Origin of the sequence: Pedobacter sp. Hv1 (assembly GCF_001412215.1) — a bacterium.
In the GTDB taxonomy this organism is placed as follows: Bacteria; Bacteroidota; Bacteroidia; order Sphingobacteriales; family Sphingobacteriaceae; genus Pedobacter.
This window is the reverse complement of record NZ_LLWP01000009.1, coordinates 229,599-344,941: the sequence shown is the minus strand read 5'-3', so window position 1 is coordinate 344,941 and position 115,343 is coordinate 229,599. Positions and strand designations below refer to the sequence as shown.

Here is a 115,343-nt window from a genome sequence, read left to right as displayed (position 1 = left end):
GGAGCGTTTAAGCTACCTGATTAACGATTTAGATTCGATATCTAAATTAGAAACAGGAGAAATTCCGATCAATTTTGAGAAGTTTGACTTTGTGATCTTGGCCAAAGAGGTGATGGAGAATTTGGAAGATAGGGCATTGACCCACCAAATTAAACTCTCTTTTAAAGAAAAATACACTGCACCCACCATTGTCTTTGCCGATAGAGAAAAAATCCGTCAGGTGATGATCAACCTGATCCAAAACTCTATTAAATATGGTAATCAGAATGGATCTACCGCTATTAAGATTTTTGAGCTGCACGATCAGTTTTTAATTGAGGTAACCGATGATGGAATTGGGATTGAGGAAAAACATTTAACCAGGTTGTTTGAGCGTTTTTACAGAATAGATTCACATCGTTCACGTCAAGAAGGCGGTACTGGTTTAGGTCTGGCCATTGTAAAACATATCTTAGAAGCGCACCAACAGACCATTTCTGTACGCAGTACACCAAACATAGGCACCACCTTTGCATTTACCTTGCAAAAAGGCAGTTAGTAATAATTTCTCTTAAAATAGTTGAAAGAGTTAACATTAACTTAACATACTAACTTTAGATTTGCATCATATTTAATTTAATATGAATAGCATTTTTAGCTTCTTTACACCTAAAGACAAGAAATTTCAACCACTGTTTGAACAAGCAGGTGCAAATGTTTTAAAAATTTCTGAAGCCTTATTGGTGGTGGTTACCACCAATGACATGGAAAAAAGAAAAGAAGCCATTAAGGAAGTTGAACGCCTTGAACATGTTGGAGACGACATTACCCACACGATCTTTATCGAATTAAGTAAAAACTTTATCACGCCATTTGACAGAGAGGATATTCACTCTTTGGCTAGTGCTATTGATGACATTGCTGATTATATCCATGCTTCTGCTGGCAACATCGAATTGTACAATGTAACCAATATTGGCGATGCCATGGTTAAACTGGCCGAATTGCTTGTTGAAATGTGTGCCGATTTAGAAAAAGCAATTAAAGAATTACGAAGCTTTAAAAATATCCGCGTTATTGCTGATGCCTGTGTAAGAATTAACAGTGCAGAAAACCAAGCTGATTACGTTTGTAATTTAGCCATTGCACGTTTGTTTGAATTTGAAACCAACGCAATAGAATTGATTAAACAAAAAGAGATTTTACAAACTTTAGAAATTGCAACAGACAAATGTGAAGATGCAGCTAACGTACTAGAGTCTATTTTGGTTAAAAACGCTTAAGAAAACATGACTCTAACCCTCCTTTTGGTAATCATTGTATTAGCCCTAATTTTCGATTATATTAATGGCTTTCATGATGCTGCAAATGCAATCGCTACTATTGTTGCCACTAAAGTATTAACGCCTTTCCAAGCAGTAGTTTGGGCGGCATTCTTTAACTTTTTAGCCTATTGGGTTTTTGGTTTTGGTGTTGCAGATACCGTTGCAAAAACAGCCAATACCATGGAAATCAACCTGGTGGTAATATTGGCAGGGGTTATTGCCGCAATTATCTGGAATTTATTTACCTGGTGGTTTGGTATCCCTTCAAGCTCATCGCATACGCTAATTGGTGGTTTTGCTGGTGCAGCTATTGCCCATGCGGGTATCAATGTGGTAAACTGGTATAAAGAAGGTAAAGCTGGCGAAATGCCAACAGGTGTATTGGTTATTGTTGGTTTTATTGTATTAGCGCCATTTATTGGGGCTATTGTTTCTTATTTTATCTCTATTTGGCTACTGCATTCTTCTAAAAAAAGTATCTGGCCAAAGTTGTTTACCCTAACTTTAATGATCTGTACCATTTGGTTCATCAGCAATCAGATGTTAATGTACAGCGAAATTAAAAAACCACGTTTCGACTCTCATTTTTACAGTGTAATTTTCGAATCTCATAATATCAAATGGCTTTTAGTAGGCTTTATTATCCTATCTATTAGTTTCTTCTGCTTAATTTTTAGCAGCTTAAACCAAACTCAATCTACTGCTTGGTTAAGAAAAATGCAATTGTTATCATCGGCCTCATTTAGCTTAGGCCATGGCGGTAACGACTCGCAAAAGGTAATGGGTATCATTGCCGCGGCAGTGGTGGTTTATATCCACACTAGTGGTGTTGCCATGACCGAGCTACCTGCTTGGTTGCATGTTGCGCTCCCATCTAAAGGGCCAAACGGCGAAGAAATTGCAGGACACATGCCACCATGGATTCCATTGGCTTGTTATAGCGCAATTGCTGCCGGAACCTTAAGTGGTGGATGGAAAATTGTAAAAACAATGGGTTCAAAAATAACCAAAGTAACCCCATTTGAAGGTGTAACCGCAGAAACTGCTGGTGCATTAACTTTATATTTTACTGAGCACTTAAAAATTCCTGTAAGTACTACACATACCATTACTGGTTCAATTATTGGTTCTGGCTTAACTAAAGGTGTTTCTGCAGTAAAATGGGGTGTAACCGTTAAACTGATCTGGGCATGGGTATTAACCATTCCGGTATCTGCTTTATTGGCTGCCTTGATCTACTATTTATTGAGTGTTTTCATTCACTAAAAATTAATCTAGTGCTTTCATCTGCGCTGCAACCTTTTTAGAATCTGCATCATCACTTGCACTTAAATTGGCTACAATATTTGTTCGGTTAGTTGCCGAATGATTCTGGCTCAATTTAAAAACATTGTGGATATTTTCGACCTTGATTTCGAAGCCTACAATGGCCTTCAAATGCTGATCAATATAAGCAGCATCCATTTTATGGAATGACGCTGGGCTATTAACCGCATCTTCATATTGATCGGTTAACTGCATGATCACTGTTCGGGTTTCATCACTGTTCATTAACCTGATTTTGCCTTTGGCCTGTACCGAGCTATAGTTCCAAGTAGACGCAACTGCTGGATTTTCGTAAACAGCGGCACTAACATAAGCATGAGCACCCGTAAAAAGGGCCATTACATTTTCATTTTTGGCATAGGCGAGGTGATGATCGGTTTTCCTCATGATATGGCCAACAATGCGCATTCCTGCTTCATCTTGGCAAACCTGAACAGGAACTTGTGTAGCTACAGGATAAGCCCCATCAAAACCTATCAAAGTAATAAAGGGATGGGCTTGCATAAATGCCAAAACTTTATCGGCATCTTTTTCTTCAAATTGAGAACTTTTATACATCAGAATGAATTATAACATGGAAGAACTGCTTTTAAGGCAGTTTAGAACCTGACATTAACATTAACTTGCGATGGGCTTTTTGCAGGCACTACCCAATTTGGTCCGTCTTTAATTAAACGAATGGCTTCGTCATTTTTGAGCTTGGTTAATGTGCCAACTACCTTTATGTCAACTGGCCGCCCTTTTGCATTCACGGTAAAACTCAACTGCACAACTTTACCTGTTGTGGCCTTATTGTTCAATAATTTATTGTTGTTGAGCAAATATTGTTCAAACTTATCCCAACCTTCTACTGGATTTGGTGTAAGCGTTGATCTAATTGAACCCGATAAAGCTGGAGTAACTACTTTCTTTTTGGCTTCGCCATAACCTGTAACCACAACTTCGCTTAAAACATGCTCATCTTGCTGCAAAGCCACATTCACTTGTTCGTTTGCTTTGATCTCTACTTCTCTTTGTTTAAAGCCCAAGTAACCTATAGCCAATTTTTGATTGCTAAGGTTGCTATCTATGTTTAAAACAAATTCGCCCTTTGTGTTTGTATTGGTTACTTGATTACTTCCTCTTAATTTAACCGAGGCTCCAATTATAGGTGCACCACCTTCGTCAGTCACCTTTCCAGTTACTTGAGCCAAGTTTTTGGCAATAGCCAACCCTGCCACCTTCCCATTAAGCGCTCTTGACACTTGAGCAGGTGCGGCTGCAATTACTGCACTTGGGCTTTCTTTTGCTATAAGACTACTTTCGTCGGCTTTTCTATCTAAAGTTGGTGCTGCAGCCACCACAGATTGGACTTCCCTATTTTCAACCGCTTTTGGTTTTTTAATATTGGCCAAAGTATTGGTTTTAGAATCTGCTAATGCTTTATCTATTGCTGCCTCGGCTGGCGGTGTTACCTTAACCTCTGGATTACTTTTAACGGCTTCTGGAGCAATACTCACATCCACATTTTTAGGTTGCCCTGCCAATACCTCTCTACGTTTGCTTTCTTTCATCCAAAACAACAAACTTACCGTAACAAATAAAACAGCTGCTGTTGCAGCAATGCTTAAACGTTGGGCTGTAATGCGCCATCTTTTCTGTTCTACAGGTTTTTGGGCAACACGCTCTTGCAATTGTTTTTGTAATAAAGACAAAGATTGGCTTCTTCGCGGCGATTGGCTTAGACCAGCCAGTGCTTCGGCCACAAAAGGATCTTCCAATGAAAGTTTCTCAACCTGGTGCATAGCTTTGGCATCAAGTTTACCATCAAGGTAATCTTCCAATACTTCTATATCTAACCACTCGTTATAACTCACTGTTCTTCTCGATACAAATTTTTAAATTCCTTTTCCCATTTTGGATATAACTCTTTACTTTGAGCATATCAAAGCCTGTTAATTCGGCAACTTCCTTATAACATTTCTCCTGCAAATAAAACAAATCTACACTTTTACGTTGTTCTTCTGGCAAGGTTTCCATGCACTTTTCCATCACACTAAGCTGCGTTTCTTTTGTATCATCAATATCTAGATGCACAAAATCGGCATTTTCCACAAAGTTATCTTCCATGGCTACCGTTGGATTTTTTGCAGCTTTGCGCAACGCCATTAAACAATGGTTTCTAGACAATACGTGCAACCAGCTTTTAAAGTTCTGAACTTCGTGAACCTTTAGCTTAACCACCAGCTCTTCAAAGATCTGCATTACCGCATCTTTACTCTGCTCTTCGTCTTTGAAATAATTTAAACAAACCCCAAACACCAAATGCATGTATTTATTGTAGAGTGTACCCAATACCTCCAAGTTACCACTTTCTTTATAAGTGGCAATTAGCGAGGAATCATCCTGCTCATTTATTCGGGCGGTATTTTTAATAAACTTCAAATCGGCTTGTCGGCTAAATCTAGTCAAGTATAAAAAATATTTTCGGATAAGGGTGTGGAAATCTGATAAACCTTACATCCATATTAAAAATCAGAACTCATGAAGAAATTATCATTTGCCTTTTTGGCCTTGTTCCTTTTTATCGGATTTAAAGCTGTCAATTTTAAAACCATTAGTGGTTCGGTATCCGACCTATCGGATGGATCTCCAATTGCAACAGCCATTTTAAAAAGTTTACCCAGCAAAACTGTGGCTAAAACCAACTTATCAGGCAGGTTCAATTTTAAAATACCACAAACTGATACTGCACTAGTCGTTTCTTATGTAGGCTACCAAACCAAAATCATTAATTTAAATAAGGGCAATGTATTAAAGATAGAACTACTTGCCAATAACAATTATTTAAAAGAAGTGGTAATCATGGCCCATGGAAAGGAGCAAAAACAAAAACGGATGATGGATTCCCCTATTTCGGAGGCATTGAGGATCCCTATCACCACTTCATTAGCAGGCAGGGTTCCGGGTATATACCAAGAAGATAGAAATACAGAAAGTTACAGCTCAATTAGTGAAAACGGTTTTAAAGATCCTTTAAAAGATGCACTCTCTACTTTTTCAATTGATGTAGATGCGGCATCTTATAGCAATGTACGCAGGTTCATCAACAATGGCTCATTACCGCCAAAAGATGCCGTTCGCATTGAAGAGATGATCAATTATTTCGATTACAACTATGCACAACCTACTGGCAAAGACCCTATCAACATCGTAACCGAGTTAGCTCCAGCACCATGGAACCCACAACACCGATTGGTGCAAATTGGATTAAAAGCCAAAACAATTGCTACCGATAATCTCCCAGCATCTAACCTTGTATTTCTTATTGATGTATCTGGTTCCATGAGCAGTGCCAATAAATTACCTTTATTGGTTTCATCGTTCAAACTGTTAACAGATCAGCTCCGTGCCAAAGACAAGGTGGCCATTGTGGTGTATGCAGGTCAATCTGGTTTAGTATTACCCTCAACCCCTGGCGATGCCAAAACAAGCATTAAAGATGCCTTGAGTAAATTAAGTGCAGGTGGTTCAACTGCGGGTGGAGCAGGTTTACAATTGGCTTATAAAGTAGCCGCCGAAAATTTTATAGTTGGAGGTAACAACCGCATTATTTTAGCTACAGATGGCGATTTTAATGTGGGAATTAGCAGTGACGATGAAATGCAACGCCTGATTGAACAAAAACGCAAAAGCGGGATTTATTTAACGGTATTAGGTTATGGAATGGGCAATTACAAGGATAGTAAAATGGAAATTTTAGCCGATAAAGGAAACGGAAACTATGCTTATATCGATAACATTAACGAAGCCAGAAAAGTATTGGTAAATGAGTTTGGTGGCACTTTATTTACCGTTGCCAAAGATGTGAAATTACAGGTAGAATTTAATCCGGCCAAAGTACAGGCCTACCGATTAATTGGTTACGAAAATAGGCTATTAAAGGACGAAGATTTTAATGATGACAAAAAAGATGCTGGAGAAATGGGCTCTGGCCATACGGTAACCGCCTTGTATGAAATTATTCCAACTGGAATAAAGAGCAGTTTTGCATCTAAAGTTGATGATTTAAAATATCAAAAACCTACCCAAACCCCTATCACCTACGAGGGTAATGAAATGTTGACCGTTAAAATTCGTTATAAATTACCAGACCAAGAGAGCAGTAAAAAAATGCAGTTAGCCATTAACGACAACCCTAAAACCAATACCAGCGATAATTTTAGATTTGTAGCAGCCCTTGCCGAATTTGGCATGTTGTTACGTCAATCAGACTTTAAACAAAATAGTAGTTTTGAACAGGTGATTTCTTTAGCCGAGGGCGCCATGGGGAAAGACAAAGAAGGCTACCGATCTGAATTTTTAAAATTGGCTAAATCTACTCGATTAATGGCAAAAGATTTGCTTACTATTGCCAATAGAAATGAGGTGACATCGCCTATTAAAATCAAATAGGGTATTGATGGTTTCATCTGTTTCTTTAACTTAACTAAAATAGAAAAGATGAAGAAGATCGGTTTATATTTCTCGGCAGTGTGTATCATTTGCCTCAGTAGTTGCGATGTGCAGAGCCAAAACAAAATTGGAAGTATTTTAAAACAAATCCCAACTGGGGGCACACCTACCACACTAGAAATTGGGCAAGGGATTAAGCAGGCGCTAGAGATTGGTACTTCGCAAGGAGCCGACAAACTTTCTGCAAAAGATGGGTTCTTTGGAAACTTGGCAGTTAAGATTCTTTTCCCCACAGAAGCACAAAAGGTAGAAAAAACACTACGTAGTGTGGGCCTAAATTCGCTTGCCGACAATGTAATTTTGAGTATCAATAGAGCAGCAGAGGATGCAGCCAAAGAAGCAAAGCCGATTTTTATTGCCGCCATTAAACAAATGACGATAGCCGATGCCACAAATATCTTATTGGGCAATAAAGATTCTGCAACCGAATATTTTAAAAGAGTAACTACCGCCCAACTTCTAGAAAAATTTAGACCTGTAATTACCAGCAGTTTGAGCAAGGTAGGTGCTACCAAATATTGGGGCGATGCTGCCTTGGCTTATAATAAAATACCGTTAGTTAAGCCTATCAATACAGATTTATCTGCTTATGTTGCCCAAAAAGCCATTGATGGGATGTTTGTACAAGTGGCACAAGAAGAATTAAAGATAAGAGACAACATTGGAGCCCGCTCTACGGGCTTGCTGCAAAAGGTATTCGGTTATGCCGACACTAAAAAATAGTTAACAAAAATGTGGATTTGTGGATAAATTTTTATCTAATTAAAACTAAAGATTTCCTAGCTTGTTCTAACAAAAAAGAGCTACAAAATCTAGATAAAAAAGTCCTGTGAGCGGGTAATCCACGAAGGGCAGGCACACCATAAATCGACCAGTAAAAACTGTTGTTCAACAAAAAGCTTCCTAAAAATTTGGGAAGCTTTTTGTTTTTAAAAGGCGACATCTCCATAAACCAAATCCAAAATTTGTAACGCTCAAGCTTTGCTTTATCTTTGCTAAATGCCAGGCCAACACATCCCAGTTCATTCGCTAAAAGACATCAACAAAATTGGGATAGAAATACGCCATTTGGAAGCGATCAAAGACGTTGACGAAGATATTTATGGACCACATCGTGATGACCATTATTTATTCTTCTTTCAACAAGAAGGATTTAGCCAAATTATGGTCGATTTTAAGGAAATAACAGGTATTGGCGAATGGTTGTTTTTTATTTTACCAGGCCAGGTGCATCAAGTACTCACTACCCACAATTGCAAGGGATGGTTCTTGGCAGTAGCAGCAGAGTACATCAATGAAACTTATCGAACTGTTTTTGAAGAGCAGCTAATTGGTCAACAGCCCATTACCCCAGATCGTGAAATTGCAGCCCACTTAAACCAGAGCTTTTCTTTACTAGAAGGGATTTGTAAGCAAGCTATCGATCTTAAATTCCAATCCCAAATTACCCGCTCCTCAATTGACACTACCATTGGTTTTTTTGCAGCAGCTTACCTCACAATTGAAAATGGGCAACAACAACAGGAGCTGCGCCCAACCATCATTACCCGACAATTCAGACAACTCCTACACCAAAACTTTAGCGCTATAAAAAGCCCTGCGGCGTATGCCAGCTTATTAAATATTTCTCCGGCCTACTTAAATGAAGCGGTTAAGCAAAATACTGGCTTTGCTGTAAGTTATTGGATCCATCAAGAAATTACCTTAGAAGCCAAACGCTTACTCTATTATACGAGCAATACTGTAAAAGAAATTGCGAATGCTTTGGGCTATACAGATCATGCTTATTTCTCTAGGCTTTTTAGCAAAGTTGTAGGACAATCTCCCATCCAGTTCAGAAAAGATTACCACGAATAGTCCAACACTTCCTTTATTTTAACTATTGTTTCTCGCTCGCTTTGTTACGTGCTTTGTGTATCAAATTTTAACGACGATGACAATTAAAAACAAAGTCATTTCTTTATTAGAAAATGCATTTGGCAAATCTGGAAAAGTATTAGAAGTAAGGGCATGGAACCCCGCTACTTTTTTTGAAGTAGATGTGCATTTTCCCGACATGAAAATGGAGAAATGGGATAAAGTACAACATATCAAAGTAAGGGTTGCCGAAGGTGTTTATAGAGATTACACCCCTGCCTGTTGGGATGTAGAAACCAGTACCTGTACACTTTTTATCGATGCGCAGCATGAAGGAATAGGAAGCAAGTGGGTAAGCAGCTTAAAAAAAGGAGATTCAATTGTATATGTAGGTGTAGGGCCTACCTTGCACCAGCCTACCACCAGTGGCAGCATGATTAGTTTAGGAGACATGAGTAGCATTGGTCATTATTTGGCCCTGCAACAATTGGCAAAAGAACAACCCATTTCAGGTGCAATTGCCATTGCAAATGAACACCATCGTCGTGAGTTTAAGGAGTATCTGGATTGGAATATTGGCGCCATAGCCCAGCAAGATTTTGGTGGCTACTCTGCGCTAGTCAACTGGGTAGAAACAAATAATTTAGCCACATCGACTATTTATATTGCCGGACATATTCCAACTTGTGTGCAATTGCGCAAAAGGATTAAACAAATGCATACACAACCTAAGCGCATTAAAGTTCAAGGGTTTTGGCAATAGTTGTTGGTCGGGATTAAAAATCCAGACAAAGGATACTGGCTCTGCTTTTCAAGCCATTTGCTTTTGGCTTTAATTTGAGGTACTTTTATACAGTATTTTACAATAACAACTTTGGATTTTAAAGATTTTAATTTTAACCCAGAACTTTTAGAAGGTTTATTAGCAATGGGTTTTCGTAACGCTACGCCGATACAACAACAGGCCATTCCGCTAATTTTAGCTCAAAAAGATTTGATAGCTTGTGCACAAACAGGAACTGGTAAAACTGGGGCCTATTTGTTGCCGATTATGAATATGCTTACCGAAAACAACGATAGGCACAATACCACTTTGATTCTTGCACCAACCAGAGAACTTGCCCAGCAAATAGATTTACAGGTTGAGGCACTTTCTTATTTTACCAATATCAGTTCTTTAACGGTTTATGGTGGAGGTGATGGAGTAGCTTATGAACAACAAAAGCGATCGATGCGTGAAGGGGTAGATATTATTATTGCTACACCGGGTAGGTTGATTGCACACCTTTCGTCGGGCGTGCTCAAAATGGACAAATTACATTACTTGGTTTTAGACGAGGCAGACAGGATGTTGGACATGGGTTTTTATGATGACATTATGAAAATTGTGGGTTATTTACCGAAAGAGCGACAAACGGTAATGTTCTCGGCAACTATGCCTCCAAAGATCAGAACTCTCGCATCTAAACTTTTAAATCATCCTGAATCAATAAATATTGCCATTTCTAAACCTGCTGCCGGCATCAATCAACAGGCTTATTTTGTACATGATAGTCAGAAGGTAAAATTACTGACTGAAGTAATGAAACATGCCGATTATAAAAGCATTATCGTTTTTGCCTCTACAAAAGATAAAGTAAAAGAATTGGGCAAGGTTTTTAGCCGTTTAGGCTTTAAAGCAGAGGCTTTCCACTCAGATTTGGGGCAGAAAGAACGAGAGGCCATTATGCTCGACTTCAAGAACAAACGGATCCCTGTGTTAATTGGTACGGATGTTTTAAGTAGAGGAATTGATGTTGAGGGAATTAGTTTGGTGATCAATTATGATGTACCTCATGATCCTGAAGATTACATTCACCGAATTGGAAGAACAGCAAGGGCCGAAACTACAGGCACGGCTATTACCTTAGTAAACGCAAAAGACAAACGCAAATTTGCCAATATAGAGAAGTTAATTGAGCGTGAAATAGACCGCATTCCTTTACCCGAGCATTTGGGAGAAGCACCTAAAGACGAGCCATTGGCTGAGAAGAAACCTTATGTAAAGAAAAAGAAGTTTTTTAAAAAGAAACCTAAGGCGAGTAGTTAGTAGGAAGTATATAATAAAAAGTATTTAGTAGTTAGTATATCGTATTAAGATAGCCAGATTTTAAGGAATAGTTGGTTATTCGTAATTCCTTAATATTGGTTGGCATTTACAATCTCCATTTATTTAGGAATTGTCATCCATGTTGGTCGGGATTTGCAATCTCGACCTTGCCTAAGTGGATTTGTAATCCACCATTGTAAATCTTTATTTTTTTGAATATTTGGTTATTTGTTGATAAAACGCATTGCTTTTGTAGAGGGTAAAATTTAAAATTTCCTATCTTTAGCTATGCAAAGCCAAGCCCCATTAGCAGAACGGATGCGTCCACACCATTTGGACGAGTATGTTGGGCAAAAACATTTGGTTGGCCCCAATGCGGTGCTGCGCAAAGCCATAGAAAGTGGCCAATTGCCCTCTATGATCTTCTGGGGGCCACCCGGAGTAGGCAAAACAACGTTGGCCTACATTATTTCTCAAAGTTTAGATCGCCCGTTTTTTAATTTAAGTGCCATCAATTCTGGCGTTAAAGATATTAGGGAAGTAATAGACAGGGCTGCTGCTTTAAAAGACAGTTTTATGGGCTTGCCCATTTTGTTTATTGATGAGATTCATCGTTTCAGCAAATCGCAACAAGATAGTTTATTGGGGGCTGTAGAACGTGGCTTGGTTACCCTAATTGGTGCAACTACAGAAAATCCATCTTTCGAGGTCATCTCCGCATTACTATCGCGATGCCAGGTGTATATTTTACAAGGTTTGGTTGAAGAAGAATTGGTGGGCTTATTAGATACCGCGATTAAAAAAGATGTCATCTTAAAAGAAAAGCAGATCAAGATTAAGGAACATGAGGCTTTGATCCGTTTATCTGGTGGCGATGCCCGTAAACTTTTAAATGTTTTAGAGATTGCCATTAATGGCATTGGCGGCGATCAGATTGAACTCACCAACGAGAATGTGCTTGCCCATGCTCAACAGAACCTTGCTTTATACGATAAGGCCGGAGAACAGCATTACGATATTATTTCGGCGTTCATTAAATCAATTAGAGGGAGCGACCCCAATGCAGCTGTGTATTGGTTGGCCCGAATGATAGAAGGAGGAGAAGACCCCTTATTTATCGCCCGTAGGCTATTGATTTTAGCCTCCGAAGATATTGGCAATGCCAACCCTAACGCCTTGTTATTGGCCAATAATTGTTTTACTGCGGTAAATGTAATTGGTTATCCTGAGGCTAGAATTATCCTTTCTCAATGCGTAACTTACTTAGCCTCATCGGTTAAGAGCAATGCCAGCTACGAAGCCATTAATAAAGCACAACAGTTAGTGAAACAAACTGGTAATTTGCCAGTCCCATTACACATTAGAAATGCACCAACAAAATTGATGAAAAATATAGGTTATGGAAAAGATTACCAATATTCGCATAGTTTTGAAGGTAATTTTTCTGAACAGGAATATATGCCAGAGCAATTAAGTGGAACGAAATTATACGATCCCGGCAAAAATCCGGCAGAAGAAAAACTCAGAGAAAAATTAAAACAGAATTGGAAAAACAAATACAATTATTAATATGCTATCAACTTTTTTAAGCCACCAATGGAAAGACTTTTGGCGCAGCCGAAATAAAGCCGGCAGTATTGCTGCAAATCTACTATTGGGCTTCTTTATGCTCTATTTCCTAGCCATTGCGGTTGGCGTTGGTTTTTGGATGACGATGATCATTGAAAAAACTTTCCCTGGCCAAAATGTCATCACGGTTTTTAATGGTTTCATTTTGTACTACTTCTTGTTCGATTTGGCTATCCGCACACAGATGCAAGAGCTCCCAACCTTAAGTATTGTGCCTTACCTGCACCTTAAGATCAAACGAAAAACGATTGTTAACTTCTTAAACATCAAATCGCTTTTTTCATTCTTTAACCTGTTGCCACTATTTGTATTTATCCCTTTTAGTATCATGAAGATCGGTACTACCTACGGTGCGCTTACCGCATTAATGTATGTACTTTCTATCTTATCACTGGTGGTTTTCAACAACTATCTTGTGCTGTACTTAAAGCGTAAATCGATCAATAACTTTTCTTATTTCATTTCAATTATAGGTGTTGTTACCGTATTAGCGGCATTAGATTATTACCATATCATTTCGGTAAGAGATTTCTCTAATCTGATTTTTGTAAATGTTACCAAATACCCATTTTTAGGGCTGATCTTCACTTTGGCTGCAGTAGGGATATTTATCATCAACTCCAATTATCTTCGTGCCAACTTATATACCGAAGAGTTAAGTACCAAAGACGATAAAAAAACGAGTACAGATTATCCATTCTTAAACCGTTTTGGTAAAGTAGGTGAACTGGCTGCATTAGAATTAAAGTTAATCCTTCGCCATAAACGTTCTAGAGGTTCGGTTTTAATGGGTTTTGCTTTTTTAGCCTATGGACTGATCTTTTACAAAGGCCCAATGATTGAAAAAAATGAGTTTGGCAAACTACTTTTTGCCGCTTTATTTATGACAGGCATTGCCATTTTAACTTATGGGCAGTTTATGTTTGCTTGGCAAAGCACTCACTTTGATGGTCTTTTGGTCAACAAAATCGATTTCAAGGATTTTATCAAAGCTAAATTTTTACTGTTTACCATTAGCTCTACCATTATTACCGTATTGGCAAGCTTTTATGGATTTATGAGTTACAAACTGCTGTTGTTACATGCTGCAGCCTATCTGTACAATATAGGGTTTGCAACGGTAATTGTATTGTATTTTGCGACCATGAACTACAAACGATTGGACATTACCAAAAGTGCCAGTTTCAATTGGCAGGGCATTGGCGCCACACAGTGGATCTTGGGCCTTCCTTTTATATTGATCCCTGTATTTATTTATATGCCATTCGGCATCATGAATAAACCTTTTTGGGGTTTAGCAGCCATTGCCTTATTTGGTTTAATTACCTTATTGATGCGCAATTTTTGGATTAACCTGTTAGTTAAAAAATTTGAGAAACAACGTTATAAAATAGCCGAAGGCTTTAGAGAATAATATGAGTATGCTAGAATTTAGACAATTGAAAAAAAGCTATGGTGGCCGCACTGTAGTAGATATTAATAACTTAACTATTCGTACTGGCGAAACTATTGGGCTAGTGGGCAATAATGGAGCCGGAAAAACAACCATGTTTAGAATGCTCTTGGATTTAATTAGACCAGACAGTGGCGAGGTTTTATCAAAAGATCAAAATGTGGCTACAAACGATCATTGGAAAGATTATACTGCCTCTTATTTAGATGAAGGCTTTTTAATTGATTATTTAACACCTGAAGAGTATTTTACTTTTATTGGAGGTTTACATAATTTAAGTGTGGCCGATGTGGGCGACTATTTAAAACAATACGAAGAATTTTTTAACGGTGAAATTTTAAGTAGAGGCAAATACATTCGCGATTTTTCTAAGGGTAACCAAAATAAAGTGGGTATTGCTGCCGCATTGATGCAAAAACCCGAACTTTTGGTATTGGATGAACCTTTTGCCAATTTAGATCCAACTACGCAGATCAGACTTAAATCTTTGATCAAATCTTTAAAAGCTTCGCACCGTTTAACCACTTTGATTTCTAGTCACGATCTCAATCACGTAACCGATGTATGCGATCGAATTATCTTATTGGAAAAAGGTTTGATCATTAAAGATTTCCATACCGACGAAAATACGTTAAAAGAGCTTGAAGCCTATTTCTCTGAATAGTCAATTGTAACAATTGTATAGAATTATGGTCAATCGCCTACCACATTGTGGGTAGTTGATTGACCATTTTATTTTTTGGCAAATTTTGTCATAAGGCTCTTAAACGCACATAACATGCACTAATTCAGCCTATAAAAATTTAATTGATTTAGCTTTTACGAATTGGCACTTCATTTGACAATGCCATCGTAGTTAAATCAAAAAATTAAGAAAATGATGACGTCAAAATTCAAAATAGCTGCTTTTAGTGTTGCCCTTGCGGTTGGTTCAATGACTTTTCAAGGATGTGACAGTTTAACCAATACTCAAAAAGGTGCTGGTATAGGTGCCGCAGCTGGAGGTGTAATTGGTGGTATAATTGGCAAAAAAGCGGGTAACACAGCTGTGGGTGCTATTATTGGCGCTGCCGTTGGTGGTACTGCTGGTGGTTTTATCGGTAAACGTATGGATAAACAAGCTGCAGAAATACAGAATGCAATCCCTAACGCAGAAGTTATTCGTGAAGGAGAAGGTATTATTGTAAAATTTGACAGTGGTATTTTATTCGATTTTGACAAGTTTGCCTTAAAAGATGCGGCTAAAAAGAATGTAGAATCTTTAGCTAGCTCTTTAAATCAATATCCAGGAACCGATATTAAAGTTATTGGTCATACCGATAGCCGTGGTACTGAAGAATACAACATGGGATTATCTGAAAAAAGAGCTGCTGCTGTAAAAGCTTATGCAGTTTCTCAAGGTGTTCCGGCAGCTCGTTTAATTACTGTGGGTAAAGGCTTTGCCGAGCCAATTGCAGACAATGCAACTGACGAAGGCCGTGCAGCTAACCGTAGAGTTGAGATTGTAATTGTTGCCAACGATCAATTGAAAAAAGAAGCAGCCTCAAAAGGCTAATCATAAAATTTATATCTACCTATATAAATGAAAAAACCCTGTCGTAATTAATTACTTCAGGGTTTTTATTTTTTGTCGATTTTTTGAAAATATTTTATTGATAAATATCTTCAAAATAGGCTATCGCTAAGCCTTTAAGCAACAATTCTTGCTCCATTAAAGCATAAGACGGGATAGGCTTGATCAGTTTCCAATGTGGCCAGCCATCTTGGTCCAACCCTTCCAACTCATAAAAGCCCATTTCGCTCAATAAGCGACAGGTAGCAATATGCATGAGTTCTTCTTTTTGTCTTTTGCTATATTTTTTAGGCCCTTTGCCTAGTTCTTGTACGCCAATTAAAAACAGAATTACCTTTAGATCTGGAGTATCCGATTCAAATTCTTCTGCAATTTTTGTTTGCAAAGTTTTCCATTTGGCATGTATCTCTGCTGGTTTCATATCGCAAATATACATTTATACCCGCTTTAATGACTTACAGATTAACGCACATGTAAGTCAAATTTTTAGCTTTGTAAAATGAACAGCAAAATCAACACCGGCTTATTGGCTTATGGCATGTCTGGCAAAGTATTTCATGCCCCTTTTATAGATAGTCACCCTGGTTTTAACCTAGTGGCCATAACCGAAAGAAACCAAAAAAAAGCGGTGCATGATTATCCATCAATTAAAAGCTATAACAGTGTTGAAGCGTTATTGGCTGATGAATCGATTGAGCTAGTGATCATCAACTCGCCCAATTATACCCATTACGAATATGCCAAACTCGCGTTAAAAGCTGGCAAGCATATTTTGGTCGAAAAACCCTTTACTGCAACTACAGCCCAAGCCAAAGAATTATTTGATTTGGCCAAAAGCGTTGGCAAGAAAGCCATGGTTTATCAGAACCGTAGATTTGATAGCGGCTTCAATTCCACTAAAAAAATAATCGAAAGTGGTAAACTTGGCAAATTGGTAGAAGTTCATTTTCGTTTTGACAGATATAGAAACGAAATTGGTCCGAAAGCTTTTAAAGAAGAACCAGTTGAAGCCAGTGGTCTACAATATGATCTTGGACCTCATTTACTAGATCAGGCCATTGCCCTTTTTGGCAAACCTGTAAAATACGATAAGATCTTAAGCAAAAACAGGATAGGTACAAAAGTGGACGACTATTTCTTTATCCGATTAAGCTATCCAAATGAGCTTCACGTATTTTTAACGGCAAGCATGTTGGTGGTTGATGTAAAAGATGCTTTTGTGCTCAATGGCACCATGGGTTCATTTAGCAAAAACCATGCAGATGTACAGGAAGCCCAACTGTTAAAAGGAATGAAACCAACTGATGTTGCCTACGGAATTGAAGACCCAAATGATGCTGGGAAACTAACTCTAATTGTGGCAAATGGCGATAGGACTACAGAATTTATTCCTTCAGCAAAAGGAGATTATACAGGATTGTTCGAGGCTGTTTATCAAAACCTTGTTCATGATATTCCTTATCCAATTACCGAAGAAGATATTTTAGCACAGCTCGAAATTTTAGAAGCCGAGCCAAGTTAGTAAGTTATAAACCTCCCATTAACGCAATGAGGAATTCTGTTGGGTTTTCTATATGAGGAATATGCCCTACACCATCAAATTCGATTAGTTTTGCACCATATATTTTGGCAGCAGTTTTTTTGCTCAACATTTTATATTGCCCGTATAAAGCCTGTTGGTCTGTGCTCAATAATCCTTTGCCAACAATTGTTCGGTCTTCTTTCCCAATAAATAAAATGGTGGGCACCCTGATATTTACAAACTCATCAACCACAGGTTGTTCATAAATCATGGTAAAAGTCATGGCTGCAACTTTTGCCCATCGCGAATAGTCGGCACTAAAAGTTACCCCTGCTGCAATGCGTACCAATTCATCATACTCTGGTTTCCATACCGTGAAATAAGAAGATTGGTAATATTTTTTGATGCTTTCTGCAGTGGCTTTCAGTTCTGTTCGGTATTGTTGTTCTGTAGTGATATAAGGAATAAAAGTTCTATAATCTTCCAAACCTATTGGGTTCTCTAGCAAAAGTTTTTCAGTCCGTTCTGGGAAAAGCAATGCAAAACGGGTAGCCAACATCCCACCCATTGAATGACCCAATATTGATGCTTTTTGTATGCCCAAAGTATCTAACAATTGTTTGTTCCAAGTGGCCATTTGATGAAAACTGTAATGGATAAAAGCTTTGGAAGATTTACCAAACCCAATCTGATCAGGCACCACTACTCTAAAACCTCCATTAGTGAGGGCTTTAATCACACTCGTCCAATAATAACCACCAAAATTTTTACCATGGAACAACATTACAGTTCTTCCGTTTGCAGTTACCGTAGGGGCTACATCCATGTAAGCCATCCTTAAATCTTGACCTTCAGTTTGAACATTAAAGTATTTAACTGGATAGGGGTATTTTACATTTTCAAGCGTAATAGACAGGGTATCTTGCTTTTGTGCTTTCGCAATAGAACCAATTAGTAGAAAGGAAAGGACAATACAGCAAAAATTTTTGATCATAAATAAGGGTTTAGTCAAATAAGAAACAATCATTGTTCGTGATTGTGTTAAATTTAAGCATTATTTATACTTTTGGTCACCAAATAGAAATATATATGACAGATTACGAAATTGGCTCAGGAGAATTATCACTTGCTGTGATCAAAACTATCATTGAAGAAAACAAGACCATCAAATTGTCTGCATTATCAATAGAACGGATAGAAAAATGCAGAACCTATTTAGACAATAAGCTCAGCAACCACGATGGACCAATTTATGGCATCAATACTGGTTTTGGTTCTTTACAAAATGTAAAAGTGGATTCAGAGAATCTAACCCAACTTCAACATAACCTTTTATTGTCTCACGCTTGTGGAACAGGGATGGAAGTGCCTAAACCTATTGTGAAATTAATGTTGTTGTTAAAAATCCAATCGTTAAGTTATGGCCACTCTGCTGTTGCCTTAACTACGGTACAACGTTTGGTAGACTTTTACAACCACAATATCTTGCCGGTAATTTATACACAAGGTTCATTAGGTGCATCTGGCGACTTAGCGCCTTTAGCGCATTTGGCTTTGCCTTTAATTGGCGAAGGAGAGGTTTGGTACAACGACCAAAGAATAACCGCCACCGAGCTTAACCAAAACTTAGGTTGGCAAGCATTAACCTTGCAGAGCAAAGAAGGTTTAGCCCTAATTAATGGCACCCAATTTATGAGCGCCTATGGTACATTTTGTTTGTTAAAGGCACAAAAATTAGCTGCTTGGGCCGATGTTGTTGCCGCCATTTCGGTAGATGCTTTTGACTGTAGGATTGACCCCTTTTTAGATTTAAGCCATCTGATCAGACCACATCAAGGTCAGATAACCACCGCAGCAAACATCAACACTTGGTTAGCAGGAAGTGAGCTGATCAAAAGAGAAGGTAAACAAACACAAGATCCTTATTCTTTCCGTTGCGTACCACAAGTACATGGCGCAAGTAAAGATAGTATCAACTATATCCAATCGGTTTTTGAAACTGAAATGAATGCAGTAACTGATAATCCGAATGTTTTTCCAGATGAAGACCTGATCATTTCTGCAGGTAATTTTCATGGACAGCCTTTGGCATTGACTTTAGATTTCTTATGCATGGCATTGGCCGAGTTGGGCTCAATTTCAGAACGTAGAACTTTCCAATTGATTTCTGGTTCTCGTGGACTACCACCTTTCTTGGTCAAAAATGCTGGCTTAAATTCGGGCTTAATGATTACGCAATATACCGCCGCATCTATTGCCAGCGAGAACAAACAATTGTGTACCCCTGCTTCTGTAGATAGCATTGTAAGTAGTAATGGGCAAGAAGACCATGTAAGCATGGGCGCCAATGCGGCAACCAAATGTTTACGTGTTTGCGATAACCTAGAAAGAATTATTGCGATAGAATTGTTAACGGCATGCCAGGCTTTAGACTTAAGAAGACCCGAAAAATCATCTCCTAAAATTGAGCAATTGGTAGCGGACTATCGCAAAGTTGTATCTTTTAATGAAGCAGATCGATTGCTTGCAAAGGATATTCAAGCTTCTATTGAGTTTATAGCAAAAACGTCGCTATAGTTAAAAGCCAATAAAGTACTGCAAAAAAGAACAAGACAAATAACATTGTAATCGTTTTAAGTTTAAAATCAGCCTTCCCGAATAATCAGGAAGGCTGATTTTTATTTTGAATAGTTTGTTTTTATTTTTTTGCTTGATACATCTGATTGAGGTTGATGGCTGGCATTTGTACTTCGGTTTGATCTGAAAGACGACCAGAGCAATTGCTTACCTTAACCCGATCTAACTTCACGTTTGCTACATCTACTGTATTTAAGACTAGGTTTTTGATCGTGCTGATGTCTTTTCCTTCATCGCCACCTTTTAACTCAATTTGAGATTTACCTGAAGAGGCAATGGATAGGGTTTCAAAAGAACTACGGGTACTGGTAAAATCACTGTTCTTTAATTTGAGGTAGAGATTTGCAATTTTACTCTCCCAAGCATTTACATTCTCTACATCTTCTGCATTCACATTCAATTTATTAATTACTGCATCCTTATCAAAAGAAATGGCAACTGATTTGTTTACATTTAAATTCAATGAATCTGTTTTCGCATTTATAGACAAAGCCTTGGTATTGGTAACATTGATCTGTTTAACTGCTGGTGCATAAACTAGAATAGAAACATAGTAGCTATCTCTTCCGGCTGAAAGATTTTTAAAACTAACCTGTAATTGGCCATTTGCGTCTACCTTAAAATCGATAGAGTCTTTCAAACTTTTAGAAACTTTTACACCATATTGAGCTGCTTTAACATAGTGAATGTAGATACCCATTGCTTTTGCATCTGCAACATTAATCGACTCAAATGGTGTGGCAATGGTTTTACTTTCCATATCTATAGAAGGGGTATTAAAGTCGGCATCTGCTTTGGCATTGATAGCCTGATCAGCAGCAGCACCTTTACCATCTGTAAAATTTACCTTTGACACATATACCATTCCCAATAAAGGAATAAGGATCAAGGCCAGTGCAAAAGTGATCAATAATTTATTACTTGTTTTCATGTTCTTAAGGATTAAAATTTTCTTTAACAAAAGTGTCGTAGCGGTTTTTCAACTCATCAAACCCAATGTTCAATAAGTATACATTTCTAAAAACCACCGGTAGTTCATCGTCCATGAACTGTGTTTTTCTATAGCTCTGCACATTTGTTATTGCTTCATCGGCAATAAAAAAGCCAATCCCTCTTTTATTGTTAATGATATTTTTGTTCTGTAAAAGCTCATAGGTACGCATTACGGTATTGGGGTTCACTTCCAATTCAACGGCCATCTCTCTAACAGAGGGTACTTTTTCGTCGGCTTTCCATTTTCCTAACAAGATATGCTCACAAACATATTCTGCTATTTGAAGGTATATTGCCTTGTTATCTCTAAATTCCATATCTATACCAATTAAAATTAAACCTGTTTCTCTTTAAGCCGCACATAAGTAATGGCCCAGAACACAAATGTTAAAAAGAGCAATAATACCGTAATCCATATTTCTGCTGTTGATCGTTCATTCATCTGGCGCATACTATTTTCACCAACAGGTACTTTACCTTCAAACAAGATTTTCCCTGCTTTTGCAATAATTGCGGCCCATATCCCTGAAAAGATCATAACCGCAATGGTTGTTTTAATGTAATGGAATTTTTCGAAGTAAATAGACCCTAATAAGAAGATACTGGTAATAAAAAATGGGGCTACATATAAAGGTGTAAAAATCTCGTGCTTGCTAAAAAAATAATCTACATTATCGTCGTAAGCCCCTGCACTTTCTGCTGCTGTTGTTAACGAAGCGGTGGCTGTATGAAAATAAATACCTCGAATTTTAGCCATAAAAGCTAGATCTGTTAAATAGAACAACAAAGTAAAACTTGCTGTGGCTAATATTCCAGTAAATAAAAGGCTTCCCAAAAACTTCTCAAATGTTGAAGCGGGAATCATCAGGTCAATAATTGCTTTAGGCTTCTGTCCTAAATGCGCAAAATAATTGCTGGCAATAACGGTAATAAATAAAGGACCAAATATTAAAAACAAAGGCTCTCTAAAGTTAAGCTCGCGAGGTGCAAAAGTTGCAACTTCTGTTAGGTACGGCCATAAGGTTATTCCATAAAAAGCAACAATTACGCCTAAGGCAACCAATAAGGTAATTAAATAGATCTTCCCAAATTCTAACCATTGTCTTCTCAGTAAAAGACCAAAACGCTGTATGTTAAATGTATTATTCATGTCTGTGGCTGGTTTAGTTAAAAATTGGTTTCAGTTTATTTTTCTCTGCCAATACTGCATTGAATAAAAGCTCAATATCTAGCTTGCTATCTTCATTGTGGAAATTTGGCACTACGGCATTAAATCCAGACAAAGAAGGCTCAGCATAGATTACAGTTTCATCCAATTCTTTGATCCGTTTAAAGCAAAGTTTGTTGGTAATCTCTTCTACCGAAGCTTTTAAGGCTACACTACTTTCGTCGAGCATAATTACCGTATCAATCAAGTTATCCAAATCTCTTACCTGGTGTGTTGAAATAATGATACAACGATCTTCTGTTAAGGCCGAAGCCATAATTTTACGGAACTGTGCCTTAGATGGGATATCCAGACCATTGGTTGGCTCATCCATAATCACCAGTTTGGCCTGTGTGGCCAATCCAAAGGCAATGATCACTTTTTTCTTTTGTCCATAAGACATGTTGATCAGTTTCTGTCCCACAGGGATATCAAATTCTGCCAACAGATCGGAAAAGTAACTATGATCGAACTTTGGATAAAAAGCAGCATTTGCTTTTACATAAGCATCAATCTTTACCGATGGCAAATAAAATTCTTCTGGTATAAAACAGATCTGTTCTAACAAAGCTGGTTGACGCTTTGCAGGGTCATATCCCAATACGTCCATTGATCCGCTTTCTGCGTAAACCAATCCCGCTAGGTTTTTTAATAAACTTGATTTACCAGCACCATTTTTACCAAGCAATCCATAAATGTGGCCATTGCTCAATTGCATGCTCATATTTTTGAATAATAGTTGGTGCTTGCTGTAACCAAAATTTAGGTTGTTGATTTTAATCATATTCTACTGTATTAGTTAAATAATACACTAAAGTATCAGCTATTTTCGAGACCACCAAATTATTTTGAAAATATTTTATTCAACTTTCCTTTCCACAAGGCAATTAATTTCTTCCTTATAAGGCATAGATAGCCTTTAAAGGTGTTTTTTACCCTTCGAAAAATTAAATTTTAGGCATAAAAAAACCCCAGGCTGCATCCACAGGGCTGGGGGTACTATTAACTAATCTAAAATCTTTATAGAATCGGCACACTGATGCCAACGCTTATATTCCTGCCTGGATTGTATATCCCAGCTGGTTTGTATCTACTTAAATGGTTGTAATATAGTTTGTTTGTTAGGTTTTGTCCGGTAACCCATAAATTAATCTTCCCATTTTTAACTTTTAACGAAGTACCAATACCTGCATCTATTAAGGTGTAGCCATCGGTCTCGGTTTCAAAGCTGTCAAAACGGTCTTGCTTAAATACGTTAGTTAGCCCTACTTTTATATAACTATCTTTTAAGCCCTTTATTGTAGGCTCAAAACGTAATTCATTATTTAAGCTTGCTGCCGGGATAAAAGGCAATGCCGAACCGCTTGCACGATTGGTTCCTTTTACATAAGCAAAGGTGTTTTCAAAGTGCAAAGATTTGATCAAATGGAAATCGATAGAAGCCTCTCCACCCACTAAATCTGCATCTGTTTGCACAAAACGGTACACTGGGAGCACTGTAGTTAAGCCACCCTCGTCTACAAAAGGGGTGGTTTCGTTGTTAAAATTACCTGGGTAGATATAGTTATAGATACGGTTACTATAGGCGTTTACTCCAAATGTAACATTTTCGAGATTATAGGATAAACCTAGATCAAACTGTAAACTTGTCTCTTGTTTGAGCTTGCTATTTCCAATTTCATATCTAAATGTTCCTTCATGACGTCCATTGGCTCCTAACTCAGCAATATTTGGCGCCCTAAAGCCAGAACCTACGTTTCCTTTAAAGTTCAGGTTTTTGGCTAGCTCAAAGGCAAAACCAACAGATCCAGAAACATTAGAGAAATTATTATTGAAAGCCGTAAAAACTTGCTCGCCATCGGCTGTTAAATCGCGTCCATCAATATTTTTGTAATCGTATCTCACACCTGCATTGATGGCGCCTTTGCTAAAATTGCGTTTCAGATAAGCGAAAGCACCAATATTATCACTGGTATAATCTGGAATTAAAAACTCATCGCCATTATTGGCATTGGTTTGGTGCATTCCCTGAACGCCAATGGTTGGTTCCCACGTGCCGTTATTGGCAAAAGAATATTTTACATCGTAGGTATAAGAATTAAGGTTGAGGTGTAATCCCGGTTCATCTTTGCTTTCTTCAAATTCTTTACGGATATTTTTCTGGAAAGCTAAGGTTGTTTTCAACTGACCTCCACCTAAAAGGATATTGCTATTTAAGGCGGCACGGTAATGGTTGATATTCTGGAATGGCAAATCTAATTTTCTTGATCTTGCCTCACTATTGGTAATCACATTTCCGTCTTCATCTAAATAGTTTCCGCTGGCATCTGGTCCATTTTCTACAAGACCAACATTGGTATTGAACCTCGATAAACTTAAATGTGCATAACCCCATGTTTTATTTAAGCCCACCATGCCACTTACATTGGTCTCATTGAAACCAGAATTTGGCACAGTATGACCTTTATAACCAAATCCGTAAGCATTTTTGTATGATACACGACCACGGTAAACTAACCCATTGCTATTTCCCTGTAACATGAGTGAAGATGCGCTTAGGCCATTATTTGAACCATAGCTGGTGGTAAAATTCCCATTAAAGTCTCCAGAAGCAGGCACCAAATCGTCAATGATATTGATTACGCCGCCCAATGCATCAGAACCGTACAATAAACTTGCCGGACCTTTTAATATTTCAATTCGGGCAGCAGCAAATTGGTCTACTTCTACACCATGCTCATCGCCCCATTGTTGTGCTTCTTCTCTGGCTCCATCTACAATGGTTAACACTCTATTGTAACCTAAACCTCTAATAGAAGGTTTAGAGATGGCTCCTCCTGTAGTTACCTGAGAAACACCTGGCACTTTTGCAATCGCATCGATGATATTTGTACCACCAGATTGTGCTATTTTTTCTCTATTTACTGTAACTACAGCTAAACTGTTTGTTTTACTATTGGCACTATGTGGTGTACCAGTAACTACAATTTCGGCACTTTCAATTACCGATGGAGTTAAAGCAAAAGATATGGGTGCATTGGCACTTAAATCTATTTGCTGCGAAGCTGTTTTATAACCAATATAACGTACCTCAATTAAAAACCTTCCTTTGTTAGGAACATTTGTAAATGTAAATTCGCCATTGGCATTGGTAGTAGTGGTTGCTTTTAAATCTGAGATATAAATGGTAGCGCCAACTAAGGGCTCTTGTGTACTTGCATCAATTACTTTACCCTTTACATCTGCAACATTACCAGCTGATACGGTAAATGATAAAAAACTCAGGAGTACAACCAAAAAAAGGTGTATCTTTTTCATAATAAATTCTTTCTAGAGATAAATGCCGATAGCCTCAGGCCATAGCAGGTTTATCTGATAATTAAATAATAGTGGATTATAAGCCGATGTTGGCTTATCGAATTCTAGGTAATTATGAAAAAGCTGGGGGTCCCCTAAGTGCTGTAGAAATAAGTTCTGTATACGAACCTGTTACTATAGCGTTATGTTTCGTAATACGTTTACCTATTAAATAAGTAGTATACGTATAATTTGTAGTGGTGTAATTTTTTTCGAAATGAGCAGCACAGATCAAACAAGTTTCTTGTTGTGTTTTGATGTGTACCTTATGCATACAATGTTTTTCTACTGCAGTAGACACCACTTCTTCGTGATGGTGCAAAGCACCCCATGGTGTAATGGCTAGCGAAAACACCCATAGCAATACTACGGTTAAAATTCGTTGGATATGTAAGCGCTTCTTTTTCAATTTCGACAACAAACCTACGCAAATAACATAAATTTCATACATTTGAAATTGTAACATTGCCTTGATATGACTTCAAATACACTAGAGGGTTTAAACCTTAGCACAAAACTAACTCCAAATGGAAACACCTTAACTTGCAAAGGTTGGGTACAAGAAGCAGCACTTAGAATGCTGTTAAATAACTTAGATCCAGAAGTTGCCGAACGACCAGAAGACCTGATTGTTTATGGTGGCCGTGGAAAAGCAGCTCGTAACAAAGAAGCATTAGCTTTAATTATCAAAGCTTTAAAAAACTTAGAAGAAGACGAGACTTTATTGATCCAGTCTGGCAAACCTGTTGGTGTTTTACCAACGCATAAGGATGCGCCTAGGGTTTTAATCTCCAATTCTCAATTGGTACCTAAATGGGCAACCCAACAACACTTTGACGAATTAGAAGACAAAGGATTGATGATGTACGGACAGATGACTGCCGGCTCATGGATCTACATCGGCTCTCAAGGCATTGTACAAGGCACTTACGAAACTTATTCGGCACTTGCCAAAAAACATTTCCAAAGCAATTTAAAAGGCACGCTAAATGTAACCGCAGGTTTGGGTGGTATGGGTGGTGCACAACCATTGGCCATTACCATGAACCAAGGCGTTTGTTTGGCTGCAGATGTAGAAGAATGGCGCATTAAAAAACGCTTAGAAACAAGATATATTGACGAGATTGTTTATGATATTGATGAAGCAATTGATAGGGCACTTCAATATAAAACAGAAAATAAAGCCATTTCTATTGGTGTAGTTTGTAATGCGGTTGAACTGTTGCAAAGACTAATAGACCGCAACATTACCCCTGATACTTTAACAGATCAAACTTCAGCACATGATCCGTTAATTGGTTATTTCCCAGAGGGATTAAGTGTGGCTGAAGCGAGTACATTGAGAACGGAAAACCCAGAAGAATATACCAAACGTTCTTATGCTACCATGGCCAAACATGTTACCCAAATGCTCGAATTGCAGAAACGTGGGGCAATCACCTTCGATTATGGCAATAACTTACGTGGAAGAGCTTTAGAAGTAGGGGTTAAAAATGCATTTGATTTCCCTGGTTTTGTACCCGCTTATATCCGCCCGTTATTTTGCGAAGGTAAAGGTCCTTTCCGTTGGGCTGCTCTAAGTGGCGACCCACAAGACATTTACGAAACGGATAAATTGATCCTCGAATTGTTCCCAGAAAATGAAAGTCTGAGACAATGGATTACCATGGCACAAGAACGTATTGCTTTTCAGGGTTTACCTGCAAGGATTTGTTGGTTAGGACAAGGAGAAAGAGAAAAAGCAGGCTTGGCCTTTAATCAATTGGTAGCTGATGGAAAAGTAAAAGCACCAATTGTAATCGGGAGAGATCATTTAGATACGGGTTCTGTAGCTTCTCCAAATCGCGAAACAGAAGCCATGCTTGATGGTTCTGATGCAGTAGCAGATTGGCCAATTTTAAATGCTTTAATTAACACTGCTGGTGGTGCAAGTTGGGTTTCTTTACACCATGGTGGAGGCGTTGGTATAGGCTATTCTATTCATGCAGGTATGGTTATCGTTGCTGATGGCACTGCAGATGCTGCTGTTCGCATTAAACGTGTTTTACACAATGACCCTGCTATGGGCGTAATTCGCCATGCAGATGCTGGTTACGATATTGCCAAAGACACTTTAAGAACGCACCGATTGGGATTGAAATAAAAATTATAAAAGCTCATAGGCAAACCCCATGAGCTTTTATTTTAACCTATTAAATTCTTTTATTTCAAGAGCTCATCAATGGCTTTGATGGCTGCAGGCTGCGAAGGCATTGGCGCATTCATATCTACCATTTTAAAGTTTTTATCAATCAGCAAACTTCTTGGAATAGTTACAATATTATAAGCTTGTAGTTTAGAACGGTTGATTAACCATTGGTAACCCTCTGTTTTACGTTGGGTAAGGCTCTCTTTCCAAAGCGCCTCACTATCGTCTATTGACAACGATACAAACGCTACATCTGGTTGACTAGCATATTTTTGCTTCAATTTTTCGTAGGCTGGCATTTCTTGCATACAAGGGCCACACCAGGTAGCCCAAAGGTCAACATATATGACCTTGCCTTTTAAACTGCTTAAATTCACTTTGTTTCCTGCATCGGTAAGCACCATAAAATCTACCGCTTGATCTCCTTTGCCAAATGCCATTAAATAGCTGAGCATCTGATTGGCTGCCGCTTGATAAGATGGGGTTTTTAATACTGCTATTTCTGTTTTAAAATTGGCCAACAATTGCTTATCGCTTTCCTTTTGCATTTTTCTAACCAGAGCAGAAACGATATCAAAATCTTTGATTTGTTGGATATCTGCAGGCTTGCCTCCTTCTTTGATCACCTCATCTGCAATATCTCTATACACCACCAATTGTAATAAAGAAGCATCGGTAAAGTTTTTGCTCAATAGCTTAACCTTTGGTTCAATTACTTTTTGATATTTTGCTAAAAATTCCTTTCCAGCTTCATCTTTCAGTTTTAGCTTATAGGTACTATAAAATCCACCATTCATATAGCTATTGATCAGGTCAGCTTTAATTCGAGCAGTTTCTAAACGTCTAAATTCTGGTGTAATTTGTGGTGTGGCAGCAAGCTCTTTCTCTCTCAATCTTGCCAAACTCTCAATCGCTAAACAAGTTGCTTCTGGGGTTTCTTTAACATGCTCTCCAGCCGCAATGAAAGAACCTCCCTTAGGAAAAGGTGTATTCTTTAAATAGCTATTGGCTGATGCACCCTTCCCTTTAAAGGTAGCTTTGTTTGGATCTCTGTAATCTACCATTACCTCTAGGTCATCACCTGGAGACAAATACAATATGTTTCGACCTAATCGATAATAATTAGGTTTAGTAAGCTTGAGTTGTATACGAAATCTTCCCGCCGAATCAGGCACAATGATATTGTTTGCCTTTGGTGGCAACAAATACTGGAATGCAGAAATATCTTCTACATTTACCTGATTGTTAAATCCCTTTAACTCTCCCTTTAGTTTAACAACGCCAACTGTTTGGGCAGTTGTGGTAAATACAGCTACACAATTAAGAAGAATAATAGTGGTTAAATTTTTAATCAATTTCATAAAATGGCACAGTTGGTTGATACCAAGTTACATTTAAAATCTAAAAAATGTATCCTTACCACCTACTTTACCACCAAAATTTTGGATGTTATAAGTCAAGGTAACTAATCCATGTCTGCCCAAATTACTTGTTCTTGCATCACGGATTGAGTTCTCGTTAATGTAAATATTCCTTCTTGTATTCGTATTTAAGATATCATTCACTGCAAATTTCAATTGAGCTCGATCATTTTTCATAAACAACAAAGTAAGCGCAGCATTCCAGATTTTAATATTGTTGTTAGCACCTGCCACTGTTTGCGTATTGTATAGGATTCTATAAGTAGTTTCCCACACCATTTTTTTTGGCCAACGCACAATCAGTTCTGTTTCGCTATTATGGGTTAAGTAATTGATATCCTTGTAAATTGGCGAATCGTATTTGCTGCTATTGATTCCCAGATTGTAACTTTCAGAAAGCTCGAATTTGTCATTTAAGTTAAGGCGGATATTTGCTCGTGGATTGAACCCTAAGATATAGGCATAACTACGTTCGCCATCAACTTGTACAATATTTCTGGTATAGTTAGACCAAAACCCCGTTCCAATACTCAATTGTCGTTTGGTATTTTTAAACTCTTTGGTAATGCTAAAGTTAGCATTAAATCTATAAATACCATCTGCATTAATCGGGGTAGAGGTTTGTACACCTGTTTTATTGTCAATAGTCCTTGCCATAATGATCCCATCATAATCAACATTACCATAAAGGTTCGCATTATAGTTCAAACTATTTTTGGTATCGTATTTATATAAATTAAATCCTATTTGATGTGTTTTTGCTGGTTTTAAATTTGAATTCCCATTTTGGATGAACAACGGATTGGTATTATTGGCAATAGGTTGTACATAATTTACATCTGGCTCTCTAAAACTTGGAGAATAGTTAATACTCAAGTCTTTATACCTGATGGTAAGCATAGGTGCCATAAACTTGAAATTTTGTTCAAAGTCTGGATATTTTGAGCTATTAAAGCTATTCTTTAAATCGATGGTATTGAAAACAAAACCGGGTTGAATGTTGAGATCCTTTGTTATTTTCCATTTCAATGATGCCCTGTTATTGGTTTTGATACCCGATTGTGCAACGGTCTGTGTAAAATCTGGCACTGCAATATCATAAGCCTGACTTAATGGATCTCTATAAAAGGTGGCCAAAGCATTTTCATTGTCTATGTAATTACCGCTTGAAGCCAATGTCAAACTCAATTTTTTACTAATAGGTTCATTGTAATTGAAATTGAGGAAGGTGTTGAAATTACGGACATCATTATCGCGGAGTTGGTCTTTGATATCTATTGAAACAGGATCATAAAAATTAGTGGTAGAAGCATTATAGTTGTTGCCAAAATTGTTCTTTTTAGAAACATTGAAACTCGCATTGAAACTTCTACCAGCCTTTTTAAAATCTTTCCATAAGTTCCCTATAATTAAAAAAGAGGTATTGTCGCCCTGGTTCCTTATATTGTTAACCCCATCACTTAAGAGTTGATTTGATGCATTTCTATTTTGTGAAAGTAAGACATTTGCATTGCGTACAATATTTAGATTTACAGAAGGCTCAATCGTTAAAGTAGTTAAGCTATCTAATTTAATTTCGGCCTTTGCCCCAAAAACATGATTGTAGTTTTTATTGAGCTGATTAGAGTTAGTAGCTGTTAATAATCTTCCATTTTTAATTGTCTGATCAATATCTAACAACTGCTCTATGGTGGTATTGCTTTGCCCGAAAAAATACCTCCCGTTTAATTTAATTCCCTTTTTGGTTAAGGTATTAAAATTTGCACCCGCACCCGACGATTGTTGTATCCCTCCAGTGGTGCCACCGAAACCCATGCCATTGAGTTCAAAACCACCATCAGAATTTACCATTATCGAATTTACGCCCATCCGTTGAAAACCACCAATCCGCATCACATCATTGATACCAAAACCTGGCCTATTGATGTTATTGCTATAAGCCAATAAACTAACCTGAGTGGTATCTCTAAAAAAGCTCATAATGGCTCCTGTTTCATACCTTTCATTTGGTCCGCCACCGGCAAAAATTTTCCCAAATGCACCTTGTTTAATCGCTTTCTTCAATTTAAGGTTAATCACCTGTGGGGTATTAGAAGCCAACAAATCAGGATCATTCCGTTTGGCTTCCTTATCGTCACTTACCTGTATTTTGTCTATGATGTTTGCTGGAAGGTTCTTGGTGGCTATTTGTTGGTCGCCACCAAAAAACTCTTTTCCTTCTACCAAAATTTTGCTTACTGTTTTGCCATTTACCTGAATAGAACCATCAGAGGCAATGGCAACTCCTGGTAGTTTCTTTAACAGATCTTCTACTACAGCAGTTGGCAAAGTTTTAAAAGATTCTGCATTAAATTCTATGGTATCTTTTCTTACAATAACAGGTGGTCTTTCAGATAATACCACAATTTCGTTTAAAGTATTAGACTTGGGAGATAAAAACACATTACCAAGATTAACATTTGGTTCTGAAGCATTCAATATTACTTCTTTTCTTAAAACACCGTACATCCAAGCATTAACTACCAAGCGATATTTAACACCAAAATCTAAATTATTGATTTTAAAGACTCCTTTATCGTCAGATAATTTATAAGTGGTTAATACGGTATCTGCACCTTTAAAGATAGAGATCGTAGCAAAATTAAGTGTCAGCTTATGGTCGGTACTGTCCATTAAAACACCGGTAACACTCCCTTTTTGGGCAAATAAGAAATTAGAAGTTAAGACAAGGGCAAATAAGAATAAAATTTTCTTCATAAAAAGGTTCAGGATAAATTTAAAACTACTAGCAGGACTCCATAAGTTCTAAATTGTTGCATAAAAACTATAAACACAGTTCATTAAAGTTGTTTTATAACGCGTTTGTTACGAATATTCCGTAGGGCAATAACTTGCTAGAACCAAATACACAAAGCCATTGGCGCTCAAAAATTACGCTAACATTTTTTGATGATCTATTTTATAAATCATAGTGATAAAGATGCCCAACCATTTTTATTGCCAATAAAAAATGTGATGAACTGCGAGAAAAATGTGATCAACCTTTTCTTTGATGGAGTTACAACAAAATTTTGCTGCTGATCTCTTTGTCTATGGTAATGTATCCTGGGTATTTAACCAAGCTTCCACTTACCATGATAGAAGGTTTAATTTTAATGGTAACCAATCCTTTTGCTTCTGTTCCGTTTGATGCACTGGTTAAAAACTGTGTCACATCATCTAAGATCTTCGAATTGGAAAGAAATTTATAGATATTGGTATTTAACGCCAAAGGTACAACACTGGTTTCACCTGCGGGTATAGCTACCCGTTGATCTACCGTACCATTTATGATTTCTTGTTTGTTAATTAAAACGATATACTCAAAGTTGTTAATGGCTGCCAAAGAATTCGATGGATTTTTAATCTCTAATTTTAGATCTGCTCTTAGTGGAATATCTTGTCGTAAAAAAGCCAATGCTAAAGCTGGTGCATTAATCAAGTTCAACGATTTACCTGCAATCAATTTCTTAACATCTGTACCAGCTAAAGTAATGTTATTGGCATCAACCAATTTATATTCGCACTTTTCTAATGCTTTAATTTGTTGTGCTTGTTTATTGATGCTGCAAGAAGATAAAACTGCTGTAAATAGCAGGAGGAAAAAAAATTTATTCATGCTCTGTTAACGCTAATATGGGAGCAAAGGTATAAATGATCTCTTGATTAAGGCTTTATCTATACAACTATTTCGCTTTTGACGAAAGAAAGTTTAAACTGAGGAATGGGAGTTGGACTCATCTAATTTTTAACCTGCATCATTTAACAAACAAGCCAACAAATCTCGTTTTAAGGTCAAATTGTTACGAAACAATCCGATACTGCTCTGAGGTTATGCTAAAAATTAGTTAATTTACACCATTAAAATACGGTATGAACTCTCGGATCTCTTTTTTTATTTTATTGTTATTCCCTTGTTTTTTAAAAGCACAGATGCAACAAATGAATGCTGCAGAAATTGCTTTAGGCCTGGCTAAACTAGGTGTTAAGGGAAGTGTTTTATACATTGCCGCCCACCCAGACGATGAAAATACACGTTTGCTGGCTTATTTAGCTAAGGAAGCAAAAGTAAGAACTGGCTACCTCTCTTTAACCAGGGGTGATGGTGGTCAGAACTTAATTGGCAATGAACAGGCAGAATTGTTAGGCTTAATTAGAACCCAAGAACTCCTAGCTGCCCGTAACATTGATGGCGCCGAGCAGTTTTTTACCCGTGCAAATGATTTTGGTTTTTCTAAAACCTCTGATGAGAGTTTTAAGATTTGGGGCAAGGAACAAATCTTAGCCGATGTGGTTTGGGTCATTCGCAAGTTTAGGCCCGATGTAATTATTACCCGTTTTCCAGAAGATGCTAGAGCAGGTCATGGGCATCATGCTGGTTCTGCAATTTTGGCCAGAGAAGCCTTTAGTGCCGCCGCCGATCCGAAACGTTTTCCTGAACAGTTAAAATATGTACAAGTTTGGCAAGCCAAAAGAATAGTGTGGAATACCTTTAATTTTGGCAGTACCAATACCACTGCTGCCGATCAGCTTAAAATGGATGTTGGCCTATTTAACCCATTATTAGGCAAAAGTTATGGCGAAATTGCAGCAATTAGCCGTACCAACCACAAAAGCCAAGGTTTTGGTTCTACCTTACAACGTGGCGAGGCTTTAGAATACTTTAGTCATGTAGCTGGCGATCCGGCAAAAAACGATTTATTAGATGGCGTAAATACGGCAATTGACAACAAAGAAGTAGCCACACTCTTGAACCAGATTCAATCTAACTACCGCAGCAATGCCCCTTGGTTAGCTTTACCAAATTTATTAAAACTTAAAAAGTTAACACAAAATACTTCATTTAACCATCAGTTGGTAGATGAGCTTATTTTAGCTTGCGCTGGAATTTGGGTAGAGGCCAATGCCCCAGAAAATAGCTATGCCGCTGGCGATACTATTCCTGTAAGAGTTCAGGCCATTTCAAGAGTAGCTGCAACATTCCCTTTGTCTGTTACATTGAACATCGGAAATAAAAATACCATTTCATTAACCCCAAATAAATTGTCGGTTACCGAAGCTAAGGTTAGCTCTTCGGCCAGTGACCTTACACAACCTTATTGGCTGGCCAAAAACCATCCAATTGGACAGTTCGTTATCGCTTCGCAACAAGAAGTAGGTTATCCTGAGAATCCAAAATCGTTAAGTATTAAACTCCAATTGACCATTAATGGAGAAAAAATTGAACTTGACCAACCAATTGTATATAAATCAACAGATCCCATTCGTGGCGAGCAATACCAACCTTTAGTACTGGCTCCTACAGTTACGGCAACGTTAAGTGAAAAGGCTTTTATGTTTAATGGCACCAATGCCAAGACGGTTACTGTTCAACTTAAAAGTTTCAGAAACAATAGCTCAGGCGCTGTCACTCCACAATTGCCAAAAGGATGGAAAAGCAATCCCGAAAAAATAAATTTCAATTTAACCCGCAAAGGCGATGAGCAGACCATTAGTTTTACCATTACTCCTGGCAATGAAACCAATAGTGGCAATCTGGATTTACAAGTAAACGTAAATGGAGCAATCGATAATAAGGGGTTAAGAACCATTAGCTATGAGCATATCCCTAACATCACTATTTTTCCGCAGGCATCTGCCAGAGTAGAAAAAATTGATTTAAAGATTGTAGGCAAACGTATTGCCTATATTGATGGTGCTGGCGATCTGGTGGCCGATGCATTGAAACAGATTGGGTACGAGGTAACCCGACTTAGCCCAGCTCAGGTTTTAACTAACGATCTTTCAACTTATGATGCCATTGTAACTGGTGTACGCTTATACAACATCAATGACGAGGTTAAAAGCATTCAACCAAAGTTATTGAGCTATGTGCAGAACGGCGGAACTTTGTTGATCCAATACAATGTAAACAATGGCCTAAAAATGCAGAATATTGGCCCATATCCTTTCAAATTGGCCAACAAAAGAGTTACAGAAGAGGACGCCAAAGTAACGTTTTTAGCACCTACGCATCCGGCATTGAACTATCCGAACCAAATCACAGCCAAAGATTTTGAAGGTTGGGTACAAGAACGAGGTATTTATTTTGCCACAGATATAGACCCTAAATACACCACTATTTTTAGCATGAACGATACTGGCGAAACTGCTAGTGACGGATCATTATTGATTGCTGATTATGGAAAAGGGAAATTCGTTTACACCTCTTTGGTATTCTTTAGAGAATTGCCTGCCGGTGTACCTGGTGCCTACCGTTTGTTTGCTAACTTATTAGCACCAAAACAACCTTAATATGAAAACGCAGCAACCAGAAAAGGATTTACCACCTTTCGTAAAAAGTTGGAAACAGTTTTATGGCCTGCTCATTATCTGGCTTATTTTACTCATTGCTTTGTTTTATGCTTTTACTAAATATTTCGAATGAGCTACATTGATTGGGGCGTACTAATTGCAACTTTATTGCTTATTGTGGGTTATGGCGTTTATAAAAGTCGTGGTGCACAAAGCATGCAAGCCTATTTATTGGGCAACCAAAGTTTACCTTGGTATACCGTTTGCCTTTCGGTAATGGCTACACAGGCCAGTGCAATTACCTTTCTTTCTGCGCCAGGTTTAGCCTATACCTCAGGAATGAGTTTTGTACAATTCTATTTTGGCTTGCCATTAGCAATGATTGTACTCTGTATTACCTTTGTACCCATCTTCCATCGATTAAAAGTATATACCGCATACGAATATTCGGAGCAACGTTTCGACCTTAAAACAAGGGCTTTAACTGCGTTTCTATTCCTTATTCAGCGGGGCCTTTCTACCGGAATTACCATTTATGCCCCGTCTATTATCTTATCTACCATTTTAAACATCGATACCACCTACACTACTTTATTTATTGGTAGTTTGGTTATTTTTTATACCGTTTACGGGGGTACAAAAGCTGTTTCTTATACCCAATTGCTGCAAATGAGCATTATTTTTTGTGGGCTATTTGCGGCAGGTATCATGGTGGTACATCTCTTGCCTGGCAATATGGGTTTTAGCAAAGCCATTTCTATAGCTGGTAAAATGGGCAGAACCAACGCCATTGATTTTAGTTTCGACTGGAACAACCAATATACGGTTTGGAGTGGTTTGATAGGTGGTTTTTTCCTTCAGCTTTCTTATTTCGGAACAGACCAAAGCCAGGTAGGCCGTTATTTAACCGGAGCTTCCATCAATCAAAGTCGCTTGGGTTTACTGATGAATGGTTTGGTTAAAATTCCGATGCAATTTCTTATTTTACTGATTGGCGTATTGGTTTTTACCTTTTATCAATACAACAAAGCACCGCTATTTTTTAACAGTTACGAGCTGAATAAATTAGAGCAGAGCCCTTATAAAGCAGAGCTGAAAAAAATACAAAGTGATTACGACCAATCTTTCGAAAGTAAACAAATAGAGGTAAACAAGCTCGACAAGGCCTTAGATGCGAATGATCAAAAGGCCATAGATCAACAGCGAATTGCCGTTAAAAAGGCTGATGAGCAAAACAAGAGCATTAGAAAGGATTTAACAGAGTTGATGTTAAAGAACGACAAGAAAGCCGCTACTAATGACAACAACTATATCTTTTTGAGCTTTGTTACCCAATACCTTCCAAAAGGATTGATCGGTTTGTTAATTGCCATTATCTTTTTAGCTTCTATGGGCTCTACTGCAAGTGCTTTAAACTCTTTAGCTTCTACCAGTGTAATCGACATCTACAAAAGATTGATCAATAAAGATGCGACAGATCAACAATATGTAAATGCATCTCGCTGGGCAACCATTATTTGGGGTGTAGTATGTATCTTAATGGCTTTATACACCAGTAAGATTGGTAATTTGATCGAGGCTGTTAACATTTTGGGTTCTTTCATTTATGGAACCATTTTGGGTGTTTTTATCGTAGCTTTCTACTTAAAGAAGATAGACGGAAAAGCCGTATTTTACGCTGCTATTCTTACAGAAATTGTAGTTTGTATCTGTGGTTATTTACAAGTGGTAGCCTACTTATGGTTAAATGTAATTGGTTGTTTATTGGTGGTGATATTTGCCTTGCTCATCCAACAGTTCAGAAACAAAAAAACCGCTGAAGAAATTCCAGCGGTTTAAAAATTCTTATCATGGTTGAGTTTACCAAAGCATGGAAGATAAATTCAACTCGATTATACTCTTGAAATTGATCAAATGACAGGTGAAAATATAACGCTATTCCATATTACATTTTCCATCTCCCATCTTACCCCAACCTATTTTTTAGCCTCAGCCAAAAGTTGAGAATTTAAACGGATATACTCATCGTTTTTAACTTCGGTAGCTAAAGTAATTCCTTCTTTTGCGGTTGCCTGAGCAGCTTCTTTATCACCTAATTTCAACAATATACGACCTTTCCATAATTTCACCCATGGTGCTTTTGGATCGCCTTTTTCAGCTTCGTTCATCCAGATCAAAGCTGTTTTTAAGCTTTTACCATTTTCAAAATAGTAAATTGCCGATTGCATATAAGGTTTTCTCTCCCCTTTCATGGCTTCATCAATATTGGCCATTACTTTCTCGTCGATAGAGGTCGTTAAGTCAATTGATAACGCAGTATTTTCCCACATCAACTGTAATTGTGCAGAAGTTGGCAATACATTGGCAAATTGAATGGTAAAGGTTTCAACTTTGTCTTTTAACACTGTTGGTTTTACTTTAAAACGTAAAACATCATCAGATTCTTTGTAGGTATAAGCACCCCATTGTTGTGCTGTTTTACTCAAAATAACAGTCCATTCAGTTGGGTTAGGGATGGTAAACAAGCCATATTCTCCGGCCGGAACAATTTTTCCATTCAGGTTTACCGACTCTGTCAATTTAATAACTGTTGCCGAGTTGGCACCTGTACGCCAAACAGCACCATAAGGTTCCATTCCGCCAAATATTTTACGGCCTTTTGTATTTGGACGAGAATAAGTGATGGTGATTTTTCCTAATCCAAAATCTTGGATCAGCGTTTGGCCACTACTTGCTTGAGGTAGTTTAACCCCTTGGGCATTTACCTCTAGTTGCATTCCCAATACTACTAAAAGCAATAAAATAGTTTTGATTGTTAATTTCATTTTTTTTTATTTTAAGTTTTCGGTTTAAAATTAAGCATATCCCTACATATTTAATACAGTTAAAATACAGGGCTGTGTCAAGAAAAAAGCAATCTTTAAACTTACAGTTGAATTGCCTTAACTTGCCTAAAATTAACCATGAATACAGTAAAAGGAGCAGCACAAGAAACAATTGCCATTTTAGGGTGCGGATGGTATGGGTTTGCCCTAGCCAAAAAGTTAAGGGATAGTGGCTACAAAGTTAAAGGATCAACTACTAGCGAAAACAAGTTGGCTCCTTTAAAAGAAGCTTGTATTGAGCCCTACCTTGTCAATTTCGAACTGGAAAATATGGCTTTTGATGACTCCTTTTTTGATTGTGACATTTTAATCGTCAGTATTCCACCCAAAAGAAGTTCGCCTAACTTAAAAGATTTCCCTACTAAAATTAAAGCTATTGTTACCGAAGCGGAGAAAAAGGGAGTGAAGCAGCTCATTTTCATCAGTTCAACTGGTGTTTACCAAGATGGCAATTTTAGGGTTGATGAAACGATCGTTCCTGAACCAGATACCGATTCTGGAAAAGCCATGTTCGCCGCAGAACAGCTCTTAAATGAAACAACATCGTTAACAACAACCATTATCCGCTTTGCTGGGTTAATTGGTCCCGATAGGAATTTAGCCAAACACTTTGCAGGTAGAATTGCTATTCCAAACGGGTTGGCACCCATCAACCTCATTCATCTTGACGATTGTTTAGGCATTACCTTATCCATTATCAAACAAAAAGCTTTTGGCAACACTTACCATGCGGTTGTTCCAGACCACCCCACAAGGGCAGCATTTTATACCTCAGCTTGTGAAACCAGTGGTTTAGCTCAGCCTGAATTTGTAAGTGAACTTTTATCTTGGAAACAAATAGACAGCAGCAATGTGCCCACTATTTTAGGATATCAGTTTAAAATTAACAATTGGGATAATTGGATAGCAAACGGAGCTTAAGCCGTTGCCAATTTACTTACATTACGATAAGGGAATGCATTAAAGATATGTCTTCTGGCAAATCTACCTGGCGAATCTGCATTGACCAATTTGATATACATTGCTCTTGGCACATCAAAATATTCATACCCGCTACCATCAAAAAAATCGATGCGTAAAATTTGGTCTTTGTATTGAAAATCTTGAATATTAGATAAAGTAGTAGTTTGGATATACTCCTCTTTAGCATGTTCTAAAGTTTCTGGAGCAATACTTACCAAGAAAGTATAAGCTTCGATAATTTCTTTGCTTTTTTCTTCTGCTGCCAATTGGCTTTCTGCACTTTCGCTAAATTTATCAGGGTGCCAATCTTTCATCAAGCCTCTATAAATGCTCTTGATTTCTTTCAGCTCTGTAGCTTTAGTAACACCTAAAATTTTTCTGTAATCTCCAACCTTTTTCATAAATTCTTTTATATGTATTTGTTTATGAAATGATTGCAAAATTTTAAAGCACAGCCTTCAGGGAAACAATTTTTGTGCAAAGGTACACTTTTTTAAGCAAAATTCTAAGAGTGGCTCAACTATCTTCTGCAGTAAGTGAGTTATTTCCCTTTAATCCAATTAACGATATCATTGATCAAGGTTTCAGACACATTAACTGGAACTTGATATTGGGTACCATTACTTTTTTCAGTTTGCGGGCTTAACAAGTGGTTCAGTTCTGGATAGAGCTTAAAAGTTACATTTGGCTTTTTGGCCAAACCTGTCTCCCATAGTTTATAATTTGCTTCCGCAACCTGAATATCATTACCCCCTTGGACAATAAAAATACGTTGTTTGGTGAGTTTTTTTGCTGTTGCGATCTGGTCATAAAGGTTCAAATCTATCCAATATGCGGCAGGTAAACCAATAATCAAAGAGTCTGCTTTAATTGCATTCAATTTGGTCAACTTGCTTCTACCAATTTCTGTTACGGCATCTTCTAATAGCTTCTTCCCAGCCACTGTGGTATCATTTGCCAAAGAGAACATGTATTTATTTTGGTCAAGAATAACATCTCCCAACTTTACAGCCGGGGCCTCTGCCAATATAAGGCCAGCAAGATCAGGCGTTAATGTAGCAATTCTTGGCGCCAACATTCCGCCTAAGCTATGTCCAAGTAGGTAAATACCTTTGGGATTAACTCCTGCAACGGTTTTGGCCATTGCTATGGCAGCAAGCGCATCATCTATAACTTCTTCTTTTACCGTAAATGCACCACCAAACTCACGGGCATAAACCAAAGTTCTTTTTACATAACGAATGGTTCCAATGCCTTTAGAAGCCAGTCCAGAAGCTAAATCTTTAAAAGGTTTATTTGGGCCAACTGTTGCATCCATATCACTCGGACCTGAACCATGCAGCAAAACCACCATTGGAAAGTTTTTTACATTTTTTGGCGTAGTAATTACCGCAGCTAACTGGTGACCAGGCGTTTGGAGGTATACCGATTTTTCTTGATACAAGTTGGTATCTGCATAAATAGGCTTGGCATAAACAGAAGCATTTGGAGGCATGATGAAACCTATTATTTTTTCACCCTTTCCAAAAAAGACCACAAAATTTTGTTTATCCTTTTCAAATTCTCCTTCTACGGTAACGGCATAATATTCTCCCTGTAGCTTGCTTTGAATTGCATCTAAGGTTACAGGCTTACCTAACTTGGTGGTAATGTTCTCCCAAAGTTGCTTAAGGTTATCTGGAGTAATCTTTGCTTGCTCCGTCTCATCAAAAAGTTGATGGGCTTCAGTAAATTTCTCTTCAGCCATATAGATAAAAAACTGATTTGCTTTACTAAACAGGCTTAACACATTTTGCGAAAAAGAAGCAGTACTTACAAAAAGTAGAACAAGCAATAAAAAGGTTTTCTTCATAATATTAGTCATCACACACAGGGTGAGATTCAAAGTTAATAATATTTCAACTGCTTTAATGTTAAAAACTGTGAAATAAAAATGCCGCTCAAACTCATTTAAGCGGCATCAAATTCCAGTTGCTCAATTACAATAATTCTGCTTCAATGGTAATGGTGGTATTTAATAGTTTAGAAATTGGGCAATTGGCTTTGGCATCGGCTACCAACTCATCAAACTTTTCTTTTGATAGTCCTTCTGCTTTTACCTTCACTTCTAAATGGATATCTACAATTTCTCCCTTTTCTGGATTAAGGTTTACAATTGCTTTGGTGGTCAATTCTTCAGGCGTAATATTTTCTGCCGAAATGTTAAAACTCAATTTCATGGTAAAACAACCAGCATGGGCCGCAGCAACAAGCTCTTCGGGGTTTGTGCCTACACCTTCTTCAAAACGGCTTTTGAAAGAATATTGGGTTTGATTTAATGTTCCACTTTGTGTGGTCAACGTTCCTTTTCCATCTTTTCCGGTGCCATTCCAAACGGCAGTTGCATTTCTTTTCATATCGATTGTTTTTTTATTTAATGAAAGTAATTTGGAGTTACAATTGTTTGGCTGTAACTATTATCTGACAATAAATTTACATCATATTTCTTACAAACAAATTATGCTTATAATATCATCTCATTAAATATATTTGTAGTAAATTAAATGTTATAACATCTTGTCAAAAAACACTAAGAAATACAAAAATATATTGGTTATAGAAGATAACCATGCCATTTTAGATGTTATAACTTTGATATTGCAAAGCGAAGCATACAAAGTAGCAGGCCTAAATAAAAGTGCGGAAATGATGCAGCATATAGACAGCTTCCAACCCGACCTGATGATTTTGGACATTATGCTGCCTGATGGCGATGGAAGAGAGCTGTTGAGCCAAATCCGTACCAATACCAAAACGGCAACTATCCCTGTATTGATGATTTCTGCCAAATATACTGCCCAAACGGTGCAACATGGCGATCATAAACCCAACGGCTTTTTAGCTAAACCTTTTGACATTGATGACCTTTTAGATAAAATTGAAGGCATTTTAGCCGGAAAAACTTATTCATAGTTATTTTAGTTTAACTATAATAACCTTTTCACAAATTTACACTCCAATTATGCGGGGTTAAAAATGCCAATTATCAACGTTACAATTGACATGATAAACGCAAAGATCGGTACGATTGACGTTATATATCCCAAAACAAATGCAACGTTCGCAAATTTTAGCATTTTCATTTCTTTATCCGGAAACAACTGTAGCCCGTATGCTATAATAGGGATTACAGCAATAAAGTATACACCTTTAAACAGTTCAATCTCTATAAATAGGGTTGCCAATACCGTATAGACGATTGCAATAAACCACCATATTTTGTTAGGCTTTGAGCTGTTTGCTTTTGTTAGTGCAATCAATCCAAAAAAACTCTGCAACGTAAAAATTGAAAAAGCACAAAGCATATCATCTACACCTTTTCCATCATGATTAAAATAGTGCTTGTAAATAAAGACAATACTCATAATGACACTAATTGCATTAATCACCAATAGTGGTTGCTTAAATTGTTGTATTTGTTGATCGATAGCTGATGATTTCATCTTTGTCTATTTTATTAATTGCATAATCATTACGTAATGGGTACATATCCTCAAGTGTTATAAAAATATTAAACGCCCCGTAAATGGGGCAATTAATTTAGGTGTTAACACACTTAACTAAAACTCAGTAATACAGCCAGATACCCCAGCTGCACTTTTCCTTGTCTTTTCTATTTCCTCCCAGTTTTTATATGGCAATTTGTATCTTTCGTCGAAAAAATAAAGTCTCCATCGCCAAAAAGCCAATGGATTTTTTGAGAACAAACGATAGTGCTTTCTATCTTTTAAATCTGGCTTTTTTAGCAAACAATGTGCCTGTCTCCTTTTTGCCATTTCAAAATCACGACTCATAAATTCATAGAAGGTACTTGTTCCGTCGCTATTGCTGTACCTATAATGTTTTTGATCAAGGAAAAATCTGAAAATTCCAGTAAATGGTGGTATGTTAGACACAATGATAATGGACACAAGTATGATCCAAAGTTTTTTTCTATTTTTCATACATTATTTAGCTACATTTTGGCACCCTGAACCCATTATTTGAACAAAGGGGTACAAGATTATATCAGTTTATCAACTGTAAATGTTCAATAGACTTAATCGAATATGTTATAAACTTGTTTTTAAACAGTATCATTCAAAAATTGTCTACAATACAATTCTTTTGTTAGAAATCTCTGGTACAGTCCAAAGTATCTGTACTTTTTTCTCTTAATTTCTCAATTTCTTTCCAGCTTTTGTAGGGTAGTTTGTATCTCTCATCTACAAAGTAGCTTCTCCAACGCCAAAATGCTAGAGGGTTCTTCCAAAATAATCGATATAGCTTTTTATCTGGTTGGTTTGGATAAGCAATTAAACAATCACGATGTGCCGCTTTTGGCCTACCCAATCCTGCTCCTTTAAATACAGGTTCTTCAGTAGTACTACTTCCGTTATAATTACTATATCTATAATAACCTTCATCTGTAAATATGTGAAAAAGGGTTCTGAATATAGAGAAATTAGAAATGATGCAAAAAGCAAATACCCCTATCAAAATTTTTGTTCGTGTTTTCATTTTTAATTACATGTTGTACTCTCTGGTCCATTTCCTTTAATCAAAAAATTGCCAGACTCCCATACTGCTTTCCCAAATCTTATAGGGTTGAGTGCCTATCTGTATACTTAACGAATAGCTCTCATTCTTTTGATTAAATGAATAACCATACTCCTTTGAATACATGCCAAACCACACTTTTGGTATATTTGATATGTAATATGGCTTTAGTTCGGTTAAAGAGTCAGGATACTCCCCTGTTTTTAATTTGTATTGCTCTAATGATTTAATCAGTTTTTCTGCATTAAGTTCATTTCTATCTGTTTGATAATTAACTAGCTGAAATAACAATATAAAACTAACAATGTAGACCGGCAATGATAGAATTAGGATTACTCTCTTTTTGAAAACACCTATAAAAAAACAAATCAAATAAATGAGGGCAAATATGATGGACAAACTCAATGCTGTTGGGAACTTGTCTTCATCTTCATGCCAAAAATGAACCAATGAAAATGGAACCAAAACGCCTAGTATACATACAATTTTTGATTTCATAATTTAATGAGCTGAATGTTTAAGTTTGCTATGTGCCTCTTTTTTGCCATCTCAAAACCACGACTCATAAATTCATAGAAGGTACTTGTTCCGTCGCTGTTACTGTATCTGTAAAGTTTTTGATCAAGGAAAAATCTGAAAATTTCTGAAAATGGTGGTATGTTAGACACAACGATAATAGAGACAAGTATGATCCAAAGTTTTTTCTATTTTTCATAAACTACCTCATTACATTTGATGCTGCTTAGATTAACTGTTTTTTAATGATGAAATAATATCTAATACGTTATGAATAAACCTTCATCTCCTTTAATAATGTAATCAAAAGAAAGTATTCTAGCGTTTTTTAAATAGAAATACATTACTGGTTTATTTTTGCTTACCAAAATGAAAACATCCTTAGTCATTTTCGAAAACCTAACCTTATTGTTTTCATAATTGTTGTATGCTACAATATGAAAATCTTTTGGATCAAATAATACACTCTTTTCCTTTTTTATCTTTTTTAAATGCTTCGCCAAAATTTTTATCCGAGCGGACCTGGTGTATTTTGCATTGTCAACGGGCTCAAAATAGATAAAGTTATCAACTACAGACCCTAGAGTATTCTTCTCTAAAAAAATAGCCTTTACAAAGTGCTCTACGGTAGAAATTTCAGCTTCTCTTCTACTCTGACTGAAAGTGACAGCTACGTTAAACAACAGTACCGTAATCAACAAAATTAATCTATTATTTTTCATATTAACATTCTCTTATACGAAATTACATAACCACATTAATAGAACATTACATCTGGTCTATTGCCTCTATTTTTTAACTGGCTTGCCATCAATCTCATAAGGCATTAGTTGTATGTCGGCTAAATAATTGGCAAGTAAAAGATCTCGTGGCGGGGTATTGATCTGTCCTTTATTGTTATAACGGAAATGATAGCTAAAAGCCCCACTTACAATGCCAGTGCCAGGTATGTAGGCAAACCTATCTATCCCTCTTTCATTATTTTTTCCATCGATTTTCCACGAAGCCAAAGTCCAAAATTTATAAGCCGTTTCTCCATTAATCATAATACTTTTATCTCTAAGCAGTATGGGCTGATTGTAGGCATAATAGGCATTGTAAAAATCCGGCCCATCGCCAGCATTAAAAGAAGGATGGTTAAATCGTTTTGTATACTCTTCCTCAAATTTTTTCAATGGAAAAATAGGAACATCAACATTAATCTCAAAAAACTGACTTAGGTTTGGAAACATGTTTATCACATGCATTTCAGAGTTATCAGCCTGAATTTTAACCAATAAAAAATGTTCCATCAAAGTTGGAGATAAAGGGGTATAATACTTACCATCTCTTTTGATAATCGGCTTAATGGATTCACTCTTCATTAATGAGGCCTCTAAATCCCTATTTATCCCACTTCTAAAATACGACAATCCAAATCTCGTTCCTGCTGCCCTGTATTGGTTATAAACTGTATCAGGCGCAATCAATTTATGCCTTATAGTATCTAATTTAACCTCTTGCCACTTTGGCTCCCTATATCCCAAATCTGGTAATGCTGTAAAAAGAGTAAACATATTGGTATCTGCATCAAAAAAAACGTTGAAAAGTTCGGCCTTATAATTGCCATCAGCACACTTGATATGATTAAATCTGAAACCTTTTTCCTTGCCTTTTTCCAATAGAAAATAAGCTATCTTACTTTGCGCATTTAGTTTCGTAATTGTCCCTAATGTTAATAATATTAATGCTATTACAAATCTTTTCATAATTATATATTTAAGGGCATTTAGTTCCTGTATACCCTGGTACTGTAGTATCTCTTTCTTGCGCATTTATTACTATTTCAGCAGGGGTAAGGTTCACTATACCAAGCTTTGCAAGGGCTGTAGCTCTTTCAGTACTAAAACTAGAGTTGAAAGACTTTATTACTCCTGCCAGACCACTAATAAAATCTTGGTGAGCCATTGTGGCGTGCTGTGGATCAACAGCCCCCATTAATCTACCTCCGTTTACTTCAAATCCATTAAATTGTCTTTGAAATTCGACATCTCCTAATACCTTCTTCTTATGCGCCAAATAAGCATGCATGGCCTCGTGGTACATAGTAACTAAGATATATTCCTTACTTGCTTTACCAAGCATAGTTGTATTCAATCCAAGGCCATAGATATTTTTTCCCATGATGAACCCGAATTTATTCAATTCACCATCAGTTTGAGCATTTAATGAAGGATCAGCATAAAAATTTATTTTGATATCATCTTTTTTCCCAAACATCTTATTTATTTTATCTGCAATATCCCCCTTTAAACTAGGCATATTTTCAACAAGAGATTTTGCGCAAGGATATCCATCCAATTCATTCATAATTTCCCCTGGCTCAGGTTCAGGATCACCACCATTCCCAGCAGGCCCTGGAATATAGCCTCCCTCTTCTTCCTCTTGCGGCACATCGCAATACCTGGTTTGCGTTTCATTATATTGTTCCCAAGTACATTCCATATAGCCGCCACCACCATAGCCTTCTATACCCGTTGTAGAAACACATTTTTCTCTCCATTTTAAAACATTTATGGTACCACATGGTGCCATTGCCTGGGTTTGCAGACCCGAATTTTTAGCTTTACTAAGGCCATTTACAATTGAAGCTTTGGTGCCTGCGGTAACTTTTCCTTTTGTAATGATCCATCCTTTGGCCAAGGTTCCGTCCATTTCGTAAAAATTAACGATCCCATCAAAGTCTTGATAGTTTTTATAGCGCAACTGCTGCAATTTTTCGGGGTGGTTAAATGCAATCAATTCCATAAAACAGGTTTTAAGGTTACCTTTCAAATCTTCAAATATCAGCAACTTGGTTAAACTGCTGTTCACCAATTGCTCGGCATTTCTTTTATCAACAACTGTGGTTGTGGCAAATACACGTTTGGGGTTTTTAAGGCTAACTTCATAAACTTTACTGCCGTCAACTATGTTTACATTGATCTTGGCCCAATCTGGAGAAAGAGAATTGATCCAATTGTCGTTGTTAAGTACTAGGCTTTCTTGTCGGCCGTACGATTGTTTCAAGCTGTTCAGTTTGGCATTTTCTAAAGGTAGCAATTTGTTGGTCTCCTCATTGGTAATTTTGTCCTTTGCACACGAGCTGATAACCAGCAGTACAACTGCCAGCATGCCCCATAAAATAGTTTTGTTTTTCTTATTTGGTGTAATCATTGGTAAATGAATGTGGTAAAAAATTAATTGTTTACATAGCTGTTAGTGTTAAGGAACTATGTTTGTTTTTTTAAACTTTCAGCAAAGTTATTTTTGCACATGCTTTATACAAGTTACCTTGTCCAGAGAGCCATATACTTTGTACGAAACGACCAATTCTTTATCCGAGACCTTTTTACAGTTGAATAGAGCACAAACCTTAAATAGGTTTGCTTAAATTTTCTTACATTTAAGAAAACTCCATCAAATGAATGCCAACGAACAATTGATCCATCATTTTTATACCTGCTTTCAGCAAAAAGATTATAAAGGAATGCAGGCCTGTTATGCAGATAATACTACTTTTAGCGATGCTGTTTTTAAAAATCTAGACGCAGCTCAGGTGAAGGCAATGTGGGAGATGTTGATTTTAAAAGGGAAAGACATGCGTGTAGAATTTGGTCAGATTGCTGCCAATGAGAATGCGGTAAAAGCCCATTGGGATGCCTACTATACTTTTTCCCTAACAGGCAACCAAGTAATCAATAGAATTGATGCTACTTTTGAAATAGAAAATGGTAAAATTGTCAAACATATCGACCATTTCAACTTTTATACCTGGGCTAAACAAGCCTTGGGCATTAATGGCATTTTGTTTGGGTGGACAGGTTTTTTGCGCAAAAAGATAAGTACTCAGGCCATGAAAAACCTGAGCAGCTTTATGACCAAGAAGTAAATTATTTACTTAGATAAGTGACAATGGCATTAACATCCAGCTTTTGCTGATCGCCACTTTCCATGTTTTTAAGTGTCAGCATTCCGCTTTGCACTTCATCTCCACCAATTAAAAGTACATAAGGGATTCGTTTGGCATCAGCATAACTCATCTGCTTTTTAAGCTTCGCTGCCGATGGATATAACTCTGCCGAAATATTAGCTGTTCTTAACTGTTGTAAGATGGGTAAGGCATACAATTCAGCTGCTTCATCAAAATTACTGATCAACACTGTTGTACCTTGTGCAGTAGCCGTTGGGAAAAGGTTCAACTCTTCCAACACATCGTAAATCCGGTCTGCGCCGAAAGAGATACCAACACCTGTCAAATCTTTTAAACCGAACATGCCTGTTAAATCATCATAACGACCGCCGCCGCCAATACTTCCCATGGCTACCTCATTGGTTTTCACTTCGAAAATACAACCTGTATAATAATTTAGACCTCGGGCCAGCGTAATATCTAATTCAACTACTGTTGAAAGATTTGAGATTGGAGATTTAAGATTGGAGATATAGTTGAAGACTGTTTCAATTTCTTCAATTCCTTTTAAACCGATTGTAGAGTTGGCTAAAACAGATTTCAGGCTTTGCAGTTTTTCACTGTTTGTACCTTCTAATAAAATGACTGGTTTTAACTGATCAATATCGGCAGTGGTAAATCCACGCTCTATTAATTCTTTTGTTACGCCATCAAAACCAATTTTATCCAATTTATCAATGGCAACTGTCATGTCTACAATCAACTCTGGTTTACCGATAATTTCGGCTATGCCTGATAAAATTTTCCGGTTATTGATTTTGATGTTAAAATCTTTTAGGCCCAAATTGCTCAGCGCTTCATGATAGATCAACACAAACTCTGCTTCGTTGAGTAAAGAAGGCGAGCCAACTACATCGGCATCGCACTGATAAAACTCTCTATAGCGGCCTTTTTGCGGTCGATCTGCACGCCAAACTGGCTGTACCTGAAAACGCTTAAAAGGAAATGAAATTTCACTCTGGTGCATCACCACGTAGCGGGCAAATGGCACAGTTAGATCATAGCGCAATGCTTTTTCCGAAACCAAAGGCAACAAGTTCTTCGAATTGTATTCAAAACTTTGATCCTTCTGCTTTTTATTGTCTGCTTCTTTTAAAAAATCTCCGCTATTTAAAATCTTGAAGATCAATTTGTCCCCTTCATCACCATATTTACCAGTTAAGGTAGACAAGTTCTCCATACTTGGTGTTTGTATTTCGGCATAACCATATTTTTTGAAAACCGTTTTAATGGTATCAAAAATATAATTGCGTTTCACCATTTCTTGTGGCGAAAAATCTCTTGTTCCTTTTGGTAAACTGGGCTTGGTAATAGACATGGGGCAAAAATACTAAAAAAGATGGCAGTTTTCAGTTCTCAGTTTTCAGTTGGTAATTCTCAGTTGATCAGAGTTTCTTCCTATTCGGCATCGTAGATGATTACCTTTTCAAAAAAGATCCTAAACTCATCCAAAAATGCCTGATGGATAGGGTGGCTTTGGTAAACATCATGACCGGCCATATCTTCAAAAAACAAAACGAGGCTAAAAGTGTATGTGGTATCTACCACCGCTCGTTCTATTGGAGCTGGTGTACCAATATGAAAATATTTTACAACAGCAATTTGCTCTAAAGAATCTAATCCTTTACGGAAGGCTGTTAATTGTGCTGCTGTGGTGTCGGCTTTTAGCCAAAATAATACGTGATGGGCGATCATGGTTTTTAATTTTATAGCCCAAAAATAAGCTTTTTGACTTTCGTTCGAGCAAAAAAATCAAGTCACAATAAATTAGAATTTAATAACGATCAGTCAGCCTATTTAAAAATGTAAGATGAAAGCAATTCCCTCTTCCATCTTACATTTTCCATTTTATTTTTGAGTTGCCGCCCAAGCATCCATTTTAGCTTCAAATACGCTTAATGGTAAAGAACCATCTTTTAAAACTTCGGTATGGAAAGCAGAAAGTTTGAATTTAGCACCCAATTCTTTTTCGTACTTAGCTCTCAGTTCTCTTATTTTCATGGCTCCTGTTTTGTAACCCAATGCCTGAGCCGGGATACCCATGTAACGCTCAATTTCTGCAGTGGCACCTTCTTCACTTATCGCCTCATTGTCCATCATGTATTTGATGGCTTCTTCTCTGCTCATGTTTTTGGTATGGATGGCCACATCAACCACTAAGCGGATGGCACGGTGCATCTCATCGCCCAAAGCACCCATGTGTTGATACGGATCTTGATATAGGCCCAACTCTTTACCCAATGATTCGCAATACAAAGCCCAACCCTCTACATAAGCATTGTGGAAACCAAACCTGCGAAATTTAGGCAATGAAGTATTTTCTTGTGTTAAAGAAATCTGATAGTGGTGCCCTGGGATAGCCTCATGCAAAAACAACGATTCCATACCAGATGTGATGTTGAACTTTGTGGCATCTAAAATAGGCACATAAAATATCCCTGGTCTTTTGCCATCTGCAGAACCTTGGTTGTACTCGGCACTGGCAGATGCTGCTCTAAAAGCTTCGGTTTGTCTAATTTCAAAAGGTGTTTTAGGCTCATGGTCGAACATTTTTTTCAAGTTCGGTTTCATCCTTTGGTGAATATCTTCAAAAGCAGCCAATACTTCTTTTGGTGTTTTGTAAGGCATAAACTTAGGGTCTGTTTTCATGTATTCGAAAAATGCTTTAAGATCGCCTTTAAAACCTACCAGATTTTTGATGCTATCCATCTGTGCCTTAATTCGGGCCACCTCTTTCAAACCTGTCTGATAAATCTCTTCTGGTGTTTTTTTGGTAGTGGTCTGCTGACGCACTAAATAGGCATACCATTCGGCACCACCTGGCATAGCCGACATGCCCGAAGTTGTTCTGGCTTTAGGGAGGTATTCATTCTGCAAAAAGTCGCCTAATTTTTTATAGGTAGGCACAATTACGGTTTGAATGGTTTTTTTATATGCTTCAGTTAATCTTTTCTGATCTGCTGGAGAAAAGTCTTTAGGCATCAGTTTAATTGGTCCATAAAACAAGCTCTGCTCTGGGTTTGCCACCACCATGCTCTGCATTTGTGGAACCATTTTAACCACCAATGCTTTAGGTAACACAATGTCTTTTTGCATCCCCTTTTTAAAATTGCCAATGGCTGTATCTGCCCAAACGGAAAATGCAGTAACACGTTTCAACCAATCTTCGTAATTCTTTACCGTTTTAAAGGGTTGCGCTCCTGTTCCAGACCCTAATTGACCAATGGTTAAAGGCAAGGCAAACATTTGGTTAAACGGCAAATATTCTGAGTGGTATTTAAGCCCTTCTATGTTCATGTCTAACTGATCCTTTAAAAAATCATACGACAGTTTATCGTTTGCATTTAAGCTTTCCCTGTCGTATTTGGTCAAACTATCCAGAAAGCGTTTATTAAAGTCTCCATATTCCTTGATATAAGCTACCGACCCATCATTGGGTAAAAGGTCATTGTATCTTTCATCGCCAATAAACGTGGCGTTAATGGGATTGAGTTTCAAGCCATCCTCATAATATTGCTCGCATAAAGCTGCAAAGTTTTTATTGGCTTCGGTGGTAGGCTTACCTGATTGTTTACAAGCACTGATTGTGGTTACAATCAATAAAGCAAAAGCTAGTTTTTTCATTGTTCAGTTATATAAATTTATAAAGTTGGTTTTTTAAAGACAGACTCAGTATGTTCTATGGCTTGGTTAAGTTGAGTTCTATGATTGGGAATATGCGCTATTTTATCAAGTTTAAGACTTAATTAAAGATACTGCTTTTATACATACAAATTTCATTTCCTGTCAGAAACTCTACAGTTTTCCGCACCTTAAAAATCTTAAGATTCTGATTTTCAAATAATTTAAAAATAAGCACATCTCATTCTAAATAAATCTATTATCTTCAAAAAATTTATCAACTAAGTTTTTAATTAACGCTTCATCTATGAAATTAACCTCTACTCAAAAAACAATGAAATTTCTTCGAACGGCAGGGTTCTTCCTCCTACTTTGTTACGCTTGTCCTTCCTTCGGTCAATTGGTTCCGATTTCTTTAAAAGAACGGATTGAAAATGCAACCATTATTCTTGAAGGCAAGGTAATCAGTCAAGCAGCCTATTGGGATGAAACCCAAACACATATTTATACAGCCAATACTGTTGAGGTGTATAAAGTATTTAAAGGACAACTTACGGCAAAGCAAGTAGAAATTATTACCCGTGGAGGGATTGTGGGAGATAGAATGGAGCGAATTAGCAACACATTAGAATTGAAAGTTGGTGATGCTGGCGTTTTTACAACTATTCCAAATAAAGCTAAAATAAATACCACAACACAGCTCACAAAGTTGAAAGCTTATGCCGGAATTCAAGGCTTTATAGCCTATGATACAACAAATGCGACAGCAAATGATGTATTTAATAATTATAAAAACATCCCTAAAGAGCTTCATTCGAAAATTGTTGATCAAACTAAATCCAATTTTAAAACTATTCAAAAAGCACCTTTTAAAATTGAGCTACAATGATTAAGAAAACCCTAAATTTCCGCTTCATCTGTTGCTTTTTATTTTTTGCTTTTATTCTTTCTTCAACGGCTTTTAGTCAGGTGGATACTTTTAGCCCATCCCATATCACTGCAGGGACAGGAAGTGTATTAACTATTACAGGATCAGGCTTTGGGCCGCACAAAACCGCTAATAACTCTGTGTATTTCTATATTGGTAGAGCTAGCCAAGGAATAGCTAGACCTTTAGAAAGCGATTATCTATTATGGTCTGATACAAGAATTGAAGTAAAAGTACCTTCGGGTGCTGGAGATGGACCAATTTATATAAAAATGGATAACGGAACTGTAAAAGCCATACATCCATGGTTGATTATTGATTATGATATTTACAATGTTTCCGGCAAGGAGACAAAACTATATGATGACAATGGTTCTGGAGGTTATACTTTTAATTTACATACCAGTCTCAACTCAAACAATAAAGCCAAAGCTGCTTTTTTGAATGCTTTTGAAACGTGGAAATGTGCAACAGGTGTAAATTGGAAAATTGGAGAACCGACTAGTTCTCGATGGGGAGGTAACATTATTCGGATTGTAGATGATGAAGAGATGGATGTAGGGGCTGCAGCTCAGACTTCAACTATTCATGTGCTCAGGGGAAATACTTGGTACCTCGTTGGTGTCAATATCACTTTTAGCAAATTAAATCACTGGTTCAAATTCAATTCAGGTGAACCTGGATTATATGACTTTGAAAGTGTCGCCTTACATAGTTTAGGCAAAGCACTGAATTTAGGGGTTGTTATCAATCAAAATGATGTGATGTACTGGGGTCGTCAGGTAACAGAAACTGAAAAAAGGACACTCAATACCAATGATATTAATGCGGGGAGGTATATGGTAAACCTAAGCCAAATTGCTTCAGGCATTGAGCCTCCTATGATTCCTTTATCGCCAGGAAGTTGTGCCCCAGCTTATAGCTTTATCAATTCCTTTAGTCCAACTACAGCAAGAAGTGGTGAAGTAATAACCATAACAGGGACAAATTTTACTGGCGCTACTAAGATAACCTTTGGTGGTGTGCCAGCTGCTTCTTTCACAGTAGTTTCGCCAACAACTATTACAGCCGTAATCTCAAATGATGGTGCTTCTGGAGAGGTAAATGTAAGTGGGCCAGGAGGAGTGGCTGCAGCAACTGGGTTTATCTTCATCAGTAAATTACCTCAAGTTTTTACCTATAATGCAATACCTGTAAAAACCTACGGTGATATAGATTTTGATCCTGGCGTTACAGCAAATACCGGACTACCCATTACTTATACCAGTAGTAATCCATTAGTTGCGACCATCGTAAATAACAAAGTACATATGGTTGGGGCTGGTTCTGCTATCATTACTGCAACACAGGTTGGTAACGCTACCTATAGTCCTGCGATTGTAAACCTTAACCTGTTTGTAAGCAAGGCTATTCAAAATATAGACTTTCCTACTATACCAGCTAAAAGGATTTCTGATCCTGATTTTGACCTCAATGCTGTTGCAAGCTCTGGATTGGAAGTTAGTTTTACCAGTTCTAACCCAAGCGTCGTAAGTATTATAGGATATAAGGCACATATTGTTGGGGCAGGAAGCACAACTATTACAGCAATCCAGAATGGGAATAACAATTACAGTGCGGCGACACAAGTATCCAATAGCTTAACTATTAGTAAGTTTTTGCAAACCATTACCTTCCCTAACCTTAGCGCAAAGGAACTGAACAGCCTAGATTTTGATCCGGGCGCTTCTGCAAGCTCGGGATTGGCCATCACTTACAATAGCTCAAATCCAGCGGTAGCAACCATTGTAAATAATAAGGTTCATATTGTGGGTGCAGGATCGACTACAATTACTGCTTTACAGGTAGGAAATACAGAATTTGCTTCAGCAACCAAAGAGGTCGAATTGGTAGTAAATAAAGCCAATCAGACGATTACTTTCCCTAACCTAATGGTTAAAAATTACAATGATGCAGATTTTGATTTAACTGCTACAGCAAGTTCAGGATTGTCTGTTAACTATAGAAGTTCAAATCCTTCGGTAGCTACCATTATAGGTAATAAAGTCCATCTCATTGCATCAGGCTCTACAACAATTATTGCATCACAAACAGGAAATACAAATTTTAATGCTGCAACAGAAGTAACTCAAATTTTAGATGTTGTATTTACCTTGCCAGTAAGTAATTTCACTGTTAAATCAACCGATGTAACTTGTAAAGGTAGCAATAATGGTGCTATTCAGATTACCGCCACACAAGCCCTAAACTATACAGCAACTATTATTGGGAATAATAAAACCACCACACACCCATTCAATAGTGTTTTGGCTTTAAATAACCTCCCTGCTGGAACTTATAATGTTTGTATTACCATTGCCGGGCAAGCAGGCTATAAACAATGTTTTGATTTAGCAATTAAGGAGCCTAAAGACTTAGCTGTTTATTCAAACCTAAAAGATGGCGGGAATACAGTAGTGCTGAAACTAGAGGGTAGCAATTTTTATAGAATTGAATTAAATGGTAAAGTATTTACAACAACTGATCAAGAAATTTCACTTCCATTAATCAATGGAAATAACATTGTTAAGATATCTTCAGATAAGCTCTGCCAAGGCATAGTGGAAAAAACATTTATCACTACAAATCGTATTTCACTCTACCCGAATCCAGTAAAAGATATGCTTTACATTTCTACTGGGAGTACAGAATCAAATCAGGCCAAAATAGAAGTTCATTCGCTAGATGGAAGATTGGTACATACTAGCCAGCATATTTCAGAATATGGAAGAATAGGTGTCAATCTTTCCAAACTAAGTAAAGGCTTACATGTACTTACCCTGTCTATTGGCAATACAAAAACTATCCACAAGATTATAAAAGATTAAGAATAAACAATGAAAAGATATTTATTTCTATGCCTAGCATGTTTAACAATATTAAGCTGTGAGAAAACCCCAGAGGTAATAGATCCACCTACTAAAGCAGTATTGTCGCTTCCGAACAATAACGAAGCTTGCATAAGTGGAACTATAATTTCACCAACTTTAAGTTCTATTCTATTTAAATGGACGGCATCTCAAAATGCCGATTCATATGAAATTACTGTAAAAAATCTCGAAAGTGGGGTAACTACTAGTCAAACTACTGCCAATATCGAATTACCTATAACATTAACGAGAAATACTCCCTATTCGTGGTTTGTAACTGCTAAATCATCAAAAACCAGCACAACCGCAAAAAGTGAAGTTTGGAAGTTCTTTAATGCTGGAGATGCACTTAGCTTTTATAGCCCTTTCCCTGCCGAAATGATTAGTCCAACAATGGGACAGCGCATTACGCCAAACGCTGGAAAAACGACCTTACAATGGACTGGTAGCGATGCAGATAACGACATTGTAAATTATGACATTTATCTAGGCACTACTAATACTCCTACATTATTAAAAAGCAACCAGGTGGGGCTTACATTAGCTGATGTAGCTATAAATACAGGCACGACCTATTATTGGAAGGTGATTACTAGGGATAGTAAAGGAAATACTTCAGACTCGGGAGTTTATATATTCTACACCAACTAATTTATCATCAACAACAAAAAGAAGAGTATCGTTTATCATTATTTTATTTTTGTTGCAAATTCACGCTAACAAAAAAGGCTACCCAAACAGGTAGCCTTTTTATTAAATCCTCAGACAAGCTCAGGATCGTCAATTATGTTAAACCAATAACCTTACTGGTTCTTCTAATAACGCTTTTAAGGTTTGTAAGAAAGCAGCGCCTGTAGCACCATCAACCACACGGTGATCGCAGCTTAAAGTCACTTTCATTACATTACCTGGTACAACAGCACCATTTTTAACCACTGGTACTTGTGCAATACCGCTTACGGCAAGGATACAAGCATTTGGCGTATTGATAATTGCTGTAAATTCATCCACGCCAAACATTCCTAAATTAGAGATAGTGAATGTTGAGCCTTCCATTTCGGCAGGTTGTAGTTTTTTAGATTTTGCTTTTTGAGCGTACTCTTTTACCTCAGCAGAGATATGGCTTAATGATTTGCCATCAGCAAAACGGATTACAGGCACCAATAAACCTTCATCAACCGCAACAGCTACACCAATGTGTACATGTTCATTGGTACGGATGGTATCGCCCAAGAAAGATGAATTGATAGCAGGGTGTTGTTTTAAGGCAATCGCTACTGCTTTTAACACTAGATCGTTGAAAGAAATTTTAACTGGAGCATATTCATTCATTTTGGTACGGGCCGCAATCGCTTGGTCCATATCAATACTCATGGTTACATAGAAATGCGGTGCAGTAAACAAGCTTTCAGATAAACGTCTGCTAATTGCTTTACGCATTTGGGTAACTGGTCTTTCGCTAAATTTCTCTTCGCCAACAAATGAAGGAATTGCAGGAGCTACTTTTTCTGCAGCAGGAGCAGCAGTAGTAACTGGAGCCGCAGCAGCAGGTTTAAAGTTCTCGATATCTTTTTTAATGATACGACCACCATCTGCACTACCAGCAACCTGAGCAAGATCTATCCCTTTTTCTTTGGCAATTTTTTTAGCCAAAGGCGAGGCAATGATACGACCAGTATTTGCATTGGCAGCTACTTGAGGTTTTGCTTCTTCTTTTGCTGCTTCAGCTTTAGGGCCTTCAGCCGGTGCTGAACTTGCAGCTTTAGCCGGTGCATCACCTTGTGCTAAAATAGCAGAGATATCTGTTCCTTCCGGCCCAACAATAGCGATAATGCCGTTTACTTTGGCAGCTTCACCCTTGTTTACGCCAATATGCAATAAAGTTCCAGTTGCATAGCCCATTACTTCCATAGTAGCCTTATCGGTTTCTACATCAGCTAAAACATCATCATCCTTAACTTTATCACCTACTTTTTTATGCCATTCGGCAATAACGCCTTCGGTCATGGTATCACTTAATAAAGGCATACGGATTACCGTTACTCCTTTTTTGCTCAGTTCTTCTTCACTTAAGCCACCACCTTGTGCTGGTGCTTTAGCTTCTTCTTTTGGTGCTTCTTCAGCTTTCGGTGCATCTGCTTTAGCTGCACCACCTTCAGCCTCAAGTGCTGCTTTGTAATCTTCACCTTCTTTACCGATTACTGCAATTACAGCATCAACCGGAACAGCTTTACCTTCTTCAACGCCAACAAACAATAGCGTTCCGTCCCAGTAAGACTCTAAATCCATAGTCGCCTTATCGGTTTCTACTTCGGCCAAAACATCGCCGCTCTTAACTTTATCGCCTACTTTTTTATGCCACTTCGCCATTACCCCTTCGGTCATGGTATCGCTCATTTTGGGCATTTTTACTATATCAGCCATTTATATAAATCTATTGAAAATGCGTTCTAAAAAATTAATCTTGGTATGGATAGTCTGCTTGTACATAAACATCTTTATAAAGCTCTGATGCGTCTGGCCAAGGAGATTCTTCAGCAAATTTCACTGATTCATCAACTATTGCTTTTACTTTTTCTTCAATCTCAGCTATCCATTTATCATCGGCATATTTTTCTGCCAGAATAACTTCTCTTACTTGCTCAATTGGATCTTTTGATTTGTATTCTTCCAACTCGTCTTTTGAACGGTATTTTGCTGGATCAGACATCGAGTGACCACGGTAACGGTAAGTTCTCATTTCTAAGAAAGTAGGTCCTTCGCCACTACGAGCACGTTGAATAGCTTCGTCCATTGCATTGTGTACTGCAACAGGATCCATTCCATCAACTGGTGCACAAGGCATATCGAAACCTAAACCAATTTTATAGATATCTGTCATGTTGGTGGTACGTTCTACAGAAGTTCCCATGGCATAACCATTGTTTTCGCAAACAAAAATTACAGGTAGTTTCCATAACATGGCCATGTTAAAGGCTTCGTTTAAAGCACCCTGACGAACTGCTCCGTCGCCCATGTAACAAATATTTACATTTTTAGTGCCTTTATATTTCTCAGCAAATGCAATACCTGCACCTAATGGAATTTGACCACCTACAATACCGTGTCCACCGTAAAAGTTATGTTCTTTACTAAAGATGTGCATTGAACCACCTTTACCTTTAGAGCAACCAGTTATTTTACCATACATTTCTGCCATGATACTGTTTGCACTTACACCTAATGCCAAAGCATGTGCGTGATCACGGTAAGCTGTAATCATAGAATCGTCTGGTCCCATTGCAGAGATTGCGCCTGCAACTACTGCCTCTTGGCCGATGTATAGGTGGCAAAAACCACGTATCTTTTGCTGTCCGTATAACTGTCCGGTTTTTTCTTCGAACTTGCGCATCAGCAACATCGACTCAAACCACTTCAAATAGGTATCCTTATTTATTTCTACTGCACTCATGTTGAGGTATTGATTTTTATTTATGAGAGCAAATCTAATTTTTTTTATGCAATTTCTGACATCATTTAATGTAAAATTATCTTTGTGGAGCTGCTAAACTATTAGATTTTAAGCCTTTTAATCAATTTGTTGCCTTTTTATTTTTTTGCAATTTGACAATACTTGGGATTAATATTTCTTGCTTTCGCCAATTCGCGATAAATTTTAGAATGAATTAAAAAAAACAGGGAAATATTATTCTGTTAGTCATATTTATAGATGGGCCTATTTACTAGAAGTCTAATTTTGATTTTGTTAACAGAAAAACAATTAAAATGATACGTTAGCGCAGGTAAAAACGCAACAAATGTTAATAACTTTTACAAATGACTGAAAAACATTTGGATAACATATTCAAATAACATATTTTTGCTACCCTAACAATAAGCCCTAGTGGTGTACGTTTAAGTGTAAGTGTCATTTTTACCCAAACTTAACAGTATAACATGATTAAAAAGTTTTTGTTCTCCCTATTGATCATCACTTGTAGCTACTCTGCTACATTTGCCCAAAGCAAAAAGACAAAAGAAGTTCAAAGCAAGGCAAAAGAGACCAAGGTAGAAGATCCAGATAACTTAGCTTCACAATATTTCTCGCAAGTAATGGGTGTTGCCGTAGATGCAACTTCGAACTTAAAGCTATATAAATTTATATACGAGTGGATTGGAACTCCTTACCGTTTTGCAGGTAATACCAAAAAAGGAATTGATTGTTCAGCCTTTGCAAAAACCATTTACGATAAAGTTTTCAATACCAATATTCTACGCAACTCTGGCGATATTTTCGGAATGACTGTTCCATTGTCTAAAGACGAATTGAAAGAAGGTGATTTGGTATTCTTTAGAGGTAATGGACGTAAAATTTCGCACGTGGGTGTTTACTTAGGCGATAATCGTTTTGCTCATGCTTCATCATCACGTGGTGTGGTAATCAGCAACCTTAACGAACCTTATTACGCCCGGATCTTTTTTAAGGGTGGCCGAATCATCGAATCGGGCAAAAAGGACTTTGTTGAAGAATAGTTCAACTTTTCTAATTCACTAAAAATATTATAATCCTCCTATCAACCCAGGGGGATTTTTTTATACCTCACCAATGAAAAGATTTTTCGCTCTTGCTAGTTTCACCCTACTTGTTGCTTATTTTTTATTGAGCTGTCAAAGTAAAACAACTACAGCTATCCAACAACCCAATTCAAGTCAGGATAGTTTACATCAAATAAAAGATACCATTAGCATTGTTGCAGTAGGCGATATCATGTTGGGATCTGCATTTCCAAGTAAGCTCAATCTTCCACCTGATGATGCCATCAACAGTTTTAAAGCAGTTGATTCATTTTTAAAGGGAGATATTGTTTTTGGGAATTTAGAAGGTTGTTTTTTAAATAACGGCAATTCTTCTAAATGTAAAGGCGCCAACCCCAACAGCTGTTATGCCTTTCGGATGCCCGATCGCTATGGTGAGATTTTTAAAAAAGCTGGATTTAATGTACTTAGCATTGCGAATAACCACGTTGGTGATTTTGACAGTAGAGGCCGAAAGAATACAGCAAGGATCTTAGATTCATTGCAGATCAAATATGCCGGACAACTGAACAAACCTTTCGATATCTTCGAAAAAGATAGTGTAAAATATGCATTTTGCGCTTTTGCGCCTAATGAGAATACCGTTTCCATTAAAGATATAGACAGTGCCAAGAAGCTAGTTGCTGCCTTAAAAAAGCAGGTAGACATTGTAATTGTGTCCTTTCATGGCGGTGGCGAAGGTGCCAATTTTGAACATGTAACCCGACAAACAGAGATTTTTTACAAAGAGAACCGAGGTAATGTATATGCTTTTGCCCATGGCGTAATTGATGCAGGCGCCGATGTGGTTTTAGGTCATGGGCCACATGTAACCCGAGCCGTTGAAGTTTACAAAAACAAATTCATTGCTTATAGTTTAGGTAATTTCTGTACCTATGGCATGTTTAGCTTAAAAGGTCCGAATGGTTTTGCACCCTTGCTTCAATTAAAGATCAATGCCAAAGGCGATTTCCTCTATGCCGATGTAGTTTCAGTAAAACAGGATAAAATTAATCGTTTAACACTTGATGAGAATTTTACCGCTTTTAAAAAGATCCAAAGCTTAACTGATGTTGATTTTAAAGATCATCAGTTAAAATTTGAGCACAATAGGATCTCTCTAAGAGATTAAATCTTATTAAAAAAGCGGCACCAAATTAAGGATGCCGCTTCTTATTCTTTATTTATCTTTTAACTTCAATTACCAAACCCCTAACCTATTTGCTGGGGCAATGTACATTTTAGCTGTAGCAGGAACATTGAATGCTTTGTAAAATGCTTCCATGCTATACACAGGCCCATTTACCCTAAACATTTCTGGCGAGTGTGGATCTGTTTTGATACGAACACGCATATTTTCGTCTCTATCTTTAATTCTCCATACTTGAGCAAAGGCCAAGAAGAATCTTTGGTCTGGTGTAAAACCATCTATTTTCTTGGCGGCTTCTTTACCTTGTTCGGTTAGTTTAAAGGCATCGTAAGCGATAGCTAAACCACCAATATCAGCCAAGTTCTCTCCCAAGGTTAAATTGCCATTTACATGTTGATTGTCTAACAAAGTAAACCCGCTATACATGGCAGCAACTTTGTCTGCTTTGGTTTTAAACTGATCGGCATCGGCTTTTGTCCACCAATCTTTCATGTTTCCTGCGGCATCATATTGACGTCCTTGGTCATCAAATCCATGGGTCATTTCGTGACCTATTACCGCACCAATTGCACCATAGTTAATGGCATCATCAGCATTGGCATCAAAAAATGGGAACTGCAAAATTCCGGCAGGGAACACAATTTCATTAAATGTGGGATTGTAATACGCATTTACCGTTGGCGGGGTCATTACCCATTCTGTTTTATCAACAGGTTTACCAATTTTCCCAATCATTTCGTTATAACCGTGCATTCTTGCGTTACGGGCATTGCCTAGGTAATCGCCTTTGCTAATGGTTACATCATCAAAATTCTTCCATTTTGTAGTATAGCCTATTTTCTTTAAGAAGATATTTAGTTTTTCTGTAGCCTTTGTTTTTGTTTCGGCACTCATCCAATCTAACTTCGCAATGCGTGTAGCAAATACCTTTTGTAGGTTATTTACCAATTCGTCCATACGTTTCTTAGCTTCTGGAGTAAAATATTTTTCTACATAAAGCTGCCCTAAAAGATCGCCCAAATTTCCATCTATTCCATTGATCAATTTTTTCCATCTTTCAGACTGTTTCTTCTGCCCATTAAAGATCTTATTGAAATTGAAAGAGGCATCTACAAACGATTTACTTAAAAAACCTGCATTTCTAGCCATGTAATCGTACTTGAACTTCGTTTTCCAAACGGCTATCGGCTGACTTGCCAACAAAGTACTCAATGCTTTGAAATAGGTAGGTTGCCCCACATTTACACTGTCTGTTTTGACTTTCATTGTTGCAAAAAGTGCAGCAACACCAAGGTTTGGCGCCAACTGTTCCAATTGTGCAACGCTCATTTTATTGTAGTTCTTTTGTGGGTCTCTTAGCTCCTCTGGGCTACGATGCGATTTGGCAATTTCCGTTTCCAAAGCCAATATGTCGTTTGCATTTTTAGTAGCTGTTGCCGCATCCACACCTGTTAAATTAAATAGTTTGGCCGCATAGGTAACAAAACCCGCTCTCGCCACTTTAGTGGTACTATCTGTTTTAAAATAATAATCCTTTTCTGGCAATGATAAGCCTGATTGATAGAAGGAAGCTATATTTTTAGTGCTATTTTTCTCGTCTGCACCAACGCCCATGCCTAATAGACCTGCTTCATCTGTTTTAGATAGCTCGGCCAATAAACTAACCAATTCTTTATAGTCTTTTGCGGCATCTATCTTAGCCAGAACAGGTTTAAGTGGTTCGGCTCCTAATTTTTCTATCGTAACGGTATCCATTCCGCTGGCGTAATAATCGCCAACTTTTTGTTTGATACTCCCTTTAGCTGCATTTTCTTTCTCTGCTTCTTCTACAATCCCTTTCAACTTTTTAAGATTGTCTTCATATAATGTATAAAAGCTGCCCCAACCACTCTGATCGTCGGGAATAACCGTATTCTTCATCCACTTCCCATTTGCATACATAAAGAAATTGTCTCCAGGATTAACCGAAGTATCCATTCCGGCAGTATCAAGAAACACTGTCCGTTTTTCGGTACTGGTGTTTTTACTTTGACAGGCTATAATTAAAGCCATGCCAATTAATGGTAAACCAAATTTTAGTTTCATACATGTTTGATTAAAAAATAAAATATTTAAAATAAAGCTACATAGAAAATCAATTTATTAGTAATATTGATTAGAATTTAACAAAATGAAACCATGATTTACGTTCCTTATGTCTTCCTTTTTTTTGGACTGATTGTCCTACTTAGCTCTTTTGTAACTGTAAAACAGGGTACAATTGCAGTAATTACCATATTTGGCAAATACCGCAGACAGCTCAGTCCGGGTTTAAGTTTAAAAATCCCTTTGATAGAGCAGATCCACTCTAGGATTTCTATCCAAAATCGTTCTGTAGAACTTTCATTCCAAGCAGTAACACATGATCAGGCCAATGTTTATTTTAAGGCGATGTTACTTTATTCTGTTTTAAACCACGATGAAGAGACCATTAAAAATGTTGCCTTTAAATTTGTTGATGCCAACAATTTGATGCAGGCTTTAATTCGTACCATTGAAGGCTCGATTAGGGCTTATGTAGCTACACAAAAGCAAGCGAATGTATTGGCCCAAAGAAATGAAATTGTAGACCATGTGAAACACCAGATCGATCAGGTATTGGAAAGCTGGGGTTACCACTTACAAGATCTTCAATTGAACGATATCACTTTTGATGAAGAAATTATGCGCTCCATGAGCAGGGTAGTTGCTTCTAATAACTTAAAAGCTGCTGCAGAAAACGAAGGCCAAGCTTTATTAATTACCAAAACAAAAGGGGCAGAGGCTGATGGTAATGCCATTAAAATTGCTGCTGCTGCAGAGCGTGAAGCTGCTCAATTGCGTGGACAGGGTATTGCTTTGTTCCGTGCTGAAGTAGCGCATGGTATGACAAAAGCTGCCCAGGAAATGGAGCAGGCCAATTTAGATATCTCTGTTATTTTATTCACCATGTGGACTGAGTCTATTAAACATTTTGCCGAGAATAGCGATGGCAATGTGATTTTCTTAGATGGCTCTACAGAAGGTATGAATAAAACCATGAAAGAGATGATGTCTATGCAAATGGCTAAAGAAAAGAAATAGAATAAATAAATATTCCATAAAAAAAGTCCAGCACTAAGTGTCTGGACTTTTTTTATGTTTTATAATTGAGCTTATTTATTAAATGGAGGAATTACATTGGTTAATTTTCCATCAACATTGGTCAACTTCATTAAATCAACCATAATCTTCAAGCTTTCATCTTGTACAAAATCAAAAGCCTCATCTTTGGTTGTTTTATCTCCTTTTTTAACTGGAGCTAAACCTCTAGATACCCTCAATTGATTTAAACGAGCTAATGATTTTGTTTCCAGTTGATCACGCTCTGCTTTCAATTTTGCCTCATTCAGCGAAATAGATGTTTCTCCATCACGTTTCTTAGAGTCTGCAATATCTTCTTGTAATATTTTATAAGCTACAGAGTTTTGCATTCTTTCGTTGTGTAGCTTTAACAACTTCATTTTTACATCGCTTAAATCTGCAACCAATTTAAAGTTAGAAGGTTTCACCATATCAAATGGTAGCGCAGATGGTTCTGTATCTTCGCCAATTTTATCTAATGGATAAATTGATGGGAAGTTAAAATCAGGAATAACACCTTTGTGTTGTGTACTGTTACCGTTGATACGATAAAATTTACCCATGGTTAAATTGATTACACCCAATTGAGGCGTGCCATCTTTATCCACAACAATTGAACTCGAAGAAGCAGGGGCTCCTTGTTTTGCACCTGGTTGGTTATCTGGCTGTGATTTTTTGAACACCGCAGCCATTTTCTGTAATAACGAAGGCTCTACCAGTCTATTTAAATCGATAGAAGACTGTACTGTTCCTTTACCATAACTTTGTGTACCCATTACCACACCTCTACCATAGTCTTGTATCGCTCCAGCAAAAATCTCAGATGCTGATGCACTTAAACGATCAATCATTACCCCAAATGGGCCAGACCATGCAACACCTGCATTTTTATCTTCATCAACTTCAACAGAACCTCTTAAATCTTTTACCTGTACAACTGGTCCTTTATCAATAAATAAACCTGTTAGGTCAATAGCTTCCACCAATGATCCACCTCCGTTTGCACGTAAGTCCATTACAATGGCGTCTACTTTATCAATATTTTTTAAGGTATCGATTAATAAACGCACATCACGTGTGGTGCTTTTATAATTAGGATCTCCTGCGTTTGCAGCTTTAAAATCTGCGTAGAATGCTGGTACATCTATGATCCCAATTTTAAATGGTTTACCATCAGATTGGATCGTTTTAACAGATTTTTTAGCAGACTGATCTGCTAAAATTACTTTCTCTCTTACCAGTGTAATTACCACTGGTTTAGAAGAAAGCTCTTGTCCTACCGGAATAACTTTCAATCTTACAGTTGTACCTTTTGGTCCTTTGATTTTAGCTACGGCGTTATCAATTCTCCAACCAATAATGTCTTCAAATTCTCCGTTTACTCCTTGTGCTACCGCAACAATTCTATCGCCAGCATTAATTTGTTTGCTTTTAAAGGCAGGTCCGCCTGGTACTACCGATACAATTTTAGTTACCTCATTTTCTAACTGTAAAGTTGCCCCGATCCCTTCAATAGAACGTGACATTTCTTGGTTAAATGTTTCTGCATTTCTAGGATTAAAATAATTGGTATGTGGATCAATGGCTTCAGTAAATGAATCCATTAAGATCTGAAATACATCCTGATTATTGAATTTCGCAGCTTGAGATTTTAAGTTCTCATAACGTTTAGTCAATGTTTCGATATTTTTTGCTTGATCTGTACCTGCAATTTTTAGGTTTACCAACTCGTATTTCACCCTTTTTTTCCAAACATCATCTAATGCGGTACTAGTAGCTAGCCACGGCATTTTCTCTCTATCATAGGTATAAGTGTCATTTTGATTAAAATCATACTTTTCTTTAATCTGAGCCAATGAAAAATTCACACGCTCATTGTATCTTTTTAAATAAACATTAAAGATATAGAATGGTGCAGATAAGTCTCCAATTCTGAAATCGTCATCTAACGTATTTCTATATTTTTCAAATTCTTTAATATCGCTAGCCAAAAAATAATATCTTGATGGATCTAATGCTTTAATGTACCTGTCGAAAATGACAGATGAGATCGAGTCGTTTAGTTTTATCTTTTTGTAATTATAATTCTCTATCAGTTGAACAACCTCTCTACAAACCAAGCTTTGTTGCTCATCTGGTTTGATATTCTGTACACCATCAACCATTTTTTGGGCCTTTGGTGAAGCACTACATGCCAACGCTGCGGCAGTGAATGTTATCATTAATATTCTTCTCAACATCTCTTTAAACAGTTTAAAATCCATTTCGTGTAAATCAGCATCCAATATGATACCAATTTCTTAAATAAACAAAAAAGATACAGCTTTTAAGTGTATCTTTTTTGTAAAGTTTATAAATATAATACTTTAAATTAAGAAACTAACTTGCTTTTAATGGCCAACAACACTAATCCAACAATGCTTTTTACTTTTGTTTTCTTAAAAATATTTTTTCGATGCGTTTCTACGGTACGCCTACTAATGGCCAAATGAGCAGCTATTTCCTCATTACTATACTCTTGGGTAATGAGCTTAATAATCTCCACCTCTCGTCTACTTAAAACATCAATAACTCTTATTGTATTATTCTTCATGTACAAAGTGTTGGTCCATCTTATTGTAGATGATTGTTGATGGAAACAAAAATTGAAAAAAACATGACGAGGCACAATACCAAGTTCAGGGTATATTCATCTACCCATTGGTAGGTACACCATTAAATAATCTTATGGTCGTAAGCATATTTTAGCAATCCAACGATACTTTGTGTACCCGTTTTTCTGAATATATTTTTACGGTGGGTTTCTACAGTACGCTCGCTGATGAACAACAGGTCTGCAATTTTTTTATTGCTCAATTCACGCTCAATCAAACGGATAATCTCTATTTCACGATTGGTTAAATGCGACTCTTCCTCATTGCGTTTAAAAGCCTTCATGAGTTCTTGGGTTACTTCATCGCCAAAAAAAGTTTGCCCACTGGCCAGCTTATCCAAAGCGGCGATCAACTCTTGCTTTCCTGTATTTTTTAAGATATAGCCAGACACACCAGCATCTATCATTTCTTTGATCACTTGACGTTCGCCAAACATAGAAAGGGCCAAAACTTTAATGTTCGGGAATCTTTTCTTGACATTTCTGGTCAATTCTACCCCAGACATTTCTGGCATATTGATGTCTGTTAGTAAGATATCAACTTCCAATTCTTCTAACATGGCCATTACTTCTTTGGGTTGATGACAAAACCCCACCAATGCGTATCGTTCTTCGTTATTGAGCAAAGAACTTAAACCGTCTACAACCAATTGATGGTCGTCAACAATAAAGAGATTTATTTTAGGCACATTTTCCATCTCACTAAACTACAAAGGAATATGGATTGCCACAAGTGTACCTGAACCAAGGTTTGAAGAAAAATCTACCGATCCTTTGAGGTACCCAACCCTACTTTTAATATTCTTTAGGCCAATACCTTCAAATTTCTCTAAAGATGAAGTGTCAAAGCCTTTACCATTGTCTTCTATCATTACATTGATCCCTTCTTCATCTTTTGTGAGTTGGATATCTAAGACATTGGCTCCAGAATGTTTGATGACATTGTTTACTGTTTCTTGGATTACACGATATAAAACGGTTTCTATATTTTGATCTAACCTGTTCTGCAAACCAAATGTCTCTAAATTGATCTTCAATTTTCTGGCATCTATTTTACTGATAAAATCTCTCACCGCAGCAGTAAGACCAGATTTTAATAAAACATTTGGCGCCATTTGATGGGAAATTAAGCGAACTTCCTTACAACTCTCATCAACCAAACTCATGGTTTTATGAAACATTTCTTCTCCGTGTTTGTCTTTAAAATCAACATTTTCGGTTAGGGCCGAAAGGTTCATCTTAACCGCTGAAAATAGCTGACCTAAACCATCATGCAATTCGCCTGAAATTCGTTTACGCTCATTCTCCTCCGCATTTAAAACTGCACGGGTAGACAAATCTTGCTGTTTAATTACCTCACCTTGTAACCTAGCCTCTTGTTTTAACTTGTACTTATTGTAAAATAGAAATCCGATAAGGATACTGAAAAACAGTATGGCTGCAATAATGATGATGGTGATATTTCTTTTAAGCAGTTCTAGTTTTTGGATCTCGTTTTCGGTATTGAGGAGTTTAATTTTTTGTTCTTTTACTATCGTTTCCGATTTTTTCTGATTGAGCTCAGAACGATTTCTTTCTAGCAAGAGACTTTGCGTATTGATCTGTAGGTTATTTTTATCTAAAATGAGGTTCTTATTCAAAATTTCAAGCTTGCTTTTATTCAATTGTAGCCCTTGAATCTGGTTCTGTGTACTTAAAAGAGAAATTTGGTTTTGTTTCTTTTCAGTTTGGTACTTGGTATTGAGTTCATTGATCTGTTTGCTCAACTTTTCATTTAACAAACTATCTTTAATCAGCCGGTATCGGTCTCTGCTAAAAAAAGCCCGTTTAAAATCGCCTATTGCAGAATCTAGAGAAGACCGATGGTTATAGATCTCGGCAAATGTACCCACATCTGCCTTATTGTATTTCAATGCTGCTGCCTCTGCCTTGTCAAACCACTCTTCTGCCTGTTTAAATGCACCCATCTTGGTATAAGAAAAAGCAATATTCTGCTGCACCAGTGCTAGTCCTGCAAAGTTTTTAGATTCTTCAGCTATTTTAATGGATTTTTCTAAAATTGGAACGGCTTCCTTATATTTTTCTTGTCTAATATACAATGCCCCCAGGTTATTGTAACAGACCTGTAAGCCTCGTTTAAAGTTAGCTTTGGTAAATGCAATTACACTTTGATCAATCAGGTGGATGGCCTTATCATAAGCTGATTGATCGATATAAATATTTGCATAATTGATATAGGCAATGCCCAAATTCAGTTGGTCGTTAAAATCTATCAAAATCTTAATGGCCTTATCGTAATACAAAACACCCTCTTTATAGTTTTTCTGCAAGCGCAGGATATTACCAATATTGATAAAAGTTTGGGCATTATTTCTTGGTATTTTGCCCTTTTCGGTTATCCTTGTAGCTTGCAGGTAATAATCAATGGCTTTATTAAGATCACCCAGATCATTATAAACGGTTCCAATATTATTAAGGTCTGCACCTAGGGCCTCTAGGTCATTGATACCACGATGTATTTTTTCGGCTTTTAGAAAATAAACCAAGGCATCGTTTAAATTACCTACTAGTTTATAGGCGGTACCCATGTTATTGTAATTACCGCCAATTTCTCTTTTGTTATTTAATTTGGTGTAGTAATCATTAGAAATATTAAAGTTCTGAATGGCTAGAGCAGTATGATTTTTATAAGAATTGACATGCCCTATCGATTTATAGGCTTCTGCAAGACCCGTTACATATTGCTTTTTCATTGCCGCATTTTTGGCGCCAAGCGCATAACCCATTGCTTTTGCCGAATCTGTTTTCGAATAAAGCCATGCCAGGTCATTTAATGCCTTAATATAGGTTGTATCCTTTGCTGTTTTTGAAGAAATGATCTTATTTAAACTATCAATAACTGCCTTATTTTGGGCATTTGAGACATAGCAGAGACCTAAACATAACAGTAAAAGGCAGAATGAGCGTTTCATAGAGATGGTTTAAACATCAAATTTATAGGGAAATACGCATTAATTATATACCCTCTATTGGGTATTTTTTTTGTTTAAAAAAGGGATAAAAATAGCGATCAAAGTACCTTCGCCAAGGCGAGAAGAAAAATCTACTGTTCCTTTTAAATAAGCTACCCTGGTTTGAATATTTTTTAGCCCAATGCCATCAAACTTTCCAAGCTGCGCAATATTGAAACCTGTCCCATTGTCTTCAATCATTACATTTATCCCTTCCACATCTTTGCTCAATTGAATATCCAACGAACTGGCTTGTGCATGTTTAATTACATTGTTTACTGTCTCTTGTATTACTCGATATAACACAATTTCTATATTGTGGTCTAAACGATCTTGCAAGCCAAATGTGGCCAGATTCACCTTTAGTTTTCGAGCATCAATCTTATCAATAAAATCTCTTACGGCACTTGTTAACCCCGCCTTTAATAAAACATTCGGTGTCATTTGATGTGAAATTGCCCTTACTTCTTTACAGCTTTCATCAACCAGATGTAGGGTCTTATCAAACATCCTTTCATTATGCTCATCTTTAAATGTCAAATTTTCGCTGATGGCGGATAGGTTTAATTTTACAGCCGAAAATAGTTGTCCTAAACCATCATGTAGTTCTCCAGCAATGCGCATGCGCTCGTTTTCTTCAGCAGTTAAAACTGCTTTGGTAGCCAAGTCTTGTTGCAGCATTACCTCTGCCTGTAATTTGGTTTGTTGCTTTAATCGATAACGGTTATATAAAAGGTAAGTGATGAAAGAGAAAATTAGAAAGGCAAAAGAAATGATTCCGATAATGCCATCACGCTGGGTCAGTTTTAATTTTTGAATGGTATTTTCTTTGTTTAAAAGATCAATCTGTTGTTGCTTTTTTGTGCTTTCATATTTGGTTTGCTGCTCGGTAATTTGTTTACTCTTTTCGATGTTGAATATGGAATCCTTTACTGCTGTGTATTGTTGATGGGCACGATAAGCCGCAGCAAAATTTTGTTCTCTTTCATAAATTTCAGCCAATAATGCATATCCTTTCTGAAGCATATCTGGATAATTGATTTCATTACTAAAGCTCACCGTTCTTTTTGCATAACTTGCTGCCAGCTGATAATCTTTTTTATCTCTAAAAACTTCGGCAAGCTCAATTAAACAAATGGCAATCCCATAATTGTCTTTCACTTCAATACGTAATGATAAACTTTGTTGCAGGTTCTCTACCGCCAAATCGTAGTTTTTCATTAATCCATAAACATAACCGATATATTCCAAGCTATACGATTCGCCTAGTTTATCCTTTGCTTTTTGGTAGGTGGCCAAAGATTTTTGATATTGTTTGAGCGCTTTGGCATAATTACCTTCTTCTTCATAAACCAAACCAATATTATTGTAGGCATTGGCAACTTGTCCATCGTGGCGAGCTAAAAGTGCTTCATTTAATGCCCTGGTATAATATTCGAGTGCTTTAGGTAAATCTTTGTTCTTTTTTAAAAGGGTACCGATCTCGTTGCAAACTGCTGCAATTTGTAAATGAAGTTTAGCTTGTTCGGCAATTTTTAAAGCATTGATATACATTTTTAATGCTTCATCATGCTTTCCCTTAAAATAGGCAATATTACCATTCATCAGTTCGGCCTGGATCAAAGCGGGGTTATCTTTTGCGCTTACAGCTTCGCTTTTTACACGCTTTAAAAGTAAAATGGCTTCTTCAGGCCTAGACCTAAAAATATGTTTGGCAGAGTCTAATAATGGATTTTGTTGTGCAATAGAATTGAAAGATAGACTCAATAATCCCAACAAGAAGAGTGGCGCAATTAGTAAATGAATAAGTTGTTTGGGTTTGATTGGAGGCACCATTCTAAGTTCGTTTATTATAAAGATTTAATAAATACCCAGAAATACGGATTTTAACGTGTTTTGCCCTTTGGCAACTGCCGATCGGCAATGGTGGCCCTGCTTGATTTAATCTGTTGTGCAAACTGCGTAATGTTTGCATTTTTTGCCAACAATTCTGCTCTGTTTACATCTTTAGTAGCCATGGCGTATTCTTTCTTTTTGATTTTTACAGCGGCTATTCCAAGTACAGATTCGATATAAGCTGTATTATTTTTGAGCTGTTGAGCCAAAATTCCTTGCTGTGTATAAAACCATAAAGATTGCGTTAGTTTGTTGGCTGCAAAGTAGATCCTACCTAACTGACTATAAGAAGCCATTTGGCCAGATCGGCTTCCAATTTTGGTATAGGTTTTTAATGCCGCATTAAGAATCACCTGTTCGGCTTCAGTATAGTGTAAAAGCAATAAATGCACATTGCTCATTCTCAATAATGAGGCTGCATATCTGCTAAATTTTTTATCACTATTGTATTCAAAAGCAGCTTTGCCAAATAAGGTCAATGCTTCATTTAAATCTCCTTTTCGTTCGTTTTTCTCTGCATCTGCAAAGTATTCATCACCATCTGTATCTCCCATTCTAGATACCGCAATGTTAATGGCAGTACTAGATGGAACTCCTTCTTGCGGGGCTGTATTGGCATTTTGTGCCATTGCTTCCGCAGTTAAAAATAAGCAAACAAGTCCAAGATAGATTTTGTTCATCTTATAAAGGTATAAAATTTTAGTTAAATACCTGTAAATTAACGTCGAAAGATGCCCAAACCATGTAAGGGTGAGAATCGCAATGATAAATTTCGCCTGCTGTTGTGATACCGATCACCCCAGCAAAACCATCAAAAGGTTTAAGTTCTGTAAAAGATTTATCGCAGGCAGCCTGTAATGTAAAGCCATCGGTTACACGGGTTACAATTTTTGCGGCCAGGGCACCACTTACAATATCTTCGCCAACACCAGTGCAAGAAATGCCAGCAAAATTATTGGCGAAATTACCTGCTACCGTGGCCGAATCGCTTACACGACAAGGAATTTCAAAGCCTTTGCCTCCTGTTGAAGTGGCCGCAGCAAGATTTCCTTCTGCATCTAATGCCACGCAACCCACTGTTCCTTTTCTTCCTTGTTGGTTTATTTTAGCTTGATATTCTGCTTGTCTTTGTTCGGTGATTGGATTAAAATAATCGAAGCCATTACTTCTGGCAAAGGTCAAAGCACCTTCACCACTTAATACCCTATCGTCGTAATCGAGTAGTTGCTGTGCAACTGCTATCGGATTTTTAACATCCTCTAGGTTAATTACCCCACTAAATTTTTGGGTATGCCCATCCATTAAAGCGGCACTTAAACGCACCTTGCCATCACTTTGTATTTGCGAGCCAATGCCAGCATTGAAAAGTTCATTGTCTTCTAATAAACTCACTGCATAAACAACGGTTTCTAAAGCAGTATGGCTAGCCAAAAATTGATGTGCTTTGGTTACAATTTCAGCCAAAGCATCTTGTTTGGCTTTTTTTGTTTCTTGATTGGTGGCCGATTCACTAAAAAAACCACCATGTATAATCACTTTCATTTCAATTGGTTCAGTGGTGTCATTGTCTTCGATAAGCTCAGACTGACAAAGTCATTGGTTCATTGGTATCATTAGTTCATTGAAAGGACTTAAAAACGCTCAACTCCAAACTCAATTAATCTGTTGGCACAGCTTTAGGGTGATGGATAACCAATTGATGAGTTTTTAGATCATAAATATCTCCATCGCACATTACATGCACCACCATATTTTTGATAGAAACAGGCTGTCCCATTTCAACATCGGTTAAATTGGTATCTGCCATATTTCTGCCGTCTACCAAAATCACCATACCAGATCCAATGGCTTCCATGGTATTATCGTGAATGTATAATCCTGTGTCTTCTCCAAGGCCGATCCCTAAAATACCAGGATTACTTGCCGTAGCATATAATAAACGACCAATCCTTCCTCTCTGTACAAAGTGCGTATCTACAATTACATCATCAATAAATCCTAATCCACCAGTAATTTTCACTTCACCTTTTAGTAAAGCGTCTTTACTACTTCCTTGGTAGATCATGTTTTTCGAACTCGCTGCAGCACCTGCAGAGGTCCCTGCAATTACAATGGCTGTATCCTGATATTTCTCTAATAACACACGATGGATTTCTGTACCTCCAAAGATGGAAGAAAGACGCAATTGATCGCCACCTGTAAAGATAATGACATCTGCAGCTTTAATACGTTCGACATATTCTTGTCTATTCGCTTCTTCTCTACTTCCGATATTCAAAACACCTACATCATGTACATCTAATTGAGCAAAAGCTTTGATGTATTCTTCGCCAACTTTCTCTGGAATTAAAGAAGCGGTGGTCATGATTTCGAATCTAGAATCGTTGCCATTGGCAGACTCTGTAGTGATCCTTTTTAAAATTCCACGCTCAAAAAAGTTCATGTTTTGTGGCAATCCGAACTGTGTTTCGGCAAAACTTCCAGTATTTATCGCACCGCCAATTATTATTAATTTACCTTTTGGAGCCATTCTAATCGTTTACGTTTTCACTAAAGTGCCAAATATATGGGCATTAGTCTAATTTTTAACATTATTTTTATCAATATTATACTTTTAATTAACAAATTAAGCGGTTTTAATCCTTTTTCTACTTTAAATTATTGTCAAATTTTTAATTCTGAATTGACTACTTTTCTGGAAAAATTTTTATACTTTAATTTTTTCTTTGAGAATATTTTCTCAATGGAGTATAGCGCTCCGATTACTACCATTTAAAAACAAAACTTATAATGAAAATATTAGGCATACAGGTGCTGAGGGGACCAAACATCTGGTCTATTAACAGAAAAAAACTAATCCAAATGCGGTTGGATCTAGAAGAGCTAGAGCAAAGACCAACGAATGTAATTGAAGGATTTAGAGAGCGGATAGAACAACTGATCCCTAGTTTATATACACACCGCTGTTCTAAAGCTGCGCCCGGGGGCTTTTTAGCCCGGGTAGAGGAAGGAACTTGGATGGGGCATGTTATTGAGCACATTGCCTTAGAAATACAGACCCTTGCTGGCATGGATACTGGTTTTGGCAGAACACGCCAAACCAAAACAGATGGCATTTACAATGTAGTTTTCAGTTACCTGGAAGAAAAAGCTGGGGTTTATGCTGCAGAATCGGCCGTTCGTATTGCCGAAGCTTTAATAGAGGGAAAGGAATACGACCTGGAACACGATATCCAGCGGATGCGTGAATTGAGAGAATCTGAAAGGTTAGGACCAAGTACTGGTTCTATTGTAGACGAAGCCATTTCAAGAAACATTCCTTGGATTAGGTTAAACAAAAGCTCTTTGGTACAATTGGGCTACGGAAAAAACCAGGTGCGCTTTAGGGCTACCATGACCGAAAGAACGAGCAGCATTGCCGTTGATATTGCAGGTAATAAAGACGAAACCAAACGCTTACTGAGCGATGCTGCTATTCCAGTGGCAAAAGGCCTTACCGCTTCTACACTTGAAGATGTATATGATGCCATTAAAAGAGTTGGCTTCCCATTGGTATTTAAACCATTAGATGGCAATCATGGCAAAGGTGCAACCATTAATGTAAAAACAGAAGAAGAAGCCGTTGCTGCTTTTCATTATGCCAAAGAATATTCGAGAAGGATTATTGTGGAGAGCTTTATTACTGGACACGATTTTAGGGTTTTAGTGATCGATCATAAAATGGTTGCTGCGGCTTTGCGTGTACCAGCACATGTAAAAGGCGATGGGAAAAGTACCATCCAACAATTGATTGATAAAGAGAATGAGGATCCGAGACGTGGTTACGGACATGAAAATGTACTGACTGAAATTACCGTAGACCGTGATACACTTGATCTATTAGAGAAGAAAGCATATACTTTAGAAACAATAGCGCCAAAAGGTGAAATCGTTTACTTGAAATCTACTGCCAATTTAAGTACAGGTGGTACCTCTATTGATGTAACCGACCAAGTGCACCCTCAAAACGTTTTCAACTGCGAACGTATTTCTCGTATAGTTGGCTTAGATATTTGTGGGATTGATATCATGGCCCAAAATTTAACAGAGCCCTTAACAGAAAACGGAGGGGTAATTTTAGAGGTAAATGCGGCACCTGGCTTCAGAATGCATTTGGCACCAAGCGAAGGTTTACCTCGCAACGTTGCAGCACCTGTAATTGATATGTTGTATCCGCCGGGTAAATCGGCACGTATTCCCATTATTGCGGTTACTGGTACAAATGGGAAAACAACCACCACCCGTTTAATTGCACACATTGTAAAAAATAATGGCAGTAGGGTTGGCTTTACTACTTCTGATGGTATCTACGTACAAAACACCTTATTAATGAAGGGTGACACTACTGGTCCATTTAGTGCAGAATTTATTTTAAAAGAACCAACGGTAGAAGTAGCTGTTTTGGAAACTGCCAGAGGTGGAATTTTACGCTCTGGTTTGGGTTTCAACAAATGCGATATCGGAGTGGTTACCAATATTCAGGAAGACCACTTGGGTATATCAGACATCCACAATCTTGATGATTTAACCCGTGTAAAATCGGTAATTATTGGTGCGGTAAAACGAGATGGCTGGGGTGTTTTAAATGCCGATAATGCCTATTGTTTAAAAATTGCAGCGACTGCTGATTGTAACATTGCCTACTTCAGTATGGATGAAAAAAATCCAGTAATTAAAGAGCATTGTAAAAAAGGCGGTATTGCGGCCATCTACGAAAACGGATATGTAACCATTAAAAAGGGCGATTGGAAAATCCGTGTTGAAAAAGCAACGCATATTCCTTTAACTTTTAATGGATCTGTTGATTTCATGATCCAAAATGTTTTGGCAGCTACTTTAACTACTTTCTTATGGGGCTATAAAACGGAAGATATTCGAATGTCTTTAGAAACTTTCATCCCTTCTGCTGCTCATACACCTGGCAGGATGAATATCTTTAAGTTTAAAGAGTTTAAGATATTGGTAGATTTTGCGCATAATCCTGACGGTTTCAATGGCATTAAAGATTACCTGAAAACTGTTGAGGCTACGGAGCATGTGGGTGTCATTTCTGGTACTGGCGATAGACGCGATGAAGATATTATAGAAACTGCCCGTATTGCGGCCCAGATGTTCGATAGGGTGGTGATCTGTCAAGAAAAATACCTGCGTGGCAGAAAGCAACAAGAATTGATCGATCTTTTATTAACCGGCCTAAGAGAAGTGAAACCAGACATTCAAGTAGACATTAACAATAACGGCGAAGATTGTATGAAAAAATTGGTTGCCAATGCTAAGTCTGGATCATTTATCACCATTTTGAGCGATACAATTGACAATGCCATTCATAAAGCTACTTATTACTTAGATAAGGAATTGGATAAGAAATAAGAAGCATTAAATTCTTTTATTAACCACAAAGCCTCGATTAAATTGGGGCTTTGTGCTGTTTATATTTCTTGAGCACATTTGGGAATGAAAGCTTTAGTATATTTGGATAATTAAAAACATCAGCGCTTTGTCAATGTATCCAAATTTCATCCAACATATAAAAAGATATATTTCGCTTAGCGAGGATGAAGAACAAATTCTTTTAAAATACATTAAGCCTTTAACCCTCAAAAAGAAAGCATATCTGCTACAAGAAGGAGAAATTTGTAAAGCGAATTATTTTGTAGAAAGCGGCTGTTTGAGGATGTTCTTTATCAATGAAAAAGGTACAGAACAGATTGTACAATTTGCCTTAGAAAACTGGTGGCTTGCAGACTATATGAGCTTAACCATGCAAACGAAATCTCCATTTTATATCCAAACCATTGAACCTGCTGAAATTATTGCCATTGACTTTAAAAAGCAGGATGAGCTGTTTGATGAACTACCACAAATGGAACGCTATTTTCGGATCATGATGCAAAGGGCCTATGCCGCTACACAAAGGAGATTTAAGTTTTTCCATGATTATACCAAAGAAGAAAACTACCGATTCTTTGTGTCTTTGTTTCCAGAATTTGTACAAAGGATACCTCAGTACATGCTTGCTTCTTATTTAGGTCTTACACCAGAATATTTAAGCGAACTTAGAAAAAAACATGGTTGATTTTCATTTCTTAAACTAGCTTAAGTTTTCTTTGTTCGTTGTGTTTTACCTTTGTTTATCATTTAAAACAATTGACATGAACAAGAGAATTAACATCGAAGAAATTGAACCTGCTGCTTATAAAGCCATGTTGGGTTTAGAGCAATATATCGCTACCATCAAGGTGAGCAAAACACACAAGGAATTGATCAAAATCAGAGCTTCGCAAATTAATGGCTGTGCCTTTTGCATTGATATGCATACTAAAGATGCCAGAAAACATGGCGAAACCGAGCAACGCATCTATTTATTAAATGCCTGGAAAGAAACGGACCTCTTTAATGAAGAAGAAAAAGTGGTTTTGGCTTTAACCGAAGAAGTTACCCTAATTGCACAAGGTGGACTTTCTGATGAAACTTATCAAAAAGCAAAAGCCCTATTTGATGAGCAATATATTGCTCAATTGATAATGGTTATGGTTGCCATTAATGGGTGGAACAGAATTTCTGTTGCTACACAAAAGCAGGTTGCTTAAAATAAATCATATTACAGTTGTGCAGGGTCAGAAAAAGGCTGTTTACCCTGCATAACATTTTATATTTTAGACAAGGGTAGGTAACCCAATGTCATTTCGTCTTCTGGTAGGTGATCACCTGTTGAAAACTTTAGCGCATAGCTGCGCTTTGTAGCTGGAGAGAGAATATCAGTAATCTCAAAGATATCATCTACATCTACACCATATTTATCATCAATATGTGAAGTAGCTCCATCAAAGCATACATGTTTGTAAAATGCCGTCTCTTTTGCCTCTTTAATAGCAATTGCTTTTTGGTCGGATACCACTAACATTTTATAGTGAAATTCTTCAAATTCTTCTTTCTTATAGCCCCCTAAATTCATAAAAAATAGGCTATTCAAATCGGTTTGATTGGCATCTGCTTTATTGACCACTTCTACCTTATAAGTGCCAACCTTATTTACAATTCGATAAGCATCTACATGTATTTTTCCATCAGCCTCTGGCCAAAAGTTTAAAATTTCTGGCAATAACGCTTGGATAGATGTGCCAATGCCAAAGAAGATATCATGTTGTTCTATATTTCTCCCTTTAGGCTTAGCCCCTAATAAAATCATAAATAGTTGTGGTGTTTCCATTCTTCTATTGTATCAGTGCTGATAAATTTAAGGGAAAATATTTAGAAATAGGGGAATAGAAAATAGGGAATAGTAAATGGGGTTGAAACTAGAATTTACTTCAACTCTTTTATCAGTTGTTTACATCTTGCTTCTACAATTTTAAATACAGGTTCAAACAAGCCATTGTCATAATAGGGGTCGGCAACCTCGCCGTCTTCAGTCAGAAAAAGGCTCACTTTTTGTTTTTGTTTTTCATTTACTGCTAGACTTAAAACATCTTTCAAGTTGTTTTTATCCATCACCAAAATATGGTCAAACTGGTCAAATGAGTTTACCGTAAAATGTCTTGCCCTTTGTGTAGAAATATCGTAACCATAGGTTTTGGCAACGGCCACGCTTCGTTGATCTGGTGCTTGTCCGATATGCCAATTGCCGGTTCCTGCCGATGCAATTTTCCAGTCCAATCCTTGCATATTCACCAAATGACGCATTACTCCCTCAGCCAAAGGCGACCGACAGATATTGCCCAAACACACCATTAAAATTTTCAATATATTATTTTGATTTGGCCTTGAAAGTGTATTTTACAGTGTAGTTTGTACCCCCTTCTGAAAAAGTAATTAGTTGCTCCATTTTGTCTCCATCAACTGTTGCTTCTGTACTTGCACCAGAACCATACGTTAACGTGATTTTAGCACCATCTTTTGTCCATTTTTGCGAATCAGAATTGCGCACCATGTCGCACAGTGCTCCATTAGAAGAAACTTGATAGATACCAGTAGCTAAAAAAACATAGGTATAATTACTGGCCAAGCAACTACCAGCACCATGTATGTTTTTATAATCAGTAGTCGTTTTACCATTAATTGTCATTGCAGGTGTTACCACAGCTTGATCTAAAACCCAACGGTATTTGGTGATGTGGTTAGCTGCATCTTTTTGACAACTAATGAATGCACAGATACAGAGAAATAAGCCTAACTTTTTCATAGCCAATAAGATTTTACTTATAAATATCGTTTAAAATTTTGGCTAAACGAACTCCACCTTTTAACAATTGTTCATTCACAGTGCCAATCCAATCGAAATTATATTTATAGCTTAATTTGTCGTCGTTTTTAATACCAGTTGCATAGATTTTGTTACAGATCTCATACGATTCAAATACGCAGTCTTGTAAACTTGTTTTTTGCCAATTGATTACTTGTTGAGTAGTTGCATGGTTAATTGCCTTGGTATATTCTGTATAGCTCAATTGCTGAAAATCGATCAAACTTTCATCCCAAACTCTATGGAGGTTAGATTTTTCTCCAAACCAGGTTACTGTTACCCTGTTTCCTCCTAAATCTTCTTTTCTGGCAGTATGCATTGGCTGATGCAGGTCTCCAACCAAGTGAATCAACATTCTTAGTGCTAGTTTCTTTTGTGTGGCTGTACTTTTTGCATTTTTTAAAACCGCAATCATCTCGTTTGTTTTGTTGTAGATGTTTGCACCAGGTTGGTTAGCTAAAAAGCTATACACATCCGTTTTTGATAAATCTGCTGGAAGGTTTACATAATGCCAATTGCTCAAGTAATTATAACTGGTATCAGATTTGATAAAATCTGCCCAATTGGCCGCCATTGCCATACTCTCCGTACCCAAAATCTGCTTAATAGCGAAACGGGCTTTTGCTTGTAGGTATTGATCTGCTACTTCGCCAACAATGCGATGCCCTAAAACACCCCAAGCACTTGCTGTAAATGGCAGATAAGCCAATGTCAATACAATAACGATTTTCTTTAAAACTGATATCTTCTTCATATTATAATTCTTTAGGCACACAGGTAATTTTTTCTTTTAATACCAGTGCACATTCTTTGTGGTCATTTAAACTCTCTAACACCAAGTTATTCGTGCTCGACGAGTTAATTTTAAAGCTACTCAAATACCTTCCATTACGGTAACAACCCGAAACTTTCTGCTTGTAATTGGCTTTGGTAAAGGTACCTGTCAATATTAAGGTATCTCCCTTAACAACATAAGTTCCTTTGGCGTGTTCTTTCCAAACACCCTTGTTAAAACACGAATCCTCGTAGTAATTCACTTTTGAATAAGTAGTTAAATCTACATAAAATGAATCACAAGTTATTTTAAAACGGTGTTGTGTATAGTTGAGCAATTGATCGGAATTGGCAATACTATCTTGATTCCATATCCCTTGCAAAAGCGCCTCTCCTTTTCCTTGTACATTTGGTAGTCTTGTACAGGCACTGTATAAAAGCAAAAAGCTGAAAGCAAAAAGCAACGTATAAATTCGTTTATAAAACATCATATTTTTAGTATTTATCAATTAAAGCATGCTGTTTTAACTTTATACTTTCAGCTTTTAAATTATTTTAAACTTCCTACCATTTCTTCCGGACGAACCCACTCATCAAATTGTTCACTGGTTAGCAAACCCAATTCAACTGCAGCTTCGCGTAAAGTTTTATTTTCTTTATGGGCTTTTTTTGCAATTTTAGCTGCATTCTCGTAACCAATGTGTGGGTTTAACGCTGTAACCAACATCAAAGAGTTTTCCATGTGTTGTTTAATTACAGGTCTATTAGGCTCAATACCTTCAGCACATTTATCGTTAAATGACACACAAGCATCGCCAATCAAACGTCCCGACTGCAATACATTAGCTGCAATAACTGGTTTAAATACATTCAGCTCAAAATGGCCATTGCTACCTCCAATACCAACGGTTACATCGTTACCCATAACTTGGGCACATACCATAGTCAAAGCCTCTGGTTGTGTTGGATTAACTTTACCCGGCATAATTGAAGAGCCTGGCTCGTTATCAGGAATGATGATTTCTCCAATTCCACAACGTGGTCCTGAACTCAACATTCTAATATCGTTTGCAATTTTCATTAAAGAAACTGCTACACGTTTGTAAGCGCCAGATAATTCAACCATGGCATCGTGAGCAGCTAGTGCTTCAAATTTATTTGGTGCAGTTACAAAAGCTAAACCTGTTAGTTCAGCAATCTTTTTAGCCACCAAAACATCATATCCATTTGGCGTATTTAAACCTGTACCAACTGCGGTTCCACCTAAGGCCAACTCGCTGATCATTTGCAAAGCATTTTTAATGGCTCTTAAACCATTATCTATCTGTTGTACATATCCTGAAAATTCTTGACCCAAAGTTAAAGGCGTGGCATCCATAAAGTGAGTACGGCCAGTTTTAACGATATCATTCCAAGAAGCTGCTTTTTGAGCTAAGGTATTTCTTAATTTTTCCAATCCTGGGATGGTAATTTCTACTGCTTGTTGATATGCAGCAATGTGCATTGCAGTTGGATAGGTATCATTAGAAGATTGTGATTTGTTCACATCATCATTAGGGTGAAGTACTTTATGGTCATCGGCCAAACTTCCACCATTTAAAACATGGGCACGATTGGCAATCACCTCATTGGCATTCATATTACTTTGCGTACCAGAACCTGTTTGCCAGATCACCAATGGAAATTCTGCATCCAATTTACCTGCAATTACCTCATCACAAGCATTGGCAATTAAAGTTGCCTTTTCTGTAGACAAAACACCCAGTTCAGTATTTGCCAAAGCCGCTGCTTTTTTCAAATATCCAAAAGCATGTATAATTTCCTTTGGCATAGAAGCCTCCGGACCAATTTTAAAATTATTACGTGAACGTTCGGTTTGTGCACCCCAATATTTATCTGCAGGCACTTGTACCTCGCCCATGGTATCGTGTTCTATTCTGAAACTCATGATGTTGTTATTTTTTTGGCAAATTTAAAGATTTTGGGTCGCTTTGTGGTAACATATTTAATAGGAATAAAAATTAGTGGAACAATCTGCGCAAAAGTAGAGTAACTGATAATGTTTAAAACTCTTTTGCACTTAGAAAGGCAATAATCCTTATTTTGCCAGCTTTTAAACCCGCATAATTTAAACATGAAGTTTCGTCTATTTACCCTTGCATTTGCACTCACTATTTTATCGCTCTCATCCTGCACCAGTAAAGAAGAAAAAGCTAAAAAAGCAGCAGCTGATCAAAAAGTAAGAACCAAGGAAGACGATAAGGCAGACAGCTTATTGATTGCCTACGACCCTAAAAAAGGGGACCAATGGATTGCAGATTTTGTACAGAACCTACATAAAAAATCTGGTTTCAATGGCAATATGTTGGTGGCTAGAAAGGGTAAAATTCTCTACGAAAAAGCAATTGGCTGGGCCGATTACCTGCATCGTGATAGTTTAAAGATCAACTCAGAATTCGAATTGGCTTCCATTACCAAAACCTTTACAGGAGTTGCCATTATGCAGTTGGTAGAGGCTGGAAAATTGAAACTAACTGATAATGTAAAGAAATTCTATCCCAACTTTCCTTATGATGGCATTACTGTAGAGTTGTTATTGTCTCACCGTAGTGGGATGATGAACTATGTTTATTTTATCGACGACATTTGGCGCAAAGAAAAACGCGATATGAAAAAGGGCGTCTCTAACCAAGATGTAATGAACGTAATTGCCGATAAAAAACCAAATCCTTATACCAAGCCCAATAAGGTTTTTCATTACAACAATTCTAACTTTATGGTTTTAGGTGCCATTATAGAAAAAGTAACTGGCAAAACCTATGCAGAATACATGATGGAACATGTATTTAAACCTGCAGGCATGAAACACACACATGTTTATTCTACCACTGTTTACCCGAAAATTCCTGTTGATGTTGTGGGTCACGACCGCACTTGGCGCTATTCTGTAGTTCAGAATTTTCTAGATGGACCTGTTGGCGACAAAGGAATTTACAGTACCCTACACGATTTGGTACTGTATGACAAATACCTAAAAAATGGCCGATTATTGAGCAAAAAGAGTTTAGACTCTGCCTATGTTGGTCGAAACAAGGCTGTAAATGGCCACTTTAATTATGGTTATGGCTGGCGCATGTTCGATGGCAAGGGTATGGACAAAGTGGTTTACCATACAGGTTGGTGGCATGGTTTCCGTCATATCTATATCCGCGATTTGGACAAAGATATTGTAGTGATCTTCTTAGGCAATTTAACCAATGGAAGTTTAATGCACTTAGACGAGCTCTTTAAATATCTAAAAATGCCGATTATTAGAAAAGGTGCATATACAGGTGCTGGTTCATTGCCAGGTAGCGACGAAGATTAACTTATTTTAACATAAATTAGTACTTTTTTCAATTGATAAATAGCTAGTTTTCAGTTATGAAACTAGGCTATGTATTGATATTTTTCTTGATGATTAGCATTACTCAAGCGCAAACAACCATTACTGTGTTGGCTGCTGCCGATGGCCAACCTTTAGGCAATGTGCTGATCTACCACAAAACAAATTTAATAGGCGAAACCAACAAAGAGGGCAGAGCTAGCCTACAGCTAACCAATGTAGATAGTTTGGTTTTTGTTAAAAACGACTATGAAGATATTGTATTACCTAAAACCCAATTGACCGAAAAAATATGGATGGTTAAAAATAAGATCATCCTTCTGAATGAAGTGGTGGTTAGCCCCATGACCGCTGAAAAATTGCTCAAACAAGTTGGCGATTTTATTGAAGAAGCGAAAACCAAAAAGGGTAAACTAAGTTATAGCATCCCACATCATCTACAGATTTACAATAAATTTATGGCAGGTAATGATACCTTACATTACCTTAATAATCGATTTACATTTGAAAAGGGCAACTTTAAAATAAACGATCAGACCAAGATTGTAAAAAATTTCAGACACGTACAAGTTAAAGAGAACATTTCAAAAGTTTACAGTTGGGGTGGTAAAGAGGCCGATTTTTGGGATCTGTTTTCTCTTACCCCATTGGGGATCCATTATAGTGTCGACTTCAATGATTTTTTTCTTCACCAAGAACTATTCGATTACAAAATTGTAGCGAGCGAAACTTATTACAGATTGGAGTTTAAACAGAAAAAGAAATATTTTTTGTCTAGTATTGAAGGGTACCTTATTGTAGATAAACAGGATTTTGGAATTTATGAATTTGAGAGTAGATTGAAAGATAACAAACCTCGTTTTGTAAACCTACACACCAATTTAAGCAATACAAAATCGGCCACGTTTAAAATAGATACCGAAACCTATAAATTTAAATACACCAAAGAAAGCGACAGTTATCTTTTAGCTTATAGCAGCAAAAACACCACATTTACAGCAGAAAAAGGTCAACATAAAAACATGCGATTTACGGCTACCACTCAGGTAGAGCGCACTGTTGATTTTGGGGATAGGAACTTAAAGAATTTTGATGTCTTTAAATGGGATATCAAATAATTGGACATTAAGAAATCTTATCAAAGGCAATTCCTCGGTTCTTTTTATCGAGGAATCTTTTAAGCAAAGCATTTTCGGGCAATTCAAGCATGGCATCTTTTTCAAAAAGCTCAATTACCGTATTTCTGGCTTCTTGTAAAATAATTTGATCTTTGGCCAAATTGGCCACTTTCAATTCTAGTACCCCGCTTTGTTGGGTTCCGGTAATATCTCCAGGTCCACGCAATTGCAAATCTATTTCAGAAATTTCGAAACCATTGTTGGTTTTAACCATGGTATCTAAACGCAATTTAGAGTTTGGTCCTAGTTTATTGCCAGACATTAAGATACAGAAAGACTGTTCGGCCCCACGACCAACCCGTCCTCTTAATTGGTGCAATTGCGAAAGTCCAAATCGCTCTGCATTCTCTATAATCATTACCGAGGCATTGGGTACATTTACACCCACTTCAATTACTGTGGTAGCTACCATAATTTGGCTCTTGCCTTCAATAAATCGCTGCATCTCGTACTGTTTATCTGCATTGGGCATTTGGCCATGCACAATACTGATCTGATATTCGGGCAAAGGAAATTGATGCCGCATCTGTTCTACACCAGCCTCTAAATGTAAAAGATCTAGTTTTTCACTTTCCCTAATCAATGGATAAACGATATAAACTTGGCGGCCTTTGGCTATTTCCTGTTTCATAAAGCCAAACATGCGCAAGCGCTGTCCTTCAAACAAATGCAGCGTTTCAATTGGCTTTCTTCCAACCGGAAGTTCATCAATTACCGAAACATCTAAATCGCCATATAAGGTCATGGCCAATGTTCTCGGAATTGGCGTAGCTGTCATCACTAGAATATGTGGCGGCACCACATTTTTACGCCATAACTTTGCCCTTTGCTCAACCCCAAAACGATGTTGTTCATCGATCACCACAAGGCCCAAATTTTTAAATTGAACCTTATCTTCAATTAAAGCGTGGGTACCCACCAAAATATCAACCTCACCAGCCTCTAATTGTTGATGCAATATCGTTCTTTGTTTTTTTGTGGTATTGCCCGTTAAAATGGCCACATTAACCAGCTCTCCTTTTAATAGATCTACTAAAGATTGGTAATGTTGACGGGCCAAGATTTCTGTAGGCGCCATCATACAAGCTTGGTATCCATTGTCATTTGCCAACAGCATACTCATTAGCGCAACCACTGTTTTGCCACTCCCCACATCGCCCTGAATGAGTCTATTCATTTGGCTGCCTCTTTGGGTATCTAGCCTAATCTCTTTAATTACTCGCTTCTGCGCATTCGTTAGCGCGAAGGGGAGCATTGTGTTATAGAAAGTATTTACACGTTCTCCTACAGCATTAAACAAAGCTCCTTTAAACTTTAAACTTCGCAATTGTTTATTGTGCAGCAACTGCAATTGGATAAAGAAGAGTTCTTCAAATTTCAAACGTCTTTCTGCATGTTGTAACATCGATGCATTAGCAGGGAAGTGAATGTGGATCAGTGCATCTTTTCTACTGATCAGTTTGTACTTTTCTAAAATATAGGCAGGTAAAGTTTCTCTAATTTCATTGATATGCAATTCAATGATATGGTGGATCAACTTCTGAATTCCTTTACTATCTAAAAAGCTCTTTTTAAGTTTTTCGGTAGAGTTATAGATTGGCTGTAAAGTCAAGTTACCCGTAATTCCAGTTTGCCTGGGATAATTTTCTAGATCTGGATGCGAAATACTGAAACCATTATTGAATAAAGTGGGCTTGCCAAACGCAATATAAAGACTACCCCTCATCACATGGTCTTCCACCCATTTTAAACTCTGAAACCAAACCAGATCCATCGTTCCCGTATCATCGGTAAACTTAGCTACGATCCTTTTTTTATGTTTTTCGCCAATGGTTTCTTTACTAGTAATTCGACCAATTACCTGTACCAATGGCATATCTGGATGAAGTTCATTGATTTTATAAAACCGAGTCCTGTCAATATATCTAAAAGGATAGTGGTCTAAAAGTTGCTCGTAGGTAGAAATGCCCAACTCCTTTTGCAAAAGTTCGGCACGCTTGGGGCCAACCCCTTTCAGGTAAACCAGTGCTGTATCTAAATTTGAGGCAAACAAAACTGAACTTATTTTCTCTTCAAAGTAAAGATATCTTTTATCAAGTTCCAATTAAATAGAAAAACTGCAAACAGCAATAAAAGATAGGCCAGCAACTGATTGGCACTAATGTGTTCATTAAAATATAAAACGGCAACCGCAAATGCGATGATCGGGTTTACGTAAATAATGATCCCTAGCGTTGAAGACGGAATCCCTATTAGTGCATACAGGCTTAAAAAAAGTGGGATGATTGTAAACACCACTGCAATGGCAACAATATGCCCCCAAAACCACATTCCAGTTGGAAAGCCCGCATGGTGGGCAATATAGAAAGGAAGCATGATGACCACCGCAAGGGTAATTTGTAAGGCCAACACATTCAACTTATCCAAGTGTTGCATCTTCCGTTGGATAATCAGGTAAAATGCATATAAGGCTGCAATAATTACCGACCATAAAACTTCTTTAAAAGAGCCTGTAGCCAGCATTACAATACTCAATAGCGCAACGGCCAGAGAGAGCAATTTTATTTTAGAAAGTTCTTCTTTTAAAATCAAGAAGCCGCCAAATGCAGTAATCAATGGGCAAACCATGTAAGCAAATGCAGCCGACTTTAAACTCACATTATTTACTGCATAAATAAAGGTATACCAGTTTAGGGTAAGTAAAACTGTTGCCCCAATGATTTGCCAGATAATGATCTTTTTTTCTTTCGGTAAAGCTGCCTTAAAATATTGAATATCTTGTTTGAGGTATTTCCTTCTAAACAACAGAATCGCAATCCATATCACAATCAAAGATGTAAATATGCGATAATACAATATTTCTTCTGAGGGAAAAGCTTTTAGATTTCGCAATGGAATAGAAAAGAACCCCCAAATGGCAACCGATAAAAATGCTGCTAATAAGTAACGTGATTTAGATTTCAACGATACCTAAGCTTTAAATGCAGTTACAGAGATTTCAACATTTACTCCTTTTGGCAAACCTTTTACAGCAACCGTTTCGCGAGCAGGATAGGCTGTTTCAAAATAAGCACCATAAACTTCATTTACTTCAGCAAACAAGCCCATATCAGACAAGAAAATAGTTGTTTTAACAATGTGTTCAAACTCATACTCTGCTTCCAATAGCACAGCTTTTATGTTTCGCATTACCTGATGTGTTTCTTCTGCAATAGAAGTCAGGTTCAGTTCTCCATTTTCTGGATTAATAGCTACCTGACCAGATAGAAATAAGAAACCATTTGCAATTACAGCTTGGCTATAAGGACCAATTGGAGCAGGGGCATTGCTGGTGTTGATAATTGTTTTCATCTAATTTTTTAATATAAACCATTGGATCAATTTCCAGATGATACCACCAACAAACAATACGATGGCTAAAGCATTAATCACATGCATTATCCTTAGGTTAATATTCGTAGGTCTTTTTGGATCTGGTTTTCTGAAAAAGTACATATACAAATGTAGGTATAAAAAAAAAGAGCCTCGAAATTTCGAGGCTCTTTTTATATCGAATTAAGAAAGATTAGTTTCTTGAAGTCTCAACACGACGATTTTGGATACGACCTTCTTCAGTATCGTTAGAAGCAATTGGATTAGCTTCACCAAAACCTTTAGCAGTAACTTGACTAGCGTTAACACCAGAGTTTACTAAGTAAGTTTTAACAGAATTAGCTCTGTCTTTAGATAATTTCATATTGTATGCAGCAGTACCTTCGCTAGAAGCATAACCTTTAGCAGTTATTTTACCACCGTTTTCACGCAATGTTGAAGATAATTTATCTAAAACTGGATAAGCTTCAGTTTTTAACACTGAACTGTTGAATTCAAACTGGATAGTTTCCCAACCTGAAAATACTGGAGCTGTAGGAGTAACAACAACTGGTGCTGGTGGAGGAGGAAGTGGACATCCTGAACCATCAACTTTAGTTCCAGCTGGAGTACCAGCACATTTGTCAAATTGATCAGCAACACCGTCACCGTCAGTATCTTTTTTCAAATCTTCGATAGATTTCTCTACGTTAGAAACACGGTTTTTCAATGCTTCAACTTCTTGACGTAATGAAGGATCTTTTAATTCATCATACATTAAAGCAAGTGGGTTAACCCAATCCAAGTTTGGTTTAGATTTAGAACCTAAAGAGAATTCTAAACCAGCAGATGCATAGCTAAATTTATCAAAGTTAGAAGTAATGCTGCTTCCAGATTGAACACCATTGAAGTTAAAATCATCAACAAAGTTCATGGTGTAGTTTAAGTTGAAAGATACACGATCAGACACTTTAAATTTAACACCAGCACCTACAGGAATGTAAGCACCTTTGTAGTAATCATTACCATTGATTGGTTTTTGCTCGTTTTTAGTACCATCAGCACGAGTTGTAGTTGGCTGATAAGCAACTAAACCGTAACCTGCAGATAAGATAAAGTTTACTGAGTTCTCACGACGTAAGAAATCTACAGTAGCTACATTAACAACACCTCTCAAGTCAACAGCATATTGCATTTTAGTTTCGAAATCTTTAACGCCATTCTGAACACCGCCAGCTGCATCTTTGTTAGATCCTGAAACTTTACCACGCATTACATTAGCTTCTAAACCGAATGCATGTCCTAATTGCTTACGCAATGAAACACCGTAACCTAAGTTAACATCCCAGTTAGTAAAATCGTTTCTACCGCCTAAAAGAACGATAGGAGTAGTAACACCAGCATTGACCCCTATAGACCAAGATCTGTATTGTCCTCTTCCGCCAAATACCTTAGCAGATGATGAAGGAGCTGTAGCATCTTGAGCACTTGCTAGAGACGTTACTCCCATCAATGCTACTAGAGAGGCAACAAGACCCTTCTTTAAAGTAGAATAATTCATAATTTTCTTTTTTAAGGTTAAACAAATATTAATTGTATAATTTTTTGTAAGAACAAAATTAAACAATTTTTTATAATCTCAAAATACTATACAAACTCCGTTCCAAACTTATAAAGCTTTGAACTTTTTGTACATTTGACATCTTCGTAGCTGTAAATTTAAATAAAAGTATGAAATACGATCAAATAAATAATTCATTGTTCATTCAGAACAGAAAAAATTTTGAGAAACTCCTTAAGACTAATGCTTTAGCAATATTTCAGTCTAATGATGAGTTTCCTAGAAGTGGAGATCAGAATTTTCCTTTTAAACAAAATCCCGATCTTTTCTATTTATCTGGCATAGATCAAGAGCAATCTATTTTATTGCTTTTCCCCAACTGTCCTAATCCTTTATACAGAGAAGTCCTTTTTTTAAGACAGACAAATGATTATATTAAGGTATGGGAAGGCCATAAATATACCAAAGAACAAGCTAGATCGGTGTCTGGCATCGAAAATATCTATTGGTTAGAAGATTTTGACAACATCCTTCACAGCATCATTCACTATGCCGAGTACATTTACCTCAACACCAATGAAAATGACCGTTATGCGCATACGGTAACTTATAGAGATATCCGATTTATAGAACAGCTTCGTACAAAATACCCGCTTCATCATTTTGAGAGGGCTGCCCCATTGATGCGTGAGTTACGCGCCATAAAGTCTACTGTAGAAATTGAGCTTACTCAAAAAGCATGTGATTTAACCAAGGATGCCTTTTTACGTGTGTTAAAATTTGTAAAACCGGGGGTGATGGAGTATGAGATTGAAGCAGAGATTATTCACGAGTTCATTAGCAAAAAAGCCACGGGGCACGGATATTCTCCAATAATTGCTGCTGGTAACAATGCTAATATTTTGCATTATACCGATAACAACCAAGAATGTAAAGATGGAGAACTCATTTTAATGGACTTTGGGGCAGAGTATGGCAATTACAATGCAGATGTAACCCGAACAATTCCGGTAAATGGCAAGTTTACAAAAAGACAAAAAGAGGTTTACAATGCAGTTTTAACGGTATTGAACGAATCTAAAAAATTAATGGTTGCAGGTGCGGTTTGGAACAGTTATCACGAACAGGTTGGAGAAATCATGACCGAACAGTTGATTAATTTAGGGTTAATTACCGTAACCGATGTTAAAAATCAAAATCCAAAATACCCTGCCTATAAAAAATATTTCATGCATGGTAATACCCACCATTTAGGTATTGATGTTCATGATTTTGCGGGCAGATATACGCCTTTTGCAGCAGGTAACATTTTAACCTGTGAGCCTGGAATCTATATTCCTGAGGAAGGTTTTGGAGTAAGATTGGAGAACGATATTTTGGTAACCAAAGAAGGGAATATTGATTTAACCGAAAAAATTCCAATTATCGCCGAAGAGATTGAAGCGCTTATGAATGCTTAATCCATGAATCTACAAAACGATAAATATTAAAATTAGAATCTAACAAAGCTTCGTTTACTGCTTCTCGGAGCTTTGTTTTATCTATATCCAACATACGTTGGTGCTGGATAATCCGGAATGCTTTCTCTGCCATTAAAAGTGTTTTGCGCTCGTTTAATTGTTTATTTCCTTTTAATAGCCATTTACATAGCGCAGCAATTCCTTCATTTTTATCCGCAACTGTTTTAAAGATCGGTATTTGTTGGTGTTGCTCATGCACCAGTTTTTTGAGGTTGTTCGCAAATGTATCAGCACCCTCTCTATCAGCTTTATTTACGACAAAGGCTTGCGCAATTTCCATCAATCCAGATTTTATATTCTGAATTTCATCACCAGATTCAGGTACCAACACCACAACAGTTTGATCTGCCAAACCTGCAATCTCCACCTCCGATTGCCCAACGCCTACTGTTTCTACTAAAATTAAATCGAAATTGGCAGCCCTCAATAGGTCAACCATTTCCAATGTTTTAACAGAAATACCTCCTAAGGCCCCTCTGGTAGCAATAGACCTAATAAATACATTTGGATTATTGAATTGTTGAGCCATTCTGATCCGATCGCCCAATAACGACCCAAAATTGAATGGTGAAGTAGGATCAACAGCCAAAATAGCGATTTTATGCCCTTTCGAGACCAACTCTCCAGTAATGGCATTTACCAAGGTACTTTTACCCGCTCCGGGTGGCCCTGTAATTCCAATCACAGGCACCTCATACTTGATCTTCATATTCTTCAACAAAGCAGCAGCAGGTTCAAGATCATTTTCTACTAAAGTTAGTGCTCTAGCAATGATCCTAAAATCTCCTTCTTCTATCCCTGTTTTAAATACTTCGTATGATTTCATTAGCAAAATGGATGTGATCGCAAATAAACGTATTTTTTACTAAACAACATCAATCTCCTGCTTCATAATGTAAAGCATTTGGCCGCTCAAAAAAACAAACAACAAAAATCGTAACTTTGCTGTAATTACATTATTTAAATGAAAATCTATTTTCGATTATTGTCGTTTGCCAAGCCAATTGAAAAATTTGCTATACCATACGTTATCGCTACGTTGTTAGCTATATCTTTTAACACCTTTCTTTTTACTTTACTTGGCCCTTTAATGCAGGCCATTTTTTTAGAGAAATGTGAAACCATTACCAAAACTCAAGCAAACGGTTCGTGGAACCCAATGGAGCAGTTTGACAGCTATATCAATAACATTATAGCCGACGACAAAATATTTGCACTAAAAATAATATGCGTAGTTATTGTAATTACGGTATTCTTAGCTAATTTTTTCCGCTATTTCTCTCAGCGCTACATGGAAGACTTAAGGGTACATACCTTACTCAATCTTAGAAAAAGAGTATTTGATAATGTAATGAACCTTCACGTTGGCTATTTCAATAATGAGCGTAAGGGAGATATCATTTCAAAAGTAGCTTCAGACGTTCAGGTGGTACAATTTTCTGTTACCAACACCTTACAAGTTGTTTTTAAAGAGCCCGTACAGCTGTTATTTTTTATTGGTGTACTGATTAACATCTCGCTTAAATTAACCGTATTCTCCTTGTTGGTTATTCCAATTTCTGGTTTTGTAATTAGTAAAATTGTAAAACGCTTGAAACAACAATCTACCCAATCTCATCAGTCTTTTGCCAAAATGATTGGTTTCTTAGATGAAGCCTTGGGAGGCATTAAGATTATCAAAGCCTTTAATGCCACTTTCAGGATCAAGGAAAAATTTGATGAAGAAAACAAGTTTTACTCTAAACTGAACCGTAAAATGGCTAGGCGTCAGCAGTTGGCCTCTCCAGTTTCGCAAACATTAGGCGTTTTAGTAGTTGTATTTATCCTTTTATATGGGGGAATTCAAATTTTGGATGGAACAGGTGATTTAGAACCGCATAAATTTATCGTATATCTGGCTACTTTTTCGCAATTGATGCAACCGATCAAAGCATTAACAGATTCTTTTAGCGGCATCCATTCTGGAATTGCTGCTGGTGAGCGTGTATTAGACTTGATAGATACCAAACCAGAATTAGTCAATAAACCAGGTGCAGAAAATCTAACCACATTTGAAAAAGAATTAACCTTTGAGCATGTTGACTTTTACTATGGAGACAAACAGGTACTAAAAGACATCAACATCAATGTTAAAAAGGGATCTACTGTTGCACTTGTTGGCCCTTCTGGTGGCGGAAAGAGTACATTGATGGATTTAATTCCACGTTTCCATGATCCTAAATCTGGAGCTGTTAAAATTGATGGATACGACTACAAAGATTTAACCGTAGAGAGCATTAGAGCTCAAATAGGTACTGTAAACCAAGAAAGTATATTATTTAACGACACGATCTTTAACAATATCGCCTTTGGCAAGCCCGAAGCTAGTGAAGAGGAAGTAATTAAGGCCGCTAAAATTGCGAATGCGCACGAATTTATTTTGAATACGGAGCAAGGATATCAATCTTTTGTTGGCGATAGAGGAAATAAATTATCTGGTGGACAAAAACAAAGAATCTGTATTGCCAGAGCTGTATTGGCAAATCCACCAATCATGTTATTAGACGAAGCGACGTCTGCACTAGATACAGAATCAGAAAAATTGGTACAGGATGCTTTAAATAATTTGATGCAGAACCGTACTTCTATCGTTATTGCTCACCGTTTAAGCACCATCCAACATGCAGATGTAATTGTGGTAATTGACAAAGGTGAGGTGGTAGAAACTGGAAGTCATAGCGAATTAATGTCGCGAAACGGCCTTTACAAACGTTTAATAGATATGCAGGCTTTTAATGATTAAAAATGAGTAGAGACATGTCTATTCAAGCAACTTCAATCGCAAGGGTTGATCATCCTTTTGAATTTTCCATCTGCACATTAGTTACCCGCAAAGGAGAATATCAGGAAATGCTACAGTCATTTCAAAGCAGTGGTTTTACCAATGATCTTTGTGAATATCTGTTTGCTGACAATACTGAGGGCAATGTATTTGATGCTTTTGAAGCTTTTAATCTTTTCTTAAGGCAAGCAAAGGGAAAATATATCATTATCTGTCATCAAGATATTTTGATCAATGAAGATGACATCTCGGATTTAAGAAACAGATTAAAAGAGCTAGATCTTAAAGACCCTAATTGGGCAATTTGTAGCAACTCTGGTGCTGCAGGCCCAAATCATATTGTTTATCATATTTCCTATCCAGAAAAGGGGCTAATGAGTAAGGGTCGTTTCCCTTTAAAAGTAGCTGCAATTGATGAAAACTTTATATTGGTAAAAAACAATGCCTTGTTAAAAGTATCCAATGATCTTTCTGGATTTCATTTATATGGAACAGATCTCTGTTTACAAGCAGCACTGAATGGCTTTTCTGCTTACGCCATTGCATTTAACCTCACCCATAAAAGTTTTGGCAATAGAGATCAAGAATTTTATAGGATCGAAAAAGAATTGGTTAAAAAGTACGATTCTTTTTTTAGAAGCAGATGGATACAAACCAATAATACCATTTTTTTCCTCTCTGGTTCTCCTATTAAATTTCTCCTAGGAAATCCTTTAGCTCTGTTCTTCATTAGGATGTTCAATAGTGTAAAAAAGAAGCTTTAATGGTGGAGACTGCGTACAATTTGCCTTTAGTATCTATTGCCTTATGTACCTACAATGGTGAAAAGTACATTGCTCAGCAGCTCGATTCAATTTTGTCGCAATCTTATACAACGCTAGAAATTATAATTTTAGATGATTGTTCAACCGATCAAACCTTTGCGATCTTAACTGAATACCAGAATAGAGATACAAGGATCAAGTTATTTCTAAACGAAAAAAACCTAGGTTTTAACGCCAATTTTACAAAGTGTTTATCTTTATGCCAAGGAGATTTTATCGCTATTGCCGATCAAGACGACATTTGGCATGAAGGTAAAATAGCGGTACTCCAAGCCAACATTAAAGACAATTATTTAATTTACCATAACTCGGCCTACATTGACGAACGCAATGTGGCTACTGGAAAAACAACAAGGTCACATCATCGCTTTGTAAATGGAAATTGTGCCATCAATCTTGTCTATTTTAATTGTGTTTCTGGACATGCTTGTTTAATTAGTAAAGAATTTCTCCAAATGGTTGATCCCATTCCTGCCAACTTTTATTACGACTGGTGGCTTGCTTATACTGCTGCCTGCTATGGCAAAATAGCGTATATAGATGAGGTATTGGTTAACCATAGGCTCCATAAAGAAAGTTCTACAGCTAACGATAAAACAGAGCCACAGCAATTAAGGCCAGAACATTTAAAACTTTTTATTGCACATCCATCAACTCCAGCGCCTCTAAGAAACTTACTTCAAAAATTGCTGGCAGCATATTTGGATAAAAGACCGCGGGCATTTTCATTTAAATTGTTTTTACTTTTACTCGAAAATAGCCGCGAATTACTCTATATCAGAAAAAAATCTATCTTTTCTAGATTTAAATTTCTGATTAATGAAAGCAGATCACACAAATACCTGAATAATGAATAAACAAATTAAGCCGATTGCTTTTTATCTACCACAATACCATGCGATAAAAGAGAACAACGAATGGTGGGGAGAGGGTTTTACCGAATGGACAAACGTAAAAAAAGCACAACCAAAATTCAAAGGACATTACCAGCCCCACATTCCTCTTCATCAGAACTATTATGATCTGAGCAATCATACCGTGCTTGAAGAACAGGCAAAACTTGCCCTCGAATATGGTTTATATGGTTTTTGCTTTTATCATTATTGGTTTAATGGTAAACTGCTATTAGAAACCCCATTGCACCATCTTTTGGCCAACAAAACTCCCGAAATTCCATTTTGCTTATGTTGGGCCAATGAAAACTGGACCAGAACTTGGGATGGGCAGGAAAAAGAAGTTTTGATGAAACAAGATTATTCTTTGGAAGACGACCTTGCACATATCAAATATCTCATTCCTTTTTTCAAAGATGATAGATACATCAAAATTGATGGAAAACCTGTTTTCTTAATGTATAGAACTGAGCTTCACCCAAACATTAAAGAAGCTACCGAAATTTGGCGAGAAGAAGTAAAAAAAGCAGGCTTCGATGATCTCTACTTAATTAGGGTTGAAAATTTTGAAAGAAACTTAACTCCTAGCTTACATGGTTTTGATGCGGGAACCGAATTTGCACCAGATGGAAAATACAGTGGAGAAAAAGCAGGTAAACAAAACATGTTGAGCTATGTGTTGAGCAAAGTATTGCATACCACAGGAATAAAACCATCTGCCAAATTCACAAATAAGGTTTTTTCTTATCCTACTTTGGTTAAGAATATGATCAATAAGCCAAAACCTGATTACAAATATTTTAGGTGTGTAAGTCCATCTTGGGATAACTCTGCTCGGAGAAAGGAAAATGCAACTTTATATATAGATACTGATCCCAAACTGTTTGGCACATGGGCAAAAAAAATGGTTGCCTATACCAAGGCAAACCTTCCTGAAAACGAGCAATTGTTATTTGTAAATGCTTGGAATGAATGGGGAGAAGGCTGTCATTTAGAGCCAGACGAAAAACATGGATTTGTCTATTTAGAAGAACTTGCAGCAGCAGTTAAATAGTTGCCTATAAAGGCTTAAATTATCTACCCTTTTTAAGAAATACCTTAAGAAGGTGTAGGTAAAGCTTCAAGAACAATCCCGTTGTCATCATTTTGGAGCTTCTACTTTTTAAAAGCATAGCCTGGGTTTCAGCAAAAGTAAAGTCTTCGGTTTTCATTCTACCAATGATCCCTCTGAAACCTCTTTTCTCCAAAAGACCTGCCTTTGCTTTAGGCAGATTAGTAATATTTATTGGCAAGATCGCGTTCCACTTGGCATGTATTTTTAATATTTCGCTCAGCCAATTTCTATCGGTATAACCTTCAGAAAAATGTTCGATCAAGATATCGAATGTTACACCTACTTTATATTTTTGGCCCAAGCCTAAAGAAAAATCAAGATCATATCCATGAAAGCCTTTTAACAATTCTTGGTCAAAGGCATACGAATTTATGGCCGCTCTAGTACAACAGAACCAAACCCCATCAATGCTGGCAACTTCTATCAATTTACTTTCTGTAGGGTTGGCATAGATTCTATTTGTAGCCTTATTGGTATACTTATATCGTTGAACAAGGTTATAGTTGAGCAATTCTGGCGCTTCATTCTCATAACAATACCAACTAGATGGTGCAACAGATTTATATTGCCCTCCAGCAATGCCAATTAAGCCAAATGCCGGATTGGTTTTAAAAATATCAATTACAATCTCGCCCCAATTTTCGCTTTTCATTAGCAGATCTTCGTGCATAAAACACAAAATATCGTATTTAGCTTGGGCAAATCCTTTATTGTAAACCTCACAAATTCCCATTTTACCATCGCCATTGGCTATGCCGATCACCTCAAATTCTACCCCAATAGTTTGGGTAATATTTGCTGTAACATTGACCAAAAAATTTGGGTCTACAGATGCAATTATTATCGATATCATTTAAGAACAAAACTAATCTTTATAAAATAATATTTTCAGTACAGCAATAATTATATTTGTTTGATATGGATAAAAATTACGATTACCTTATCGTGGGTTCGGGGCTTTTTGGTGCAACATTTGCACATCAAATGACCAAAGCAGGGAAAAAATGTTTGGTGATCGATAAAAGAGAACATGCTGGGGGAAATATCTATTGCAAGGAAATTGAAAATATCAATGTCCACTGGTACGGTCCGCATATCTTTCACACCAACGACAAAGAGATTTGGGATTTTGTGAATTCTTTTGTTGAATTTAATAGATTTATATATACCCCAGTTGCCAATTACAAAGGTGAGCTTTACAATTTGCCTTTTAACATGAATACCTTTTATCAGCTTTGGAAAACAAAAACACCTGAAGAGGCCAAAGCTACTATTGATAAACAGATTAAGGCTAATCTGGTAAAAAGCCCTAAGAACCTGGAGGAGCAAGCCTTAAACTTTGTAGGTGAAGATATTTATTTGAAGCTGATTAAAGGTTATACAGAAAAACAGTGGGGAAGAAAGGGAACCGAGCTTCCTGCATTTATTATTAAACGCTTACCGCTTAGGTTTACCTTCGATAACAATTATTTCAATGACAAGTATCAAGGTATCCCAATTGGTGGTTATAATAAGCTAACGGAGGGCCTCCTAAAAGGTATTGAAGTAAGGTTAGGTGTAGATTTCTTCGCCAACAAACAAGAACTAAGCAAACAGGCACATAAAGTTGTTTATACAGGAAAGTTAGATGAGTATTTTAACTACTCCTTAGGGCACTTGAAATACCGTAGTTTAGAATTCGATCATCAGGTATTAGATACAGAGAATTATCAAGGCACAGCCGCTGTTAATTATACTGATTTTGAAACACCATATACCCGTATCATTGAGCATAAACATTTTGAATTTGGCAAACAAGCAAAAACAGTTATCACGAAAGAATACCCCCAAGAGTGGACCACAAATAAAGAACCCTACTACCCAATTAATGATACGGAAAATGAAGAATTGGCAAAAAAATATAAAAAATTAAAGGAGTTAGAACCCAACTTGATCTTCGGTGGCAGACTTGCAGAGTATAAGTACTATGATATGCACCAGGTAATAGGTGCCGCCCTTCATGTTGCTAAAAATGAATTAAATGTACGATAAGGATTTAACGATTTTCAGTGTTTTTCATAAAGAGTACCCCGCTCCAAATTGCGCTTTCATCAAGCCTATACAAGTTGGCAAAATTCAAAGTCAACTTGATCTCCCATTTTTTAGTGATGATACAGGAGACCATATTTCAGAAAAAAACGAACGTTTTTGCGAAACAACTGCGCTGTATTGGATCTGGAAAAACCTGCACCAGATAGACAGCCAGTACATTGGTTTGGCACATTACAGACGGTATTTCACTATCCCTGAAACAAAGGTTAAACAAAAATTATGGGGTGATAAAAAAATAGAGGATCAGTCAGATAGCTATAGTAAACCACTATCTAATGAAGGGTTAAATGAGATCTCATCAGCTACCCTTAAAAACTACATATTAGAAAAACTAGCCGGAACACAGATATTAGTAGCCAAAGCAAGTCAAATTGGGTCATTGGGCACTCATCCTTTCAACATTGAAGATCAGTTTATCTATTATCATTTACGGGAAGATTGGTTGATTTTTGAACAAGCTTTACAAAAATTGGCCCCTGCCGATTATGAATTTGCGAAGACTTTCTTTTCGACAAGAAATACAATGCATTGCTATAACATGTTTATTGCCGACAAAGCATTTGTGGAGGCCTATTGCACTTGGTTGTTTCCAATACTATTTGAACTTGAGAAGAATATCAAGGTTAGTCCGTACCCTTATCAAAACCGCACCATAGGTTTTTTAAGTGAGCGCTTGCTTAATCTTTATGTTTACAAAAACCTAAAAGCAGTTGGTGAAATGCCTATTGTTTATTTTACCTAGACCCAATTGCCCATTTAAATTTGGTTCCTGAAATCAACTTTACGAGCATAAAAGTAAGCAGATACACAAAAGCAAACCTCAACACAGAATAGCCAGCAACACTTAATGCCGACATCGTCTCTAAATTTAAATTTAAAGGCCTTACAATTTCAATCAATAACCTATCAATGATAATTGGGTGAAGAAGATAGATACCAAAAGTGGTATGTCTTGGGTTTAGTGCTTTTTGCACACCTTTCATATCGCCCATTTTTAATAATAAGGCAAACATACCAAGAGAGTAAAATATGTTCGTTACCCTTAAGGTGTTAAAAGGATCTTTTAGGTTTAAGTCCATCAAATGAACCGATTCTAGTGTACTCAACACCAGCAGCACAAGGTTAATTGCGAGCAGTGAGCTAAATGAGATTTTACCTAATGCAGCTTTTACCTGATCGTAATACCTGTTTAAGGTAATGCCAAGCCACAGGTAAAATACAAAGCCAAACAGCGCAGTAGTATGTTCTACAGGCAACCATCCAAAATAGAGATTTACACTATAGAAAAAGGAGAATAAACCTAATACTAATCCAAAGCCCCACTTGTAAATGTATTTTTTAAACAGCAATAAAATGGCTATACAGATTAAGAAATTAAGGATAAACCAATAGTTGCTATGGAAAATCACTCTAAAAAACATACCCACGGTCACATCATACCAATCTACAGGATGTCTATTTCCAACACTTGTTTTCAAGACCATAAAGACTTGTTGGCCGGCTGTTAGCACGAGATAGATGAAAATCCAAAACAACCAAGGTCCAATTGTATTCTTGAACCTGTTCTTCATATATTGAAGAGGCGTGTACTCTGTAAATTTATGATTAATGAGAAACCCGCTAATTAAAAAGAAAGCAATGGTAGCGAACTTAAAAACTCCCATATAGGCAGACTGGATCAGCTTCTCTCCATAGCTATCATATTTCAACAACCAGAATGCAGAACTATGCTCAATCACGATACCAAACATGGAGATCCCTCTAACAGAATCTATAAAATCGAAATTTTTCTTTTTTTCCAAGCTCATATCGGTTTCATCTTTTAGAAAAGTTGAGGGCGAATATCAACAAAAAAGTCCCAAATCAATTGGAACTTCTCTATTAAAATCATTACACTTCTAAAAATTTAGTCAAAAAAAGGGCCTCAATTGCTTGAGACCCTTTGCTATTTTTGGTAAACCTTATAGTTTACGTTTAACTTCTACTTGTTCGTAAGCTTCTACAATATCTCCAACTTCGATGTTGTTAAAGTTTTGGATATTCAAACCACACTCGTAACCTTTAGCTACTTCTTTCACATCGTCTTTGAAACGTTTCAATGAAGCCAATTCGCCAGTATAGATTACCACACCATCACGTACGATACGGATTTTGCTGTTTCTAGTGATCTTACCATCCAATACCATACAACCTGCAATGGTACCCACCTTTGTAATTTTAAAGGTTTCTCTGATCTCTACGTTAGCCACAATCTTCTCTTCAAATTCTGGTGCCAACATACCTTCCATTGCCGCTTTAATCTCATTGATCGCATCGTAGATAATAGAATATAAACGGATATCAATTTGCTCAGCCTCGGCCAATTTACGGGCACCTGGCGAAGGACGTACCTGGAAACCGATGATGATCGCATCTGAAGCAGATGCCAACAATACATCAGATTCTGAAATCTGCCCTACTGCTTTACCAATAATATTGATCTGGATCTCTTCTGTAGATAGTTTCAATAATGAATCGGCTAGCGCTTCAATTGAACCATCCACATCACCTTTAACAATTAAGTTCAACTCTTTAAAGTTACCAATTGCCAAACGACGACCAATCTCATCTAAGGTAATATGTTTTTGTGTACGTAAGCCCTGCTCACGCATTAATTGTAAACGTTTATTGGCGATCTCTCTTGCTTCAACTTCACTTTCTAAAGCATTGAATTTATCACCTGCTGTTGGGGCACCTTGCATACCTAATACCTGTACTGGTACTGATGGTCCGGCTTCTTCCACTTTCTGACCACGCTCGTTAAATAAAGCTTTTACTTTACCACTGTAACTACCTGCCAAAATTGGATCTCCAACTCTTAAAGTACCTGCCTGAACCAATACTGTAGTTACAATACCACGTCCTTTATCTAAAGTAGCCTCAATTACAGTACCTGTTGCACGCTTGTTAGGGTTAGCTTGTAATTCTAACAACTCGGCCTCTAATAATACTTTATCTAATAACAAGTCGACATTTAAACCGCTTTTACTCGATATTTCTTGCGACTGGAATTTACCGCCCCAATCTTCTACCAAGATATTCATGGCAGATAATTGTTCTTTAACTCGATCTGAATTCGCACCTGGCTTATCAATTTTTGTAAAGGCAAATACCAATGGTACACCCGCAGCTTGTGCGTGGTTAATGGCCTCTTTTGTTTGAGGCATTACCGCATCATCAGCCGCAATTACAATAATTGCAATATCTGCTACCTTAGCACCACGAGCACGCATTGCTGTAAAGGCTTCGTGACCCGGTGTATCTAAAAAGGTTACTTGTTTGCCAGAGTTGGTAGTTACTTTATAAGCACCAATGTGTTGGGTAATACCCCCAGCCTCACCAGCTACTACATTTGCTTTACGGATATAATCCAGCAAAGAGGTTTTACCATGATCTACGTGACCCATAATGGTAACCACAGGTACTCTTGGTTCTAAATCTTCTGGTGCATCTTCTTCTTCAATTACGCTATCGGCTTCTTCATCCGCTTTTACAAACTGGATTTCGTAACCAAATTCATCGGCAACAATGGTTAAAGTTTCTGCATCTAAACGTTGGTTAATCGAAACGAACATACCCAAGCTCATACACGTACCGATAATTTTGGTTACTGGTACATCCATCATGTTGGCCAGTTCATTTGCCGTAACAAATTCTGTAACCTTTAACACTTTAGATTGTAATTGCTCTTCTGCTGCAGCTTCTTCAGCCGTTAAAGCAACATCATCACGTTTCTGACGACGTAATTTAGCTCTTTGTGCAAATTTACCAGATTTACCCGCACCACTTAAACGAGCAAGTGTTGCTTTGATCTGATCTTGTATTTCTTTTTCTGTTGGCTCTTCTTTAGGACCACTTGGTGCAGCACCAGGTCTGGCATTTCTAAAGTTTGGACGACCACCAGCTGTATTGTTAGTGTTATTTCTAAAGTCAGGTCTGTTACCAACTGGAGCTCCTGTTCCCGCTGGGCGAGGTGGGTTATTTCCTTGTTGGCCTTGATTTGGCTGACCTTGTCCTTGTTGTTGTTGTTGTCCTGGAGCAGGATTATTGCCTCCTGGCGCCTTTTTACGCTTGCGTTTACGTTTGGCAGCTTCGCTATCGTTAGAAGAAGCAACTGGTTGGTTTCTACGATCAGGTGTAGTTGGTAAAACAATTTTACCAATGATATTCGGTCCTGAAAGTTTAACTGAACGTGCTTTGATTACCTCGTCTTCTGCAGCAGCTTGTACTGGTGGAGTTGGCGCAGGTGCAGGCGTAGGTGTTGCCACAGGAGTTGGTGCAGGTGTAGCCACAACTTCTGGAGCTTTAGGTTTTTCTTCAACCTTAGGTGCTACAACTGGTGCTTTTTCTTCCTGAACTTGTACCGGTGCAGGTTTCTCTACAACAGGCTCTTCCACTTTAGGGGCCACCACTACTGGTTCTTCCTTTTTAGCTTCAACTGGAGCAGTTTCCTCTTTTTTAACTGGGCGTGTTTTGCTGTTTAAATCGTTAAGATCTATTTTGCCAACAATTTTAACACCAGGTAAGGCACTTTCCTCTTCCTTAGCTTCAACTTCTTTAACAGGAGCCGGAGTAGGCTCAACTGGTTTAACCGCTTCAACAACAGGTTTTTCTTCCTTCGGCTTCTCAGCAGGAGGAGTATATGAATGAAGGTTTTTAATTAAAACACCTTCGTTTTCAAAATCTTGTTTTTTTCTAGGTACCTCAGGAGCTTTCTCAGCTGCTTCGGGTTCATCACGACGAATTTTACCTATAACTATCTGATTGGCTTCTTCTTTTACGATTTTATCCCCCTGAAACTCTCTTAGCAATGTATCATACATCTCTTTAGACAGTTTTGTAGTGGGCTTATTTTCCACAGCAAAGCCTTTCTTACTTAGAAATTCTACGGCTGTAGCTATCCCTACGTTAAGTTCCTTAACTGCTTTAAATAAAATTATGGGTTTGTCGTCTGACATTGATTATCCTATTTTTTACTAATTTATATACAAAAGTAACGTTTATTCTTATTTATTCAAGCATAACACGTTATTCAAATTCCGATTGAAGAATGCTGATCACTTCTTTAATGGTTTCTTCTTCAAGATCGGTACGTTTTACTAATTCATCTACTGATAAAGCTAAAACACTTTTTGCGGTATCGCAACCAATTGCTTTTAACTCATCAATAATCCAGCTGTCAATTTCATCCGAGAATTCTTCAATATCCACATCCTCATCTTCTTCTCCTGCTTCACGATAAACATCGATTTCATATCCCGTCAATTTACCTGCCAATTTAATGTTATGTCCGCCACGGCCAATTGCCAATGAAACCTGATCTGGTTTTAAATACACTGAAGCATGTTTTGTAGCATCATCTAATTTAATAGAAGTGATTTTTGCAGGGCTCAATGCACGTTGGATGTATAGAGAAATATTGTTGGTAAAGTTAATTACGTCGATATTTTCATTTTTAAGCTCTCTTACGATACCATGGATACGAGAACCTTTCATTCCCACACAAGCACCTACAGGATCAATCCTGTCATCGTAAGATTCTACCGCCACTTTAGCACGCTCTCCTGGTTCGCGAACAATTTTCTTGATCGTAATTAAACCATCAAAAATCTCAGGCACCTCAATTTCGAACAAACGTTGCAAGAACTCTGGTGCAATTCTAGAGATGATGATTTTTGGTGTAGCATTAACCATGTCAACTTTAGAAATTACAGCACGTACCGAATCTCCTTTTTTGAAATAATCTGCTGGGATCTGTTCTGTTTTAGGCATCATTAATTCGTTGCCCTCATCATCTAATACCAAAGTTTCTTTTTTCCAAACTTGGTAAACTTCACCTGTTACAATCTCACCAACTCTATCTTTATATTTTTTGAAGATTTCGTCTTTCTCTAATTCTAAAACCTTAGACACCAAAGTTTGGCGGGCAGCTAAAATTGCTCTACGACCAAAACTCTCTAAAGTAATCTGTTCAATGTAATCATCCCCAACTTCCATATCCGCATCTAACAGCTTTACTTCTGCCAGTTCGATCTCTAGGTCATCATCTTCAGAAAAACCATCTTCCATCACTTTTCTTGTGCGCCAGATCTCCAAATCCCCGTTATCTGGGTTTACGATGACGTCACAATTCTCATCAGTGCCATATTTTTTACGCAACATACTGCGAAATACCTCTTCCAGTACACTAATTACTGTAGGACGGTCGATATTCTTAAAGTCTTTAAACTCCTGGAATGAATCGATTAAATTAATATTGCTCATTTTTCTATTTAAATGAAATTAAAACCTTTGTTTCTACTATATTATCAAACCCAATTTGTGTTTCTACCAATTGCGCTTTTTTACCTTTTTCTTTTACTTTCTCTTCTATCGAGATTTCATTGTCATTAACCGTAAGCAACTTGCCTTCTTTTTTTTCGCCATTTGCCAATTTCACACTCAACTCACGGCCAATATTTTTATGGTATTGACGGTTCAATTGAAGTGGTTCGCCAACACCTGGAGAGGAAACTTCTAGATTATAAGCTTTTTCAATAGTGTTTTCTTCTTCTAAATGAAAACCTACGTGTCTGCTAATTGCTGCACAGTCCTGAATACTTATTCCCTGATCGCCATCTACATGAATGATCAGTTTGTTGTTTGGCAACATTTTTACTTCTACCAAAAACAGCTCAGGCCTATCTGCAATCTTCTCCTCTACGAGTGCTATAACTCTTTTTTCTACCTGCATATCCTAATTTGTTGCAAAAGAAAAAAGGGGACTCAGTCCCCTCTTCTTTCTCCATTACCGTGCAAATGTACGAAATATTTTTTCAAAATAAAAAAAATGCCAAGAAATGAGCTATTTATTAACGTTTTAATAATTGTTGCTGTGGCTTTACCTTGTAACCCACTTTCGATTCGATGATATCTTTACCACTTGCAAACTCCGCACTGATCATGGTTTCTACCAAATAGGCTTTGCCTTTTATAAATGGCGATTGAGGCGTAAACACCAATTGATGATTGGCAATACTTAATTTTCCTGGCCAATCCATTTCCATGCTTGTCGAATCATCATCTACAGGCGTTTGTAGCACAGACACTAGATTTTGATAACTCGAATCTGTGTTGATATATTTTTGAAGATGGAATAAACTGGCATCGTTGATATTTGAAATAACAATCTTATTGCTATCTGCAGCAAACTGAATTGACAATGGCTTGTTATTTGTAGTGTTACAAGCCATAAAAAAAGAACACAAAAGAATAATTAACTTTATATATTTAAACATCTAACTAAATTAACAAATATGAAACTAATAATCGAAATTTTAATTATGGGTCTAGCCATGTTGCTAGGAGCCTACATTGTACCGGGTGTTCAGGTAGATGGTTATGGCAGCGCCATTATTGCAGCTGTTTTAATTGCCGTTGCGAACGCTACCATTGGCCTGATCTTAAGGATATTCACCTTTCCATTAAATGTATTAACACTTGGCCTAATTTCATTTATTATTACGGTATTAATGATTTTATTGGTAGATCATTTTATGGCAGGTTTTAACACCACTGGTTTTTTAGCAGCAGCCATTTTGGCCATTGCAATTGCCGTTATTAAAATGTTGCTAAATTCTATTTTGGGTATAGAAAAGAAATAAAAAGACTGATTGCCAACAAAGCACAAAAGCCACAAAGGATCTAACTCTTTGTGGCTTTTGATTCGATATTTTTCTTTTAAGATTTGTTTAGCTTAAAATACTACGGCTAATTACCATCTTTTGGATCTCTGAAGTACCTTCATAAATCTGGGTAATTTTTGCATCTCTCATTAAACGCTCAACATGGTATTCTTTAACAAAACCGTAACCTCCATGTATTTGTACTGCTTCAACGGTAACATCCATTGCTACTTTACTTGCAAATAATTTAGCCATAGAACCTGCCAAAGTGTAAGACAAACCTTGGTCTTTTAACCAAGCTGCTTTATAAACCAACATACGGGCTGCTTCTATTTGCGTAGCCATATCTGCCAGTTTAAATGCAATTGCCTGATGGTCTGAAATTGGTTTACCAAAGGCTTTACGCTGTTTCGAATACTCCAATGCCAACTCATAAGCTCCTGCAGCAATACCTAAAGCTTGCGCCGCAATGCCAATTCTACCACCCTCTAATGTTTTCATTGCAAATTTAAACCCAAAGCCATCTTCGCCAATGCGGTTTTCTTTTGGCACTTTTACATCGTTGAACATTAACGAATGGGTATCAGAACCACGAATGCCTAATTTATTTTCTTTTGGCCCAATGGTAAAACCAGGCATTCCTTTTTCTATAATAAAGGCATTAATTCCTTTATGCTTTAATTCTTTATGGGTTTGTGCAATCACTAGATAAGTACTTGCGGTATTTCCATTGGTGATCCAATTTTTGGTACCATTTAACAAGTAATAATCGCCCATATCTTCTGCGGTAGTTTGCTGAGAAGTAGCATCAGAACCTGCTTCTGGCTCGGATAGGCAGAAAGCACCTATTTTTTCTCCAGATGCCAATGGTTTTAAATATTTTTCTTTTTGCGCCTCATTGCCGTAAGATTCAAGTCCGTAGCAAACTAACGAGTTATTAACAGACACCACAACAGAAGAAGAAGCATCAATTTTAGACAATTCTTCCATTACCAGCACATAAGAAACGGCATCCATACCACTTCCACTATATTTTGGATCGACCATCATTCCCAAAAACCCAAGCTCTCCAAGTTTTTTAACTTGTTCTGCTGGGAATTTTTGATGTTCATCTCTTTCAATAACTCCAGGCTTTAACTCTGTCTGCGCAAAATCTCTAGCAGCCTGTTGTATCATTAATTGTTCTTCACTTAGTTCAAACAGCATAATTATGATTTATAAAAGGTTAGATTTGCCAAATTTAGTGTTTCTCTTCGAAATTACTATGCAACCATAGCAATTTTTTATGGAGTAATGCCCTTTTAGGCTATTTTAAATGGATATATCACAATTTTAATACACCAAACCTAAAATCATTAACATTTATAATATTGCCTTTACCATAAGATTACTATTTTTGTTAAATGAACCTAGGTCAACAAATTTTATTTTTCTTTAGTGCCTTAGGTGTGTTTAATGGCTTTATCATTAGCGCTTACCTGCTTGTTTTCAAAAAACAAAAGTCAGTTACTTCCTATTTCTTAGGTCTAATGCTTTTAGGCCTTTGCTTAAAGATTGGCAAATCTTTTATTTATTATTTCTATCCTGCATTGCCAGGCTTCTACATCCAAATTGGTCTTTGGGGAGCTTCTTTGGTTGGTCCATCTCTTTTTTATTTTATCCAATCGGCATATGGAACACCTACAAAAATAACCACCATACAGAAAGCTACTTATCTGTTTTGGTTCTTGGCAATTCTAATTGTCAGTATCATCAGCCCATATGATAGTAACCCTGATTTATGGGAAAATTACATCTGGACAATCATTGCTTCGCAATTGTTTATTTATACGGTGTTAGCTGGCTGGTTGCTCAGAAGTGCTTTTGTTAAACTCTTTACAAGAGAGAAAATTTCCCAAACAGAGACCTTGCTGCTGTCTGTATTTATAGGTAATTTAATAGTCCCTGCATCATTTAAATTATCCGTTTTCTCATTTTTTAATGGGCCTTGCATTAGTGGAGCGTTGTTTTTCTCTCTAATTCTTTACTTGAACCTTTTCTTATTTGTGAGCAGAAGAAAAACCACTAACCTTTTTTCAACTAGCCCAGATCTGGTTCGTTATGCCAATAAGAAGATTGCCGATGAACAGGCACAGTCCTTAACAGAAAAGCTGCACAAGGTTATTTTGGAGCAGCAACTTTATAAAAATCCAGATCTTAAGTTAAATGATTTGGCGAAAAAAATTAATGTGTCTAGCCACCAGCTTTCGCAATTACTGAATGATAATTTAAGTAAAAGCTTTGCTGCCTATATTAACGAGTATAGAATAAATGAGGCCTGCGAATTAATCATTAATGACAAGGGTATTAAACTTGAAGCCATTGGTTATGAGGTTGGGTTTAATTCGAAATCTACTTTCTATACCGCGTTTAAAAAACACAAAAATACTACACCAACGCTTTATAGAGAGCGCTTATCAACCGCTTCGCCAATCTAGGTTTTGTCTGAATTTATAATTCCGAACTCCCAAATCTGAGAATCAAAACCTATTCTCTTTTCTTCTCTTGTAGTTTTGGATGATATTAAAAAATCCAAACACACAGATGAAATCGATACTTTTTTTATGCCTCTGCCTATTTACAAGCCTACTCGTAAACGCACAAACCATTAAAGGAAAACTCGTTGACGGTAAAACCAATCAAGGAGTTGCTACGGTTAATTTAACCCTCACTCATCAAGATCGTACCAACTTAATTAAATATAGCAATAGTGATACATTGGGCCTATTCGAATTTAAAGAAATACCACTGGGCAGATATATCTTAGCTGTAACTTCAATGGGCTACCAAAAGCTGCAAAAAGAAATCACCCTTATTGAGAATGGCCCAAAAACTTTAGATCTGGGTAACATTGTAATAAACGAAGACCTTAATTTACTTCAACAAATAACAGTTACAAGCGGAACCCCAAGCTTTAGTACACAGAATGGGCAAATAAAAGTTGGAGTTGCTAATAATGCTTTTTTTAAATCGTCTGCTAACCTACTCGATGTATTCAGAAAACTACCTGGCCTATCGGTTAACCAAGATGGAACCATGTTAATGGGAGGTAGGGCTACTCCAACATTATTTGTTGATGGTAAACCTGTAAACATGAGCAATGATGAGGTTCAAACCTATTTAAGTAGTTTATCTCCAGATATGGTCGAATCAATTGAGCTGATCAATCAACCTTCCTCAAAATACGATGGCGAATATCAAGGAATTATTGATGTAAAACTGAAAAGAAACCAATCTTTAGGTTTAAGGGGAACTTACAATGCAAGGTTTCAGCGAAACAACTATAGCTTGCTCGACAATAACTTGTCACTTACTTATAAAACGAACCGCTTCATTTACGACTTAAAACTAGGGCATACTACGGGAAGCACTTTTTATAAATACTATGCCTTACAGTACTTGCCGAATACCAATGCCATGATTACCGATACACGAACGGCTACTTCGAATCAGAATTTTAATGTGCAAGCAAGGGTAGCTTACGAATTGCAAAAGGGACAAAGTTTAGAGGCCTTTGCCCGCACTTTCCAAGTAGACCGGAATGCGACAACAAACAATCAGCTACTTACACAAACTAACAATTTACAGCAAACAGTTGCACATGTTAGCGGCAGCAATGATGCATTTCCTAAACAACATAATTATGCAGGAGGCCTCAATTACGATGCTCAGTTTAAAAATAGTGAACTTCATGTAATTGCCTCTTTGGCACAAATAGACAATAGGCAAACCGAAGACATTCAAAACTGGAATGCACTTAACAACGACCGACTAAATTATTGGAAAACCAATTCTAGGAACAACATCTTAATTCATACCGCCCAAGCAGATTATAGCCAAAATATAGGTCTTGGCAAGCTTGAATTTGGTGGTAAATTTGCTTACACCACTACCGAAAATAATCTTCGCTATGATACTTTGGCTAATTCAGTTTTTAACTTGGATCCCAATCGCAGCAATCAATTTGGTTATCGCGAATATATTACCGCAGGGTATTTCTCTTATTTAGGTAAATGGGACAAAATCAATTACAGCCTAAGTTTAAGAACAGAACATACACGTACCATTGCCAATTCGATAACAACCAACATGGTTACAGAAAGAAGGTATTTGAAATGGCTACCCAGCCTTAACGTTACTTATAACATAAACAATGGCGAACAGCTGAGCTTCAGTTACAGTAGACGCTTAACCAGACCTACTTTCGCTGCTTTAAATCCTTTCCGTTTTTACTACAGTCCGCGTCATTATTGGATAGGAAATCCATATCTACAACCTTCTACAACCAATCTCTTTGCATTGGCATATAGTAGAAAAGCCTTTAATATTTCACTAAATGCTGGACGAGAAACAGATGTAATTGCACGTTACCCTGAGTACCGCCCAGAAACAAACGAATTGATTTTCTTGGGCCGAAATCTCCCTTACAGAAATTTTGCGAACCTTCAGTTAAGCTCACCGATCACCATCAATAAATGGTGGCGCATGAACAACAATATCGGATTTTATTACAACAAGGAGTTAACACCTTACTTCGATCAGACCTACCAAATTGGTATATTTAATTATACGATTAATGGTAGTCAGGTTTTCACTTTAAAAGATTGGTTGTTGGATGTTAGCTACAGTTACGAATCAAAAAGTGGCAATGGTCTTTATGTATTTAAACCAGTTTACGGCATTGATTTTGGTTTGCAAAAAGCTTGGTTCAAAAACAAGGTGAACACCAAGCTTACGCTTTACGACGCTTTCGACAACATCAAAAGAAGGCTGATCTTTAGAGAAAAGACCATCATCAACAATGATATGTACCATTACTTTGGTGCACAACGATTAGTTTTTAGCTTAACCTACAACTTTGGTACCTCTACCTACAAAATAAAGGATAGCAAAAGAAGTGATGAAGAAAATAGGGCCAACTAATGCTGCAATTATTTTAGCAGACGGTTGTTGTCGTCAGGAAATACCAGGATAGGTTGGTATTTCTTGGCTTCTTCCATTGGTAAAGAGCCGTAAGACATGATGATTAAGATATCACCTACTTGCACTCTTCTAGCGGTAGCACCGTTTAAACAGATGGTTCCTGTACCCCGTTCTCCCCTAATCGCATAGGTTTCAAAACGTTCGCCATTGTTGTTATTCACAATCTGAACCTTTTCGTTTGGAATAATGTTAGCTGCATCCAATAGATCTTCATCAATTGTAATGCTACCTACATAATTTAATTCTGCCTGTGTTACTTTAACACGGTGTATTTTCGATTTTAAAATCTCGATAATCATTCTGCAAAGTTAGGAATAAAGGTTGAGGGTTAAAAGGTTTAAGGTAAAAGGTGGGTCATATCTTTAAAAGGTGTGAGGTTGAAGGCATATGGTGTAAGGCTGAAAGCGAAAAGCTGAAGGCTCAAGGCTCAAAGCATAAGGCGAAAAGCTTAAAGCGGAAAGTTATCAACCCGTAACATACAACCTGCAACCCACAACTTACAACCTGTAACCTACAACATACAACCCGCAACTTAATCCAACAACATATTATCTATTAGCCTGGTTTCGCCAACTTTGGCTGCCACAAGGGCTACCGGATGGGCTGCTCCTTTGTTTTCAATAGGCAATAAGGTCTCGCCATCTGCAATGGTAAAATAATCCAATACCACGCCAGGTGTTTCATTGATCATCGCTTTGGCCTTTGTCAATAAAGTGGAGAGTTCTTCTTGCTGATAATGCGCCACTACATAATTGAGTGCGCTACTTAGCACCAAAGCATTCTTCCTATCAGCTGCAGAAAGATGGATATTTCTAGAACTCATTGCCAAACCATCTTCTTCACGTATAATCGGACAAGAGATAATTTCAACTGGCATATTAAAAAACTTCACCATGTTTTTAATCATCAACACCTGTTGAAAATCTTTTTGCCCAAAAAAGGCTACATCGGGCTGTACTGCATCAAAAAGCTTCTTTACAATCTGCGTTACGCCTTGGTAATGCCCTCTTCTAAATTCGCCCTCCAATAAAAATTCTGCAGGCCCTAAATCAATCAGCCAATTTTCTGGCGTAGGAAATGAAGGATACATTTCTTTCACACTTGGCATAAAAACCACATTGCATCCAGCATCATCCAACATCTTAATGTCGTGCGCTAAAGGTCGAGGATATTTTTCTAGATCTTTAGGGTCTGTAAACTGTGTTGGATTAACAAAAATGCTGCAAACTACGATCTGTGCCTGTTTTTGTGCTATCTCGATTAGAGAGAGGTGTCCTTTATGCAAAGCACCCATAGTAGGCACAAGTGCGATTTTAGAATCTGCCTTTTGTAAAGGCGTTAACAACATTTTTAATGCTGAGATTGTATGTATGATTTCCAAATTACCAATTGGTTTTTAAAAGGCCAAAGTTGAGCATTTATCTAAAACTTACAAAGCCTATTGCATAAGTTATTGATAAATATTAATATTATTAGTACCTTTGCACCTTGATAATCTTTAAATTAACATAATTTAATATACAATATGGAGATGGCAAAAACGAAGCTACTGATTGTTACACACGAGATGTCGCCTTTCCTCGAACTTACCAAAATTTCAGAAATCACTCGTCAATTACCACAGGCAATGCAAGAAAAAGGATTTGAAATCCGCATCTTAATGCCAAGATTTGGTAACATTAACGAAAGAAGGAACAGGTTACACGAAGTTATTCGTTTATCGGGAATGAATATTATTATTGATGACAATGACAATCCATTGATCATTAAAGTAGCCTCAATCCCTGCTGCACGTATGCAGGTTTATTTCTTAGATAACGAAGATTATTTTCAACGTAAACATGTTTTCAGAGATAAAGAAAACAAGTTTTATGCAGACAATGACGAGCGTACGATCTTTTTCTGTAAAGGTGCATTAGAGACTGTTAAAAAACTAGGTTGGGCTCCAGATGTAGTTCATTGCCATGGCTGGATGACTTCTTTAGTACCTGCTTACATTAAAACCACTTACAAAAACGACCCTACATTTAAAAATGCAAAGGTAGTTTACTCGGTTTATGAGAACTGTTTTACCGAAACATTAAATGCTGATTTGCATAAAAAAGCGGTAATGAATAATATGACTGAAGAAGACACCAAAGCTTTCATCAAAGCAGACTGTAACAGCCTGCATATGGGGGCAATAACCCATTCTGATGCAGTTGTTTTAGCAGACGAAAACATAGATAAAGATGTGTTAAAATTTGTTAAAGATTCTAATAAGCCAACTTTAGCCTTTAATTTAACCGAAAATTACGAGAACTTCTTCAGTTTCTATGAAGAAATCTCTGATGAGGAATTAGTTTCAGTAGCTTAAAAAGGCATTATTTTAACATTAAATATGAAATTTATAAAACTAGACTTATTAACCCTGTTGATAAGTCTTTTTCTTTTCGCATCATGCGAAAAAAGCGCTACAATTGGCTTAGAAGTTGACCCAACTAGTGCCCTACAAGGAGACTTGGCAGATACCCTAACCGTAAGCTCGAGAACAGTGCTTGACGAGGATGCCGCTACCGTTGGATTGACCAGATACCCACTAGGTGCAATTACAGACCCTATATTCGGAAAAACAGAAGCTGCTTTGGCATTAGCAGTTAATACTCC

General features: G+C 37.2%; 104 protein-coding genes (2 of these 104 cut by a window edge). 44 read left to right on the top strand and 60 right to left on the bottom strand.

Features of this window, described 5'->3' with window-relative positions:
* From AQF98_RS17700 to AQF98_RS17690, 3 genes are all read left to right on the top strand, one after another.
* Nucleotides 1-538: the 3' portion of a cell wall metabolism sensor histidine kinase WalK gene (locus AQF98_RS17700; RefSeq protein ID WP_055133297.1), read on the top strand. Its footprint begins 488 nt before the window's first position; only the last 538 of its 1,026 coding nucleotides appear in the window; the start codon falls outside the window, past its left edge; it ends in the stop codon at nt 536-538.
* An 82-nt stretch (nt 539-620) separates the two neighbouring features.
* Nucleotides 621-1,262: a DUF47 domain-containing protein gene (locus AQF98_RS17695; RefSeq protein WP_055133296.1), complete on the top strand. Its 642-nt coding sequence runs from the start codon at nt 621-623 to the stop codon at nt 1,260-1,262.
* 6 nt (nt 1,263-1,268) lie between these two features.
* Nucleotides 1,269-2,570: an inorganic phosphate transporter gene (locus AQF98_RS17690; protein ID WP_055133295.1), complete on the top strand. Its 1,302-nt coding sequence runs from the start codon at nt 1,269-1,271 to the stop codon at nt 2,568-2,570.
* Between the two features lie 3 nt (nt 2,571-2,573).
* Here AQF98_RS17690 and AQF98_RS17685 read toward each other — a convergent pair whose 3' ends face one another.
* From AQF98_RS17685 to AQF98_RS17675, 3 genes are read right to left on the bottom strand one after another with little or no spacing between them, the layout of a single operon-like run.
* The gene (locus AQF98_RS17685; protein WP_055133294.1) at nt 2,574-3,188 is read right to left on the bottom strand and encodes an FMN-binding negative transcriptional regulator; all 615 of its coding nucleotides are present in this window, start codon (nt 3,186-3,188) and stop codon (nt 2,574-2,576) included.
* A gap of 41 nt (nt 3,189-3,229) precedes the next feature.
* Entirely contained in the window at nt 3,230-4,486 is a 1,257-nt protein-coding gene (locus tag AQF98_RS17680; protein WP_055133293.1) for a carboxypeptidase-like regulatory domain-containing protein, read from the bottom strand.
* Nucleotides 4,476-5,054, bottom strand: a complete 579-nt coding sequence (locus AQF98_RS17675) for an RNA polymerase sigma factor (protein WP_055133555.1) — start codon at nt 5,052-5,054, stop codon at nt 4,476-4,478. Before AQF98_RS17675 ends, AQF98_RS17680 begins: the two co-directional genes overlap by 11 nt.
* Nucleotides 5,055-5,153: 99 nt before the next feature.
* Here AQF98_RS17675 and AQF98_RS17670 point away from each other — a divergent pair, with 99 nt between their 5' ends.
* The 9 genes from AQF98_RS17670 to AQF98_RS17625 all read left to right on the top strand — a co-directional run bounded on the left by AQF98_RS17670 (nt 5,154) and on the right by AQF98_RS17625 (nt 15,707).
* Entirely contained in the window at nt 5,154-7,064 is a 1,911-nt protein-coding gene (locus AQF98_RS17670; protein ID WP_055133292.1) for a VWA domain-containing protein, read from the top strand.
* A 48-nt stretch (nt 7,065-7,112) separates the two neighbouring features.
* A complete protein-coding gene (locus AQF98_RS17665) occupies nt 7,113-7,847 on the top strand; it encodes a DUF4197 domain-containing protein (protein WP_055133291.1) in 735 nt (244 codons plus the stop codon).
* Between the two features lie 276 nt (nt 7,848-8,123).
* Nucleotides 8,124-8,981, top strand: coding sequence for a helix-turn-helix domain-containing protein (locus AQF98_RS17655; RefSeq protein ID WP_055133289.1), 858 nt, complete (start codon nt 8,124-8,126; stop codon nt 8,979-8,981).
* 76 nt (nt 8,982-9,057) lie between these two features.
* A complete protein-coding gene (locus tag AQF98_RS17650) occupies nt 9,058-9,744 on the top strand; it encodes a hypothetical protein (protein ID WP_055133288.1) in 687 nt (228 codons plus the stop codon).
* Between the two features lie 111 nt (nt 9,745-9,855).
* A complete protein-coding gene (locus tag AQF98_RS17645; RefSeq protein ID WP_055133287.1) occupies nt 9,856-11,070 on the top strand; it encodes a DEAD/DEAH box helicase in 1,215 nt (404 codons plus the stop codon).
* A gap of 288 nt (nt 11,071-11,358) precedes the next feature.
* Nucleotides 11,359-12,639 (top strand): replication-associated recombination protein A, encoded by a 1,281-nt coding sequence (locus AQF98_RS17640; protein ID WP_055133286.1) that lies wholly within the window; start codon nt 11,359-11,361, stop codon nt 12,637-12,639.
* 1 nt (nt 12,640) lies between these two features.
* A complete protein-coding gene (locus AQF98_RS17635) occupies nt 12,641-14,113 on the top strand; it encodes a DUF5687 family protein (protein ID WP_055133285.1) in 1,473 nt (490 codons plus the stop codon).
* Nucleotide 14,114: 1 nt separating this feature from the next.
* The gene (locus AQF98_RS17630; protein ID WP_235524258.1) at nt 14,115-14,816 is read left to right on the top strand and encodes an ABC transporter ATP-binding protein; all 702 of its coding nucleotides are present in this window, start codon (nt 14,115-14,117) and stop codon (nt 14,814-14,816) included.
* Between the two features lie 213 nt (nt 14,817-15,029).
* A complete protein-coding gene (locus AQF98_RS17625) occupies nt 15,030-15,707 on the top strand; it encodes an OmpA family protein (RefSeq protein WP_055133284.1) in 678 nt (225 codons plus the stop codon).
* Nucleotides 15,708-15,801: 94 nt separating this feature from the next.
* Here the strand turns inward: AQF98_RS17625 and AQF98_RS17620 are convergent, their stop codons facing one another.
* Nucleotides 15,802-16,146 (bottom strand): hypothetical protein, encoded by a 345-nt coding sequence (locus AQF98_RS17620; RefSeq protein ID WP_055133283.1) that lies wholly within the window; start codon nt 16,144-16,146, stop codon nt 15,802-15,804.
* A 78-nt stretch (nt 16,147-16,224) separates the two neighbouring features.
* Between AQF98_RS17620 and AQF98_RS17615 the strand changes: the two genes are divergently transcribed.
* Nucleotides 16,225-17,247 (top strand): Gfo/Idh/MocA family oxidoreductase, encoded by a 1,023-nt coding sequence (locus tag AQF98_RS17615; RefSeq protein ID WP_055133282.1) that lies wholly within the window; start codon nt 16,225-16,227, stop codon nt 17,245-17,247.
* Nucleotides 17,248-17,251: 4 nt separating this feature from the next.
* Here AQF98_RS17615 and AQF98_RS17610 read toward each other — a convergent pair whose 3' ends face one another.
* Nucleotides 17,252-18,241 (bottom strand): alpha/beta fold hydrolase, encoded by a 990-nt coding sequence (locus tag AQF98_RS17610; protein ID WP_055133553.1) that lies wholly within the window; start codon nt 18,239-18,241, stop codon nt 17,252-17,254.
* A 95-nt stretch (nt 18,242-18,336) separates the two neighbouring features.
* Here AQF98_RS17610 and hutH point away from each other — a divergent pair, with 95 nt between their 5' ends.
* Nucleotides 18,337-19,824, top strand: a complete 1,488-nt coding sequence (hutH, locus tag AQF98_RS17605; protein WP_055133281.1) for a histidine ammonia-lyase — start codon at nt 18,337-18,339, stop codon at nt 19,822-19,824.
* A 121-nt stretch (nt 19,825-19,945) separates the two neighbouring features.
* Here the strand turns inward: hutH and AQF98_RS17600 are convergent, their stop codons facing one another.
* From AQF98_RS17600 to AQF98_RS17575, 6 genes are all read right to left on the bottom strand, one after another.
* Nucleotides 19,946-20,815, bottom strand: coding sequence for a hypothetical protein (locus AQF98_RS17600; RefSeq protein WP_152969752.1), 870 nt, complete (start codon nt 20,813-20,815; stop codon nt 19,946-19,948).
* A gap of 4 nt (nt 20,816-20,819) precedes the next feature.
* The gene (locus tag AQF98_RS17595; RefSeq protein ID WP_055133279.1) at nt 20,820-21,194 is read right to left on the bottom strand and encodes a GntR family transcriptional regulator; all 375 of its coding nucleotides are present in this window, start codon (nt 21,192-21,194) and stop codon (nt 20,820-20,822) included.
* 17 nt (nt 21,195-21,211) lie between these two features.
* Nucleotides 21,212-22,027, bottom strand: a complete 816-nt coding sequence (locus tag AQF98_RS17590; protein ID WP_055133278.1) for a hypothetical protein — start codon at nt 22,025-22,027, stop codon at nt 21,212-21,214.
* Between the two features lie 13 nt (nt 22,028-22,040).
* A complete protein-coding gene (locus AQF98_RS17585) occupies nt 22,041-22,868 on the bottom strand; it encodes an ATP-binding cassette domain-containing protein (RefSeq protein WP_055133277.1) in 828 nt (275 codons plus the stop codon).
* Nucleotides 22,869-23,104: 236 nt separating this feature from the next.
* The gene (locus AQF98_RS17580; protein ID WP_055133276.1) at nt 23,105-25,402 is read right to left on the bottom strand and encodes a TonB-dependent receptor; all 2,298 of its coding nucleotides are present in this window, start codon (nt 25,400-25,402) and stop codon (nt 23,105-23,107) included.
* 112 nt (nt 25,403-25,514) lie between these two features.
* Nucleotides 25,515-25,907, bottom strand: a complete 393-nt coding sequence (locus AQF98_RS17575; RefSeq protein WP_055133275.1) for a hypothetical protein — start codon at nt 25,905-25,907, stop codon at nt 25,515-25,517.
* Between the two features lie 9 nt (nt 25,908-25,916).
* Here AQF98_RS17575 and hutU point away from each other — a divergent pair, with 9 nt between their 5' ends.
* Entirely contained in the window at nt 25,917-27,584 is a 1,668-nt protein-coding gene (hutU, locus tag AQF98_RS17570; RefSeq protein ID WP_055133274.1) for a urocanate hydratase, read from the top strand.
* 59 nt (nt 27,585-27,643) lie between these two features.
* Here the strand turns inward: hutU and AQF98_RS17565 are convergent, their stop codons facing one another.
* From AQF98_RS17565 to AQF98_RS17555, 3 genes are all read right to left on the bottom strand, one after another.
* Nucleotides 27,644-28,990 carry a TlpA disulfide reductase family protein gene (locus AQF98_RS17565; protein WP_055133273.1) on the bottom strand — a complete coding sequence of 449 codons (1,347 nt, stop codon included), beginning with the start codon at nt 28,988-28,990 and terminating at the stop codon, nt 27,644-27,646.
* Nucleotides 28,991-29,023: 33 nt separating this feature from the next.
* Nucleotides 29,024-31,807: an outer membrane beta-barrel protein gene (locus AQF98_RS17560; protein ID WP_055133272.1), complete on the bottom strand. Its 2,784-nt coding sequence runs from the start codon at nt 31,805-31,807 to the stop codon at nt 29,024-29,026.
* Nucleotides 31,808-32,108: 301 nt separating this feature from the next.
* Complete coding sequence (locus AQF98_RS17555; RefSeq protein WP_055133271.1) at nt 32,109-32,708, bottom strand: lipoprotein; 600 nt, start codon at nt 32,706-32,708, stop codon at nt 32,109-32,111.
* Nucleotides 32,709-32,962: 254 nt separating this feature from the next.
* Here AQF98_RS17555 and AQF98_RS17550 point away from each other — a divergent pair, with 254 nt between their 5' ends.
* The 3 genes from AQF98_RS17550 to AQF98_RS17545 are packed head-to-tail and all read left to right on the top strand — an operon-like array spanning nt 32,963 to nt 37,222.
* Nucleotides 32,963-35,383 (top strand): PIG-L family deacetylase, encoded by a 2,421-nt coding sequence (locus AQF98_RS17550; protein ID WP_055133270.1) that lies wholly within the window; start codon nt 32,963-32,965, stop codon nt 35,381-35,383.
* 1 nt (nt 35,384) lies between these two features.
* The gene (locus AQF98_RS22390) at nt 35,385-35,516 is read left to right on the top strand and encodes a hypothetical protein (RefSeq protein WP_255352936.1); all 132 of its coding nucleotides are present in this window, start codon (nt 35,385-35,387) and stop codon (nt 35,514-35,516) included.
* On the top strand, nt 35,513-37,222 hold the full coding sequence (locus tag AQF98_RS17545; RefSeq protein WP_055133269.1) for a sodium:solute symporter: 1,710 nt from the start codon (nt 35,513-35,515) through the stop codon (nt 37,220-37,222). Before AQF98_RS22390 ends, AQF98_RS17545 begins: the two co-directional genes overlap by 4 nt.
* 137 nt (nt 37,223-37,359) lie before the next feature.
* Here AQF98_RS17545 and AQF98_RS17540 read toward each other — a convergent pair whose 3' ends face one another.
* Nucleotides 37,360-38,208 carry a DUF2911 domain-containing protein gene (locus tag AQF98_RS17540; RefSeq protein ID WP_055133268.1) on the bottom strand — a complete coding sequence of 283 codons (849 nt, stop codon included), beginning with the start codon at nt 38,206-38,208 and terminating at the stop codon, nt 37,360-37,362.
* A 138-nt stretch (nt 38,209-38,346) separates the two neighbouring features.
* On the opposite strand from AQF98_RS17540, the gene AQF98_RS17535 reads away from it, so the two are divergent.
* The gene (locus AQF98_RS17535; protein WP_055133267.1) at nt 38,347-39,189 is read left to right on the top strand and encodes an NAD(P)H-binding protein; all 843 of its coding nucleotides are present in this window, start codon (nt 38,347-38,349) and stop codon (nt 39,187-39,189) included.
* Here AQF98_RS17535 and AQF98_RS17530 read toward each other — a convergent pair.
* The 3 genes from AQF98_RS17530 to AQF98_RS17520 all read right to left on the bottom strand — a co-directional run bounded on the left by AQF98_RS17530 (nt 39,186) and on the right by AQF98_RS17520 (nt 41,627).
* On the bottom strand, nt 39,186-39,632 hold the full coding sequence (locus AQF98_RS17530; RefSeq protein WP_055133266.1) for a KTSC domain-containing protein: 447 nt from the start codon (nt 39,630-39,632) through the stop codon (nt 39,186-39,188). The two genes, AQF98_RS17535 and AQF98_RS17530, sit on opposite strands and share 4 nt — an antisense overlap.
* Nucleotides 39,633-39,772: 140 nt before the next feature.
* Nucleotides 39,773-41,083 carry a DUF3887 domain-containing protein gene (locus tag AQF98_RS17525; RefSeq protein ID WP_055133265.1) on the bottom strand — a complete coding sequence of 437 codons (1,311 nt, stop codon included), beginning with the start codon at nt 41,081-41,083 and terminating at the stop codon, nt 39,773-39,775.
* 127 nt (nt 41,084-41,210) lie between these two features.
* On the bottom strand, nt 41,211-41,627 hold the full coding sequence (locus AQF98_RS17520) for an OsmC family protein (protein ID WP_055133264.1): 417 nt from the start codon (nt 41,625-41,627) through the stop codon (nt 41,211-41,213).
* A 160-nt stretch (nt 41,628-41,787) separates the two neighbouring features.
* Between AQF98_RS17520 and AQF98_RS17515 the strand changes: the two genes are divergently transcribed.
* Nucleotides 41,788-42,183 (top strand): response regulator transcription factor, encoded by a 396-nt coding sequence (locus tag AQF98_RS17515; protein ID WP_055133263.1) that lies wholly within the window; start codon nt 41,788-41,790, stop codon nt 42,181-42,183.
* Nucleotides 42,184-42,230: 47 nt separating this feature from the next.
* Here the strand turns inward: AQF98_RS17515 and AQF98_RS17510 are convergent, their stop codons facing one another.
* From AQF98_RS17510 to AQF98_RS17480, 7 genes are all read right to left on the bottom strand, one after another.
* The gene (locus AQF98_RS17510; protein ID WP_055133262.1) at nt 42,231-42,713 is read right to left on the bottom strand and encodes a hypothetical protein; all 483 of its coding nucleotides are present in this window, start codon (nt 42,711-42,713) and stop codon (nt 42,231-42,233) included.
* A gap of 117 nt (nt 42,714-42,830) precedes the next feature.
* Nucleotides 42,831-43,214 (bottom strand): hypothetical protein, encoded by a 384-nt coding sequence (locus AQF98_RS17505; protein ID WP_152969751.1) that lies wholly within the window; start codon nt 43,212-43,214, stop codon nt 42,831-42,833.
* 166 nt (nt 43,215-43,380) lie between these two features.
* Complete coding sequence (locus AQF98_RS17500) at nt 43,381-43,770, bottom strand: hypothetical protein (protein WP_055133260.1); 390 nt, start codon at nt 43,768-43,770, stop codon at nt 43,381-43,383.
* 36 nt (nt 43,771-43,806) lie between these two features.
* Nucleotides 43,807-44,307, bottom strand: a complete 501-nt coding sequence (locus tag AQF98_RS17495; protein WP_055133259.1) for a hypothetical protein — start codon at nt 44,305-44,307, stop codon at nt 43,807-43,809.
* A 278-nt stretch (nt 44,308-44,585) separates the two neighbouring features.
* The gene (locus AQF98_RS17490) at nt 44,586-45,047 is read right to left on the bottom strand and encodes a hypothetical protein (RefSeq protein ID WP_055133258.1); all 462 of its coding nucleotides are present in this window, start codon (nt 45,045-45,047) and stop codon (nt 44,586-44,588) included.
* 66 nt (nt 45,048-45,113) lie between these two features.
* Nucleotides 45,114-46,073: a hypothetical protein gene (locus AQF98_RS17485; RefSeq protein ID WP_055133257.1), complete on the bottom strand. Its 960-nt coding sequence runs from the start codon at nt 46,071-46,073 to the stop codon at nt 45,114-45,116.
* A 10-nt stretch (nt 46,074-46,083) separates the two neighbouring features.
* A complete protein-coding gene (locus AQF98_RS17480; protein WP_055133256.1) occupies nt 46,084-47,520 on the bottom strand; it encodes a hypothetical protein in 1,437 nt (478 codons plus the stop codon).
* A 247-nt stretch (nt 47,521-47,767) separates the two neighbouring features.
* Between AQF98_RS17480 and AQF98_RS17475 the strand changes: the two genes are divergently transcribed.
* Nucleotides 47,768-48,235, top strand: coding sequence for a nuclear transport factor 2 family protein (locus AQF98_RS17475; protein WP_055133255.1), 468 nt, complete (start codon nt 47,768-47,770; stop codon nt 48,233-48,235).
* 1 nt (nt 48,236) lies between these two features.
* Here the strand turns inward: AQF98_RS17475 and hisS are convergent, their stop codons facing one another.
* From hisS to AQF98_RS17460, 3 genes are all read right to left on the bottom strand, one after another.
* Nucleotides 48,237-49,634, bottom strand: coding sequence for a histidine--tRNA ligase (gene hisS / locus AQF98_RS17470; RefSeq protein WP_055133254.1), 1,398 nt, complete (start codon nt 49,632-49,634; stop codon nt 48,237-48,239).
* A gap of 80 nt (nt 49,635-49,714) precedes the next feature.
* Nucleotides 49,715-50,011 carry a Dabb family protein gene (locus AQF98_RS17465; protein WP_055133253.1) on the bottom strand — a complete coding sequence of 99 codons (297 nt, stop codon included), beginning with the start codon at nt 50,009-50,011 and terminating at the stop codon, nt 49,715-49,717.
* A 153-nt stretch (nt 50,012-50,164) separates the two neighbouring features.
* Nucleotides 50,165-51,940, bottom strand: a complete 1,776-nt coding sequence (locus AQF98_RS17460) for a DUF885 family protein (RefSeq protein WP_055133252.1) — start codon at nt 51,938-51,940, stop codon at nt 50,165-50,167.
* 304 nt (nt 51,941-52,244) lie between these two features.
* Between AQF98_RS17460 and AQF98_RS17455 the strand changes: the two genes are divergently transcribed.
* The 3 genes from AQF98_RS17455 to AQF98_RS17445 are packed head-to-tail and all read left to right on the top strand — an operon-like array spanning nt 52,245 to nt 56,425.
* Entirely contained in the window at nt 52,245-52,826 is a 582-nt protein-coding gene (locus AQF98_RS17455) for a hypothetical protein (protein WP_152969750.1), read from the top strand.
* A complete protein-coding gene (locus AQF98_RS17450; protein ID WP_055133250.1) occupies nt 52,823-55,732 on the top strand; it encodes a T9SS type A sorting domain-containing protein in 2,910 nt (969 codons plus the stop codon). The genes AQF98_RS17455 and AQF98_RS17450 overlap by 4 nt, the downstream gene beginning before the upstream one ends.
* A gap of 9 nt (nt 55,733-55,741) precedes the next feature.
* Entirely contained in the window at nt 55,742-56,425 is a 684-nt protein-coding gene (locus tag AQF98_RS17445) for a hypothetical protein (protein ID WP_055133249.1), read from the top strand.
* A gap of 138 nt (nt 56,426-56,563) precedes the next feature.
* On the opposite strand, the gene AQF98_RS17440 is transcribed toward AQF98_RS17445, so the two are convergent.
* Together AQF98_RS17440 and pdhA are read right to left on the bottom strand one after the other, a co-directional pair.
* Nucleotides 56,564-58,198, bottom strand: coding sequence for a dihydrolipoamide acetyltransferase family protein (locus AQF98_RS17440; RefSeq protein ID WP_055133248.1), 1,635 nt, complete (start codon nt 58,196-58,198; stop codon nt 56,564-56,566).
* 34 nt (nt 58,199-58,232) lie between these two features.
* Nucleotides 58,233-59,225, bottom strand: coding sequence for a pyruvate dehydrogenase (acetyl-transferring) E1 component subunit alpha (pdhA, locus tag AQF98_RS17435; RefSeq protein ID WP_055133247.1), 993 nt, complete (start codon nt 59,223-59,225; stop codon nt 58,233-58,235).
* Between the two features lie 485 nt (nt 59,226-59,710).
* On the opposite strand from pdhA, the gene AQF98_RS17430 reads away from it, so the two are divergent.
* Nucleotides 59,711-60,286, top strand: a complete 576-nt coding sequence (locus AQF98_RS17430) for a C40 family peptidase (RefSeq protein WP_055133246.1) — start codon at nt 59,711-59,713, stop codon at nt 60,284-60,286.
* A 73-nt stretch (nt 60,287-60,359) separates the two neighbouring features.
* Complete coding sequence (locus tag AQF98_RS17425) at nt 60,360-61,460, top strand: CapA family protein (RefSeq protein WP_055133245.1); 1,101 nt, start codon at nt 60,360-60,362, stop codon at nt 61,458-61,460.
* Between the two features lie 69 nt (nt 61,461-61,529).
* Here the strand turns inward: AQF98_RS17425 and AQF98_RS17420 are convergent, their stop codons facing one another.
* The gene (locus tag AQF98_RS17420) at nt 61,530-63,563 is read right to left on the bottom strand and encodes a M13 family metallopeptidase (protein ID WP_055133244.1); all 2,034 of its coding nucleotides are present in this window, start codon (nt 63,561-63,563) and stop codon (nt 61,530-61,532) included.
* A gap of 93 nt (nt 63,564-63,656) precedes the next feature.
* On the opposite strand from AQF98_RS17420, the gene AQF98_RS17415 reads away from it, so the two are divergent.
* Nucleotides 63,657-64,580, top strand: a complete 924-nt coding sequence (locus AQF98_RS17415; RefSeq protein WP_055133243.1) for an SPFH domain-containing protein — start codon at nt 63,657-63,659, stop codon at nt 64,578-64,580.
* A 71-nt stretch (nt 64,581-64,651) separates the two neighbouring features.
* On the opposite strand, the gene AQF98_RS17410 is transcribed toward AQF98_RS17415, so the two are convergent.
* The 8 genes from AQF98_RS17410 to AQF98_RS17375 form a co-directional block, all read right to left on the bottom strand.
* On the bottom strand, nt 64,652-66,883 hold the full coding sequence (locus tag AQF98_RS17410; RefSeq protein WP_055133552.1) for a carboxy terminal-processing peptidase: 2,232 nt from the start codon (nt 66,881-66,883) through the stop codon (nt 64,652-64,654).
* A gap of 107 nt (nt 66,884-66,990) precedes the next feature.
* Nucleotides 66,991-67,212 carry a response regulator transcription factor gene (locus AQF98_RS17405; protein WP_055133242.1) on the bottom strand — a complete coding sequence of 74 codons (222 nt, stop codon included), beginning with the start codon at nt 67,210-67,212 and terminating at the stop codon, nt 66,991-66,993.
* A gap of 122 nt (nt 67,213-67,334) precedes the next feature.
* Nucleotides 67,335-67,970 carry a response regulator transcription factor gene (locus tag AQF98_RS17400; protein WP_055133241.1) on the bottom strand — a complete coding sequence of 212 codons (636 nt, stop codon included), beginning with the start codon at nt 67,968-67,970 and terminating at the stop codon, nt 67,335-67,337.
* Nucleotides 67,971-67,979: 9 nt separating this feature from the next.
* A complete protein-coding gene (locus AQF98_RS17395; protein ID WP_055133240.1) occupies nt 67,980-70,244 on the bottom strand; it encodes a sensor histidine kinase in 2,265 nt (754 codons plus the stop codon).
* 54 nt (nt 70,245-70,298) lie between these two features.
* Complete coding sequence (locus AQF98_RS17390; RefSeq protein ID WP_055133239.1) at nt 70,299-72,119, bottom strand: sensor histidine kinase; 1,821 nt, start codon at nt 72,117-72,119, stop codon at nt 70,299-70,301.
* Nucleotides 72,120-72,169: 50 nt separating this feature from the next.
* Nucleotides 72,170-72,859, bottom strand: a complete 690-nt coding sequence (locus AQF98_RS17385) for a hypothetical protein (protein WP_055133238.1) — start codon at nt 72,857-72,859, stop codon at nt 72,170-72,172.
* Nucleotides 72,860-72,878: 19 nt separating this feature from the next.
* Complete coding sequence (locus AQF98_RS17380) at nt 72,879-73,721, bottom strand: isoaspartyl peptidase/L-asparaginase (protein ID WP_055133237.1); 843 nt, start codon at nt 73,719-73,721, stop codon at nt 72,879-72,881.
* Nucleotides 73,722-73,836: 115 nt separating this feature from the next.
* Nucleotides 73,837-74,709, bottom strand: coding sequence for a cyanophycinase (locus AQF98_RS17375; RefSeq protein ID WP_055133236.1), 873 nt, complete (start codon nt 74,707-74,709; stop codon nt 73,837-73,839).
* A gap of 260 nt (nt 74,710-74,969) precedes the next feature.
* On the opposite strand from AQF98_RS17375, the gene cphA reads away from it, so the two are divergent.
* The 3 genes from cphA to AQF98_RS17355 all read left to right on the top strand — a co-directional run bounded on the left by cphA (nt 74,970) and on the right by AQF98_RS17355 (nt 78,808).
* Nucleotides 74,970-77,588 carry a cyanophycin synthetase gene (gene cphA / locus AQF98_RS17365; protein ID WP_055133234.1) on the top strand — a complete coding sequence of 873 codons (2,619 nt, stop codon included), beginning with the start codon at nt 74,970-74,972 and terminating at the stop codon, nt 77,586-77,588.
* Nucleotides 77,589-77,721: 133 nt separating this feature from the next.
* Complete coding sequence (locus tag AQF98_RS17360; protein WP_055133233.1) at nt 77,722-78,294, top strand: Crp/Fnr family transcriptional regulator; 573 nt, start codon at nt 77,722-77,724, stop codon at nt 78,292-78,294.
* Between the two features lie 76 nt (nt 78,295-78,370).
* Complete coding sequence (locus AQF98_RS17355; RefSeq protein ID WP_055133232.1) at nt 78,371-78,808, top strand: carboxymuconolactone decarboxylase family protein; 438 nt, start codon at nt 78,371-78,373, stop codon at nt 78,806-78,808.
* Nucleotides 78,809-78,867: 59 nt separating this feature from the next.
* Here the strand turns inward: AQF98_RS17355 and AQF98_RS17350 are convergent, their stop codons facing one another.
* The 6 genes from AQF98_RS17350 to fumC all read right to left on the bottom strand — a co-directional run bounded on the left by AQF98_RS17350 (nt 78,868) and on the right by fumC (nt 83,182).
* Nucleotides 78,868-79,428 carry a DUF1543 domain-containing protein gene (locus AQF98_RS17350; RefSeq protein WP_055133231.1) on the bottom strand — a complete coding sequence of 187 codons (561 nt, stop codon included), beginning with the start codon at nt 79,426-79,428 and terminating at the stop codon, nt 78,868-78,870.
* 95 nt (nt 79,429-79,523) lie between these two features.
* Entirely contained in the window at nt 79,524-79,961 is a 438-nt protein-coding gene (locus tag AQF98_RS17345) for a low molecular weight protein-tyrosine-phosphatase (RefSeq protein WP_055133230.1), read from the bottom strand.
* Between the two features lie 4 nt (nt 79,962-79,965).
* Nucleotides 79,966-80,400 (bottom strand): hypothetical protein, encoded by a 435-nt coding sequence (locus AQF98_RS17340; RefSeq protein WP_055133229.1) that lies wholly within the window; start codon nt 80,398-80,400, stop codon nt 79,966-79,968.
* 13 nt (nt 80,401-80,413) lie between these two features.
* On the bottom strand, nt 80,414-81,214 hold the full coding sequence (locus AQF98_RS17335; protein ID WP_055133228.1) for a S1/P1 nuclease: 801 nt from the start codon (nt 81,212-81,214) through the stop codon (nt 80,414-80,416).
* A gap of 1 nt (nt 81,215) precedes the next feature.
* Nucleotides 81,216-81,725 (bottom strand): hypothetical protein, encoded by a 510-nt coding sequence (locus AQF98_RS17330; RefSeq protein ID WP_055133227.1) that lies wholly within the window; start codon nt 81,723-81,725, stop codon nt 81,216-81,218.
* Between the two features lie 59 nt (nt 81,726-81,784).
* Nucleotides 81,785-83,182, bottom strand: a complete 1,398-nt coding sequence (gene fumC / locus AQF98_RS17325; RefSeq protein WP_055133226.1) for a class II fumarate hydratase — start codon at nt 83,180-83,182, stop codon at nt 81,785-81,787.
* Between the two features lie 186 nt (nt 83,183-83,368).
* On the opposite strand from fumC, the gene AQF98_RS17320 reads away from it, so the two are divergent.
* On the top strand, nt 83,369-84,601 hold the full coding sequence (locus tag AQF98_RS17320; protein WP_055133225.1) for a serine hydrolase: 1,233 nt from the start codon (nt 83,369-83,371) through the stop codon (nt 84,599-84,601).
* 56 nt (nt 84,602-84,657) lie between these two features.
* A complete protein-coding gene (locus tag AQF98_RS17315; RefSeq protein ID WP_055133224.1) occupies nt 84,658-85,737 on the top strand; it encodes a hypothetical protein in 1,080 nt (359 codons plus the stop codon).
* A gap of 7 nt (nt 85,738-85,744) precedes the next feature.
* Here the strand turns inward: AQF98_RS17315 and recG are convergent, their stop codons facing one another.
* The 5 genes from recG to AQF98_RS17295 form a co-directional block, all read right to left on the bottom strand.
* On the bottom strand, nt 85,745-87,850 hold the full coding sequence (recG, locus tag AQF98_RS17310; RefSeq protein WP_055133223.1) for an ATP-dependent DNA helicase RecG: 2,106 nt from the start codon (nt 87,848-87,850) through the stop codon (nt 85,745-85,747).
* A gap of 8 nt (nt 87,851-87,858) precedes the next feature.
* Nucleotides 87,859-88,761 carry an EamA family transporter gene (locus tag AQF98_RS17305; RefSeq protein ID WP_055133222.1) on the bottom strand — a complete coding sequence of 301 codons (903 nt, stop codon included), beginning with the start codon at nt 88,759-88,761 and terminating at the stop codon, nt 87,859-87,861.
* A 6-nt stretch (nt 88,762-88,767) separates the two neighbouring features.
* Nucleotides 88,768-89,148: a RidA family protein gene (locus AQF98_RS17300; RefSeq protein ID WP_055133221.1), complete on the bottom strand. Its 381-nt coding sequence runs from the start codon at nt 89,146-89,148 to the stop codon at nt 88,768-88,770.
* Nucleotides 89,149-89,292 carry a DUF6728 family protein gene (locus tag AQF98_RS22470; protein ID WP_369816939.1) on the bottom strand — a complete coding sequence of 48 codons (144 nt, stop codon included), beginning with the start codon at nt 89,290-89,292 and terminating at the stop codon, nt 89,149-89,151.
* Nucleotides 89,293-89,362: 70 nt separating this feature from the next.
* A complete protein-coding gene (locus AQF98_RS17295; protein ID WP_055133551.1) occupies nt 89,363-90,709 on the bottom strand; it encodes an OmpA family protein in 1,347 nt (448 codons plus the stop codon).
* A gap of 170 nt (nt 90,710-90,879) precedes the next feature.
* On the opposite strand from AQF98_RS17295, the gene AQF98_RS17290 reads away from it, so the two are divergent.
* Nucleotides 90,880-92,169 (top strand): aminopeptidase P family protein, encoded by a 1,290-nt coding sequence (locus AQF98_RS17290; RefSeq protein WP_055133220.1) that lies wholly within the window; start codon nt 90,880-90,882, stop codon nt 92,167-92,169.
* Here the strand turns inward: AQF98_RS17290 and meaB are convergent.
* On the bottom strand, nt 92,156-93,055 hold the full coding sequence (gene meaB, locus AQF98_RS17285) for a methylmalonyl Co-A mutase-associated GTPase MeaB (protein ID WP_055133219.1): 900 nt from the start codon (nt 93,053-93,055) through the stop codon (nt 92,156-92,158). The two genes, AQF98_RS17290 and meaB, sit on opposite strands and share 14 nt — an antisense overlap.
* Before the next feature lie 138 nt (nt 93,056-93,193).
* Here meaB and AQF98_RS17280 point away from each other — a divergent pair, with 138 nt between their 5' ends.
* From AQF98_RS17280 to AQF98_RS17265, 4 genes are read left to right on the top strand one after another with little or no spacing between them, the layout of a single operon-like run.
* The gene (locus AQF98_RS17280) at nt 93,194-95,011 is read left to right on the top strand and encodes an ABC transporter ATP-binding protein (protein WP_055133218.1); all 1,818 of its coding nucleotides are present in this window, start codon (nt 93,194-93,196) and stop codon (nt 95,009-95,011) included.
* A 2-nt stretch (nt 95,012-95,013) separates the two neighbouring features.
* Nucleotides 95,014-95,814 carry a hypothetical protein gene (locus tag AQF98_RS17275; RefSeq protein ID WP_055133217.1) on the top strand — a complete coding sequence of 267 codons (801 nt, stop codon included), beginning with the start codon at nt 95,014-95,016 and terminating at the stop codon, nt 95,812-95,814.
* Entirely contained in the window at nt 95,814-96,731 is a 918-nt protein-coding gene (locus AQF98_RS17270) for a glycosyltransferase (protein ID WP_055133216.1), read from the top strand. The genes AQF98_RS17275 and AQF98_RS17270 overlap by 1 nt, the downstream gene beginning before the upstream one ends.
* Nucleotides 96,724-97,821 (top strand): glycoside hydrolase family 99-like domain-containing protein, encoded by a 1,098-nt coding sequence (locus AQF98_RS17265; protein WP_055133215.1) that lies wholly within the window; start codon nt 96,724-96,726, stop codon nt 97,819-97,821. The genes AQF98_RS17270 and AQF98_RS17265 overlap by 8 nt, the downstream gene beginning before the upstream one ends.
* A gap of 19 nt (nt 97,822-97,840) precedes the next feature.
* On the opposite strand, the gene AQF98_RS17260 is transcribed toward AQF98_RS17265, so the two are convergent.
* Nucleotides 97,841-98,734, bottom strand: a complete 894-nt coding sequence (locus tag AQF98_RS17260; protein WP_055133214.1) for a glycosyltransferase — start codon at nt 98,732-98,734, stop codon at nt 97,841-97,843.
* Nucleotides 98,735-98,799: 65 nt separating this feature from the next.
* On the opposite strand from AQF98_RS17260, the gene glf reads away from it, so the two are divergent.
* Nucleotides 98,800-99,912, top strand: coding sequence for a UDP-galactopyranose mutase (gene glf, locus AQF98_RS17255; protein WP_055133213.1), 1,113 nt, complete (start codon nt 98,800-98,802; stop codon nt 99,910-99,912).
* A complete protein-coding gene (locus AQF98_RS17250) occupies nt 99,902-100,714 on the top strand; it encodes a DUF4422 domain-containing protein (RefSeq protein WP_055133212.1) in 813 nt (270 codons plus the stop codon). The genes glf and AQF98_RS17250 overlap by 11 nt, the downstream gene beginning before the upstream one ends.
* Here the strand turns inward: AQF98_RS17250 and AQF98_RS17245 are convergent.
* From AQF98_RS17245 to AQF98_RS17225, 5 genes are all read right to left on the bottom strand, one after another.
* A complete protein-coding gene (locus tag AQF98_RS17245) occupies nt 100,707-101,780 on the bottom strand; it encodes an acyltransferase (RefSeq protein WP_055133211.1) in 1,074 nt (357 codons plus the stop codon). The genes AQF98_RS17250 and AQF98_RS17245 overlap by 8 nt on opposite strands.
* 153 nt (nt 101,781-101,933) lie before the next feature.
* Nucleotides 101,934-104,969, bottom strand: coding sequence for a translation initiation factor IF-2 (gene infB, locus AQF98_RS17240; RefSeq protein WP_055133210.1), 3,036 nt, complete (start codon nt 104,967-104,969; stop codon nt 101,934-101,936).
* A gap of 70 nt (nt 104,970-105,039) precedes the next feature.
* On the bottom strand, nt 105,040-106,275 hold the full coding sequence (nusA, locus tag AQF98_RS17235; RefSeq protein ID WP_055133209.1) for a transcription termination factor NusA: 1,236 nt from the start codon (nt 106,273-106,275) through the stop codon (nt 105,040-105,042).
* 4 nt (nt 106,276-106,279) lie between these two features.
* Nucleotides 106,280-106,744 carry a ribosome assembly cofactor RimP gene (gene rimP, locus AQF98_RS17230; RefSeq protein ID WP_055133208.1) on the bottom strand — a complete coding sequence of 155 codons (465 nt, stop codon included), beginning with the start codon at nt 106,742-106,744 and terminating at the stop codon, nt 106,280-106,282.
* 118 nt (nt 106,745-106,862) lie between these two features.
* Nucleotides 106,863-107,243, bottom strand: a complete 381-nt coding sequence (locus AQF98_RS17225; RefSeq protein WP_055133207.1) for a hypothetical protein — start codon at nt 107,241-107,243, stop codon at nt 106,863-106,865.
* A gap of 63 nt (nt 107,244-107,306) precedes the next feature.
* On the opposite strand from AQF98_RS17225, the gene AQF98_RS17220 reads away from it, so the two are divergent.
* Nucleotides 107,307-107,654: a phage holin family protein gene (locus AQF98_RS17220; protein WP_055133206.1), complete on the top strand. Its 348-nt coding sequence runs from the start codon at nt 107,307-107,309 to the stop codon at nt 107,652-107,654.
* Nucleotides 107,655-107,741: 87 nt separating this feature from the next.
* Here AQF98_RS17220 and AQF98_RS17215 read toward each other — a convergent pair whose 3' ends face one another.
* On the bottom strand, nt 107,742-108,881 hold the full coding sequence (locus AQF98_RS17215; protein ID WP_055133205.1) for an acyl-CoA dehydrogenase: 1,140 nt from the start codon (nt 108,879-108,881) through the stop codon (nt 107,742-107,744).
* Between the two features lie 197 nt (nt 108,882-109,078).
* On the opposite strand from AQF98_RS17215, the gene AQF98_RS17210 reads away from it, so the two are divergent.
* Together AQF98_RS17210 and AQF98_RS17205 are read left to right on the top strand one after the other, a co-directional pair.
* Nucleotides 109,079-110,152, top strand: coding sequence for an AraC family transcriptional regulator (locus AQF98_RS17210; RefSeq protein WP_055133204.1), 1,074 nt, complete (start codon nt 109,079-109,081; stop codon nt 110,150-110,152).
* A gap of 106 nt (nt 110,153-110,258) precedes the next feature.
* Nucleotides 110,259-112,637, top strand: coding sequence for an outer membrane beta-barrel protein (locus AQF98_RS17205; protein ID WP_055133203.1), 2,379 nt, complete (start codon nt 110,259-110,261; stop codon nt 112,635-112,637).
* 8 nt (nt 112,638-112,645) lie between these two features.
* On the opposite strand, the gene panD is transcribed toward AQF98_RS17205, so the two are convergent.
* On the bottom strand, nt 112,646-112,996 hold the full coding sequence (gene panD / locus AQF98_RS17200; RefSeq protein WP_055133202.1) for an aspartate 1-decarboxylase: 351 nt from the start codon (nt 112,994-112,996) through the stop codon (nt 112,646-112,648).
* Nucleotides 112,997-113,229: 233 nt separating this feature from the next.
* Nucleotides 113,230-114,078: a pantoate--beta-alanine ligase gene (gene panC / locus AQF98_RS17195; RefSeq protein WP_055133201.1), complete on the bottom strand. Its 849-nt coding sequence runs from the start codon at nt 114,076-114,078 to the stop codon at nt 113,230-113,232.
* A 150-nt stretch (nt 114,079-114,228) separates the two neighbouring features.
* Here panC and AQF98_RS17190 point away from each other — a divergent pair, with 150 nt between their 5' ends.
* Nucleotides 114,229-115,053: a glycogen/starch synthase gene (locus AQF98_RS17190; protein WP_055133550.1), complete on the top strand. Its 825-nt coding sequence runs from the start codon at nt 114,229-114,231 to the stop codon at nt 115,051-115,053.
* 24 nt (nt 115,054-115,077) lie between these two features.
* On the top strand, nt 115,078-115,343 hold the 5' end (the start) of the coding sequence (locus tag AQF98_RS17185; protein WP_055133200.1) for a DUF4270 domain-containing protein. It continues 1,150 nt past the right edge of the window; only the first 266 of its 1,416 coding nucleotides appear in the window; the start codon lies at nt 115,078-115,080; its stop codon lies beyond the right edge, outside the window.

Excerpts from the sequence above, each read along its gene's own strand:
- AQF98_RS17695 (WP_055133296.1), top strand. The coding sequence starts at position 621 with ATGAATAGCATTTTTAGCTTCTTTACACCTAAAGACAAGAAATTTCAA.
- AQF98_RS17690 (WP_055133295.1), top strand. The coding sequence starts at position 1,269 with ATGACTCTAACCCTCCTTTTGGTAATCATTGTATTAGCCCTAATTTTC.
- AQF98_RS17685 (WP_055133294.1), bottom strand. The coding sequence starts at position 3,188 with ATGTATAAAAGTTCTCAATTTGAAGAAAAAGATGCCGATAAAGTTTTG.
- AQF98_RS17670 (WP_055133292.1), top strand. The coding sequence starts at position 5,154 with ATGAAGAAATTATCATTTGCCTTTTTGGCCTTGTTCCTTTTTATCGGA.
- AQF98_RS17665 (WP_055133291.1), top strand. The coding sequence starts at position 7,113 with ATGAAGAAGATCGGTTTATATTTCTCGGCAGTGTGTATCATTTGCCTC.
- AQF98_RS17655 (WP_055133289.1), top strand. The coding sequence starts at position 8,124 with ATGCCAGGCCAACACATCCCAGTTCATTCGCTAAAAGACATCAACAAA.
- AQF98_RS17650 (WP_055133288.1), top strand. The coding sequence starts at position 9,058 with ATGACAATTAAAAACAAAGTCATTTCTTTATTAGAAAATGCATTTGGC.
- AQF98_RS17640 (WP_055133286.1), top strand. The coding sequence starts at position 11,359 with ATGCAAAGCCAAGCCCCATTAGCAGAACGGATGCGTCCACACCATTTG.
- AQF98_RS17635 (WP_055133285.1), top strand. The coding sequence starts at position 12,641 with ATGCTATCAACTTTTTTAAGCCACCAATGGAAAGACTTTTGGCGCAGC.
- AQF98_RS17630 (WP_235524258.1), top strand. The coding sequence starts at position 14,115 with ATGAGTATGCTAGAATTTAGACAATTGAAAAAAAGCTATGGTGGCCGC.
- AQF98_RS17625 (WP_055133284.1), top strand. The coding sequence starts at position 15,030 with ATGATGACGTCAAAATTCAAAATAGCTGCTTTTAGTGTTGCCCTTGCG.
- AQF98_RS17620 (WP_055133283.1), bottom strand. The coding sequence starts at position 16,146 with ATGAAACCAGCAGAGATACATGCCAAATGGAAAACTTTGCAAACAAAA.
- AQF98_RS17615 (WP_055133282.1), top strand. The coding sequence starts at position 16,225 with ATGAACAGCAAAATCAACACCGGCTTATTGGCTTATGGCATGTCTGGC.
- AQF98_RS17610 (WP_055133553.1), bottom strand. The coding sequence starts at position 18,241 with ATGATCAAAAATTTTTGCTGTATTGTCCTTTCCTTTCTACTAATTGGT.
- hutH (WP_055133281.1), top strand. The coding sequence starts at position 18,337 with ATGACAGATTACGAAATTGGCTCAGGAGAATTATCACTTGCTGTGATC.
- AQF98_RS17600 (WP_152969752.1), bottom strand. The coding sequence starts at position 20,815 with ATGAAAACAAGTAATAAATTATTGATCACTTTTGCACTGGCCTTGATC.
- AQF98_RS17595 (WP_055133279.1), bottom strand. The coding sequence starts at position 21,194 with ATGGAATTTAGAGATAACAAGGCAATATACCTTCAAATAGCAGAATAT.
- AQF98_RS17590 (WP_055133278.1), bottom strand. The coding sequence starts at position 22,027 with ATGAATAATACATTTAACATACAGCGTTTTGGTCTTTTACTGAGAAGA.
- AQF98_RS17585 (WP_055133277.1), bottom strand. The coding sequence starts at position 22,868 with ATGATTAAAATCAACAACCTAAATTTTGGTTACAGCAAGCACCAACTA.
- AQF98_RS17580 (WP_055133276.1), bottom strand. The coding sequence starts at position 25,402 with ATGAAAAAGATACACCTTTTTTTGGTTGTACTCCTGAGTTTTTTATCA.
- AQF98_RS17575 (WP_055133275.1), bottom strand. The coding sequence starts at position 25,907 with ATGTTACAATTTCAAATGTATGAAATTTATGTTATTTGCGTAGGTTTG.
- hutU (WP_055133274.1), top strand. The coding sequence starts at position 25,917 with ATGACTTCAAATACACTAGAGGGTTTAAACCTTAGCACAAAACTAACT.
- AQF98_RS17565 (WP_055133273.1), bottom strand. The coding sequence starts at position 28,990 with ATGAAATTGATTAAAAATTTAACCACTATTATTCTTCTTAATTGTGTA.
- AQF98_RS17560 (WP_055133272.1), bottom strand. The coding sequence starts at position 31,807 with ATGAAGAAAATTTTATTCTTATTTGCCCTTGTCTTAACTTCTAATTTC.
- AQF98_RS17555 (WP_055133271.1), bottom strand. The coding sequence starts at position 32,708 with ATGAATAAATTTTTTTTCCTCCTGCTATTTACAGCAGTTTTATCTTCT.
- AQF98_RS17550 (WP_055133270.1), top strand. The coding sequence starts at position 32,963 with ATGAACTCTCGGATCTCTTTTTTTATTTTATTGTTATTCCCTTGTTTT.
- AQF98_RS22390 (WP_255352936.1), top strand. The coding sequence starts at position 35,385 with ATGAAAACGCAGCAACCAGAAAAGGATTTACCACCTTTCGTAAAAAGT.
- AQF98_RS17545 (WP_055133269.1), top strand. The coding sequence starts at position 35,513 with ATGAGCTACATTGATTGGGGCGTACTAATTGCAACTTTATTGCTTATT.
- AQF98_RS17540 (WP_055133268.1), bottom strand. The coding sequence starts at position 38,208 with ATGAAATTAACAATCAAAACTATTTTATTGCTTTTAGTAGTATTGGGA.
- AQF98_RS17535 (WP_055133267.1), top strand. The coding sequence starts at position 38,347 with ATGAATACAGTAAAAGGAGCAGCACAAGAAACAATTGCCATTTTAGGG.
- AQF98_RS17530 (WP_055133266.1), bottom strand. The coding sequence starts at position 39,632 with ATGAAAAAGGTTGGAGATTACAGAAAAATTTTAGGTGTTACTAAAGCT.
- AQF98_RS17525 (WP_055133265.1), bottom strand. The coding sequence starts at position 41,083 with ATGAAGAAAACCTTTTTATTGCTTGTTCTACTTTTTGTAAGTACTGCT.
- AQF98_RS17520 (WP_055133264.1), bottom strand. The coding sequence starts at position 41,627 with ATGAAAAGAAATGCAACTGCCGTTTGGAATGGCACCGGAAAAGATGGA.
- AQF98_RS17510 (WP_055133262.1), bottom strand. The coding sequence starts at position 42,713 with ATGAAATCATCAGCTATCGATCAACAAATACAACAATTTAAGCAACCA.
- AQF98_RS17505 (WP_152969751.1), bottom strand. The coding sequence starts at position 43,214 with ATGAAAAATAGAAAAAAACTTTGGATCATACTTGTGTCCATTATCATT.
- AQF98_RS17500 (WP_055133260.1), bottom strand. The coding sequence starts at position 43,770 with ATGAAAACACGAACAAAAATTTTGATAGGGGTATTTGCTTTTTGCATC.
- AQF98_RS17495 (WP_055133259.1), bottom strand. The coding sequence starts at position 44,307 with ATGAAATCAAAAATTGTATGTATACTAGGCGTTTTGGTTCCATTTTCA.
- AQF98_RS17490 (WP_055133258.1), bottom strand. The coding sequence starts at position 45,047 with ATGAAAAATAATAGATTAATTTTGTTGATTACGGTACTGTTGTTTAAC.
- AQF98_RS17485 (WP_055133257.1), bottom strand. The coding sequence starts at position 46,073 with ATGAAAAGATTTGTAATAGCATTAATATTATTAACATTAGGGACAATT.
- AQF98_RS17480 (WP_055133256.1), bottom strand. The coding sequence starts at position 47,520 with ATGATTACACCAAATAAGAAAAACAAAACTATTTTATGGGGCATGCTG.
- AQF98_RS17475 (WP_055133255.1), top strand. The coding sequence starts at position 47,768 with ATGAATGCCAACGAACAATTGATCCATCATTTTTATACCTGCTTTCAG.
- hisS (WP_055133254.1), bottom strand. The coding sequence starts at position 49,634 with ATGTCTATTACCAAGCCCAGTTTACCAAAAGGAACAAGAGATTTTTCG.
- AQF98_RS17465 (WP_055133253.1), bottom strand. The coding sequence starts at position 50,011 with ATGATCGCCCATCACGTATTATTTTGGCTAAAAGCCGACACCACAGCA.
- AQF98_RS17460 (WP_055133252.1), bottom strand. The coding sequence starts at position 51,940 with ATGAAAAAACTAGCTTTTGCTTTATTGATTGTAACCACAATCAGTGCT.
- AQF98_RS17455 (WP_152969750.1), top strand. The coding sequence starts at position 52,245 with ATGAAATTAACCTCTACTCAAAAAACAATGAAATTTCTTCGAACGGCA.
- AQF98_RS17450 (WP_055133250.1), top strand. The coding sequence starts at position 52,823 with ATGATTAAGAAAACCCTAAATTTCCGCTTCATCTGTTGCTTTTTATTT.
- AQF98_RS17445 (WP_055133249.1), top strand. The coding sequence starts at position 55,742 with ATGAAAAGATATTTATTTCTATGCCTAGCATGTTTAACAATATTAAGC.
- AQF98_RS17440 (WP_055133248.1), bottom strand. The coding sequence starts at position 58,198 with ATGGCTGATATAGTAAAAATGCCCAAAATGAGCGATACCATGACCGAA.
- pdhA (WP_055133247.1), bottom strand. The coding sequence starts at position 59,225 with ATGAGTGCAGTAGAAATAAATAAGGATACCTATTTGAAGTGGTTTGAG.
- AQF98_RS17430 (WP_055133246.1), top strand. The coding sequence starts at position 59,711 with ATGATTAAAAAGTTTTTGTTCTCCCTATTGATCATCACTTGTAGCTAC.
- AQF98_RS17425 (WP_055133245.1), top strand. The coding sequence starts at position 60,360 with ATGAAAAGATTTTTCGCTCTTGCTAGTTTCACCCTACTTGTTGCTTAT.
- AQF98_RS17420 (WP_055133244.1), bottom strand. The coding sequence starts at position 63,563 with ATGAAACTAAAATTTGGTTTACCATTAATTGGCATGGCTTTAATTATA.
- AQF98_RS17415 (WP_055133243.1), top strand. The coding sequence starts at position 63,657 with ATGATTTACGTTCCTTATGTCTTCCTTTTTTTTGGACTGATTGTCCTA.
- AQF98_RS17410 (WP_055133552.1), bottom strand. The coding sequence starts at position 66,883 with ATGGATTTTAAACTGTTTAAAGAGATGTTGAGAAGAATATTAATGATA.
- AQF98_RS17405 (WP_055133242.1), bottom strand. The coding sequence starts at position 67,212 with ATGAAGAATAATACAATAAGAGTTATTGATGTTTTAAGTAGACGAGAG.
- AQF98_RS17400 (WP_055133241.1), bottom strand. The coding sequence starts at position 67,970 with ATGGAAAATGTGCCTAAAATAAATCTCTTTATTGTTGACGACCATCAA.
- AQF98_RS17395 (WP_055133240.1), bottom strand. The coding sequence starts at position 70,244 with ATGAAACGCTCATTCTGCCTTTTACTGTTATGTTTAGGTCTCTGCTAT.
- AQF98_RS17390 (WP_055133239.1), bottom strand. The coding sequence starts at position 72,119 with ATGGTGCCTCCAATCAAACCCAAACAACTTATTCATTTACTAATTGCG.
- AQF98_RS17385 (WP_055133238.1), bottom strand. The coding sequence starts at position 72,859 with ATGAACAAAATCTATCTTGGACTTGTTTGCTTATTTTTAACTGCGGAA.
- AQF98_RS17380 (WP_055133237.1), bottom strand. The coding sequence starts at position 73,721 with ATGAAAGTGATTATACATGGTGGTTTTTTTAGTGAATCGGCCACCAAT.
- AQF98_RS17375 (WP_055133236.1), bottom strand. The coding sequence starts at position 74,709 with ATGGCTCCAAAAGGTAAATTAATAATAATTGGCGGTGCGATAAATACT.
- cphA (WP_055133234.1), top strand. The coding sequence starts at position 74,970 with ATGAAAATATTAGGCATACAGGTGCTGAGGGGACCAAACATCTGGTCT.
- AQF98_RS17360 (WP_055133233.1), top strand. The coding sequence starts at position 77,722 with ATGTATCCAAATTTCATCCAACATATAAAAAGATATATTTCGCTTAGC.
- AQF98_RS17355 (WP_055133232.1), top strand. The coding sequence starts at position 78,371 with ATGAACAAGAGAATTAACATCGAAGAAATTGAACCTGCTGCTTATAAA.
- AQF98_RS17350 (WP_055133231.1), bottom strand. The coding sequence starts at position 79,428 with ATGGAAACACCACAACTATTTATGATTTTATTAGGGGCTAAGCCTAAA.
- AQF98_RS17340 (WP_055133229.1), bottom strand. The coding sequence starts at position 80,400 with ATGAAAAAGTTAGGCTTATTTCTCTGTATCTGTGCATTCATTAGTTGT.
- AQF98_RS17335 (WP_055133228.1), bottom strand. The coding sequence starts at position 81,214 with ATGAAGAAGATATCAGTTTTAAAGAAAATCGTTATTGTATTGACATTG.
- AQF98_RS17330 (WP_055133227.1), bottom strand. The coding sequence starts at position 81,725 with ATGATGTTTTATAAACGAATTTATACGTTGCTTTTTGCTTTCAGCTTT.
- fumC (WP_055133226.1), bottom strand. The coding sequence starts at position 83,182 with ATGAGTTTCAGAATAGAACACGATACCATGGGCGAGGTACAAGTGCCT.
- AQF98_RS17320 (WP_055133225.1), top strand. The coding sequence starts at position 83,369 with ATGAAGTTTCGTCTATTTACCCTTGCATTTGCACTCACTATTTTATCG.
- AQF98_RS17315 (WP_055133224.1), top strand. The coding sequence starts at position 84,658 with ATGAAACTAGGCTATGTATTGATATTTTTCTTGATGATTAGCATTACT.
- AQF98_RS17300 (WP_055133221.1), bottom strand. The coding sequence starts at position 89,148 with ATGAAAACAATTATCAACACCAGCAATGCCCCTGCTCCAATTGGTCCT.
- AQF98_RS22470 (WP_369816939.1), bottom strand. The coding sequence starts at position 89,292 with ATGTACTTTTTCAGAAAACCAGATCCAAAAAGACCTACGAATATTAAC.
- AQF98_RS17295 (WP_055133551.1), bottom strand. The coding sequence starts at position 90,709 with ATGAATTATTCTACTTTAAAGAAGGGTCTTGTTGCCTCTCTAGTAGCA.
- AQF98_RS17290 (WP_055133220.1), top strand. The coding sequence starts at position 90,880 with ATGAAATACGATCAAATAAATAATTCATTGTTCATTCAGAACAGAAAA.
- meaB (WP_055133219.1), bottom strand. The coding sequence starts at position 93,055 with ATGAAATCATACGAAGTATTTAAAACAGGGATAGAAGAAGGAGATTTT.
- AQF98_RS17280 (WP_055133218.1), top strand. The coding sequence starts at position 93,194 with ATGAAAATCTATTTTCGATTATTGTCGTTTGCCAAGCCAATTGAAAAA.
- AQF98_RS17275 (WP_055133217.1), top strand. The coding sequence starts at position 95,014 with ATGAGTAGAGACATGTCTATTCAAGCAACTTCAATCGCAAGGGTTGAT.
- AQF98_RS17270 (WP_055133216.1), top strand. The coding sequence starts at position 95,814 with ATGGTGGAGACTGCGTACAATTTGCCTTTAGTATCTATTGCCTTATGT.
- AQF98_RS17265 (WP_055133215.1), top strand. The coding sequence starts at position 96,724 with ATGAATAAACAAATTAAGCCGATTGCTTTTTATCTACCACAATACCAT.
- AQF98_RS17260 (WP_055133214.1), bottom strand. The coding sequence starts at position 98,734 with ATGATATCGATAATAATTGCATCTGTAGACCCAAATTTTTTGGTCAAT.
- glf (WP_055133213.1), top strand. The coding sequence starts at position 98,800 with ATGGATAAAAATTACGATTACCTTATCGTGGGTTCGGGGCTTTTTGGT.
- AQF98_RS17250 (WP_055133212.1), top strand. The coding sequence starts at position 99,902 with ATGTACGATAAGGATTTAACGATTTTCAGTGTTTTTCATAAAGAGTAC.
- AQF98_RS17245 (WP_055133211.1), bottom strand. The coding sequence starts at position 101,780 with ATGAGCTTGGAAAAAAAGAAAAATTTCGATTTTATAGATTCTGTTAGA.
- infB (WP_055133210.1), bottom strand. The coding sequence starts at position 104,969 with ATGTCAGACGACAAACCCATAATTTTATTTAAAGCAGTTAAGGAACTT.
- nusA (WP_055133209.1), bottom strand. The coding sequence starts at position 106,275 with ATGAGCAATATTAATTTAATCGATTCATTCCAGGAGTTTAAAGACTTT.
- rimP (WP_055133208.1), bottom strand. The coding sequence starts at position 106,744 with ATGCAGGTAGAAAAAAGAGTTATAGCACTCGTAGAGGAGAAGATTGCA.
- AQF98_RS17225 (WP_055133207.1), bottom strand. The coding sequence starts at position 107,243 with ATGGCTTGTAACACTACAAATAACAAGCCATTGTCAATTCAGTTTGCT.
- AQF98_RS17220 (WP_055133206.1), top strand. The coding sequence starts at position 107,307 with ATGAAACTAATAATCGAAATTTTAATTATGGGTCTAGCCATGTTGCTA.
- AQF98_RS17215 (WP_055133205.1), bottom strand. The coding sequence starts at position 108,881 with ATGCTGTTTGAACTAAGTGAAGAACAATTAATGATACAACAGGCTGCT.
- AQF98_RS17210 (WP_055133204.1), top strand. The coding sequence starts at position 109,079 with ATGAACCTAGGTCAACAAATTTTATTTTTCTTTAGTGCCTTAGGTGTG.
- AQF98_RS17205 (WP_055133203.1), top strand. The coding sequence starts at position 110,259 with ATGAAATCGATACTTTTTTTATGCCTCTGCCTATTTACAAGCCTACTC.
- panD (WP_055133202.1), bottom strand. The coding sequence starts at position 112,996 with ATGATTATCGAGATTTTAAAATCGAAAATACACCGTGTTAAAGTAACA.
- AQF98_RS17190 (WP_055133550.1), top strand. The coding sequence starts at position 114,229 with ATGGCAAAAACGAAGCTACTGATTGTTACACACGAGATGTCGCCTTTC.